This window comes from Actinomadura rugatobispora, from assembly GCF_055379765.1.
In genome coordinates this window covers 10000411-10111030 of record NZ_AP029191.1, presented here as the reverse complement: position 1 = coordinate 10111030, position 110620 = coordinate 10000411, and the positions used below count along the sequence as shown (strand labels likewise).

Annotated in this window: 111 protein-coding genes (2 of these 111 running past the window's edge); 48 read left to right on the top strand and 63 right to left on the bottom strand. The window is 73.3% G+C overall.

What is annotated here, in order from left to right; translation table 11 throughout:
• Positions 1–835: the 3' portion of an IclR family transcriptional regulator gene (locus ACZ466_RS45505; RefSeq protein WP_378287328.1), read on the top strand. The gene continues 47 nt to the left of window position 1, outside the view; the window shows 835 of its 882 coding nt (coding positions 48–882); the start codon falls outside the window, past its left edge; it ends in the stop codon at positions 833–835.
• A 122-nt stretch (positions 836–957) separates the two neighbouring features.
• Here the strand turns inward: ACZ466_RS45505 and ACZ466_RS45500 are convergent, their stop codons facing one another.
• The 4 genes from ACZ466_RS45500 to ACZ466_RS45485 all read right to left on the bottom strand — a co-directional run bounded on the left by ACZ466_RS45500 (position 958) and on the right by ACZ466_RS45485 (position 4510).
• Positions 958–2112, bottom strand: a complete 1155-nt coding sequence (locus tag ACZ466_RS45500) for an LLM class flavin-dependent oxidoreductase (RefSeq protein ID WP_378287326.1) — start codon at positions 2110–2112, stop codon at positions 958–960.
• Between the two features lie 74 nt (positions 2113–2186).
• Complete coding sequence (locus ACZ466_RS45495) at positions 2187–2684, bottom strand: flavin reductase family protein (RefSeq protein WP_378287325.1); 498 nt, start codon at positions 2682–2684, stop codon at positions 2187–2189.
• A 188-nt stretch (positions 2685–2872) separates the two neighbouring features.
• Positions 2873–3574 carry a TetR/AcrR family transcriptional regulator gene (locus ACZ466_RS45490; protein WP_378287324.1) on the bottom strand — a complete coding sequence of 234 codons (702 nt, stop codon included), beginning with the start codon at positions 3572–3574 and terminating at the stop codon, positions 2873–2875.
• A gap of 105 nt (positions 3575–3679) precedes the next feature.
• The gene (locus tag ACZ466_RS45485) at positions 3680–4510 is read right to left on the bottom strand and encodes an oxidoreductase (protein WP_378287323.1); all 831 of its coding nucleotides are present in this window, start codon (positions 4508–4510) and stop codon (positions 3680–3682) included.
• Between the two features lie 218 nt (positions 4511–4728).
• Here ACZ466_RS45485 and ACZ466_RS45480 point away from each other — a divergent pair, with 218 nt between their 5' ends.
• From ACZ466_RS45480 to ACZ466_RS45455, 6 genes are all read left to right on the top strand, one after another.
• A complete protein-coding gene (locus tag ACZ466_RS45480; RefSeq protein ID WP_378287322.1) occupies positions 4729–5358 on the top strand; it encodes a GntR family transcriptional regulator in 630 nt (209 codons plus the stop codon).
• 73 nt (positions 5359–5431) lie between these two features.
• The gene (locus ACZ466_RS45475; RefSeq protein WP_378287321.1) at positions 5432–6622 is read left to right on the top strand and encodes an amidohydrolase; all 1191 of its coding nucleotides are present in this window, start codon (positions 5432–5434) and stop codon (positions 6620–6622) included.
• A 176-nt stretch (positions 6623–6798) separates the two neighbouring features.
• Positions 6799–7584 (top strand): ABC transporter ATP-binding protein, encoded by a 786-nt coding sequence (locus tag ACZ466_RS45470; protein ID WP_378287320.1) that lies wholly within the window; start codon positions 6799–6801, stop codon positions 7582–7584.
• Positions 7581–8468: an ABC transporter permease gene (locus ACZ466_RS45465; RefSeq protein ID WP_464041950.1), complete on the top strand. Its 888-nt coding sequence runs from the start codon at positions 7581–7583 to the stop codon at positions 8466–8468. Before ACZ466_RS45470 ends, ACZ466_RS45465 begins: the two co-directional genes overlap by 4 nt.
• A gap of 58 nt (positions 8469–8526) precedes the next feature.
• Positions 8527–9660: a substrate-binding domain-containing protein gene (locus ACZ466_RS45460; protein WP_378293193.1), complete on the top strand. Its 1134-nt coding sequence runs from the start codon at positions 8527–8529 to the stop codon at positions 9658–9660.
• A gap of 29 nt (positions 9661–9689) precedes the next feature.
• Positions 9690–10886, top strand: a complete 1197-nt coding sequence (locus tag ACZ466_RS45455) for an amidohydrolase family protein (protein WP_378293191.1) — start codon at positions 9690–9692, stop codon at positions 10884–10886.
• A 24-nt stretch (positions 10887–10910) separates the two neighbouring features.
• Here ACZ466_RS45455 and ACZ466_RS45450 read toward each other — a convergent pair whose 3' ends face one another.
• Genes ACZ466_RS45450 through ACZ466_RS45430 form a run of 5 tightly spaced genes read right to left on the bottom strand, consistent with a single transcriptional unit; the run spans position 10911 to position 14300 of the window.
• Entirely contained in the window at positions 10911–11402 is a 492-nt protein-coding gene (locus tag ACZ466_RS45450) for an SAM-dependent methyltransferase (protein ID WP_378293187.1), read from the bottom strand.
• Between the two features lie 49 nt (positions 11403–11451).
• Positions 11452–12261: an ABC transporter permease gene (locus tag ACZ466_RS45445; protein ID WP_378293185.1), complete on the bottom strand. Its 810-nt coding sequence runs from the start codon at positions 12259–12261 to the stop codon at positions 11452–11454.
• Between the two features lie 11 nt (positions 12262–12272).
• The gene (locus ACZ466_RS45440; protein WP_378293183.1) at positions 12273–13085 is read right to left on the bottom strand and encodes an ABC transporter permease; all 813 of its coding nucleotides are present in this window, start codon (positions 13083–13085) and stop codon (positions 12273–12275) included.
• Positions 13078–14013: an ABC transporter ATP-binding protein gene (locus tag ACZ466_RS45435; RefSeq protein WP_378293181.1), complete on the bottom strand. Its 936-nt coding sequence runs from the start codon at positions 14011–14013 to the stop codon at positions 13078–13080. Before ACZ466_RS45435 ends, ACZ466_RS45440 begins: the two co-directional genes overlap by 8 nt.
• Complete coding sequence (locus ACZ466_RS45430) at positions 14010–14300, bottom strand: hypothetical protein (RefSeq protein ID WP_378293179.1); 291 nt, start codon at positions 14298–14300, stop codon at positions 14010–14012. Before ACZ466_RS45430 ends, ACZ466_RS45435 begins: the two co-directional genes overlap by 4 nt.
• 124 nt (positions 14301–14424) lie before the next feature.
• Here ACZ466_RS45430 and ACZ466_RS45425 point away from each other — a divergent pair, with 124 nt between their 5' ends.
• The gene (locus tag ACZ466_RS45425) at positions 14425–15060 is read left to right on the top strand and encodes a TetR/AcrR family transcriptional regulator (RefSeq protein WP_378293177.1); all 636 of its coding nucleotides are present in this window, start codon (positions 14425–14427) and stop codon (positions 15058–15060) included.
• A gap of 85 nt (positions 15061–15145) precedes the next feature.
• Entirely contained in the window at positions 15146–15760 is a 615-nt protein-coding gene (locus tag ACZ466_RS45420) for a glyoxalase (RefSeq protein ID WP_378293175.1), read from the top strand.
• A 21-nt stretch (positions 15761–15781) separates the two neighbouring features.
• On the opposite strand, the gene tatA is transcribed toward ACZ466_RS45420, so the two are convergent.
• Together tatA and ACZ466_RS45410 are read right to left on the bottom strand one after the other, a co-directional pair.
• Entirely contained in the window at positions 15782–16057 is a 276-nt protein-coding gene (gene tatA / locus ACZ466_RS45415) for a twin-arginine translocase TatA/TatE family subunit (protein WP_378293173.1), read from the bottom strand.
• A 17-nt stretch (positions 16058–16074) separates the two neighbouring features.
• A complete protein-coding gene (locus ACZ466_RS45410) occupies positions 16075–17556 on the bottom strand; it encodes a flavin-containing monooxygenase (RefSeq protein WP_378293171.1) in 1482 nt (493 codons plus the stop codon).
• Between the two features lie 85 nt (positions 17557–17641).
• Here ACZ466_RS45410 and ACZ466_RS45405 point away from each other — a divergent pair, with 85 nt between their 5' ends.
• The 4 genes from ACZ466_RS45405 (at position 17642) to ACZ466_RS45390 (ending at position 22705) form a co-directional block, all read left to right on the top strand.
• Positions 17642–18253 (top strand): TetR/AcrR family transcriptional regulator, encoded by a 612-nt coding sequence (locus tag ACZ466_RS45405; RefSeq protein ID WP_378293169.1) that lies wholly within the window; start codon positions 17642–17644, stop codon positions 18251–18253.
• Between the two features lie 172 nt (positions 18254–18425).
• Positions 18426–20300 (top strand): hydroxysqualene dehydroxylase, encoded by a 1875-nt coding sequence (locus ACZ466_RS45400; protein WP_464041949.1) that lies wholly within the window; start codon positions 18426–18428, stop codon positions 20298–20300.
• Positions 20301–20844: 544 nt separating this feature from the next.
• On the top strand, positions 20845–21351 hold the full coding sequence (locus ACZ466_RS45395; protein WP_464041948.1) for a hypothetical protein: 507 nt from the start codon (positions 20845–20847) through the stop codon (positions 21349–21351).
• A gap of 79 nt (positions 21352–21430) precedes the next feature.
• A complete protein-coding gene (locus tag ACZ466_RS45390; protein ID WP_378283029.1) occupies positions 21431–22705 on the top strand; it encodes an oxygenase MpaB family protein in 1275 nt (424 codons plus the stop codon).
• A gap of 17 nt (positions 22706–22722) precedes the next feature.
• On the opposite strand, the gene ACZ466_RS45385 is transcribed toward ACZ466_RS45390, so the two are convergent.
• Positions 22723–23409: a L,D-transpeptidase family protein gene (locus ACZ466_RS45385; RefSeq protein ID WP_378283030.1), complete on the bottom strand. Its 687-nt coding sequence runs from the start codon at positions 23407–23409 to the stop codon at positions 22723–22725.
• A 317-nt stretch (positions 23410–23726) separates the two neighbouring features.
• On the opposite strand from ACZ466_RS45385, the gene ACZ466_RS45380 reads away from it, so the two are divergent.
• Positions 23727–23924, top strand: a complete 198-nt coding sequence (locus ACZ466_RS45380; protein ID WP_378283031.1) for a DUF5988 family protein — start codon at positions 23727–23729, stop codon at positions 23922–23924.
• Between the two features lie 93 nt (positions 23925–24017).
• Here ACZ466_RS45380 and ACZ466_RS45375 read toward each other — a convergent pair whose 3' ends face one another.
• Together ACZ466_RS45375 and ACZ466_RS45370 are read right to left on the bottom strand one after the other, a co-directional pair.
• A complete protein-coding gene (locus ACZ466_RS45375) occupies positions 24018–25511 on the bottom strand; it encodes an ABC1 kinase family protein (RefSeq protein ID WP_378283032.1) in 1494 nt (497 codons plus the stop codon).
• A gap of 102 nt (positions 25512–25613) precedes the next feature.
• Positions 25614–25817: a hypothetical protein gene (locus ACZ466_RS45370; protein ID WP_378283033.1), complete on the bottom strand. Its 204-nt coding sequence runs from the start codon at positions 25815–25817 to the stop codon at positions 25614–25616.
• Positions 25818–26215: 398 nt separating this feature from the next.
• On the opposite strand from ACZ466_RS45370, the gene ACZ466_RS45365 reads away from it, so the two are divergent.
• Entirely contained in the window at positions 26216–27859 is a 1644-nt protein-coding gene (locus ACZ466_RS45365) for a prenyltransferase/squalene oxidase repeat-containing protein (RefSeq protein WP_378283034.1), read from the top strand.
• 125 nt (positions 27860–27984) lie between these two features.
• Entirely contained in the window at positions 27985–29499 is a 1515-nt protein-coding gene (locus tag ACZ466_RS45360; protein WP_378283035.1) for a DUF11 domain-containing protein, read from the top strand.
• A gap of 83 nt (positions 29500–29582) precedes the next feature.
• Here the strand turns inward: ACZ466_RS45360 and ACZ466_RS45355 are convergent, their stop codons facing one another.
• Positions 29583–30317: a class I SAM-dependent methyltransferase gene (locus tag ACZ466_RS45355; protein ID WP_378283036.1), complete on the bottom strand. Its 735-nt coding sequence runs from the start codon at positions 30315–30317 to the stop codon at positions 29583–29585.
• Positions 30318–30388: 71 nt separating this feature from the next.
• Positions 30389–30838 (bottom strand): MarR family winged helix-turn-helix transcriptional regulator, encoded by a 450-nt coding sequence (locus ACZ466_RS45350; RefSeq protein ID WP_378283037.1) that lies wholly within the window; start codon positions 30836–30838, stop codon positions 30389–30391.
• Positions 30839–30925: 87 nt separating this feature from the next.
• Here ACZ466_RS45350 and ACZ466_RS45345 point away from each other — a divergent pair, with 87 nt between their 5' ends.
• From ACZ466_RS45345 to ACZ466_RS45330, 4 genes are all read left to right on the top strand, one after another.
• Complete coding sequence (locus tag ACZ466_RS45345) at positions 30926–31108, top strand: hypothetical protein (protein WP_378283038.1); 183 nt, start codon at positions 30926–30928, stop codon at positions 31106–31108.
• A gap of 11 nt (positions 31109–31119) precedes the next feature.
• Positions 31120–31326 carry a hypothetical protein gene (locus ACZ466_RS45340; RefSeq protein WP_378283039.1) on the top strand — a complete coding sequence of 69 codons (207 nt, stop codon included), beginning with the start codon at positions 31120–31122 and terminating at the stop codon, positions 31324–31326.
• Between the two features lie 212 nt (positions 31327–31538).
• Entirely contained in the window at positions 31539–32852 is a 1314-nt protein-coding gene (locus ACZ466_RS45335) for an NYN domain-containing protein (protein WP_378283040.1), read from the top strand.
• Positions 32853–33043: 191 nt separating this feature from the next.
• Positions 33044–33925, top strand: a complete 882-nt coding sequence (locus tag ACZ466_RS45330) for a PaaX family transcriptional regulator (protein WP_378283041.1) — start codon at positions 33044–33046, stop codon at positions 33923–33925.
• 12 nt (positions 33926–33937) lie between these two features.
• On the opposite strand, the gene ACZ466_RS45325 is transcribed toward ACZ466_RS45330, so the two are convergent.
• The 6 genes from ACZ466_RS45325 to ACZ466_RS45300 all read right to left on the bottom strand — a co-directional run bounded on the left by ACZ466_RS45325 (position 33938) and on the right by ACZ466_RS45300 (position 41622).
• Complete coding sequence (locus ACZ466_RS45325; protein WP_378283042.1) at positions 33938–35128, bottom strand: aldehyde dehydrogenase family protein; 1191 nt, start codon at positions 35126–35128, stop codon at positions 33938–33940.
• Positions 35125–36705, bottom strand: a complete 1581-nt coding sequence (locus tag ACZ466_RS45320; protein WP_464041947.1) for a benzoate-CoA ligase family protein — start codon at positions 36703–36705, stop codon at positions 35125–35127. Before ACZ466_RS45320 ends, ACZ466_RS45325 begins: the two co-directional genes overlap by 4 nt.
• Positions 36706–36721: 16 nt before the next feature.
• A complete protein-coding gene (gene boxB / locus ACZ466_RS45315) occupies positions 36722–38140 on the bottom strand; it encodes a benzoyl-CoA 2,3-epoxidase subunit BoxB (RefSeq protein ID WP_378283044.1) in 1419 nt (472 codons plus the stop codon).
• 1 nt (position 38141) lies between these two features.
• Positions 38142–39842 carry a 2,3-epoxybenzoyl-CoA dihydrolase gene (boxC, locus tag ACZ466_RS45310; protein ID WP_378283045.1) on the bottom strand — a complete coding sequence of 567 codons (1701 nt, stop codon included), beginning with the start codon at positions 39840–39842 and terminating at the stop codon, positions 38142–38144.
• Positions 39843–39943: 101 nt separating this feature from the next.
• Positions 39944–40705, bottom strand: coding sequence for an ABC transporter permease (locus ACZ466_RS45305; RefSeq protein WP_464041946.1), 762 nt, complete (start codon positions 40703–40705; stop codon positions 39944–39946).
• Positions 40702–41622, bottom strand: coding sequence for an ABC transporter ATP-binding protein (locus ACZ466_RS45300; protein WP_378283047.1), 921 nt, complete (start codon positions 41620–41622; stop codon positions 40702–40704). Before ACZ466_RS45300 ends, ACZ466_RS45305 begins: the two co-directional genes overlap by 4 nt.
• Before the next feature lie 147 nt (positions 41623–41769).
• Here ACZ466_RS45300 and ACZ466_RS45295 point away from each other — a divergent pair, with 147 nt between their 5' ends.
• The 3 genes from ACZ466_RS45295 (at position 41770) to ACZ466_RS45285 (ending at position 45509) form a co-directional block, all read left to right on the top strand.
• A complete protein-coding gene (locus ACZ466_RS45295; RefSeq protein WP_378283048.1) occupies positions 41770–42882 on the top strand; it encodes a sensor histidine kinase in 1113 nt (370 codons plus the stop codon).
• Positions 42879–43553 carry a response regulator gene (locus tag ACZ466_RS45290; protein ID WP_378283049.1) on the top strand — a complete coding sequence of 225 codons (675 nt, stop codon included), beginning with the start codon at positions 42879–42881 and terminating at the stop codon, positions 43551–43553. The genes ACZ466_RS45295 and ACZ466_RS45290 overlap by 4 nt, the downstream gene beginning before the upstream one ends.
• Before the next feature lie 66 nt (positions 43554–43619).
• Positions 43620–45509 carry a potassium transporter Kup gene (locus tag ACZ466_RS45285; RefSeq protein WP_378283050.1) on the top strand — a complete coding sequence of 630 codons (1890 nt, stop codon included), beginning with the start codon at positions 43620–43622 and terminating at the stop codon, positions 45507–45509.
• Positions 45510–45530: 21 nt separating this feature from the next.
• Here the strand turns inward: ACZ466_RS45285 and ACZ466_RS45280 are convergent, their stop codons facing one another.
• On the bottom strand, positions 45531–46283 hold the full coding sequence (locus tag ACZ466_RS45280; RefSeq protein WP_378283051.1) for an SDR family NAD(P)-dependent oxidoreductase: 753 nt from the start codon (positions 46281–46283) through the stop codon (positions 45531–45533).
• An 88-nt stretch (positions 46284–46371) separates the two neighbouring features.
• Here ACZ466_RS45280 and ACZ466_RS45275 point away from each other — a divergent pair, with 88 nt between their 5' ends.
• Both ACZ466_RS45275 and ACZ466_RS45270 read left to right on the top strand, forming a co-directional pair.
• A complete protein-coding gene (locus tag ACZ466_RS45275; RefSeq protein WP_378283052.1) occupies positions 46372–46968 on the top strand; it encodes a TetR/AcrR family transcriptional regulator in 597 nt (198 codons plus the stop codon).
• Between the two features lie 85 nt (positions 46969–47053).
• On the top strand, positions 47054–48712 hold the full coding sequence (locus ACZ466_RS45270; RefSeq protein WP_378283053.1) for a thiamine pyrophosphate-binding protein: 1659 nt from the start codon (positions 47054–47056) through the stop codon (positions 48710–48712).
• A 26-nt stretch (positions 48713–48738) separates the two neighbouring features.
• Here the strand turns inward: ACZ466_RS45270 and ACZ466_RS45265 are convergent, their stop codons facing one another.
• From ACZ466_RS45265 to ACZ466_RS45170, 20 genes are all read right to left on the bottom strand, one after another.
• Positions 48739–51405: a family 78 glycoside hydrolase catalytic domain gene (locus ACZ466_RS45265; RefSeq protein ID WP_378283054.1), complete on the bottom strand. Its 2667-nt coding sequence runs from the start codon at positions 51403–51405 to the stop codon at positions 48739–48741.
• Positions 51402–52295: an alpha/beta hydrolase gene (locus ACZ466_RS45260; protein WP_378283055.1), complete on the bottom strand. Its 894-nt coding sequence runs from the start codon at positions 52293–52295 to the stop codon at positions 51402–51404. Before ACZ466_RS45260 ends, ACZ466_RS45265 begins: the two co-directional genes overlap by 4 nt.
• A 31-nt stretch (positions 52296–52326) precedes the next feature.
• Positions 52327–53085, bottom strand: coding sequence for a 2-amino-5-chloromuconate deaminase CnbZ (cnbZ, locus tag ACZ466_RS45255; RefSeq protein WP_378283056.1), 759 nt, complete (start codon positions 53083–53085; stop codon positions 52327–52329).
• A complete protein-coding gene (locus tag ACZ466_RS45250; RefSeq protein WP_378283057.1) occupies positions 53082–54149 on the bottom strand; it encodes an LLM class flavin-dependent oxidoreductase in 1068 nt (355 codons plus the stop codon). The genes cnbZ and ACZ466_RS45250 overlap by 4 nt, the downstream gene beginning before the upstream one ends.
• Positions 54146–54631, bottom strand: coding sequence for a cupin domain-containing protein (locus ACZ466_RS45245; RefSeq protein WP_378283058.1), 486 nt, complete (start codon positions 54629–54631; stop codon positions 54146–54148). The genes ACZ466_RS45250 and ACZ466_RS45245 overlap by 4 nt, the downstream gene beginning before the upstream one ends.
• A gap of 40 nt (positions 54632–54671) precedes the next feature.
• Positions 54672–55595, bottom strand: coding sequence for an SMP-30/gluconolactonase/LRE family protein (locus ACZ466_RS45240; RefSeq protein ID WP_378283059.1), 924 nt, complete (start codon positions 55593–55595; stop codon positions 54672–54674).
• Entirely contained in the window at positions 55592–56374 is a 783-nt protein-coding gene (locus ACZ466_RS45235) for an SDR family NAD(P)-dependent oxidoreductase (protein ID WP_378283060.1), read from the bottom strand. Before ACZ466_RS45235 ends, ACZ466_RS45240 begins: the two co-directional genes overlap by 4 nt.
• Entirely contained in the window at positions 56371–57918 is a 1548-nt protein-coding gene (locus ACZ466_RS45230) for an AMP-binding protein (RefSeq protein WP_378283061.1), read from the bottom strand. The genes ACZ466_RS45235 and ACZ466_RS45230 overlap by 4 nt, the downstream gene beginning before the upstream one ends.
• The gene (locus ACZ466_RS45225; RefSeq protein WP_378283062.1) at positions 57906–59528 is read right to left on the bottom strand and encodes an ABC transporter substrate-binding protein; all 1623 of its coding nucleotides are present in this window, start codon (positions 59526–59528) and stop codon (positions 57906–57908) included. Before ACZ466_RS45225 ends, ACZ466_RS45230 begins: the two co-directional genes overlap by 13 nt.
• A 12-nt stretch (positions 59529–59540) precedes the next feature.
• Complete coding sequence (locus tag ACZ466_RS45220; RefSeq protein ID WP_378283063.1) at positions 59541–61190, bottom strand: dipeptide ABC transporter ATP-binding protein; 1650 nt, start codon at positions 61188–61190, stop codon at positions 59541–59543.
• Entirely contained in the window at positions 61187–62098 is a 912-nt protein-coding gene (locus tag ACZ466_RS45215; RefSeq protein WP_378283064.1) for an ABC transporter permease, read from the bottom strand. The genes ACZ466_RS45220 and ACZ466_RS45215 overlap by 4 nt, the downstream gene beginning before the upstream one ends.
• The gene (locus ACZ466_RS45210) at positions 62095–63072 is read right to left on the bottom strand and encodes an ABC transporter permease (protein ID WP_378283065.1); all 978 of its coding nucleotides are present in this window, start codon (positions 63070–63072) and stop codon (positions 62095–62097) included. The genes ACZ466_RS45215 and ACZ466_RS45210 overlap by 4 nt, the downstream gene beginning before the upstream one ends.
• A gap of 68 nt (positions 63073–63140) precedes the next feature.
• Entirely contained in the window at positions 63141–64577 is a 1437-nt protein-coding gene (locus ACZ466_RS45205) for an aldehyde dehydrogenase family protein (protein ID WP_378283066.1), read from the bottom strand.
• A gap of 1 nt (position 64578) precedes the next feature.
• Positions 64579–65610 (bottom strand): LLM class flavin-dependent oxidoreductase, encoded by a 1032-nt coding sequence (locus ACZ466_RS45200; RefSeq protein ID WP_378283067.1) that lies wholly within the window; start codon positions 65608–65610, stop codon positions 64579–64581.
• Positions 65607–67067 carry an amidase gene (locus ACZ466_RS45195; protein WP_378283068.1) on the bottom strand — a complete coding sequence of 487 codons (1461 nt, stop codon included), beginning with the start codon at positions 67065–67067 and terminating at the stop codon, positions 65607–65609. Before ACZ466_RS45195 ends, ACZ466_RS45200 begins: the two co-directional genes overlap by 4 nt.
• Positions 67064–68095 carry an LLM class flavin-dependent oxidoreductase gene (locus tag ACZ466_RS45190; RefSeq protein WP_378283069.1) on the bottom strand — a complete coding sequence of 344 codons (1032 nt, stop codon included), beginning with the start codon at positions 68093–68095 and terminating at the stop codon, positions 67064–67066. The genes ACZ466_RS45195 and ACZ466_RS45190 overlap by 4 nt, the downstream gene beginning before the upstream one ends.
• Complete coding sequence (locus tag ACZ466_RS45185) at positions 68092–69291, bottom strand: acetyl-CoA acetyltransferase (protein ID WP_378283070.1); 1200 nt, start codon at positions 69289–69291, stop codon at positions 68092–68094. The genes ACZ466_RS45190 and ACZ466_RS45185 overlap by 4 nt, the downstream gene beginning before the upstream one ends.
• A gap of 1 nt (position 69292) precedes the next feature.
• Positions 69293–70690 carry an OB-fold domain-containing protein gene (locus tag ACZ466_RS45180; RefSeq protein ID WP_464041945.1) on the bottom strand — a complete coding sequence of 466 codons (1398 nt, stop codon included), beginning with the start codon at positions 70688–70690 and terminating at the stop codon, positions 69293–69295.
• Positions 70687–71109: a MaoC/PaaZ C-terminal domain-containing protein gene (locus tag ACZ466_RS45175; RefSeq protein WP_378283072.1), complete on the bottom strand. Its 423-nt coding sequence runs from the start codon at positions 71107–71109 to the stop codon at positions 70687–70689. Before ACZ466_RS45175 ends, ACZ466_RS45180 begins: the two co-directional genes overlap by 4 nt.
• The gene (locus ACZ466_RS45170; RefSeq protein ID WP_378283073.1) at positions 71106–71513 is read right to left on the bottom strand and encodes an FAS1-like dehydratase domain-containing protein; all 408 of its coding nucleotides are present in this window, start codon (positions 71511–71513) and stop codon (positions 71106–71108) included. The genes ACZ466_RS45175 and ACZ466_RS45170 overlap by 4 nt, the downstream gene beginning before the upstream one ends.
• Before the next feature lie 169 nt (positions 71514–71682).
• Here ACZ466_RS45170 and ACZ466_RS45165 point away from each other — a divergent pair, with 169 nt between their 5' ends.
• From ACZ466_RS45165 to ACZ466_RS45100, 14 genes are all read left to right on the top strand, one after another.
• Complete coding sequence (locus tag ACZ466_RS45165; RefSeq protein ID WP_378283074.1) at positions 71683–72348, top strand: TetR/AcrR family transcriptional regulator; 666 nt, start codon at positions 71683–71685, stop codon at positions 72346–72348.
• Positions 72345–75107: an AAA family ATPase gene (locus tag ACZ466_RS45160; RefSeq protein WP_378283075.1), complete on the top strand. Its 2763-nt coding sequence runs from the start codon at positions 72345–72347 to the stop codon at positions 75105–75107. The genes ACZ466_RS45165 and ACZ466_RS45160 overlap by 4 nt, the downstream gene beginning before the upstream one ends.
• Before the next feature lie 63 nt (positions 75108–75170).
• The gene (locus tag ACZ466_RS45155) at positions 75171–76043 is read left to right on the top strand and encodes an SDR family oxidoreductase (RefSeq protein ID WP_378283076.1); all 873 of its coding nucleotides are present in this window, start codon (positions 75171–75173) and stop codon (positions 76041–76043) included.
• Positions 76044–76054: 11 nt separating this feature from the next.
• Positions 76055–77176 carry an acyl-CoA dehydrogenase family protein gene (locus ACZ466_RS45150; protein WP_378283077.1) on the top strand — a complete coding sequence of 374 codons (1122 nt, stop codon included), beginning with the start codon at positions 76055–76057 and terminating at the stop codon, positions 77174–77176.
• Entirely contained in the window at positions 77169–77954 is a 786-nt protein-coding gene (locus tag ACZ466_RS45145) for an enoyl-CoA hydratase/isomerase family protein (protein WP_378283078.1), read from the top strand. Before ACZ466_RS45150 ends, ACZ466_RS45145 begins: the two co-directional genes overlap by 8 nt.
• Positions 77951–78976, top strand: a complete 1026-nt coding sequence (locus ACZ466_RS45140) for an acyl-CoA dehydrogenase family protein (protein WP_378283079.1) — start codon at positions 77951–77953, stop codon at positions 78974–78976. The genes ACZ466_RS45145 and ACZ466_RS45140 overlap by 4 nt, the downstream gene beginning before the upstream one ends.
• Entirely contained in the window at positions 78973–80208 is a 1236-nt protein-coding gene (locus tag ACZ466_RS45135; protein WP_464041944.1) for a CaiB/BaiF CoA transferase family protein, read from the top strand. The genes ACZ466_RS45140 and ACZ466_RS45135 overlap by 4 nt, the downstream gene beginning before the upstream one ends.
• The gene (locus ACZ466_RS45130) at positions 80205–80591 is read left to right on the top strand and encodes a nuclear transport factor 2 family protein (RefSeq protein ID WP_378283081.1); all 387 of its coding nucleotides are present in this window, start codon (positions 80205–80207) and stop codon (positions 80589–80591) included. The genes ACZ466_RS45135 and ACZ466_RS45130 overlap by 4 nt, the downstream gene beginning before the upstream one ends.
• Positions 80575–81957: an amidase gene (locus tag ACZ466_RS45125; RefSeq protein WP_378283082.1), complete on the top strand. Its 1383-nt coding sequence runs from the start codon at positions 80575–80577 to the stop codon at positions 81955–81957. The genes ACZ466_RS45130 and ACZ466_RS45125 overlap by 17 nt, the downstream gene beginning before the upstream one ends.
• A 30-nt stretch (positions 81958–81987) precedes the next feature.
• Positions 81988–82806, top strand: coding sequence for an alpha/beta fold hydrolase (locus ACZ466_RS45120; protein WP_378283083.1), 819 nt, complete (start codon positions 81988–81990; stop codon positions 82804–82806).
• A 2-nt stretch (positions 82807–82808) separates the two neighbouring features.
• Positions 82809–83651, top strand: coding sequence for a fumarylacetoacetate hydrolase family protein (locus ACZ466_RS45115; protein ID WP_378283147.1), 843 nt, complete (start codon positions 82809–82811; stop codon positions 83649–83651).
• 12 nt (positions 83652–83663) lie between these two features.
• Positions 83664–84605, top strand: a complete 942-nt coding sequence (locus ACZ466_RS45110; RefSeq protein ID WP_378283084.1) for an SDR family NAD(P)-dependent oxidoreductase — start codon at positions 83664–83666, stop codon at positions 84603–84605.
• 65 nt (positions 84606–84670) lie between these two features.
• A complete protein-coding gene (locus ACZ466_RS45105) occupies positions 84671–85180 on the top strand; it encodes a hypothetical protein (RefSeq protein ID WP_378283085.1) in 510 nt (169 codons plus the stop codon).
• 162 nt (positions 85181–85342) lie between these two features.
• Positions 85343–85954 (top strand): class F sortase, encoded by a 612-nt coding sequence (locus ACZ466_RS45100; RefSeq protein ID WP_378283086.1) that lies wholly within the window; start codon positions 85343–85345, stop codon positions 85952–85954.
• 12 nt (positions 85955–85966) lie between these two features.
• Here the strand turns inward: ACZ466_RS45100 and ACZ466_RS45095 are convergent, their stop codons facing one another.
• Positions 85967–87367: an MFS transporter gene (locus ACZ466_RS45095; RefSeq protein WP_378283087.1), complete on the bottom strand. Its 1401-nt coding sequence runs from the start codon at positions 87365–87367 to the stop codon at positions 85967–85969.
• A gap of 90 nt (positions 87368–87457) precedes the next feature.
• Between ACZ466_RS45095 and ACZ466_RS45090 the strand changes: the two genes are divergently transcribed.
• On the top strand, positions 87458–88039 hold the full coding sequence (locus ACZ466_RS45090; protein ID WP_378283088.1) for a TetR/AcrR family transcriptional regulator: 582 nt from the start codon (positions 87458–87460) through the stop codon (positions 88037–88039).
• A gap of 5 nt (positions 88040–88044) precedes the next feature.
• Here ACZ466_RS45090 and ACZ466_RS45085 read toward each other — a convergent pair whose 3' ends face one another.
• Positions 88045–88587: a CGNR zinc finger domain-containing protein gene (locus ACZ466_RS45085; protein ID WP_378283089.1), complete on the bottom strand. Its 543-nt coding sequence runs from the start codon at positions 88585–88587 to the stop codon at positions 88045–88047.
• Between the two features lie 104 nt (positions 88588–88691).
• Here ACZ466_RS45085 and ACZ466_RS45080 point away from each other — a divergent pair, with 104 nt between their 5' ends.
• Complete coding sequence (locus tag ACZ466_RS45080) at positions 88692–89153, top strand: VOC family protein (RefSeq protein ID WP_378283090.1); 462 nt, start codon at positions 88692–88694, stop codon at positions 89151–89153.
• Positions 89154–89170: 17 nt separating this feature from the next.
• The gene (locus ACZ466_RS45075) at positions 89171–90088 is read left to right on the top strand and encodes a pyridoxamine 5'-phosphate oxidase family protein (RefSeq protein ID WP_378283091.1); all 918 of its coding nucleotides are present in this window, start codon (positions 89171–89173) and stop codon (positions 90086–90088) included.
• On the opposite strand, the gene ACZ466_RS45070 is transcribed toward ACZ466_RS45075, so the two are convergent.
• From ACZ466_RS45070 to ACZ466_RS45040, 7 genes are all read right to left on the bottom strand, one after another.
• Positions 90057–90410 (bottom strand): hypothetical protein, encoded by a 354-nt coding sequence (locus tag ACZ466_RS45070; RefSeq protein ID WP_378283092.1) that lies wholly within the window; start codon positions 90408–90410, stop codon positions 90057–90059. The genes ACZ466_RS45075 and ACZ466_RS45070 overlap by 32 nt on opposite strands.
• Positions 90411–90954: 544 nt before the next feature.
• Positions 90955–91401, bottom strand: a complete 447-nt coding sequence (locus ACZ466_RS45065; protein WP_378283093.1) for a hypothetical protein — start codon at positions 91399–91401, stop codon at positions 90955–90957.
• A 41-nt stretch (positions 91402–91442) separates the two neighbouring features.
• Entirely contained in the window at positions 91443–91811 is a 369-nt protein-coding gene (locus ACZ466_RS45060) for a hypothetical protein (RefSeq protein ID WP_378283094.1), read from the bottom strand.
• Positions 91812–91997: 186 nt separating this feature from the next.
• Positions 91998–92684 (bottom strand): hypothetical protein, encoded by a 687-nt coding sequence (locus ACZ466_RS45055; protein WP_378283095.1) that lies wholly within the window; start codon positions 92682–92684, stop codon positions 91998–92000.
• 29 nt (positions 92685–92713) lie between these two features.
• Complete coding sequence (locus ACZ466_RS45050; protein ID WP_378283096.1) at positions 92714–92875, bottom strand: hypothetical protein; 162 nt, start codon at positions 92873–92875, stop codon at positions 92714–92716.
• A 366-nt stretch (positions 92876–93241) separates the two neighbouring features.
• Complete coding sequence (locus tag ACZ466_RS45045) at positions 93242–93448, bottom strand: helix-turn-helix domain-containing protein (RefSeq protein WP_464041943.1); 207 nt, start codon at positions 93446–93448, stop codon at positions 93242–93244.
• 226 nt (positions 93449–93674) lie between these two features.
• Positions 93675–94277 carry a TetR/AcrR family transcriptional regulator gene (locus ACZ466_RS45040; RefSeq protein WP_378283098.1) on the bottom strand — a complete coding sequence of 201 codons (603 nt, stop codon included), beginning with the start codon at positions 94275–94277 and terminating at the stop codon, positions 93675–93677.
• Between the two features lie 100 nt (positions 94278–94377).
• On the opposite strand from ACZ466_RS45040, the gene ACZ466_RS45035 reads away from it, so the two are divergent.
• The gene (locus ACZ466_RS45035; protein ID WP_464041942.1) at positions 94378–95181 is read left to right on the top strand and encodes an AAA family ATPase; all 804 of its coding nucleotides are present in this window, start codon (positions 94378–94380) and stop codon (positions 95179–95181) included.
• Here the strand turns inward: ACZ466_RS45035 and ACZ466_RS45030 are convergent.
• Both ACZ466_RS45030 and ACZ466_RS45025 read right to left on the bottom strand, forming a co-directional pair.
• A complete protein-coding gene (locus ACZ466_RS45030) occupies positions 95114–95986 on the bottom strand; it encodes a M56 family metallopeptidase (RefSeq protein WP_378283100.1) in 873 nt (290 codons plus the stop codon). The two genes, ACZ466_RS45035 and ACZ466_RS45030, sit on opposite strands and share 68 nt — an antisense overlap.
• Positions 95987–95988: 2 nt before the next feature.
• Positions 95989–96345: a BlaI/MecI/CopY family transcriptional regulator gene (locus ACZ466_RS45025; protein WP_378283101.1), complete on the bottom strand. Its 357-nt coding sequence runs from the start codon at positions 96343–96345 to the stop codon at positions 95989–95991.
• A gap of 128 nt (positions 96346–96473) precedes the next feature.
• On the opposite strand from ACZ466_RS45025, the gene ACZ466_RS45020 reads away from it, so the two are divergent.
• Positions 96474–97223 carry a hypothetical protein gene (locus tag ACZ466_RS45020; RefSeq protein ID WP_378283102.1) on the top strand — a complete coding sequence of 250 codons (750 nt, stop codon included), beginning with the start codon at positions 96474–96476 and terminating at the stop codon, positions 97221–97223.
• Positions 97224–97225: 2 nt separating this feature from the next.
• On the opposite strand, the gene ACZ466_RS45015 is transcribed toward ACZ466_RS45020, so the two are convergent.
• The 6 genes from ACZ466_RS45015 to ACZ466_RS44990 all read right to left on the bottom strand — a co-directional run bounded on the left by ACZ466_RS45015 (position 97226) and on the right by ACZ466_RS44990 (position 102738).
• Complete coding sequence (locus tag ACZ466_RS45015) at positions 97226–97759, bottom strand: HAD domain-containing protein (RefSeq protein WP_378283103.1); 534 nt, start codon at positions 97757–97759, stop codon at positions 97226–97228.
• The gene (locus ACZ466_RS45010) at positions 97756–97965 is read right to left on the bottom strand and encodes a sugar phosphate isomerase family (protein ID WP_378283104.1); all 210 of its coding nucleotides are present in this window, start codon (positions 97963–97965) and stop codon (positions 97756–97758) included. Before ACZ466_RS45010 ends, ACZ466_RS45015 begins: the two co-directional genes overlap by 4 nt.
• Before the next feature lie 82 nt (positions 97966–98047).
• Positions 98048–98779: a GntR family transcriptional regulator gene (locus ACZ466_RS45005; protein WP_378283105.1), complete on the bottom strand. Its 732-nt coding sequence runs from the start codon at positions 98777–98779 to the stop codon at positions 98048–98050.
• A 235-nt stretch (positions 98780–99014) separates the two neighbouring features.
• Positions 99015–100457 carry an amidase gene (locus tag ACZ466_RS45000; protein WP_378283106.1) on the bottom strand — a complete coding sequence of 481 codons (1443 nt, stop codon included), beginning with the start codon at positions 100455–100457 and terminating at the stop codon, positions 99015–99017.
• Complete coding sequence (locus ACZ466_RS44995) at positions 100454–101554, bottom strand: pyridoxal phosphate-dependent aminotransferase (protein WP_378283107.1); 1101 nt, start codon at positions 101552–101554, stop codon at positions 100454–100456. Before ACZ466_RS44995 ends, ACZ466_RS45000 begins: the two co-directional genes overlap by 4 nt.
• Complete coding sequence (locus ACZ466_RS44990; RefSeq protein WP_378283108.1) at positions 101551–102738, bottom strand: M20 family metallopeptidase; 1188 nt, start codon at positions 102736–102738, stop codon at positions 101551–101553. Before ACZ466_RS44990 ends, ACZ466_RS44995 begins: the two co-directional genes overlap by 4 nt.
• Positions 102739–102975: 237 nt before the next feature.
• On the opposite strand from ACZ466_RS44990, the gene ACZ466_RS44985 reads away from it, so the two are divergent.
• The 4 genes from ACZ466_RS44985 to ACZ466_RS44970 are packed head-to-tail and all read left to right on the top strand — an operon-like array spanning position 102976 to position 107657.
• A complete protein-coding gene (locus tag ACZ466_RS44985; RefSeq protein WP_378283109.1) occupies positions 102976–103977 on the top strand; it encodes a BMP family protein in 1002 nt (333 codons plus the stop codon).
• 4 nt (positions 103978–103981) lie between these two features.
• Positions 103982–105478 carry an ABC transporter ATP-binding protein gene (locus ACZ466_RS44980; RefSeq protein WP_378283110.1) on the top strand — a complete coding sequence of 499 codons (1497 nt, stop codon included), beginning with the start codon at positions 103982–103984 and terminating at the stop codon, positions 105476–105478.
• Entirely contained in the window at positions 105475–106560 is a 1086-nt protein-coding gene (locus ACZ466_RS44975) for an ABC transporter permease (RefSeq protein WP_378283111.1), read from the top strand. Before ACZ466_RS44980 ends, ACZ466_RS44975 begins: the two co-directional genes overlap by 4 nt.
• Positions 106557–107657, top strand: coding sequence for an ABC transporter permease (locus ACZ466_RS44970; protein ID WP_378283112.1), 1101 nt, complete (start codon positions 106557–106559; stop codon positions 107655–107657). The genes ACZ466_RS44975 and ACZ466_RS44970 overlap by 4 nt, the downstream gene beginning before the upstream one ends.
• Positions 107658–107721: 64 nt before the next feature.
• On the opposite strand, the gene ACZ466_RS44965 is transcribed toward ACZ466_RS44970, so the two are convergent.
• The 3 genes from ACZ466_RS44965 to ACZ466_RS44955 form a co-directional block, all read right to left on the bottom strand.
• Positions 107722–108729, bottom strand: a complete 1008-nt coding sequence (locus ACZ466_RS44965; protein ID WP_378283113.1) for an LLM class flavin-dependent oxidoreductase — start codon at positions 108727–108729, stop codon at positions 107722–107724.
• An 18-nt stretch (positions 108730–108747) separates the two neighbouring features.
• Positions 108748–110151, bottom strand: a complete 1404-nt coding sequence (locus ACZ466_RS44960) for an amidohydrolase family protein (protein ID WP_378283114.1) — start codon at positions 110149–110151, stop codon at positions 108748–108750.
• A gap of 299 nt (positions 110152–110450) precedes the next feature.
• Positions 110451–110620, bottom strand: partial view of an MFS transporter gene (locus tag ACZ466_RS44955; protein WP_378283115.1) — the 3' portion only. Its footprint extends 2134 nt past the window's final position; only the last 170 of its 2304 coding nucleotides appear in the window; the start codon falls outside the window, past its right edge — the gene reads right to left on this strand; its stop codon occupies positions 110451–110453.

The following is a 110620-nucleotide window of genomic DNA, read 5'->3' as shown; positions in this document are numbered from 1 at the left end:
TCTGCTCGTGACGCACCGCGGCGAGCAGTTCACGATCTCCGACATCGCCCGGCGCACGGGCATCGGTCTCGGCTCCACCCACGCGGTGCTCGCCGTCCTCGAGGAGACCGGCTACCTCAGCCGGCATCCGGTCCGGCGGACCTACGGCCTCGGCCCGGCGCTGGTGAGCGCGGGGATGGCCGCGCTCGAACAGCACCCCGCGATCCGCGTCGCCGCCGAGCAGATCACCAAGCTCGCCGCCGAGCTCGACGCCGACGTGGTCGTCACGGCGGCGACGCCCGCGGAGATCGTGTTCGTGGTCGTGGGCGGAACGGGCTCGCGGTACGGCCCGGGCTTCCGGGAGGGCGAGCGGGTTCCGCTCGTCCCGCCGCTCGGCCTGGTGTTCATGGCCTGGGCGGATCCCGGCGAGGTGGAGGCGTGGCTGGGCCGCGCCCCGGTCGCGCTCGATCGCGACCGGGTGGAGCTGGGGCTGGCGACCGTCCGCGAGCGCGGGTACGCGCTGGGACGGATCTCGGCGATGAGGCGGGTGCTCGGCGACCGGCCGGCGTCGTTCGCCGACCCCCGCCCGGACGAGGGGGGCGACCACGACGCGCTGGTGGCCTCGATCTCGCTGCACGACGACTACGACCTGCCCGCGATCGAGCCCGGGCGGGAGTACGACCTCGGCATGGCCTCGGCCCCGGTGTTCGACTCCGACGGCCGCGTGTTCGTCGCCATCACCGCCAGCGGCTTCTCACCCGGGCTGACCGGGCGGGACGTCGTCGACATCGGCGAGCGGGTCAGGGCCTGCGCCACCGTCGTCACCAAGCAGACCCGCGGCCGGCCGCGCGGCTGACGGCGCGGCCTCGGCGGTCCCGGGTTCCGTCGCCTCATCGGCGGCCTCCTGCTCGGCGGCCTTCCGTTCGGCCGCCTCCTGCTCGGCGGCCTGCTGCCGGAGGAGAGAGATCAGGTCCACGGTCAGGCGCCCTTGAACAGGGCGTCGTAGTCCACCCGGTGCCCGCGCCTCTCCAGCTCGGGGATGACCTCGGTGCCGAGGAGCTCGATGCTGCGCATCACCTTCTCGTGCGGCAGCGTCCCGAACTGCGAGTAGCACAGCAGCTGGTCGACGCCCGCCTCCTCGTACCGGAGGATCTTCCGGAGGCACTCCTCGGGCGTGCCCACGATGATCATGTCCTGCTCGGTGTACCGGTTGATGTCGATGTCGCCCCGGATGGTCGGCTCCAGCAGCGGGAAGATCTTCTTCTTCTCGTCCTCCGGCAGGTGGGCCAGCTCCCACTGGAGGGTGAACTCGGCGAGGTTCTGGTACCACCACTTCACCGAGTTCCACAGGCCGTACCGCTCGGCCTCCTCGGGGTCGTCCGTGCAGTGCACGAGCGTGTACGCGCCGACCCGGTCGTTCTTGAACTTCGGCAGCGGCTGCTCGCAGTCGGCCTGGCCGCGGCGGTAGGTGTTGATCGCCTCCGCCATCTTCTCGACCGGCTGCATCAGCGCGAACGACAGGAGCCCGAGGCCGAGCTTCCCGGCGTTGTAGGCGGAGGTCTCGCTCGCCGCGGCCAGCCACGCGGGCGGGTGCGGGTTCTGGTACGGCCGCGGGGTGATGAAGCGCTCGGGGAAGTCGATCGTCTCCGACTTCCAGGTCAGCCGCTCCTCGGTCCACGCGGCGATGACGAACTCGAACGCCTCGCGCCACATGTCGCGGGACCGGTCGTCGGCGGGGACGCCGAAGGCCAGCTGCTCGTTGGGCGTCGAGCGGCCCGACCCCCACTCCACCCGGCCGCCGCTCAGGAGGTCGACGGTGGCGACCTTCTCGGCGACCCGCACCGGGTGCTGGAACCCCGAGGGGAGCAGCACCACGCCGAATCCGAGCCGGATGTTCTCGGTGATCTGCGAGAGCGCCCCGAGGATGGTCTCGTTGCACGGAGCCGCGGACCGCCCTTCACGGAAGTGGTGCTCGACCACCCAGGCGGTCTGGAACCCGAGCCGGTCGGCGAGTTTGATCTCCTCGAACGCCTCGGCGTAGGCCTGCTGCTCGGCCTTCTTCTGGCCCTCGGGGAACGGCTCCTTGTAGGGGCCGACCTTCGGCTGCAACTCGTACATCAGGTCGAGCTTCACGCTTTCTCCCTGCCTTTCCTCGCCTGTTCTCGGTGCTGTTCGCGTTGTTCGTGACGACGGAGCGGTCTCCCGGCTCAGACCGCGACGAGCCTCTGGAAGCGGCTGCCGTGGAAGACCAGCGGCTTGCGGTCGGGTTCGGTCCGCAGGGCGTGGACGGCCAGCAGCGCGATCGTGTGGTCCCCGGCCGGAACCTCGTCCGCGACCTCGCACTCCAGCCACGCGACGGCGTCGTGCACGAACACCGCGCCGCCGGCGCTGGCGCTCCACTCGACGCGGGCGAACCGGTCGCCGGTCTTCAGCGACAGCGCCCTGCACGCGTCGTTGTGGTGCTCGGCGAGCACGCTGACGCCGAGCCGGGGCGTCGAGCGCAGCCGCGGCCACGTGGTGGAGGAGTTCTGCAGGCACACCAGCACCCGTCCCGGATCGAGGGAGACGCAGGTGAAGGAGCTCGCGGCGATCCCCACGGGCTCCTCGCCGTCGAGCGCGCAGAGGGCGGTGACCCCGCTGGGAAAGCACCCGTAGGCCTGCCGCAGCTGGGCCGGGTCCCCGGTGACGGGTTCGAGCATGACCATGAGACCTCTCCTCTCCATCAGCGCGGATTTCGCAATAACGAAATATCCTTCGCCATAAGGTGAGTATGTGAGCGGCCGATGACTCTGTCAAGGGGGAAGCGAGCAGGCGAGGCTCACGCGAACGGCCCACCGGCGCCGTTCGCGCCGGTGGGCCGTCCCACCTCAGCCAGGAACCTCTTGACGGCCGGTTACGCGGGGCCTGAGCCCGCGGACACCTCACCCGGGCCCGGCGGCGGGACGTTCATCAGGCCCGTCACCGCGACGAGAAGGGCGCGGCCGAGCCTTTCCGCGAAGTCGACCCGGGAATGAGCCAGCGCGGGATCCTTGACCGCCTCGGCGACGGAGGGGGACGGATTGGCGAAAGGCCAGAACCCGGCGACCAGCACGATCGAGAGCTGGACCAGTTCCCGCGACGCGGGCTCGGTCAGTTCCGGGATGCGCTCCCTCACCAGTTCCGCCAGCCTGGCCTGCCGCTCATGGTGGACGAGCTTGAAACCGCGCACCGCTTCGGTGGAGATGTTGCGTTCGAGTTCGGTCCCGAGCGAACTCCACAGCTCGCAGAGCAGGGGGCGCCGGGCCGCCGACCGGGCCCACGCGTCCACCACGGACGCCGGGGACGCGGCGGGCGGGAGTTCGGCGGGGAGTTCGTCCAGCCACTCGTCCAGCGTCTGGTTGAGCAGCGCGAAGAAGACCGCTTCCCGCGTCTCGAAGTAGCGCACGACATTGGTCTTCGACAACCCGACCCTGCGGCTGAGTTCACGCAGGCTGATGTCGCTCAGCGGCGACTCGCCGAGGAGTTCCGCCGCCGCCTCGAGAATGGCGCGCCTGCGGACCTCGCGCTGCGCCGCGTTGCGGGCGCGCTGGAAATCCACCTGCTGACCGCTGGACATGATCGCTACCTCGGGGGGGGTGACCGCGCCACGCGTCGGATGGCGCATTCCGGGCAACTTTACGCCGCGCGTCGGCCCCGCGGGCCGGGCACGGGGTCGCCCGGGTCACCCGTCGAAGGCGATCGATTCGCTCACCGGGCGCCACCGGGCGTCCGACGCGGCGAGCCCCTCCGCCGCGGCCCGCGCCGTGGCGACCGCGTCGGCGCCGAGCAGCAGGCGGACGGGCGGGTCCGGGACCTCGACGATGTCCAGCAGGACCTGGGCCACCCGCGCCGGATCGCCCGGCTGCGTCCCGTTCGCCTCGCGCATGCGCTCCACCGTCGGCTCGATGACCGGCTTGTAGGGGTCGCTGATGGGCGGCGTACTCATCGAGGACCCGGCCCACTCCGTGCGCATGCCGCCCGGTTCGGCGACCGTGACCTTGATCCCGAAGGGCGCCACCTCCTTGGCCAGCACTTCCGAGAACCCGGTGACCGCCCACTTGGCGGACTGGTAGGCGCCCAGTCCGGGGCCTCCCACACGTCCCCCGACGGAGGAGATCTGGACGATGTGACCGGCGCCCTGCCCGCGCATGACCGGGAGGGCGGCCCGGGTGAGGTTGACCACGCCGTAGAAGTTCGCGTCGATCTGGGCGCGGAAGACCTCGTCGGTCATGTCCTCGATCGAGGCCACGTCCGCGTAGCCGGCGTTGTTCACCAGGACGTCCAGGCGCCCGAACGCCTCGACCGTCTCCCGGACGGCCGCGCGCGCCGCGGCGGGATCGGTGACGTCCAGCGCGATGGCGCGGACCCGGTCCCCGTACGCGGCGGCGAGGTCGGCGATCTGGTCGGCGCGCCTGCTGGTGGCCACGAGCCGGTCGCCCGCCTCCAGCACGGCCTCCGCGAGCCGGCGCCCCAGCCCGCCGGACGTTCCTGTGATCAGCCAGTTCCTGCTCATGACGGCACCTCTGCTCGTTCTGGTCGGATGAGGGCTCCACCACATAAGAGGCCAGTGGAACCTTATGACTCCACGATAAAGATCCAGTGGCCTCTTAGCAACCGGCGAACTCCCCGCCCCCTGACGGATCGGGCCGCTGTAGTAACTTCATGAGTGTCGTATACGAGCTTGTGAGGCCAAGAGTGACCACAGCCACGCGGGGGCCGGAAGGCCGGCGGATGTCGCCGCAGCAGGTGTGCAAAGCCGTCCGGGACGACATCATCCGGGGCGTGCTCCGGCCCGGGGAGAGGCTCACCGAGGGCGCTCTCGCCGAGCGCTACGGCGTCTCCCGCGTCCCGGTGCGCGAGGCGCTGCGCACCCTGGACGCCGAGGGCTTCGTCACCACCCGCCCGTACGTGGGCACGTTCGTCGGCGAACTGACCGAGGAGGAGGCCGCCGACCTGCTCGCCGTGCGGGGGCTCCTGGAGCCGCTGTGCGCGGTCCGCGCGGCCGCCCGGCGCACCCCCGAGCAGCTCGGCCGGCTGAAGGAGCTGGTCCTGCTCGGGCAGGACGCCGTCCGGGAGGGGCGCCTCGACGAGGTCACCCGGCTCAACAGCCGCTTCCACGAGGTACTGGCCGAGGCGTCCGGGAGCGCCACGCTGAAGCAGCTCATCACCCAGCTCAGCCAGAAGATCGCCTGGGTGTACGCGGTCGAGCTGCCGCGCCGCGCCCATGACTCCTGGGACGAGCACGCCGAGATCTGCGCCGCCGTGGAGGCCGGGGACGCCGACCGCGCCCGGGCCGTCGTGGAGCGTCACATCGCCCGCGCCGAGAGCGCCTACCGCCTGCGCGGGCGACCGCCCGAGTAGTCGTATACGATCGTCGCCTCCCACCCCGGGCCAGGCCGGCACGCACCGGCACGCATCCGAAGGGAAGACGACGATGAGCGAACTGCTGCTGCGGGGTGGGCGCCTCTGGCGTCCGGGGGCGCCGCTGGAGACCGCCGACCTGCTGCTGCGCGACGGCGTGATCGCCGCGATCGGGCCCGCCGCCGCGCCCGAGGCGGAGACGATCGCCCTGGACGGGATGATCGTGCTCCCCGGCCTGGTCAACGCGCACTGCCATCTCGACAAGACGCTGTGGTGCGGCCCCTGGGTCCCGCACTCGTCCGACGGCGCCCTCGCGAGCAGGATCGCCAACGGCGAGGGCCGGCGGGCGGAGCTGGGCCTGCCGAGCGCCGAGTACGCGAGCGCGCTGCTGGAACGGATGATCACGCGGGGCACGACCCGTGTCCGCTCGCACGCCGACATCGATCCCGAGGTGGGGCTCGGCGGCGTCGAGGCCATCGCGGAGGCGGCGGCGCGGCACGCGGGGCGCGTCGACGTGGAGACGGTCGCGTTCCCGCAGGGCGGGCTGGTCTCCCGTCCGGGCACCGCCGGGCTGATGGAGGAGGCGCTGAAGGCGGGCGCCGGCGTCGTGGGCGGCCTGGACCCCGCGGGCGTCGACCGCGACCCGGTCCGGCATCTCGACGTGGTGTTCGGCCTGGCCGAGCGGTACGGCGCCAAGGTGGACGTGCACCTGCACGACCGCGGGTCGCTCGGCGCCTGGCAGTTCGAGCTGATCATCGAGCGGACGAAGGCGACCGGCCTGCGGGGCCGGGTCACGATCAGCCACGGCTACGCCCTGGGCGAGCTGGACCCCGACCGGCAGCGCAGGCTCGCCGACGCCCTCGCGGACGCCGGCGTGCACCTGGCCACCTGCGCCAATTTCAGCGAGCCGGTGCAGCCGCTGGCCCTGCTGCGCGCCGCGGGCGCCGGCGTCGCCCTCGGCAGCGACGGCGTCCGCGACCTGTGGACGCCGTACGGCGACGGCGACATGCTCCGCCAGACGATGCAGGTCGCGAGCCGCGGCGCCTTCTACCGCGACGAGGACATCGAGGCGGCGCTGGAGGCCGCGACCCGCGGCGGAGCGCGGCTGGTGGGCGCGGACGACCGCGGGATCGCGGTGGGCGCGCCCGCCGACCTGGTCGTCGTCCCGGGTCAGGCCGCGGCGGAGGCGGTGATGTCGGTGCCGCCGCGGGCCCTGGTGATCAAGGCGGGGACGGTCGTCGCGCGGGACGGCGCGCTCGTCTGAGCCGTCGTATACGAAATGCCGCTGTAACGGGATTGACCACGAGGGGCAACGTTGGACCATTAGACAAGGGCCATGTCAAGCATCGGCAGGCCCCAGGTACTGGCGGCAGACCCTGCTCCCACGAGACTCCCTCCGCCGTCTCGGGCCGACGTATACGAGATCGAGGCGGCGCTCCCATGAGCGCCGCCGGGGAGGGCGGCGCCGACGCGCCCGCGATCGGCTTCGACGGCGTCAGCATGGTCTACGCCAACGGCACCGAAGCGCTCACGGACGTGTCGCTGAGCGTGCGGCGCGGAGAGTTCGTCTCCCTGGTCGGCCCGTCCGGCTGTGGCAAGTCGACGCTGCTGCGCCTCGCCGCCGGGTTCGAGCAGGCGAGCGCCGGGTCGGTCCGCACCGACGGCGCGGCCCTCGGCTACGTCTTCCAGGACGCGACGCTGCTGCCCTGGCGCAGCGTGCGGCGCAACGTCGAGCTTCCGGGGCGGCTCGGCGGCCTGTCCGCGGAGCGGAGCCGGGAACGGGCCGCCGACGCGATCCGGCGCGTCGGCCTGGAGGGGTTCGAGGACCACCGGCCGGCGCAGCTCTCCGGCGGGATGCGGATGCGCGTCTCCATCGCCCGCGCGCTCACCCTCCAGCCGAAGCTGTTCCTGTTCGACGAGCCGTTCGGCGCCCTGGACGAGATGACGCGCGAGCGCCTCAACGAGGAGGTCGCCTCGCTGTTCGTCAGCGACCCGTTCGCCGGGCTGTTCGTCACCCACTCGGTGCCGGAGTCGGTGTTCATGTCCACTCGTGTCGTCGTGCTGTCGGGGCGTCCCGGCCGCGTCGTCGACGACATCGGGGTCCCGTTCGGCTACCCGCGCCCGCCGGAGCTGCGCTACAGCGCGGAGTTCGCCGCGGTCGCCGCGAAGGTCTCGGCCGCGCTGCGCCGCACGGGCGACCCCGCGGAAGAGGGGGTGGCGGTATGACGACCGGCACCACGGGCGCCGCGGAGGCGGTGCGGGCGCCCGCGCGGCCAGCCGCCGGGCGGGCCGCGGGCGCTGGGGCCAAGGCGGGGCCGCGGCCCCGGCCGGGGCTGCGGATCATCGCGCCCGTGCTGGTGTTCCTGCTGGTCATGAGCGTGTGGACGGTCGTCAGCGAGCTCGTGCTCGCCGCCGACTCGCGGTTCCTGCTGCCGGCCCCGTACGACGTGATCAGGGTGGGGGTCCTCGACGGCGCCAACCGCGCGGAGATCCTCACCGCGCTGTGGTCCACCACCCAGATCGCGCTGGCCGGCCTCGCCCTCGCGATCGTCGTCGGCGTGCTGCTCGCGGTCGTGATGAGCCAGGCGCGCTGGGTCGAGCACGCGCTGTACCCGTGGGCGGTGGTGCTGCAGACCATCCCGATCCTGGCGGTCGTCCCGATGTTCGGCTTCTGGTTCGGGTACGAGTTCGAGAGCCGGGTGATCGTCTGCGTGATGGTCGCGCTGTTCCCCACGATCACCAACACGCTGTTCGGCCTGAAGTCGGTCGAGCCCGGCCTGCACGACCTGTTCACCCTGCACGGCGCCACCCGCCGGCAGCGCCTGCTGCGGCTCCAGCTCCCCGCCGCGCTGCCCGCCATGATCACCGGCTTCAAGATCTCCGCCGGAATGGCGATCATCGGCTCGATCGTGGCCGACTTCTTCTTCCGCCAGGGCGAGCCCGGCATCGGCCGCATGATCGACGTCTACCGGCAGCGGCTCGCCACCGAGGAGCTGCTCACCGCGCTGATGTGGTCCTCGCTCGTCGGCCTGCTGCTGTTCTGGTGCTTCGACCTGCTCGGCGACCACGTGGACAGACGGCGTTCGGGCCGTACCCGCGGCCCGTCCTGAGCCTGTCCCCGCCCCCCGCCCCTCGCCCCCACCGGCCCCGCACCCCCGAGAGTTCGCCATGCGCAGATACACGCTTCCCGCCGCCCTGACCGTCGCCCTCACCGGAACCCTGCTCACCGCCTGCGGCGGAGCCGACACCGACGTGCCCGCGCCGTCCGGGCAGGGACCCCTGGCGGGCGTGTGCCCCGGCACGGTCGTGATCCAGACCGACTGGTACGCCACGCCCGAGCGCGCGGCGGCGTACCAGCTCGTCGGCCCGGACGGGAAGGTGGACGTCAAGAAGGGCGCCTACGCCGGTCCGCTCGGCGACACCGGCGTGAACGTCGAGGTGCGCCTCGGCGGCCCGTTCCTGGGCGGCCAGCCCGTGCCGGCGCAGATGTACCAGGACAAGTCGATCACGCTGGGGTTCGTCCCGACCGACGACGCCGTGGCGGCGTCGGCGAAGTTCCCCGTGAAGGCGGTCTTCTCCTCGCTGGACATCACCCCGCAGATCATCATGTGGGACCCCGCGACGTACCCGAACGTCCGGACCTGGAAGGACGTCGCCGCGACCGGGGCCAAGGTGACCCACACCGAAGGCAAGCTCTACATGGACTACCTGGTGTCCAAGGGCTACGTCACCAAGGACCAGGCCGACTCCTCCTTCGACGGCACGCCCAGCCGCTTCGTCGCCGACAAGGGCCGGACGATGCAGCAGGGCTACGTCAGCAACGAGCCCTTCCGGTGGGAGCACGACGTCCAGGGCTGGAAGAAGCCCGTGAAGTCGCTGCTCATCCACGACGCGGGCTACGAGATCTACCAGCACGGCTGGTCGGTGCGGGCGGGCGAGCTGGAGAAGAACCGGGCGTGCCTGGCCAAGCTCGTCCCGCTGCTCCAGAAGGCCCAGGCCGACTACATGGCCGACCCGAAGCCGGTCAACGAGGCGATGGTGCGGATCGCCGAGACGATCCCGGACGGCCCGCCGATCACCCTCGCGGGCAACGAGGACGCGGTCGGCGTGATGCGCCGGCACAACATCGTCGGCAACGGCGCGGACGCGACGCTCGGCGACTTCGACCTGAAGCGGGTCGAGCGCGTGATGGGCGTCGTCACGCCGATCCTCAAGGCCCGGGGCGACACGTTCAAGGACGGCCTCAAGCCCGAGGACATCGTCACCAACGAGTTCGTCGACAAGTCGATCGGCCTCCGCTGACCCGCCGCACCTTCCCGGGAAGGACGCACATGCTGATCGACCGCATCTCCGGGGCCCGTGTGGACGCGGGCGAGCCCGTCACGCTGGAGCTCCGCGACGGGCGGGTGGGCCGGGCGGCGGGCCCGCGGGAGCCGCACGGGACCGAGCTCGCCGCGGACGGGCGGGTGGTGCTGCCCGCCTTCGTGGACGCGCACGTGCACCTGGACAAGGCGTACCTGCTCGGCCACACGCCCGGACCGCTCACCCCCGACCTGGACAAGGCCATCGCCGCCGTCGCGGGGGTGCGCGGCGTCGTCGATCCGGCCGAGGGCGCCGAGCGGGCGGTGCGGACGCTCGTGCGCAACGGCGTCACCGCCGCCCGCGCGATGGTCGAGATCGATCCCGCCGTCGGGCTCGACTTCATCGCGCTGCATCGCGCCCTGCCCTCCGATCTGCTGCACCTGCAGCTGGTCGCGTTCCCGCAGCGCGGCCTCGAACTACCGGGCATGCCGGCCCTGCTGGCCGACGCCATGGCCGAGGGCCTGGACGTCGTCGGCGGCTGCCCCTACGTCGACGCCGATCCGCGGCGCCATCTTGACCTGGTCTTCGCGCTGGCCGAACGGCACGGCGCGCCCGTCGACCTGCACCTGGACTTCCACGACGACCCGGGAAGCTCGCTGCTCGACCTCGTCGTCGAGCGCACTCGCGCCCACGGCATGGCGGGCCGCGTGACCATCGGCCACGTGACGACGCTCGCGGCCATGGCCCCCGACGCCGCCGACCGCGCCTTCGAGCGGCTCGCCTCGGCCGGGATCTCCCTCGTCGCCCTGCCCGCCACCGACCTGTACCTCGCCGGTCACGGGCGGCCCGGCACGCGCAGCGTCGCCCCGGTCGACCGGGCGCGGGCGGCGGGCGTGCGGGTGGCCGTCGCCAACAACAACATCGGCAACCCGTTCGCGCCGTTCGGGAACGCCGACCTCGTCCAGGCCGCGTGGCTCACCGGGATCACCCACCGGCTCGCCGGCGAGGCCGACCGCCGCGACCTCCTGGAGGCGATCACCACGGCGCCCGCGGCGATCCTGGGCCTCGAACCGCACGGCCCGGCGCCGGGGGCGCACGCGCACCTGGCGGTCCTGGACGCGCGATCCGTCGAGGACGTGGTGCTCCAGGCCCCGCCCGTCCTCGCGACGCTCCGGGACGGCCGCCTGGTGGGGAGGCTCGAAACCCCGTCCATCACCACCACCTGACCGCCGCCGGGAGCGGCGGGCCGGTCAGCCGTAGTAGTCGCTCATCAGTTCGGTGGCCCAGGCCGGCTGGGCGGTGGGCCGCCGTGGAGCGAACTCGGCCAGGTAGGGCTTGACGTCCAGGACGGGCGATCCCGACAGTGCGTCCAGGCCGGCGACGTGCAGGTCGAGGCCCTCGATCGCCAGCAGGCGGCAGCAGGAGACGCCGAGCCGGTTGGGGCGGCGGGGTCCGCGATGGGCGAAGACCCCGACCGGCGGCCAGGCGGGATCGCCCCGCGGGTGCCGTGGCCCGGTGCTGATGGTGGCCGGGTCGATCCGGTCGAAGTGGAACACGACCTGCAGGTGGGAGAAGTCCTCCAGGCCCGCCACGGCCGAAGGGGTGAAGCGCCCGGCGTCCAGGCGGACGACCGCCTGGACGCCGGACCAGTGGTCCTCGAACGCCTCGGACCTGCCGCCGACGACCCGTCCGATCGCTTCCAGGACGACCCGCCCGGGGCGGGGTGTTGCGTCGGTCGTCATCGCGTCTCCTTCACGTCGCGGTGGCCGGGGGCCGGCGTGGCCGGGATTCTCAGTAGCGTCCGAGCGTGCCGCGCCGTCTGGCCAGGGCCTCCAGCCGGGCGAAGGCCACGGCTCCGGCCGCGACCAGGAGCAGCGGCTGCGCGATCACCCATCCCACGCCCCAGCCGCTGGGCAGGTCGGTGAGGGGGTGCCCGCCCAGGAGGATGTCGCGCATGGCCTCGACGCCGGGCGCCACCGGCACCAGCAGCCTGCCGAGGAACTCGGCGGCGCCGGGCATCGCCGCCAGGGGGACCAGAGTGCCGCCGGTCAGCGCGTAGACGGCCACCGACAGCTGCGTGACGATCTCGATGCGCTTGAACACCAGCGTCAGTCCGCACAGCACCAGCGCCAGCCCGCACGTGCCCAGGACGATGGCGGCCAGCGGCAGGAGGACCCGGGCGTCGACCGGTATCCGCCCGCCGCGCAGCGCGACGGCGGCGACCCCCGTCCCGAGGACGGCCAGTGCGGTGGGCAGCGCCGAGATCGCGGCGGCGACCTGGCGGCCGAGGACCAGGCCCGCCGACGGCAGCGGCGTCAGGTAGGTCTGCTCGAGCACGCCGGACTGGATGTCGCCCAGATAGCTCCAGAAGACCCGGTTGATCTGCTCGTGCACGAACGTCAGCGCGACCATGCCGAGCAGGACCGGCACGAGCAGGTCCCCGCGCAGCTGGCCCCGTCCCATGAACAGCACGATGAGCAGGTAGAACAGCGGAAAGGTGATCATCTGGACGAGCAGCTCGCGCCACCCGTCCCGCAGGTCGATCAGCCCTTTGCGGACCTCGCCGGCGAAGCCGCGCGCGAAGGCGGCCGGTGCGTGCATGGCGGTGCCTCTCAGTATTGTCCGAGCCGGCCCTCGCGCACGGCCCGGCGATGGTTACGGACGAACAGCGCCGCGCTCAGGACGGCGAGGGCGAGGGTGTACGCCAGCGACCAGGGCAGCGTCCCGTCACCCCAGAGGTCGCCGAGGGAGCGCCCCTGGAAGAGGACGCCGGTGGTGGCCTCGATCGCCAGCGTGGTGGGCAGGAACCGGGCCACCAGCGCCAGCCAGTCCGGGTAGAGCGCGAGCGGGAGGAACGACCCGTTCAGCAGCAGCACCAGGGAGGCGGCCAGCGACTGCAGCACGCCGATCATGGGCGTGGTCAGCGCGAGGGCGGCCAGCAGGAAGGTGAACGCCAGGACGTTGAGCACCAGCAGCGCGTACGGCACGGCGGCCGGCCAGCGCAGCGGCACCGGGATCCCGGCCGCGAGCGCCGGGACGAGGGAGGCCGCCGCGGCCACCGCGAGCCCGAACAGCGACGCGGTGATCAGCCGCCCCAGCATCGGAACCCAGGGCGGCGCGGACGACATCTGCGACTGGGCGAAGGTCCCGGTTCGCTTCTCCTCGATCAGGTCGGCGACCATCACCAGACCGGCGTACTGCAGGAACCAGTAGCCGCCGATGGCGACGAGCGTCTGCGGGAGCAGGTCCCGGCGCAGCTCTCCCTGGCCCATCACGAACTGCAGCCCGAGGTACATCGTCATGCTGATCAGCAGGGTGATCACGTGCCCGAGCGGATGCGCCAGCTGCACCCGCAGCCCCTTGCCCACCTCCGCCCTGACAACGGCGAGCGCCCCCGCGGCGGGCACGGCGGCGCGGCTAGACATGCGCCGGCCCCCTCGTCAGTGCCAGGAACACGTCCTCCAGGTCGGGCTGCACCTGGGCGAGCGACTGGAGCACCGCCCCGCCCTCGCGCAACCGGTCGACCAGGTCGTAGACCTCGGCCACCGCGCCGACGCGGCCGGTGATCACGGTGAGCCCGTCGTGCTCGGCCGCCTCGAAGCCGGGCGGCAGGGCGGGCGCGGCGCCCTCGATCCGGATCTCGTACCTGTCCCGTTCGCGGAACCCCGCCAGCAGGTCGCGCGTGGGCAGGTCGGCCACCACCCTCCCCTGCCGCAGGACGGCGACCTGCCCGCACAGCTCCTCGGCCACGTCCAGCTGGTGGGTCGTCAGCAGGACGGTCGTGCCGCGCTCCCGGGCGAGGCCGGCGATCCGGTCCTTGACCGCGCGGGTGGCCTCGACGTCCAGGCCGAGCGTGGGCTCGTCCAGCAGGACGATGGGCGGGTCGCCGATGAGGGCCGCGGCGATCGCGACCTTCTGCTGCATGCCGCGGGAGAAGGCGCCCACCTTGTCGTCGCGGCGCTCCCACAGGCCCAGGTCGGCGAGGAGCTCGTCGGCCCGCGCGCGGATCGCGGCCTTGCCCAGGCCCTTGAGGCGTCCGAAGTACGCCAGGTTCTGCCGGGCCGACAGCGTCCAGTAAACGTTCCGGGAGCCCTCCAGCACGGCGCCGAACTGCGCCATCGCCGCGGACCGCTCGCGCTCGACGTCGTGCCCGTTGAGCCGGACGGTGCCGCCGGTGGGCGACAGCAGCCCCGCGAGGATCTTGATGGTGGTGGTCTTGCCTGCCCCGTTCGGCCCCAGGAAGCCGAAGACGGAGCCCGCGGGCACGCGCAGCGACACCTCCTCGACGGCCGGCGCCTTCCCCGGCCTGTAGACCTTGGTCAGCCGGTCGATCTCTATCGCGGGAACGGTCATCGGACGTCGACGACCTCGGCGCTCTCGGCGGTGGCGTCCTTGACGAGGGAGAAGGCCGCCGCGGCCTCGGGCAGCGCCGGCCCGCGCTCCAGCGCGGCCTGCAGCTGCGCGGCCGATTCCCAGCGCGAGACCTCGATCCACGACTCCTCGTCGACGCGGGCCAGCCTCGACTCGGCCAGTCCGGGGAACGTGCGCTGGAGGGCGGAGATCAGTGCCGTGCGGCGGACGACCATCTCCTCGACGTCCGCGGCGTCGACCTGGAAGCGGGTGATGCGGAGCACCGACATGCGGGATCCATTCGTTAGAGGTGACTTCTAGTGACAGCAACTAGAAGTAACTTCTAACGAAAGAAATGTCAAGGAGGCACTGGAGTGCTTCACTAGTGAAGGCGACTAGGGATAACCTCTAGACATGCCGGAGACCAGAAGACCGGGGAAGAGGGCGGCCCAGGCCCAGGAGACGCGGCGGCGCATCCTGGAGGCGGCCCGCGACATGTTCGTGGCCGACGGCTACGGAGCGACGAACCTGCAGGACGTCGCGGCGCGCGCCGGGGTCGCGATACAGACGATCTACTACGTCTTCGGCACGAAGCGGAACCTGCTGAAGGTCCTGGTCGACGTCACGATCGCCGGGGACGACCAGCCCCTGGCCACCATGGAGCGCCCCTGGTTCACGGCCGCCATGGCCACCGCGACCGCGGGGGAGCATCTGCGCGCCCACGTCTCCGGCACCCGGCCGATCCTGGAACGCGTCGCCCCGATCGCCAGGGTGCTCGACGGCGCCGTCGCGGCCGATCCCGAGATCTCCGTGCTCTGGCCCCAGGACACCGATCCGCGCCACACCGTCCAGTCGGCGGCGGCCCGCGCGCTCATGGCCAAGCCCGGCGCGCGTCCGGACGTCTCCCCCGAGCACGCCGCGGATCTGCTGTACGGGCTGCTCAGCCCCGAAGTCTTCACGCTGTTCGTCGAGCGGCGGAACTGGTCGCCCGACGCCTGGGAGCGATGGGCCCACGACACCCTGCGCCACCAGCTCACCACCGGCACCTGACACCGCCCACGCGTGGGGAGAACATGACCTGACCGATCAGGAATGAAGAAGCGCGGGCCGCCGGCCCGGCCCTAACGTGGCCGCCATGGCTTCCGTCGATTTCGTCACCCTGGAGGTGGCCGACCCCGCGGCCGCCGGCCGCTTCCGCACCGATGCCTTCGGCTTGGACGCGCAGGTGCGCCTGCGGGCTTCGGACGCTCCGACGACCGGCTTCCGCGGCTTCACCATGTCGCTCATCGCGTCCCGGCCGGCCACGGTCAACGCCCTCGTCGACGCCGCCATCGACGCCGGCGCCACACCGCTGAAGCCGGCCAAGAAGTCACTGTGGGGCTACGGCGGTGTCGTCCAGGCCCCGGACGGGACCATCTGGACCGTTGCGTCCTCGTCGAAGAAGGACACCGGCCCGGCCACCAGGCAGATCGACCAGATCGTGCTCCAGCTGGGAGTCGCGGACGTGGCCGAGAGCAAGCGGTTCTACGTCGAGCGGGGCCTTGCCGTGACGAAGAGCTACGGCCGCAAGTACGTCGAGTTCGGCGCTCCGTCGAGTCCCATCAAGCTGTCGCTCTACAATCGCCGCGCCCTCGCGAAGGTCGCCGGCGTCGCTCCCGAAGGCACCGGATCGCACCGGATCGCCATCGGCGGCGACGCCGGGCCCTTCACCGACCCGGACGGATTCGTGTGGGAGGCTTCCACGTCCTAGAGCAGGCGCCCCCGGAGTCTGTCAGTGCAGGCGCGACCGCTCGTGCCGGGGCACCGGAAGGCCCGGGAGCGGTTCACCCTGGGGCAGGGCCGGGGGACGTGCGACGGGGGTGGCCTGCTCTCCGGTGCCGGTCCCTTGCTCGGGCTCGGTGTCGTCGTGCAGGCCCCGCGTCTCGGTCTTGAGGATGCGCGCCGACCTGCCGAGCGAACGGGCCAGCTGCGGAAGCTTGGCCGAGCCGAACAGCAGCAGGACGACGAACAGGATGATGAGGATCTCGGTGGCTCCGAAGTTGGGCATGGCCGGCGGGCTCCGTTTCAGTGCTCGAGGTGGTAGTCGGACGGGTCGAGGCGCCGCGTGCGGCGGCGGTACCCGGTCATGGAGCCGGGCCAGTTGTTGGTGTTGCGGCGGTCGGCGTCGAGGTACCAGCTGTCGCAGCCGCCCTGGTTCCAGACCGAGGTGGAGAGGCGCCGCTGCGCGGTGGCGTCGAAGCGTTCGAGGGCGTCCTGGCGCACGTCCATGTGCGCGACCCCCGAGGCGAGAAGGCGGGCGGCCTGGACGATGTAGGCGATCTGGCTCTCGAGCATGTGCACGATCGAGCCCGATCCCACGTTGGTGTTGGGCCCGTACATCAGGAAGAAGTTGGGGAAGCCGGGAACGGCGAGACCGAGATGGGCGCGGGCGCCGTCCTTCCACGCGGCGTTGAGCTCGGTGCCGTGGGAGCCGGTGACGCGCATGGGGGCGACGAAGTCCTGGGAGCGGAAGCCGGTGGCCCAGATGATGGTGTCGACGGTGTGGTGGTCGCCGTCCGCGGTGCGGACGCCGTGCCGGGTGACCTCGGCGATGGGGCGGTCGACGACGCGCACGTTGGGCCGGTTGAGGGCGGGATAGTAGTCGCTCGAGGTCAGGATGCGTTTGCAGCCGGGCTCGTAGCCCGGCGTGAGGCGTTCGCGCAGCCGCCGGTCGCCCACCGAGCGCAGGGCGAACCGGCACAGAGCGCGGACGGGCGCCGACAGGACCCGCCGCCCGCGCGGAGAGATCAGGCTCGGGTTCAGCATCAGTTCGAACCACAGGAAGATCCCGAGGCGGGAGAGCCGCTGCACGGCGGGCACGCGCCGGTTGAGGGCGTGCCGCCAGCGCGGGTAGACGCGGTCGGGCTTGCGGCTGATCCAGTGGGACTCCAACTGGAAGATGGTGAGGGCCTCGGCGTCGGGGGCGATGAGCGGGACGAACTGGATCGCGCTGGCGCCGTTGCCGACGACGGCGACGCGGGCGCCTGCCAGGTCGTGCCCGTGGTCCCAGCGGGCGGAGTGGAAGACGGCGCCGGAGAAGGCGTCCAGGCCGGGCAGTACGGGGACGGCCGGATTGCTGAGCTGGCCGCAGGCGGTCACGAGCAGGTCGTGTTCGTGGACGCCGCCGCTGCCGGTGTGGACCTGCCAGGTGCCGGTCGCGGCGTCGAAGGCCGCGTCGGTGACCTCGGTGCCGAGCCTGATGTGCCGTTCCAGCCCGTACTTGCCGGCGCAGTGCCGCAGGTAGCCGAGGATCTCGGGCTGCTCGGCGAACCTGCGCGTCCAGTCGGGCTTGGGCTCGAAGGAGTAGGAGTACAGGTGGGAGGGGGCGTCGCAGGCGGCGCCGGGGTAGGTGTTGTCGCGCCAGACGCCGCCGAGGTCGTCGGCCTTCTCGTAGATCGTCAGGTCGGTGAAGCCGGCCCTCTTGAGCCCGATGGCCAGGCCGAGACCGCTGAACCCGCTTCCGACGATGGCGATCGAGAGCTTCCTTGGCGCCTTGCGGTGCGGCATGCGCGCTCCTGGGGTGAGGTCGCGGACGGATTACCGACATGCATGTCGGCTAGGGTGAGGGCAACCGAGGAAGGGAGTCAAGTCAGTGGGGGCAGATCCGCCGAAATCGCGGATGCGGGGTCCGGCCCGCAAAGCCGTGATCACCGAGACCGCGCTCAAGGTCTTCGCCGAGAAGGGCTACCACGGGGCCTCCCTGGGGGACATCGCGGCGGCGGCCGGTGTGGCGCGCACCGTGCTGTACGACCACTTTCCTTCCAAGAGGGTGCTGCTGCTGGCCGTCATGCAGGAGCAGAACGCGCGGCTGGTGGAGTACGTAGGCGCGCGCATCGCCGGCACGGGAACGCCGGAGGAGCGGATGCGGTCGACGATCGACGCCTACATCGGCTTCGCGCAGAGCCGCCCCGACGCGCGCAAGCTGCTGTTCGACCACTTCGGCGAGGACGATCCGGAGATCGGCACCGTCCGCAGGGGCATCCGCGAGTCGCGCACGCAGGCGGCCATGGCGCTCCTGGCCGGCGACATCAGGTCGGTCGGCGTGGAGCCGCACGAGCCCATCGCCGAGGCCATGGTCGAGCTGATCATCAATGGTCTGGACGGCGTCGCGCAATGGTGGGAGCGCCATCCCGAAATGCCCAGGCCGATGCTCGTCGAGGGCGCCATGCGACTCCTGTGGTCGGGATTGGGACATACCGAATAACGCGATAGGGCCCACCACGGGCCCGCACTGCCGCTGATCAGCGGTCGCGCGGAATTGCGCGGAACGAGCCGCCGCCGGGGGTTGACGCCCGGCGGCGGCCTCCTCATAGTTGGGGACCACTTAACCGACACCAACGTCGGTTAGCCCCACCCCCCTCGCTGAGGAGTGCAGTGTGGACGAGAAAACCCCCGACGGCGCGGCCCCGCGGCCGGACGCCGCGCAGCAGAACGGCTCCCCCGAAGGCACCCCGGGATTCGACCGCCGCAAGTTCGTCACCGGCGCCGTCGCCGCCGCCGGAGCGATCGCCGCGGCGGGCGCCCTGGGCGGCGGCCAGGCGGCGGCCGCCACTCCGGCGACCGCCCCGCGCGCCGGCCGCACCCGCAGGTTCGCCGCCGGCCGCCGGGTGGCGGTGTTCGGCGGCGGCATGGGCGGCCTGACCGTCGCCCACGAACTGGTCGAGCGCGGCTTCCAGGTCACGGTCTACGAGCGCAAGGCCTGGGGCGGCAAGTGCCGCAGCATGCCCGTGCCCAACAGCGGGTCGGGCGGCCGCCAGGACCTGCCCGCCGAGCACGGCTTCCGGTTCTTCCCCGGCTTCTACCAGAACCTGCCCGAGACCATGAGCCGCATCCCGCTGCCCGGTGGCGGGAACGCCGCCGGGAACCTGGTCGACGGCAAGGAGGTCGCCGCCTTCTACAACGGCACCAAGTTCACCCTGCCCGCCGCCGGCAGCATCGAGGGCACCCTCAGCCCCGAGTCGCTGCTGGCCTTCCTCAACACCGCGATCAACGTGATCGGGACCGTCCCCGCCTGGGAGGTCGGCTACTTCCTGCAGAAGATGATCGCGTTCGTCACCAGCGGCCCCAAGCGGCGGCTCAAGCAGTGGGAGAACCTCAGCTTCGCCGAGTTCGTCAACTCCGCGAAGATGTCCAAGGGCTACCGCGAGCTGCTGGTCGACATGTTCACCGGCACCCTGGTCGCGGCCAAGCCCGACAAGGCCAACGCCCACACCATGGGCCTGATGGCCGAGGCCTGGGTCTACAGCACGCTGGGCCTGGGCGGCTACAAGGCCCCCGACCGCCTCCTGAACGCCCCCACCAACGAGGCGCTCATCGACCCCTGGATGAACCACCTGCGCTCGCTCGGGGTGATCTTCCAGGGTGACGCCGCGCTCACCGGGCTCTCGGTCGCCGACAGGCGCATCACCGGGGCGCAGGTCAGCGGCGCCGGCGGCAACGGCGCCATCGAGGCCGACCACTACGTGCTGGCGGTCCCGGTCGAGCGCGCCGTCCCGCTGCTCAATGACAACGTGCTGGCGGCCGACCCCTCCCTGAGGTCGCTGCGCGAGCTGACGACCGACTGGATGAACGGCCTGATGATCTACCTGCGGCAGCCGATCAACCTGGCCCGCGGGCACGTCGCCTACGCCGGCCAGCCCTGGGCGCTCACCTCGATCAGCCAGGCCCAGTTCTGGAAGAAGAAGTTCGGCACGACCTACGGCAAGGGCGACGTCAACGAGTGCCTCTCGATCGACATCTCCGCCTGGGACGTGCCCGGCATCCTCTACGGCAAGCCCGCGCGCGAGTGCACGACCGAGCAGATCTTCAAGGAGGTCGTCGCCCAGCTGCGCAAGGCCATCCCGTGGGGCCCGGTCGTGCTGAACGACGCCAACATCCACTCCTACTTCCTCGACCCGGCCATCACCGGCAACGGCACCCCGCAGGTCGCCAACGACGAGCCGCTGCTCATCAACAGGCCCAGGTCGTGGAACTACCGCCCCGAGTCCATCACGGCGCTGCCCAACCTGTTCCTGGCCTCCGACTACGTCCGCGCCGACATCAACCTGGCGACCATGGAGGCCGCCAACGAGGCCGGGCGCAAGGCCGCCAACGCCATCCTGGACGCCGCCGGCGTCGGCGGCAGCCGCGCCACCCTCAAGAAGCTCTACCTGCCCAACGAGTTCAAGGGCTTCTACGAGGAGGACGACCGCCGCTTCGACCGCGGCGAGGCCAACTTCTTCGACCTGTGGGACCCGGTGAAGCCGTCCTGACCGCCGATCCTCCCGACCGCCCGCCCCTGACCGCCCGGCTCTGACCGGCGTCGAGCCGCACGACCCCGACCGCGCGGCTCGACGCCGGTCACCACGTCCCCGAGGTCCGTCATGTCGCTGCATTTCCAGGCCCTGGCCGCACTGTCGACCGCCATCTACTTCGGCGGGCAGTTCTCCTTCAAGCTCGCCGCCGCCGACATGCCCGACCTCGCCGGAAACCGCCCCTGGCAGCTGGCCCGCACCCTGCTCGGCAGCCGTGCCTGGATCGCCGGAGCCGCCGTCCTCGCCGTCGGCGCCGGCGTCCAGACCGCCGCGCTCACCGGCCTCTCCCCCGTCCAGGCCCAGTCCATGTTCCTGGCCGGGCTGGTGCTGCTGTTCGTCCTCGCCGTGCCGATCATGGGCGAGCGGCTCACCCTCCGCGAATGGGGCTGCGTCACGCTCCTGGCCGCCGCGGTCGCGCTCTTCAGCGAGGCCGCCGGCGGCGCTCCCGCCACCACCGCGGCGGGGACGGCCGCAGAGGCGGGGGCCGGCGCGGGGGGACGCCGTGCCGGCGCCCCTGGTCGTCGCCGTCGCGCTGCCGTCGCTGCTGGTGCCGTTCGCCGCGTTCCTGGCGTGCGACCTGTCCCGCAAGGGCGCGCACGCCAGGCCGCTGACCGGGGTCGCGCTGGCCATCAACGTGGGCCTGCTCACCGGAACCGCCGAGCTCATGCTCGAAGGAGCGGCCGACCTCGTCTCAGACCCGCGCGCCCTGCTCACCGCCCCCTATCTCTATGTGTTCGCCATCACCACGCCGCTCGCCCTCGGGCAACTCCAGATCGCGCTGCAACGCAGCCGCCTGGTCATCATCGGCCTGGTCGCCACCGCGACGGCCAAGACCTACCTCCTCCTGCTGTCCACCGTCCTCTACCGGCACCCCTGGCCGGAGGAGCACAGGGCGTACATCGCGGCCGGTCTCGCACTGCTGGTCCTGACCGTCGCCGCCGTCCCGCACCACGAACACCCCGCCCTGCGCCGCCCCCGCCTGCTCACCGACCCGCACCGGCGGCCATGACCGCGCCCCACCGCGTTGCCCGCCGGCGCGCCCCGACCGCACACGACCGCGCTCTGGCGGTACACGTTTGGAGGAAGGCATGTCCCGCGAAGAACGTCTCGCCCATCCCGGCTGGATGACCAGGCCGCCGTGGAACCTCACGCTGCGGCTGCTGGCCCCCGGTGACATCCGCGCGCCCCCTTCGCAGCTGGCGGCCTTCCGCTCGTTCGCCCACGCCGGCGATCCGCTCGCCGCCGCGGTCGCCGAAATGATCGCCAGGATGCCCGGCCGGAGCGGACGCCGGCTCTTCGAACGCGCGCTGCGGGACGGCATCGACGACCCGCCGCGCGAGCTGGTGGAGCTGTTCGCCGAGGTGGACGCCGTCCCCTACTGGGTGGACCCCGACCTGCTCGACCGCGGCGCCCGCGCCGTCTGCCGCACCGGCCTGCTCGGGCTGACGATGGTCATGCCGTGCGCGTCCCTGTACGGCGGCTACCTGGCGTCGCGCGCCAACAAGACCCTCGTGCGCACCGGTGACCTGAACACCATGGCGCCGCGGCGGCTGGCCGAGACGGCGAGCTGGTGGGTGGACGTGACCACGCCCGGCGGCATGGGGCGCTTCCAGGCCGGTTTCACGAACACCTTGCGCGTCCGCGTCATGCACGCCCAGGTCAGAGCGGCAATGCACGACCGCGACGACTGGGACCACGACGCCTGGGACTCCCCGATCAACCAGATCCAGCTCACCGGAACCCTGCTGCTGTTCTCGCTGGTCATGCTGCTGGCCTCGCGCGCTCTCGGGTTGAGGTTCTCCCGCGCCGACCGTGCCGCCGTCCTGCACCTGTGGCGGTACGTGGGGCATCTCATGGGCGTCCACCCCGATCTGTTGCCCGCCACCGAGGCCGACGCCTGGCGGTTGCTGTGGCTGGAGGCCGCCACCGAGTACATGCCCGACCAGGATTCCCAGTCGCTCGCCGACTCGTTGATGAACGCCGCCGCTCCGTTGCTGCTGCCGCCCGCCTTGAAACGGTCGCCCGTCGCCCGCCGCGTCCTGACCACGTACCTGATGTCCTACAGCCGGTTGATCCTCGGCAAGCGCAACGCGGACTTCCTCGGAGCCCCCGACAACAGGCGCTACCAGGCCGCCGTCGCCACGGTCTCCGCCGTCGTGTTCGCCGTGGAGACGCTCCGCGGTGCGATCCCCGGCGCCACCCGGCTGAGCGAACGCCTCGGGCACCGCGGGCGCGTCGCCCTGGCCCGCCGCATGATCCGCGAGCAGCACGGCGACGTGACCCACCGCCGCCACGACGCCCTCCACCCGTCCCGGGGCGGCGGAACCGTCGAACGCGCCGCCGCCGACCCCGGAGCCCTCTGAGCCCGCGCCCGGTCCGGTCACCGGCGGAACAGGGCCTCGCGCGGGCCCATGATGATGCGGTCGTGCGGGCGCAGCGTCCTCATGAGGGCTTCCAGTTCGGGCCGGGCCAGCGAGACGCAGCCCGAGGTCGGAATGCCCGTGCCGATGTGCATGAAGATCGCCGATCCGTGCCCGTGGACGATCGGCGACTCCGGCGGCCTGTTGTGGTCGATCACCACGGCCTGCCTGTACGGGCCATCCTTCATGTACTGCGAGAGGTTCTCGTCGGCGGGCAGGCAGGTGCCCCGGTAGTAGCGGTTGTAGCGGTCGTCGCCGATGGTGGAGCCCCAGCAGTCGCCGCTCTCCCGCAGCGTCCGGTACGGAAGGCGGGTGCGGGGGTCTCCCTCACCGAACGCCTCGGTCATGCTGTACGAACCGGTGGGCGATTTGCCGTCCCCCTCCCGCTTGGCGCCCGGCTCGGCGAAACCGTTCCTGCCGACGTGCCCGGAGGTGCTCAGGACGGTCCGCCAGAAGGGGCCGATCCTGGCGCACTCGGTGATGGCCACCTCGGCGGTCCCGTAGCCGTCGGCGACGGCGAAGACGACGTGCCGCGCGCTGCCCGGCCGGTAGCGCGACTCCCCGAGGTTGAGCGACCGGCACGGGTGCTCCCCAGCGGGCTCCCTGGCGGAGGCGCGCGGGGCGTGGACGACCGCCGCGGCCAGCATCGCCGCAGTGCACGCGGCCGGGAGCAGCCTTCCCCGGAGCCTTCGGGCTCGAACGGCCATCTGCCGTACCCCCTGATCATCGTGCCGCGAATGTCGTCGTCGAGCGGGTCGTCGAGCGGTTCCTGGGGCGGCGCCACCGATATCCCGGGCTGTCGGCGGCGCCATCGTGGTGGTCCTCGCCGGCGCCTTTACGGAACATGACGGCACCCTGAATTATTACGGACTGTAGTTGATCCGGCGCGCTGCGACACGTCGTCAGCCCGGCCTGACAGAGGGGACACGCCATGCCACCGTCTCGCCACGATGGAATCGCCCCGATGCACGAAGTGGTTCTCGAGGGAGGTCCGGCCGACCTCCCGCAGCGGTACGTACTCACCCAACGCGACGCCCCGAAGGTCGTCGTCCACCGGCTGAACGGCTACGAGCACTTTGAAGCCACCCCCGCCCACAAGACCCGTGACGGCCGCGAGCTGCAGGTCTACCGCTGGTCGTACCGCACCGCGATCGCCGAGTAGCGGAGGCCCGGCCCGGGGACGGCGGGGGAGGCGCGCGAACGCACCCGGCCGGCCCCGGGCCACCCGCACACGCGTCCGGAGCCTCGGCGGAGTTCAGTTGCCCAGGGTTCGCCTGATGAGGGCTTCGGCCGCCGCCGCGGTGACCGTGGAGCGCAGGGGAAGGGTGTGGTGGAGGCGCTGCTTCTGCCCTGGCCTGACCGGGTCGCCCAGATTGGTCCGGGCGTTGATGCCGATCTGGCGGTTGGTCACGTCGCCGAGGACGCTCTGCAGCTGCCCCGGAGAGGTGTTCAACGAGTAGAGCAGGTCGAGCAGCATCTGGATGCCCTGGTCACCGCTGAACACGTCTTTCAGGAGGTCCTGGATGATGTCCTGCATGATCTTCTGCAGCGCTTTATCGAGTTTGAGCTTGGGATAGATGCACCGCACCGAGCCCTCGATGTTCCCCATCGACTTGCCCAGCAACGAGATGACGGGACTGACCTGGATTCCCCGCTCCGTGGCGAAGCGGGCGAGCGACATCAGGGCCACCCCGAAATTCAGATCGCTCAGCGACGCGTTCGCCCAGTAGGGAATGGTCTGGGACACGTCGTTGACGAAGCGCGCGCTGTCGCTCCACGGCGTCAGCGCGCCGATCCTGATCCAGTTCCTCGCCATGGTCGCCCCGTCGCCGCGGCCGACCGCCAGGACGGAGCTGAGCATGGTCAGGCTCGTGGTCCGGTCGATCTTGCCGTACATCCCCCAGTCGATCAGATGCGCCCGTCCGTCGCCGTCGACGAGGATGTTGCCCGGGTGCGGGTCCGCGTGGAAGGCGCGGTCGACGAAGAACCCGCGGTACATGAAGCCGATCAGGTCATAGGCGATCTTCTTGCGCTGGCCGTCCGACAGCTCGTCGTCCTTGAGCCGGTTGACCGCGGTCCCGTCGACGAGCGTCTGCACCAGGACCCGGGGCGCCGCGTCGATGACCTTGGGGATCTTCAGCCTCTTGAACCGCTTGGCGGCCTTGCGCGCGTCCTTCATGTTGCGGGCCTCGCGGGTGAAGTCCACCTCGGACTCCATGGCGGTGAACAGCACCTCGAGCATCGACTTGATGTCGACGACCTCGCAGAAGTGCGGGGCGGCCTTGTGCACGAGGCCCGCGATCTTGCGGAGCACCGCCATGTCGCCCAGCATCGCCGCGGAGCTGCCGGGGCGCTGCACCTTGAGCACGCAGGGCCGCCCGTCGGACCAGACGGCGCGGTAGACCTGGGCGACCGAGGCGGCGCCGAGCGGCTCCGCGGTGTGGATCTGGCGGAAGCGCGACCGCCAGTGCGGTCCGAATTCAGCCTCGATCACCGGCTCGAACACCGAGAAGGGCTCGACGCGCGCCCAGTCGTTGAGATTGGCGAGTTCGTCCATCACGTAGGGCGGGACGAAATCGGGCCGGGTCGCCATCATCTGCCCGAATTTTATGTAGATCGGCCCCAGGTCCTCCAGCATCGACCGGATGGCCTTCGCCCGCTCCTGCTGGCGCAGTTCACTGGAACCCTGGGGCGCGCCGAGGCGCGCCCGGAAGCCGCGGGCCGCCTCGGCGGCGACCGTCCGGGACACTATCTTGGCTGTACGGCCGGCCCTGCCTGCGGGCACGCGCTCTCCCCACCCGTTGCCCGGGCCGGCTCGTCAGCCGACATCGGTGCGGTCTTCGTTGACTGGCTACTTCCGCAACTCGGAGATCTGGTGGCTGAGCGCGGCGACCTGCCCGGCCAGTTCCCGGATGTGGCGCTCGTTACGCTTCGCCCGCTTCTTCCCGCCCTTCTTCTTCTTGACCCTCAGGCTCTTGCGCAGCGCCCTGGAATTCGCCTTGCCGAGTTTCTCGCCGCGCACGATCATGTCGTCGAAGACGGACCTTCTGGCCATGATGCCACCTTCCGGGGATGGTACGGATCTTGACTTCGGGACACAGAGATCACCTTTTCGCGGATCCCCGCCCACCGTCGCGTGCTTTCGCAAAGGAGTATGCATGTGATTCACCCTCGATTGTCAATGACCCGGAAAGTGAGCGTCAGCTGGATCCCAAAAAAGGGAAGACCGCAAAGGCCGGTACGCCGCCGACTCGAGCGCCCCATTTAATCGAAAGGTCCGGTATCAGCGTTTTTAGACTGAGTCTCCGGAAGCCATGAACAGTTGTCCTATCGGACAGCGTCCAATGGACTGCCCGGGGAGAGCGGCCCGGGCTAGGGTCGGCGCGAACGCGCGTCACGGCCCGTGCGTCCCGGGCCGTGCACCGAGACGGTGCGACGTGGTCGAGGAGTGTGGTGAGCGCCGCCGTGTCGGCCTGGAACCCGCCGGCCGGGGCCATCGGCGCCGACCGGCTGCTCGCCCGGATCACCTCCGGCCCGGGCGGGCACCTGTCCCTGTCGATCTACGAGACGGCCCGCCTGGTGCGCCTGGCACCGTGGCTGTGGGGCCATCACGCGCGGATCGACTACCTGATGGCCCGGCAGCAGCGGGACGGCACCTGGGGCGGTCCCGGGCTCTACGCGCTGGTCCCCACGCTCAGCGCCACCGAGGCGCTCCTGCGTCTGGCCTGCGCCCAGGACCGGCCGTCCATCCGCGCCGAGAGGCGGACCGATGCCGCCGACCTCCTGGCGACGGCCGCCGAGCGAGGGCTTCAGGCGCTCCACCACCTGCTCGGCGGCTCCGCGTCCGCGCGCCTGCCCGACACCCTGGGGGCCGACACCCTCGTGCCGTACCTGATCGGCGAGATCAACCGGCGCCTGTGCCGTTGCGACCGCCCCCAGGCCGCGCACCGGCGCCTCAGGCGCCAGCCTCCGCTGCCCGCACCGCACCCGGACCCTGCTTCCACGACGCCCGCCCCGAGGCAGGCGGCGCCTCCCCGGATCCCCGGAACGCAGGCCATGGCCGGCCACCTCCTGGAGGCGTCCGGTGAGATGGGCGACGGCGTGCACCTCCCGTCCCCGGGCGACGGGCTGGTCGCCGGCTCACCGGCGGCCACCGCCGCGTGGATCGCCCGCCGGGGCGGTGACGCCCGCGCCCCGCGCTGCGCGCACCGTCTCGACCACGTCGCCCGCCGGCACGGCGGCCCCGTCTCCAGCCTGTGGACGGCCGCCGAGTTCGACCAGGCCCAGGTGGTGGCGGCGCTGGCCCGCGGTGGCCTGGCCGGGGCCGTACCTCCGACCGTGCGCGACGCGCTGCGGCGGTCGATCGCCCGCGGCGCCACCGGTCTGGCTCTCGGGCTGCCCGGCGACTGCGAGACCACCAGCACCATGCTGTACGCGCTCAACGCGCTCCATGCGCGCACCCCCCTCGAACTTCTGGAGGGGTTCGAGACCGCGACCCATTTCCAGCGCTGGCCTGGCGAGCCCCTGCCGTCGACCGTCACGAACGCCCACGTCCTGGAGGCGGTCGGGTCGCACATCGCGCTCCACCCGCAGCAGCGCCCGCGGTACGCGCCGACCATCGCCAAGGTCGCCCGGTGGCTGTACAGCCGCCAGAACCGTGACGGGCACTGGGACGACCCCTGGCACGCCTCGCCCTACTACGCCACCCACTGCGCCGCCGTCGCCCTGGGACGCTACGGCGACGCCAGCGGGAACGCCGCCGTGGCCCGCGCGGTCCAATGGGTCCACAGCACCCAGCGCCCCGACGGCTCCTGGGGCATCTGGAACGGAACGGCCGAAGAGACCGCCTGTGCCCTGCAGACCATCATGGCGGCGCCTCACCACGTGTCCCCGGCGCCGCTCGTGCGGGGCGCGACCGCCCTGCAGCGCCTCACCTCCGCGGGCGGCGACCACCCGCCGCTGTGGCGCGGCAAGGAGCTGTGCGCCCCCACCGCCATCATCGACGCGGTGATCGTGGCGGCGAGGCACCGGCTCCGCACCCGTCCGCAGCCCGGTGATCGGGCCCACGATGCGACGAGGACGGCATCACTCGCGTGAGGCCCGCGCCGTCCGGCGGCAAGGACCCTCGACCGGGAGATCTGTCAATCACCCTTAGCCATATCTCCATTACTCTGGGTCATGATAGGGATGGGTGGTCTCCCCCACACGGCTGAAAGGATCACATGACCCCCCATGACGCCGACCCTGCCGTGGTCGCCGCCCTCCTGCCCTCCCTCCCCGCCGGCGAGCCGATCGGCGGCCCGGCACCGCAGTCCCCCGCGCCGCAGGACGTCCCCACGCAGGTCGCCCTCGTCAACGGCAGCTTCGAAGAGCCCAGGGTCACCAGCGGCATCGAGAACCGGGTGCCGGACGCCTCCCAGCCCGGCGCCAGGTCGGTGCCCGGCTGGCAGACCACCGCGTCCGACCGCCTCATCGAGATCTGGCACCGGCGCAGCGGCACGGAGGCCGCGCACGGCGAGCAGTTCGCCGAGCTCAACGCCAACGAGTCCTCCACGCTGTACCAGGACCTGGAGACCACGCCCGGCACCACGCTGTACTGGAGCCTGCGCCACCGCGGCCGCAGCGGCGACGACACGATGTCGCTGAAGATCGGGCGGCCGGGATCCAGGCCCAACAAGACCTGGACCTTCACCGACGGCACCGCCGCGTGGGGCCGGCACACCGGCGCCTACACGGTGCCCAGGGGCCAGACGGTGACCCGGTTCGCCTTCGAGGCCGGTGCCACGGCCACCGGCGATCCCACCGTCGGCAACTTCCTGGACGACGTCGTGTTCGGGACGGCGCCGTGCGTGGTGGTGACCGCGACCGCCGAACCGCTGACCGGCGCCGGTGTCGGGGACACCATCACCTGCACCGTCAACCTGAAGAACCACGGCGGCGTCCCGGCCGAGAACCTGATCCTGCGCGAGGCCGTCCCGCCGGGCACGAGCTTTGTGCCCGGCTCGCTGAAGGTCACCGGCGGACCCGGCGACGGAGCCGCCGGCCGCTACGACCCGGAGAGCCACCTGCTCACCCTGCCGGTCGGGCTGGACGCCACCGCCGACCTTGGCGGCGCCCTGCCCTCCACGGTCGACCTGCCCGACGGTGTCACCGTGGAGTTCCAGATCCGCGTCGAACGCGACGGCGCCGGCGGCACGCCCGCCCACCAGGCCACCGCCACCTACGACAACACCGCCGGAGAGGCCGTCGAGCAGCTGACCTCCATCTCCGACACCGCCGCCGTCGAGACGGCGGCCGTCGAGCCCCTTGTGGAGACTCCCGACGAGGCCGCCGACCTCCCCGACGCCCTCCCCGAGGAGGGCGGTGCCGAGACGCCGGCCCCCGCCGTGTGCACCACAGATCCGGAAGGCGTCTGCGTCGCCGATCAGCTGAAGTCGGGCGGCGCGTTCCGTCTGGTGCTCGTGCCGGCCGGTCAGGACCACCCCGGCCAGGCCACCTGCGTCGCGGCCCTGACGAGCGCGGACGCCCCCTGGCCCGGCTGCTCCCGCGAAGGCCGGGAGGATCGGTGGGCGCAGCCGGGCGCCCACCTGGCGGGCCCGCCGGACATCTCCCTGTCCTTCCTGCCGTCCGGGAAGAAGCGCAAGAAGCGCAAGCACCACAAGCGGCTCATCAGGGAGCTGACCTGGCAGGTCAGCGAGCTCAGCCGGCAGCTCACCGAGCTGACCGAGCAGCCCTGAGGTGGAGGGACACGGTCACCTCGGCCCTGAACGGCGCTCAGGGCCGAGGTGGTCCGCGAAGCGGGCTCAGTCGCCGCCGTTCGTCACCGGTCGGGCCGGCCGAGGGGACGGTGCGCGCCGATCAGGAGGCTGACCGGCCTGTGAGGGCCGTCCTCGGGGAGGCCCACCATCGGTTCCCAGGTCAGATCGGTGAACCCGCACTCGCCCAGCACCTCCTCGTAGGCCTCGCAGCTCCAGTGGTGGACGGTCAGCTTCACCGGCGGGGTGACGGGGAGCGTGACGTCGAAGGCGTACCCGTCCGGCGGCTGTGCGGGGCGGTGCAGAACGAACCCGTTGAACTGCGGTTCCCCCGGCCGCAGGTACGGATTGGCCACCAGGGCGAGGAGGCGGCCTCCCGGGGCGAGGTTGGTGAAGGCGCACTCGCACATGCGCCTCAAGGTCTCGCGCCGGTCGGCGTAGTGCAGGACGTTGGCGGCGGTGATGACGTCGAACGTGCCCAGCAGCGGCAGGGCCGCGATGTCGTGGACCTGGTAGCGCACGCCGATCGGGTGTTGCCGCTCGAGCCGCCGGGCGGCCTGAACCGCTTCGCTGGAGGCGTCCACCCCCAGCACCTGGGCCGCACCCTGCCGGCGCAGCAACCGGGTGAAGGGTCCGAAGCCGCACCCGAGGTCGAGTGCCGATGCTCCCCGCACCTGACCGAGGGCTCGCATCAGTGAGGGGTACTCCACTTGTTCGCGGTAGGGGGACACCACGCGTTCGATTTCCGTGTAGCGCGTGGCGAGGGGGTCGCCGAACCCGAAGGGTGATGAATCGATCACGTGGAGTAGTATATGAGGTCAAGTCCCGTCCCCTCGGTCATCGAAGGGCGGTTTTCCCTGTCGCTTCCGCTCTAGGGGGTCGCGGCGGCGATGACGCGGGTGAGCGTGCGGTGCAGGTCCTGGAGCTCGTCCAGGCTCATGCCGAGGCGTTCCATGATGGTGGCGGGGATCTTCTCGGCCTGCTCGCGCAGGGCCCGGCCGGCGGGCGTGACGGTGACGGCCAGCAGCCGCTCGTCGCGCCTGTCGCGCTCGCGCCGGATGAGATCCGCGGCCTCCAGGCGTTTGAGCAGCGGGGACAGCGTGCCCGGATCGAGCTGGAGCAGGTCACTGAGCTCCTTGACCGACAGCTGCCGGTGCTCCCAGAGCGCCAGCATCACCAGGTACTGCGGATGCGTCAGGCCCATGGGCTCCAGGATCGGCCGGTAGTGCGCGAGCACGGTGCGCGAGGCCACCACCAGGGCGAAGCACACCTGGTTCTCCAGCGCGAGCGGGTTGGGAACGTCGCTCAGATCACCGGCCACCGATCCTCCATCCGGATTGCCCCTGCGCTATAAAGATAGTACGGCAATGATTTGTGGGCCAACCATTGGTGAGGCAACGGAGGCGCCATGTTCCGCAGACCCCCGTTGGAGGAGCGCATCGCCCGGCGGCAGGCCGAGCTCCCACCGGGACGGGACCGGGGCGGCCAGTTCGGCCACCCCACCGCCAAGTACCTGTTCATCACGCTCGTGGCGGTGACCGTCGCCGCACACGTCGTCGGCGGCGTCCTGCTGGCCGTCCTGGCGCACTGAGGAGATCCGGCATGCCCATGCCCGTCATCAGACGACCGTCCTTCCTGCCGTCCCTGGAGCAGAGGGAGCAGGAGGCGCTGCACCGCTCGGCCCAGCGCACCCGGCCGGGCTCCCAGTTCGATCACCCCACGGCCAGGAACGTGCTCATCGCCGTCGCGGCGGTGACCGTCCTGGCCCACGTCATCGGCGGAATCCTGTTCGCCGTCATCACGTTCTGAGCGGGACGAACGGCCTTCTCCCGAGGGCGGGACGCGAGGGCAGGTCGCTCAACCTGCGAGAACTCGCGCGCGGAACAGCCGGAATCGATCAGCCCTCCGCCCGAACGCGCGGATCGGGGTGATCTACGATCGCCGCGCGCTTTTCGCGGGCCGGGCCGGATACGGACGCGCGCAGTTGATTTCCGCGATGGCCCATGGGGTATCTTCTCTCCATGGGGCACATTCGGTCCGCACTCTATCTGGACTTCGATAATGTCTTCAGCGGGCTTTTCAAGCTGGATCCGGAGGTGGCCATTCAGTTCGCCAGCAGTCCGGGGACGTGGCTCCGCCGGCTGGCGACGCCCCTCACCGACGGCGACGCGCGACGCTGGCTGATCCTTCGCTGTTATCTGAATCCGGCCGGAGCGATGAACCACCGCGATTCCGCGGGCGAGTCGACCCGGCTTTATTTCTCCCAGTTCAGAACGGCGTTCGTCCGCGCGGGCTTCGAGGTGGTCGACTGCCCGCGTTACAGTTCGACGAAGAACGGCGCCGACATCAGGATCGTCATGGACGCGCTCGACGCCCTTTCGGCCGGCACCGGTTACGACGAGTTCGTCATCGCCTCCGGCGATTCCGATATGACGCCGCTGCTGCAGCGGCTGCGCAGCGCCGACCGGCGCACCATGATCGTGTCCTCGGTGGTCACGGCCGAGGCCTTCGCCTCGATCGCCGACCGGACGCTCAACACCCAGCAGCTGCTGGCGCTGGTCCAGGGGGAATCGGTCGACTTCGACGACGACGCGGGCGACGTCGACTACGGCGATGTCGGGGACGGCGGCGGCCGGGCCGGCCTGTCGCCGGCCGACCACGGCGAGGCGTACGAATCGTTCCGCGCGCTGGTGGTCGCGGAATACGACGGCGCGTCCGCCCCCTTGAACATGGCCACCCTGGCGGGCCAGCTGCGGGCCCAGCTGGGCGAAGTCATCAGCGCCTCCAACTGGTTCGGCCACGGCAGTTTCGTCCGGGCGCTGAAGAGCCTCGATCTTCCCGATCTGCAGCTGTCGCAGCACGAACTGTGGAACCAGCGCCGGCACACTGCCCCGGAATCCGCGGGAACGACGGCGCAGCACCTCGCCGTTCCCGAGCCCATCGACCGGCTGGCCGAAAGGCTCAATCTGCCCCGGCTGGCGCAGGAGTGGTGGCCGCCGATCTACCGGACGCTGTCCGACTACGCCAATTCGCACAGATTCAATCTGACCGAGTGCACGAGCTGGGCGCGGGACCGCCTGCACGAGCAGGGATTCAACGTGAGCCGTGGAGTCGCCGTGTTCGTCGTCCGGGGCACCAGTTTCGGCGGATGCCCTCTGTACCGCCAGCCGCCGCCGACCGCGGAGGAGATCGCCGCGGCGTTCGTGAACAACCTCCTCCATTTGGCCGACGGTGACGAGATAGCGCTGACGGATCAGGAAACGGCCGAGGTCAAGGCGTGGCTCGGGGCGGAGCTACCCGAGACGGCGCCCTCGGAGGACGCGCCCGCCCCATGACCTCGGCGAACCGATAAAGACATTCTCTCTTTTCGTCCGATCATCGGATGCGGGAAAGTGACCGGAGAATTCCGGCGGCACCCGCCTCCGAGTGATCTCGGGCCGCCGCGGACATCGGGCCGGCCGTGGCGGACACCACCTGCTACGGAGGGCCACCGTATCGTGGCGATCTTGTAGCATGGAGTGCTGTCGTGCGGAAGGAGCTCTCCCCGTCCATGCCCGGTGAGGAGCGGAGCCCGGCGGCGCCGTCGATGACGCGGCGGCAGCAGGCCGGCTCGAGCAGCGCCCAGTCCCTGCTCCTGAGCGTGTTCGGCGAGTACGTGCTGCCGCACGGCGAGCCGGTGTGGACCTCGACGCTGCTGCACGTGCTCTCCGGTCTCGAGGTCGAGGAGAAGTCGGCCCGGCAGGCGCTGACCCGGATGGCCGCCAAGGGCTGGATCGTCTCCGAGCGTGCCGGGCGCCGGGTGCGGTGGGCCCTGACCGGCCCGGGGCGGGCGATGCTGAGCGAGGGCGCGGAGCGGATCTACTCCTTCGGGCGGGAGCGCGAGTCGTGGGACGGGCGCTGGCTGGTGCTGATGGCCAGTGTCCCCGAGTCCAGGCGCGAGCTGCGCCACCAGCTCCGCAACGGGCTCACGTGGGCGGGGCTGGGCAGCCCGGTGCCAGGAGTGTGGATCAGCCCGCACGCCTCCCGCGAGGCCGAGGCCAAGCAGGTGGTGGAAGGCCTCGGCCTGGAGTCGGCGGTGCTGTCGTTCTGCGGCCCGTTCATCGGTATCGGATCCGAGCGCGCCATGGTGGAGCAGGCCTGGCACCTGGACGATCTGGCCGCGGCCTACGAGGACTTCGTGCGGGAGTTCGCCGGGCTCCGCCCGGGCCCGGGCGACCCGGTGCTGCTCGCCCAGATCCGCCTGGTGCACGAGTGGCGGCGCTTCCCCCGGCTCGACCCGCAACTGCCGCTGGAACTGCTCCCCCCGCACTGGATCGGGGTCCGCGCCGCCAACGTCTTCAACGACCTGCACCGGCAATGGCAGGACGCCGCCCGGACGCGCTGGGCGGAGCTGGTCACCGAAGGCTGAGCGGGGCCGTTCTCAGGCCAGTCCGTCCAGGAAGTCGGGGTGCCCCTGCACGGCGGTGCGCCGCAGGTAGTGGTCGAGTGCGCGCAGGCCGCCCAGTTCCTCGCCGCCGCCGGCGCGGCCCGGTCCGCCGTGCAGCATCTGCGGCATCGCGACCCCGTGCCCGGTCGACTCGGCCGCGTCGTCCCGGTTCAGGACCAGCAGGCGCCCGTGCCAGGGGGCCAGGCCCCGCACCAGGGTCCGCGCCGCCTCCGGGTCGGCCGTGACGATCGAGCCCGCCAGGCTGCCGCCGCCCAGGGCCGCGGCGCCGATCACCTCGTCCAGGTCGTCGTACGGCAGCAGCGTGCTGACCGGCCCGAACGCCTCCACCTCGTGCGGCGCGGCGGTCGACGGGTCGTCGCAGCGGAGCAGGATCGGTGCGATGGAGGCGCCGCGTTCGGGGTCGGCGCCCGCGACCTCGACCCGGCCGGGGTCGCCGCACACCAGCTTGGCCTCAGCCGACAGCCGGGCGACGGCCGCGCGCACCTCGTCGCGCCGGTCCAGGCCGGCCAGCGGGCCCATGTCGGTGCCGTCCCGGCACGGGTCGACGACGATCCGCTCCAGCCGCTCGGAGACCGCGCCGCACACGGCGTCGGCCAGGGCGGACGGGACGAACGCGAGGGTGTCCTGGGCGGTGAGCGCGTCCAGGAAGGCCGGGGCGAACTTCTCCAGCATGCCCCAGACGGGGAAGTTGTAGGCGTTGATCTGCACCGCGACGCCCTGCCTGGGGACCAGCACGTGGCGTCCGGCGAACGTCCCGCCGCGCCCGAGGGGTTCGGTCGCGCCGTCCGGCAGGACGGCGGCGTCGGGCAGTTCGCGCGCCGCCTTGCTCGCGTGGACGGCGAGGGTGCCGATGCCGCCGTCCACGTCCACGGCGGTGTCCCGGCGGGTCGCGCCCGTGCGGGTGCTGAGCTGGGCGAACTCCTCCAGGTGGCCGGACAGGTGCTTGGCCAGCGCCTTGAGGATCGCCGCCCGCTCGGTGAAGGTGAGCGCGCCCAGCGCCGGCCCGCCGACCCGGCGGGCGTGGCCGAGCATCGTGGCGGGGTCGGGGCCGGTCTCCGGGAGGAGGGCCACGGTCTCGCCGGTGGCGGCGTCCAGGAGGGGCCGGGCGGGGCCGCCGCCGTCCTGCCAGGTGTCGTGGGTGAAGCTCCGCAGTACAGGCGTCATCGGTTTCTCCGCTCGAGGAAGGCCGTGGCGGCGGCGAGGGCGCGCAGCTCGACCCGCCGGATCTTGCCGGTCGCGGTGGTGGGGAGCCGCTCGGTGAACACCACCCGCCGCGGCCGCTTGAACGAGGGCAGCCCGGCCCGGCAGAACGCGATCAGCTCCTCCTCGGTGACCCGGGCGCCGGGCGCCGCCACCACGTAGGCGACCGGTTTCTCCAGCCCGTCGGCGTCGGTGGCGGCCACCACCGCGGCCTGGTCGACGGCCGCGTGCGCCAGCAGCCGGGCCTCCACCTCGGCGGGCGAGACCCAGATGCCGCCGGCCTTGAGCATGTCGCCGGTGCGGCCGAGGCAGGTGTAGTACCCGTCGGCGTCCCGGACGTAGGTGTCGCCGGTGCGCAGCCATTCGCCCTGGAACACCTGGCGGGAGGCGGCGTAGCGCGACCAGTAGCCGGTCGCGGTGGACTCGCCCCGCACGAACAGGGTGCCGGGGGTGCCGGCGGCGACCTCGCGGCCCTCCTCGTCCAGGATGCGCAGCTCGTAGCCGGGCACCGGCAGCCCCGTGGTGCCGGGACGGACGCGCCCTTCCCGGTTGGACAGGAAGATGTGCAGCATCTCGGTCATCCCGATGCCGTCGAGGACATCGATGCCGAAGTGCCCGGTCCACCGCCGGTACAGCTCGGCCGGGAGCGGTTCGCCGGCCGAGGCGGCCAGCCGTGTCCCGGCCAGCGCGTCGCGGGGCAGGTCCGCGCGGAGCATGGTCGCGAAGAACGTGGGCCCGGCGAAGAACAGGGTCGCGCCGTGGGCCCGTGCGCGTTCGGCCAGTTCCCGCGGCCGGGACGGCTCGGGCTCCAGGATGGTCGAAGCACCCGCCGCCAGCGGGAACAGCACCGTGTTGCCCAGGCCGTAGGCGAAGAACGCCTTGGCCGCCGACAGGCACCGGTCCTCGGGACGGATGCCGAGGACCTGCTCGCCGTAGGTCTCGCACACCACCCTGATGGAGCCGTGCCGGTGCATCGCGGCCTTCGGCGTGCCGGTGGTGCCCGAGGTGTAGAGCCAGAACGCGGGCGAGTCGGCCGTGGTGGCGTACGGCTCCCCCGCCGGGTCCCCCGTGGCAAGGCCGGCCTCGGCGAGGTCCGCGAGCGCGTGCACCGGCGGGCCGGTCGTGATCGAGACGCCGTCACCGGCCAGGACCCCGGCCAGCTCGGGGGCGGTGGCGGCCGCCTCGGCCGCGGTGGCGGCGAAGTCCGCGGTCACCGCCAGCAGCGTGGCCCGCGAGTCGCGCAGCAGCTCGGCCAGGCCGTCCGCGCGCGTCATCGTGGACACCGGGACCGGTACGGCGCCGATCCGCATCGCCGCCAGGAAGACGGTGACGAAGTCCGCGGAGTCGGCCATGAACATCAGCAGCCGCTGCTCGGGCGCCAGCCCGATGCCGCACAGCCCGGCCGCCGTGCGCCGGACGCGGTCGTGCAGCTCCGCGTAGGTGAGGTCGCCGCCCGGGCCGGTGAGCGCGGGGCGGCCGCCGTCGCCGCGGTCGACGTGGCGGTCGAGCAGGTAACGGCACGCGTTGAACGGTTCGCTCATGTGCTGCCGTCCCGGCTCAGGCGAGGTGGACGTAGTCGTAGTCGAACGGCTGCCCGTTGATGCCCTGGCGGGGCGGGGCGATCCAGGCGGCGATCTTGCCGCGTTCGTACACCGGCCGCATCAGGGAGCGGACGTGGGTCTTGTCGACCTCGGTGGGCAGCCACCCGCCCTTGCGCCGCTCCCACTCCCCCTCGGGCAGGATCTCCCCGTCGGGCGAGGCCTGGATTCCGGCGAACGCGCCGACCTGGCGGTTGAAGGCGACGTGCGGGAGCCGCAGCCGCCGCGCGACGCCCCCCGCCTCCAGGATCCGGTTCCACCGGTTGACGCCGCTCTGGCAGTCGGCGATGTACTCGCGGCGCAGGTCGGAGTTGAGACCGACCAGGGCGGCCACCTCGGTCCGGGCGATCCGCCCGTCGACCAGGGCGTCCACCAGGATCGCGTCGTCGATGAGCCGGTGGTCGTCCTTGCGGCGCTCCTCCATCCAGCGGCCCTTCAGCCCGGCCGTGTAGTAGTTCGCCACGTTGGTGGAGGTCTCGCCGCCGAACAGGTCGAGGGAGACCGAGTAGTGGAAGTTGAGGTACTTCTGGACGGTGTCGAGCGGGATGCCGCCGTGCGCGGCGACGTCGTCGGTGTCGTGCTCGCGCATGAGCTGGACGGTGCGCTCCACCACCCGGTCGATGCCGGTGGTGCCCACCATCATGTGGTGGGCCTCTTCCTTGAGCATGAACTCGCAGGTGCGGCTCAGCGGGTCGAACCCGGACTCCTTGAGCGTGCCGAGCTGGTACTTGCCGTCCCGGTCGGTGAAGTAGGTGAACATGAAGAACGACAGCCAGTCGGGCGTCTCCTCGTTGAAGGCGCCCAGGATCCGCGGCGACTCCTCACTGCCGGAGTTGCGGTGCAGCAGCTCCTCGGCCTCCTCGCGCCCCTCGCGCCCGAAGTAGCCGTGCAGGAGGTAGACCATCGCCCACAGGTGACGGCCCTCCTCCACGTTCACCTGGAACAGGTTGCGCAGGTCGTACAGGCTCGGCGCGGTCGCGCCCAGATTGCGCTGCTGCTCCACGCTCGCGGGCTCGGTGTCGCCCTGGATCACGATCAGGCGCCGCAGATCGGCGCGGTACTCGCCGGGCACCTGCTGCCAGGCCGGCTCGCCCTTGTGCTGCCCGAACGCGATGCGCCGTTCCTGGTTCCGCTCGGCCAGGAAGATGCCCCACCGGTAGTCCGTCATGGCGACGTGACCGAAGTGCGCCCAGCCCTCGCGGCCGACGTTGACGGCGGTGCGCAGGTAGACGTCCTGGGTGGGCAGCGCCGGGCCCATCGACTCCCACCAGGACAGGAAGTTGGGCTGCCACGACTCCAGGGCCCGCTGGAGGCGGCGGTCCTCGCGCAGGTCGACGTTGTTGGGAATCTTCTCCGAGTAGTCGGCGGCGATGCTCATCTCAGACTCGCTTCCGGTCGAAGTCGGCGCGCCGCCCGGTCCCGTAGCGGCGCAGCGCGCCGTCGGGCCCGGAGGCGTTGGGACGGTTGAAGATCCAGTTCTGCCAGGCGGTGAGCCGGCCGAAGATCTTGGTCTCCAGCGTCTCGGGGCCCGCGAACCGCACGTTGGCCTCCAGCCCTGTGAGGGCGTCGGGGCTGAAACCGGCCCGCTCCTCGATCGCGATCCGGACCTCTTCCTCCCAGTCGATGTCATCGGGCGCGAAGGTCACCAGCCCGAGCCGCTCGGCCTCCTCGGCCTCCAGCGGACGGCCCCGCGCCGCCTCGGCGGCGGCCAGCGCCCCGGCGTCGCCCAGGAAGCGGGTGGCCAGGCGGGTGAGGCCGTTGCCCATGGGCAGCGGGCCCAGGTTCATCGGCCCGAGGACGAGCCTGGCGGGATCGGCGCCGGGATCGACGTCCTCGAACACCCCGGCCAGGTGGAAGGTGCGGTCGGCGGCCAGCGCGATCTCCAGCAGCGACCCGGCGAAGCAGCCGCCCGGCTCGACCAGCGCGATCAGGCTGCGGCTGGTGACGTCCAGCCGCTTGAGCGTCCGCTTGAGGTAGAGGACGATCTCCCGCGCCAGCCAGTCGTCCCGGCTCTCGCACAGCAGCGCGTCATGGGCCAGCACCCGCTCGGCGTCCCCGGCCGTGCGGAACACCCAGCTGCCGAGTTCGAGCTCGTTGGTGCGCAGATCGAGGATGAGATCGTCGAGCTCGCGGGCGACCGCCAGCGTCCAGAAGTCCGCCCCCTGGGCATGGATGCCGGCGGCGTCGGCGGGGGCGTCGCCTTCGGGGCCGCGCACGGTGATCTCCACCGCGCCCCGGGCGTGGTCCAGGGCCGCGCTGACGTGGCGGTAGCCGATGCGGTCGTCGGTCCGGGTCTTGGCCAGCGGCGTCAGCGCGACGCCCCGCGCGCCCGCGGGACGGTCGGAGCGCTCGGCGAGCGCGGCGGCGCGCTCCCCCACGGTCGTCTCCCAGGCGCTCCGGGGGACGACCTCGTCGACCAGGCGCCAGGCCACGGCCTTCTTCCCGCCGATCCCCTCGGCCTTGGTGGCGAAGTAGTCCGCCAGGTCGCGGCGCACACCGCGCTTGTCCACCACCCGGGTCAGCCCGCCCGTCCCGGGGAGCACGCCCAGCAGCGGCAGTTCGGGCAGCGACACCGCGGAGGAGCGGTCGTCCACCAGCACGATGTGCTCGCACGCCAGCGCCAGCTCGTACCCGCCGCCGGACGCGGTGCCGTTCAGCGCCGCCAGGTAGGTCTGGCCCGAGTTGGCGGTCGCGTCCTCGATGCAGTTGCGGGTCTCGTTGGTGAACTTGCAGAAGTTCACCTTCCACGCGTGCGGCGATCCGGCCAGCATCCGGATGTTGGCTCCGGCGCAGAAGATCTTCTCCTTGCCGCTGGTCACCACCACCGCCCGCACGCCCGGATGCTCGAACCGCAGCCGCTGGACGGCGTCGTACAGCTCGATGTCCACGCCCAGGTCGTAGGAGTTGAGCTTCAGCTCGTACCCCGGCACCAGACCGCCCTGTTCGTCGACGTCCATCGTGAGCGTGGCGACGGAACCGTCGACCGCCAGCCGCCAGTGGCGGTAGCGGGGCGGGTCCGTCCGGAAGTCGACACGCGCGCTCCGCTGCCGCGCGGCCGGATCGCTCGCCAAGGTGGTCATCGAAGTCCCTCCGGTGTCTCGATGCCACCAATACTCAACAAACTTCTAGTGGAACGTCAAGGCTTTGTGGAGTAATAGGCGATGCGGCCGCGCGGGCGCGGTCAGTTCCAGCGGAAGGTCCTGGCGGCCACCGCCGCGGCCAGGACGGCGGTGGCCGCCAGGGCGCCCAGGTGCGCCGCGCCCGGCGGCACCCCCGTCCAGCACGCGCTCAACGCCTCCAGACCCGCCCCATAGGGCAGGTACTCGCCGATCCTGGAAAGCCAGTCGGGCAGGTTCTCGCGCGGTCCGAAGCCGCCGCCGACGGCCATCGTGGCGAAGAACAGCACCAGCCCCACGGCCACGGCCGAGTTCGGCGTCGGCGCGAGCGCGGCCACCACCATGCCCAGCGCGTACATCGCCACCGTCACCAGGGCGAACACGCCGATCGCGGAGAGCGCCCCGCGCGGCATCGACACCTGGAACCCCAGCCGGGCCACCAGCAGGGCGAGGGCCACGCCGACCAGCGTCTGCGCGAGGCTGACCACCACCTGGGCGACCAGCACCAGCGCCGGATGCGCGGGCGTCACCGACAGCCGCCGCAGCACGCCCGTCCGGCGGTAGGCGGCCAGGGCCGCCGGCATGTTGACGATGCCGATCAGCGCCACCACCATCACCAGCGTCATCGGCACGACGTAGGCGTCCAGGGCGGGCAGCCCGCGGAAGTGCTCGCTGCCCTCGCCGTCGGAGCCCGCCCCGTTCATCACCATGATCAGCACGGGCAGCCCGAGCGGCACGATCAGCCCGGCGGTGTCGCGGACCACCAGCTTGCCCTCGGTCCAGGTCAGCAGCGCCCACGCGCGCGGGGGCAGCCGGTACTCGCTCACTCCTTCTCCCGGTGTTCGAAGGGCCGGCCGGTCAGGGCCAGGAAGGCGTCGTCGAGGGTGGCGTGCTCCAGCCGCGTCTCGGTCGCCACGACGCCGTGGCGCACCAGCGCCGAACTCACCGCGTGCAGCAGGTCGCCGGTCCCGGTGACCACGGTCTCGCCGCGTTCGGCACCGACCTCGGCGACCTCGTCGAGCCCGGTCAGCACCGCGTGGTCGAACGGCGCGGCCGCCCGGAACCGCACCCGCCGCGGCGCGTCCAGCCCCGCGATCAGGCCGCCCGGCGTGTCCAGCGCGACCAGCCGCCCCCGGTCGACGATCGCGACCCGGTCGCACAGCCGCTGGGCCTCGGCCATGAAATGGGTGACCAGCAGCACCGTCACGCCGGTGTCGCGGATCTGCTCGACCAGTTCCCAGGTGTCGCGGCGCGCCTGCGGGTCCAGGCCGGTCGTCAGCTCGTCCAGCACCGCGATCCGCGGCCTGCCGATGAGCGCGAGCGCGATCGACAGCCGCTGCGCCTGCCCGCCCGACAGGTCCTCGTAGGCGGTGTCGCGCTTGGCCGTCAGCCCCAGATCGGCCAGGAGCCCCTCCGGGTCGGCGCCGTCGGCGTAGAACGACCGGTACAGCGCGAGGGCCTCGCCGACCCGCAGCTTCTCCGGCAGCGCCCCGCCCTGCATCTGCGCCCCGAGCACCCTCCTGAGCTTCGCCCGGTCGCGCCACGGGTCCAGCCCGAGGACGCTGATCCGGCCGGCGTCGGGGCGCCGCACCCCTTCGACGCACTCCACGATCGTGGTCTTGCCCGCGCCGTTCGGCCCGAGGATGCCGAAGATCTCCCCCTGGTCGACACCGAACGAGACCCCGTCGACGGCAAGGGTCTCCCCGTACCGTTTGCGCAGCCCGTCCACCTCGATCACCGCCATCGCGTCCCCTTCCCGGTCCGGATCGCCATCGGCGGTCCGCAACGCTAGGCGGCGACCGGGCGCGGGGGCGCGTGCCGGACGTCAGGACCCGCACCCATGACTTCCGGCACGGTCGCCCGGCCCGGCGCGGGCCGTACCCTTCCAGTCATGGCCGACTCCCACCTGGAACGCTGGGGTGCCGCGAGCCTGCTGGCGGTGTGCCTGCTGATCGGCACGCCCGTCCTGCTCGCCCAGCTCGCCGGCGACCGGCCCACCATCGGGCCGCCCTGGCTCTGGTGGTGCTGCTACCTCGGATTCCTCGGCCTGCTCACGCTGACGTTCCGGGACGACGTGCCGCGCGGGGCGCCGCTGCCGGTCGCGGTCGCGGTGGCGGGGGCCGCGACCGTGCTGACCGCGCCGCGGGCGGGCTGGACGTCGATCCTGCTGGTGTTCGTCGCCGGGCTCGCGGCGCACCTGGCCTCGCGGCGCGTCACCGTCGCGGTGGTGGCGGCCAACAGCGCGGTGGCCGCGACCGCGGCGGTGCTCCTGGACGGCACGTTCGCGGAGGTGGCGCTGACCGGGCTGATCTACGGAACGCTGCAGGTCTGCACGGTGTGGGCGGTGCGCAGCGAGCAGCGGGAGACGGCCGCGCGGCGCCGCCTCGCGGTGGCCAACGCCGAGTTGCGGGCGACCTCCGCGCTGCTGGCCGAGTCCAGCCGCGCCGGAGAGCGGCTGCGGATCGCCCGCGAGCTGCACGACCTCCTCGGCCACCAGCTCACCGCGCTCGCCCTCGAACTGGAGGTGGCCGCGCACCGCAGCGAACCGCCGGCCCGCGCGCACGTGGAACGCGCCCGCGGCCTGGCCAAGGAGCTGCTCGGCGACGTCCGCACCGCGGTCGGCGAGCTGCGCGCCGGCACCCCCGACCTGGGCCGCGCCCTCGCGGCGATCGTCGCGGACCTGCCGCGCCCTCGCGTGCACCTGGACGTCGACGCCGCCGTCGACGCCGACGAGGCGTGCACGGCCGCGCTGATCCGCTGCGTCCAGGAGGCGGTCACCAACACCATCCGGCACGGGGACGCCGAGAACCTGTGGATCGAGGTGGGCCGTTCCGGCACCGGGGAGATCGTGCTCACCGCCCGCGACGACGGGCGCGGCGCCTCGGTCCTGCGCCTCGGCCACGGGCTGACCGGCGTGCGCGAGCGCATCGGGCAGCTCGGCGGGACGGTGGCCTTCGACACCCGGTCGGGTTTCACGCTCAGCGCCAGGGTGCCGGCGCCGTGATCCGGGTGTGCGTCGTCGACGACCAGACGCTGGTCCGCCAGGGGATCCGGCATCTGCTGGAGCTGTCCCCCGAGGTCACCGTGGCCGCCGAGGCCTCCGACGGCGACGAGGCCCTCGCCGTGGTCGAGGCCGCGCCGCCGGACGTCCTGCTGCTGGATCTCCGGATGCCCCGGCGGGACGGCATCGCCACGCTCACCGCCATGCGCGAGCGCGGCATCATGGTCCCCACGCTCGTGCTGACCACGTTCGACGACGACGAGCTGGTGCTGCGGGCGCTGCGCGCGGGCGCGCACGGCTACCTGCTCAAGGACGTCACGCTCGACCAGGTCATCGACGCCATCCGCACCCTGGCGCGGGGCGGCACGTTCATCCGGCCCGCCCTCACCGAACGGCTGCTGCGCGCCGCGCGGCGCCTCCCCGACCCGGGCGGGATCGACGGGCTCCCGGCGCCGCAGCCGCTGACCGAGCGCGAGCAGGAGGTGCTGTGGCTCCTGGCCGGCGGGTACGCCAACCGCGAGATCGCCGCCGCGCTGCACCTGGCCGAGGGCACCGTGAAGAACCACGTGTCCAGCCTGCTCACCAAGCTCGGCGTCCGCGACCGGACCCTCGCCGTCCTCAGGGCCCTGCACCACGGACTGCTTACCGACCGGCCGCCCGGCCCCGGGCCCTGACCGGAGCTCCCGGCGCGGGCCGGCGTGGGCAGGCTTGCACGGCGTCCATTCGGTTAGGTACCGGCCATGACCGAACGCAGGCGCGGCCGCGCCACCATGCTGCTGGTGGCGCTGGGCGTCGTCTACGGCGACATCGGCACCAGCCCGCTGTACGCCCTGCAGACGGTGTTCTCGATCGACCAGGGCGCGGTCCGGCCCACCGGCGCCGACGTCTACGGTGTCATCTCGCTGGTGTTCTGGACGATCACCATGATCGTCTCGGTGAAGTACGTGACCTTCGTCCTGCGCGCCGACAACGACGGCGAGGGCGGGGTCATGGCCCTGGCCGCCCTGGTGCGCAGGGTGCTCGGCGACGTCCGCGGCCGGGCGGCCCTGATGGCGCTGGGCGTGCTCGGCGCGTCGCTGTTCTACGGCGACAGCGTGATCACGCCGGCGATCTCGGTGCTGTCGGCGGTCGAGGGCCTGGAGGTGAGCGCCCCGGGCCTGTCGCACATGGTGGTGCCGGTCGCGGCGGTGATCCTGACGGCGCTGTTCGCGGCGCAGCGCTGGGGCACGCACCGGGTCGGGAACCTGTTCGGGCCGATCATGGTGGTGTGGTTCGCGGCGCTGGCGCTGGCGGGGCTGGGCGGGGTGGTCCGGCGGCCCGGCGTGCTGGCGGGCCTGTCGCCCACCTACGCCGCCGGGTTCGTCCTGGAGCATCCCTATGTCGCCTTCGTGGCCATGGGCGCCGTGGTCCTGGCGATCACGGGGGCCGAGGCGCTGTACGCGGACCTGGGCCACTTCGGCAAGGGCCCCATCCGCCGCGCCTGGTTCGGCCTGGTGTTCCCCGCGCTCACGCTGAACTACCTCGGCCAGGGCGCGCTGATCCTCGACGACCCCGCCAACCGGGCCAGCCCGTTCTTCCTCCTCTTCCCGGGGTGGGCCCGGCTGCCCATGGTGGTGCTGGCCACCGCGGCCACGGTGATCGCCTCCCAGGCCGTGATCTCCGGGGCGTTCTCGGTGTCGCGCCAGGCGGTGCGGCTGGGCCTCCTGCCGCACCTGCGCATCCGGCACACCTCGCCGCGGGCGGCCGGGCAGGTGTACGTGCCCGCGGTCAACTGGATCCTGTTCGCGGGCGTGCTGGCGGTGATGCTGGGCTTCCCCTCCTCCGAGCGCCTGGCGACGGCCTACGGGGTGAGCGTCACCAGCACGTTCCTGATCACCACGGCGCTGTTCCTGGTGATCGCGCGGGTGCGGTGGCGGTGGCCGGCCTGGCGGCTGGCGGTGTTCGGGGTCGTGATCGGCGGCGCGGAGCTGACCTACTTCGCGGCGAACCTGACCAAGATCGCGCACGGCGGCTGGCTGCCGCTGCTGATCGGGATCGCGGTGTTCACGGTGATGACGACCTGGCAGCGCGGTCGCCAGGTCGTCACGGCCCGCCGGACGGCCCAGGAGGGCCCGCTGCCCGAGTTCGTCGAGGGACTCCGCGGGAGCGAGGCCGTCCGCGTGCCGGGGACGGCGGTGTTCCCGCATCCCACCAAGGCCACGGCCCCCCTCGCGCTGCGCGCCAACTTCGAGCACAACCGCGTCGTGCACCGGCACGTCGTGATCGTCTCGATGGTGTCGGAGAACGTGCCCTACATCCCGGCCGAAGGGCGGATCAGCGCCGACGACCTCGGTTACCGGGACGACGGCATCGTCCACCTGACCGCCCGGTACGGCTTCAAGGAGCACCAGGATCTCCCGGCGGCGCTGCGCCTGGCGGCCACGCGGCTGGATCCCGAACTCGACATCGACCCCGACCGGGCCTCCTACTTCGTGTCGCGGATGACGCTGCGGCTGAGCCGCGAGCCCGGCATGACCCGGTGGCGCAAGAAGCTGTTCCTCGCGCTGGCGCACAACGCCCCCAGCCCCGTCGAGTACTTCTCCCTGCCCGAGTCGCGCACGGTCGTGATGGGCACCCAGGTCGACCTCTGAGCGCGGGCCGCCCTCCGCCGGTCAGATGGCGGAGCGGCCGCCGTCGACCGAGAGGGTGGCGCCGTGGATGTTGGCGGCGTCGTCGCCGACGAGGAACAGCACCGCCTTGGCCACCTCCTCGGGGGTGCTGGGACGCCGGGACGGGAGGGTGGCGATCAGCGGCGCGAGGTGGTCGGCCATTTCCGCGACCTTGTCGGTGAACGTGGGGCCGGGGGCGACCGTGTTGACCCGGACGCCGGAGGGCCCGTACTCGTCGGCCCAGGACTTGGTGAGCGAGTGGATCGCCGCCTTGGTGGTGCTGTAGAGCGCGGAGCCGCCCGAGCCGAACAGCCCGGAGATCGATCCGAGGTTGACGATCGCGCCGCCGCCCCGTTCGGCCATGGCGGGGGCGGTGAGGCCGGTCAGCAGGAACGCGGCCTTGACGTTGACCGCCAGGGCCCCGTCGATCACCTCCTCGGCGACGTCGGCGGTCGGCGTCGGGTTCAGGAGCATCGCGGCGTTGTTGACCAGGATGTCCAGGGGCCCTCCGGCCAGCCGGTGGGCTGCGGCGGCCAGGTCGCGGACGCCCGCGCCGGTGGACAGGTCGGCGCGGACGAAGTCGGCGCGCCCGCCCCGCTCGGCGATGCCGGCGGCCACCTTCTCGCCGCGGGCGGTGTCGCGGCCGCTGATCACGACGTGGGCGCCCGCGGCGGCCAGGGTGCGGGCGACCGCCGCGCCGATGCCGTCGGTCGAGCCGGTCACCAGGGCGGTACGGCCGTTCAGGTTCGAGGTCACGTGGGACTCCTCATCCGGTGTCGGGTGGTTCGGCGTTCAGGATGCGTCGCTAAAATTGGACCGGCAAGTCCAATCCTGGGAGGTGCGCATGCGGACCCTGACCCCGAAGGGCGAGGCCACCCGCCGGCGGATCGTCGAGGGCGCGGCCGCGCAGATCCGCGAGAACGGCGTCGTCGACACCACGCTGGACGACATCCGGGCCCGGACCCGGACCAGCAAGAGCCAGCTCTTCCACTACTTCCCCGGCGGCCGGGAGGAGCTGCTGCTGGCCGTGGCGCGGTTCGAGGCCGGCAAGGTGCTGGACGACCAGCAGCCCTACCTGGGCGATCTGACCTCCTGGGACGCCTGGACGGCCTGGCGGGACGCGGTCGTGGACCGCTACCGCAGTCAGGGCCGGCGCTGCCCGCTGCACGTCCTGACCTCCCAGCTCGGCAGCGTCACACCGGCGGCCCAGGCCGTGACGACCGAGCTGATGCGGCAGTGGCAGGACGAGATCGCGGCCGGGGTCCGCCACATGCAGTCCGCGGGCGAGGTCTCCCGGACCCTGCCCCCGGACAGGACCGCGGCGGCGCTGCTGGCGGGCATCCAGGGCGGCGTGGTGATCCAGATGTCCACCGGCAGCACGGCCCACCTCGAGGCCGCGCTCGACGCCGGCCTCGCCTACCTCCGCACCGCCGGGGGCTGAACCCCGCCACGGTTATCGGCGGGTGCCCAGGGCAGGAAAAAGTGCCTTCTTGCCCAGGTCGGCGGGCATCTCCAGGGTGGGAACAATGACGCCTCAAGAAGCCCTGGCCGCGATGATCGCCGACAGCGGCGCCACCCACTTCTTCCACGTCCCGGTGTTCGCGCACCACGCCATGAGCCGGCTGATCGAGCTGGGCGTGACGCCGGTGGTGACCCACGGTGAGAAGGCCGCGGCCTACATGGCCGACGGGTACGCGCGGGTCAGCGGCCGGCCGGGCCTGTGCGGCGCGCAGGCGATCGGCGGGACGAACCTCGCCGCCGGGCTCCGGGACGCCTACCTGGCGCGGACCCCCGTCATCGCGTTCACCGGCGGGCCGCGGGCGGAGACCCGCCACCGGAACGTGTACCAGGAGCACGACGACATGCCCGTGTTCGACCGGCTCACCAAGTTCAACGCGGTGATCGATCGGGGCGAGCGGCTTCCCGACCTGGTCCGCCAGGCGTACCGGGCGGCCACCAGCGGCGTCCCCCGGCCCGTGCACCTGGAGCTGGCCGGTGCGGTGGGCGATGCGGTGGGCGGCGAGGCGGCCGACGGCGAGGCCGTCCTCGACGCGCGGTACACCCGCGCCCCCGCCGTCCGCGCCCCGGCCGAGCCGGAGGCCGTGCGGAAGGCCGCCGCGCTCCTGGCGGAGGCGCGGCGGCCGCTCGTCCTGATCGGCGGGGGCGTCAAGCGTTCGGGGGCCGAGGCCGTGCTCGCCGGGTTCGCCGACCGGTGGGGGCTGCCCGCGGTGGCGTCGCTGAACGGCCTGGGCGTCCTTCCCGAGCAGCATCCGCTGTGGGCGGGGGTCGTCGGCAGCTACGCGCGCGACGAGGCCAACACCGCGCTCGCCGAGGCGGACGCGGTACTGGTGGTGGGCAGCTCGCTGGGCAGCATGACGACCAGGAACTTCACGCTGCCCGCCGCCGGGTGCCCGGTGGCCCACATCGACATCGATCCGGAGGAGGCCGGGCGGGGCCGGCGCGGCGTGATCCCCCTGGTGGGCGACGCCAGGACCGTTCTGGAGCAGCTCGACGGCCGGATGTCGGCGCGGACCCCGGAGCCCTGGCGGGCACGGGTGTCGCGGTTGCGCGCCCGGTGGCGGGAGCGCGCCGGCGCCGTCGAGGCCGGGGACCATCCCTCGCTCCGGCCCGAAAGCCTGTGGCGGGCGGTGTCGGACGCGCTGCCCGGCGACGCGATCGTGGTCGCCGACACCGGGCACGCCGGGGCCTGGTCGGCGCGCCACCTCCACCTCGGGCCGGGGCACGCGTTCATCCGCGCGGCCGGGTCCCTGGGCTGGGCGCTGCCCGCGGCCATCGGCGCCAAGTGCGCGGCGCCCGAGCGTCCCGTGGTCTGCCTGACCGGCGACGCCGGCTTCTACTACCACGTGGCGGAGCTGGAGACGGCCCGGCGCTACGGGGTGAACATCGTCGTGGTCGTCAACGACAACGCGGGCATGAACCAGGAGGCCGTCCTCTGGAGGGAGGGCACTCCCGAGGAGAGGAACTGGCGCTTCGAGCCGGTCGACCTGGCGGCGGTGGCCGCCTCGTTCGGCTGCCACGGGCAGGTGGTGGAGAAGGCGGACCAGGTCGCGGGGGCGCTGGCGGCGGCGCTGGCCTCGGGACGGCCCGCGGTGGTCGACGCCCGTACCGACCCGGCGGTCGTGGCGCCGACCGTGCACACCGAGGCCGCCGGGAACCGGTCGTGATCAGCGGCCGACGTCGATGACCTCGCTCACGGGCGGCTCCCGGGGCCGAAGGCGTGGGTGCCGGCGGCGGCCTCGGCGCGTCTGCCGTCCGGCAGGACGATCTCCGCCGTGGTCCCCGGCGGCACGGTCACCGTGAGCGAGAAGGCGCCGTCCTCGATCCGCCACGCCGACCGGATCCGCCCGTAGGGCGCGTCGAACCGGGCGTCCGCCCAGGTCAGGCCGCCGCCCGGCTGCGGGGCGACCAGGAAGCGGCGGTAGCCCGGGCCGACCGGCCGGATCCCGGCGACATGGGCGTGCAGGAACTCGACCAGGGTCGCGCGGGTGGGCAGGCTCAGCGACTGGTGGGTCGAGCCGTCGGCGGCGATCCCGTCCCATTCCTCCCAGAACGTGGTGCCGCCGCGCTCGATCACCGTGAGCCAGGACGGCGAGGTCTCCTGGAGGAGCAGGTCGTAGGCGACGTCGGCATGACCCGTCGCGGCGAGGACGGGCAGCAGCAGCGGCGTCGCCGGGAGGCCGGTGCCGGGATGGTTTCCCGCTGCGCGGATCAGCTCCACGAGACGGCGCGCGGCGCGCTCGCGCGCCTCCTCGGAGACCAGGCCGAAGGCCAGGGCGCGGACGTGGGTGGCTTGGGCGTCGTCGAGCGGGACGCCGTCGGGGCCGGTGAACTCGGCCTGCCAGGCGGCGCGCACCCGGTCCGCGAGCGCGCGGTACTTCACCGCGTCCGCGTCCCGGCCGAGGACGCCCGCGATCCGGGCGAGCAGATCGGCCGACCGGTAGAAGTAGGCGGTCGCGAACACGGCGGGGTCCTTCTCCTGCGCCCGCTCCACGGCCTCCTTCATGAACGCGTCGAGGTCGGGCCCCACGGTGAGGGCGGGGTCGCCGGTGTCGGCGTTGCCCTTCCCCGGCTCGAGGTGCTCGCCGAAGTGGTAGCCGGTGTCCCAGAGGAACTCCTCGTGCGGCGCCGGTTGGGGGCGGGCCGCCGCCCGCGACGGGTGCCGCCGGTCGCGGGCCTCGCGGGCCACGCGGTCGACCCACGCCGTCATGGACGCGAACTGCTCCGCCAGCACCCGCTCGTCGCCGTAGCCGCGCCACAGTTCCCACGGCACGGCCACGGCCGCGTCGCCCCAGCCCGCCTGGCCGTGCGGGATCGCGAACCGGGCGGTGAGGCTGCGCGGGCCCAGCGGATCGGGAGCGTAGTTGCGGACGGTCCCGTCCGGCCACTGGTCGGAGGCCAGGTCCCGCAGCCACTTGACCGTCAGGCCCGACACGTCGTGCAGGAGCCGGGCGGCCGGGAGGTTGAAGCCCCAGTCCGTCCATCCGGCGCACTCCCGGGTGATCTCGGTCTGCGGGACGTCGCACTGCTGGTTGCGGAAGGTCCAGAACGCGATCTCGTACAGCTGGTTCACCCGGTCGTCGCTGCACCGGAACCAGCCGGTGCGCGGCAGGTCCGAGCCGAGCACCACGGCCGTGACGTCGCCGGGCCCGATCTCGGGGCCGTCGACGCGCAGGTACCGGAAGCCGTGCCGGGTGTGGCGCGGCTCGAACGCCTCCCCGGGCCGCCCGGCCGAGATCACGCGGTCGCCCTGGGGGCCGCGCGGCGCCTCGTACCAGGGCAGCGCGGTCTCGGCGCTGGAGGTGTCGACGTCGCCGGAGGGGGTGAGGGCCTCGGCATGGGTCAGCAGCAGCGAGGTCCCGCGCGGCCCGAGCGCCGACAGCCGCACCCGGCCGTTGAGGTTCTGCCCGAAGTCGACGATCGTCCGGCCGGGCGCGGGCCGGGTGACGGCCACCGGCCGCAGTTCCTCCAGCGGCCGGACCGGCGGGGCGGGCGAGGACACCAGGAGCGTCGGCCGGTGCTCGGCGACGACCGGCGACCAGTCCGCGGGCTCGGCCCGCAGGTCGGTCTCCTGGCCGTCGAAGAGGTCGGCGGCGGTGATGGGGCCGGTCGCCGAGCGCCAGTCCGGGCCCGTCCCGAACACCGTCGTGGTGCCGTCGTCGTGGTCGAGGTGGAGCTGGGCGAGGAAGGCGGTGCGGTCGCCGAACCCGTCGGGCAGCCGGTGGAAGGACGTCCGGCCGCGGTACCAGCCGTCGCTGAGCACCGCCGTGAGGACGACCCGGCCCGGCCCGGCGAGCGCGGTGACGTCGTGGGCCTGCACCTGCGTCCGGGTGGCGTAGGCGGTGAAGCCGGGGGCGAGGTCGGCGTCCCCGACGCGGGCGCCGTTGACGAACAGCTCGTAGACGCCGTGCGCGGTGGCGTACACCCGCGCCCGCGCCACCGGCCGCTCGACGACCGTCTCCCCGGCCAGGTGGTAGGCGGGCCGCGAGCCGGCCGGAGGGACGCCGCCGGGCTCGGCGGGGCGGATCCACGACGCCTCCCAGTCGGCGGCGTCCAGCAGGCCCGTCTCCCAGGACGCCTGCGGGGACCACGGGCTCTCGCCCGCGTCCGTCCACACCTTCACCGCCCAGGTCACGCGCTGCCGGGAGGCGAGCGGCGGCCCGCCGTAGGGGACGAACAGGCTGCGGTCGGACGCGACCCGCCCGGTGTCCCAGGCCCGGCCGCCCGTCTCGCCGCGGACGCGGTAGGCCACCTGCTCCCGGGCGCCGCCGGGCAGCCGCCAGCTGAGCCGGGGAGCCCGTTCCGTCAGCCCCAGCGGGTCCACCAGATGCTCGACCCGCAGGCCGTCCGGGCCCGTCACCGGCCGGTCCTGGCCTGCGTGAACGCCGCGATCGCCGCCACGGCGTCCCGTCCCTCCGGCAGGAACGACGCGAACAGGTGCCAGTAGTGGAACATCCCCTCGTACACCTTCAGGTCGACCTCGCACCCGGCCTCGCGGGCCGCCGCCGCGAAGTTCCGCGAGTCGTCCAGCAGCGTCTCGTCGCCGCCGACCAGGAGCAGTGCCGGGGGCAGCCCGCGCAGGTCGCCGAACAGCGGGGAGACCAGCGGGTCCCGGGGGTCGTGGCCGCGCAGGTAGTCGTCGGCGACCTTCCGGTACATCCCGCCGGTGACGACGGGTTCCAGGTGCAGGCTCGTCCGGTGGGACTCGGCGGAGAACGTCCAGTCCATCGCGGCCGAGACGGGTACCGCGCCCGCCGGGAGCGGCAGCCCCTGCTCGCGCGCCGCGAGCATCGTCACCACGGCCAGGCCGCCGCCCGCCGAGTCGCCGCCGAGCACCACGTTGCCCGCGCCCACCAGGTCGCTCACCCAGCGGTAGGCGGCGAGGGCGTCTTCGACCGGCGCGGGGAACGCGTGCTCGGGCGAAAGCCGGTAGCCGGGCAGCAGCACCCGGCAGCCCGCGGCCCTGGCGATGTCGGCGCCGAGTGCGGTGCGGCTCGCCGCCGACCCGACGGTGAAGCCGCCGCCGTGGAACCACACCACGACGCGCCCGGGGTCGCCGCCCGGGACGCTCACCCACAGCGACGGGACCCCGCCCGCGTCGACGGGTTCCACGATGGCGTCGTCCGGTATGAACCGCGCCCAGAGCCGTTCGTCGCGGTCGCGCAGATCCTCGATCGTGGACCCCTCCGGGTCCGCGCCCGCCTGGCGGAACAGTGCGACGGCCCGTTCCGCCGCCTCGCTCATGGCCATGCCACATCCCCTCGTGAGAAACGACGAAAAGTCAAGGAAGGTAGAGGTCGGCGCCGACGCGCCGGACGTCCAGTTCCAGTTCCAGCCCGGTCACCGGCGGCCAGGTGCGCTGCCACGCGACGCCGGACCGCGGCCGCACCCCGGCCACCGCGGCGAGCCGCTCGTGCGCCACCTCCGCCGCGACCGCGTGCGGCGAGTACAGGGTCACCGGGTCCGACGGCTCCCACCGGACGCCCAGGGCGTCCAGGCAGCGCCGGATCTCACCGATGATCACGGTCGCCTTCTCCCCGAGCGCGTCCGCGTCGCGCTCGCCCGGCCGCACGATCCCCGTGGGGAAGTCCGACCCCAGCGGCACCTCGGCGACCCCGGACACCACGTAGGTCCCGCCCGGCCCGCCGCCGGGGACGGTGTAGGAGAAGGCGTGCACCGCGGGCTCGGGCGGCGGGTCGCCGACGGGGATGACGTTCGTCCTGGCCAGCGGCGGCACCCCGTCCCGGAGCAGGCCCCATGCGTCCAGCCGGCCGACGTAGGCGGCGTTGAAGTCGACGAAGCCCTGCCGCGTCAGGGCGCCGGGCATCCGCAGTTCCAGGCCGCACAGCGCGGCCGGCGGGCGGCCCTCGTCCGCGAGCCGCCGCTCGACGGCCGCGAACCCGGCGGCCAGCGGCAGCGGCCGTGGCAGGACGGCGCGCACGATCGTGAATCCCGGCAGCGCCGCGACCCCCTGGCTCGCGAAGCTGAGCCCGGGCACGTAGGCGTAGCCGCCCGCGGGGTTCTCCGTCCGGGCCGTCATCGGCGCGCCTCCGAGAAGAACGTCTCCGGCCAGGCCGGTCCTGGCAGCGGAGGGAACGGCCGGCTCGGCAGCTCCCTGCGCAGCACCGGCGCGATCTCGCTCTGGAACAGCTCCAGCGTCTCGAAGTACTCCTTGCGGTCCAGGACGTCGCCGTCGACATGGATGTGCAGGACCTCGTGCCCGAAGGCCTCGTGGTAGCGGTGCACCTTCTCAATGATCTGCTGCGGGCTGCCGATCAGCGCGGAGCTCCGCTCGACGAAGTCCTCGAAGGAGGTGAAGGTCAGGAAGTGCCCGTACTCGTTGTTGACGGCCAGCCGGGACTCGAACACCGGGCGGTACCGCTCGATCGCGTCCTGGCTGTTCCGGGCCCCGTAGTACCCGGCCGTCCCGGCGCCGACCAGGGCGTCGGCGGGATCGTGGCCGTGGAACTCCCACCGCTCCCGGTAGTGCCGGATCAGCTCGGCGAACGGCTCGATCGGGCGCCCGCCGTTGGAGGCGAACAGCGGGTCGCCGAAGCGGGCCGCCAGCTCGACCGATTCGGTGCTGGTCGCGCTGCCGTGCCAGATCCGCACCGGCCGCAGGGGGCGCGGCAGCACCTCGGCGTCCCGCAGCGGGGGCCGGAACCGGCCCTCCCACGTCACCCGGTCCTCCCGCCACAGCCGCCGGAACAGCTCGTAGTTCTCCCGGTGCCGGTCGCGCACCTGGTCGGCGGGGACGCCGAACAGGCTCTCCTGGACGGTGCCGTTCCCCTTCCCGATGATCAGTTCGAGGCGGCCGCCGGCCAGGTGGTCGAGCGTCGCGTAGTCCTCGTAGGCGCGGACCGGGTCGTGCAGGCTCAGCGTGGCCACCGTGGTGAACAGCCTGATGTCGGACGTGCGGGCCGCGATGTTGCTCAGCAGCACCGGCGGCGAGGACTCCTCGAACGGCCGCTCGTGCCGCTCCCCGATGCCGTAGCCGTCGAACCCGAACTCCTCGGCGAGCACGGCGTTGTCCACCTGCTCCACCAGCCGCTCGTTGGGCGGCTTGCGCTCGCCGGACAGGTGCGGCAGCGTGATGAACTTCATCGGGCTCCCCCCGTGGTCGGATCCTCGGCGAGGCCGAGCCGGACGCCGAGCGTCGGGCCGGCCCTGGTGCCGAACCGCCGGGCCGTCTCCGCCAGGTCCGCCTCCCCGAGCGCGGGATCGGCGGCCGCGGCGAAGAACTCGTGCAGCCCGCCCGGCGTCATGACGTTGATCGCCCGGACCGGGCCCTGGTCCTCGCGGACGTTGTCGAAGGTGTGCGGGACGCCCGGCGGGAACGTGACGAAGTCGCCGGGCCGCAGCTCGAAGACCTCCTCCCCGGCCTGCACGGTCAGCACCCCGTCCAGGACGTAGAAGGTGTCGTGCTGCTCGTCGTGGGTGTGCAGCGACGGCCCCGACAGGTAGGCCACCTCGCCGACCATGAAGTCGAACCGGCCGCCGGTGTCGTCTCCGGTCGCCTTGAACAGCCAGGGGGCGTCGCCGTAGGCCCGCCCCTCGCCGCCCCTGACGATCCGCGCCTGCGCCATGGCCGTCCTCCTCGGTTCATCGGTTCATCGGTCATCGTTCTCATGCGGGCACGTCGACCCGGCGGGACAGCACCGCCGACCGGTGGTCGTTCGGGTAGTCGGTCTCGAACAGGCGCGGCGAGGCGCACAGGAACAGCGTGCGGCCGTCCGGCCCGCCCAGCGCCACCGAGAACGCGGTGAGGTCGCCGGTGCCGACCCGCTCGGTAATCTCGCCGCCCTCGCGGACCCGGACCGCGCCCGAACCGGCCGCGTCGGCCACCCACAGGGCGCCCTCGGAGTCCAGCGCGATGCCGTCCGGCAGGACCGCCCCGGTCGCGATCATGCCGCGGGCCGTGGCCGCCAGGCCGTCCCGGGACAGGTCCGCCCAGACGCGGCGGCCCGTCAGCGCACCGTCGGGCGCGACGTCGAAGGCGGTGATCCTGGCCCCGTAGGTCTCGGCCACCAGCAGCGTGCCGCCGGGGGTCAGCGCGACGCCGTTGGGGAAGCGCAGCCCGTCGGCGGCGGCGGTGACAGTCCCGTCGGGGTCCACCCGGGCCAGGACGGCGTCGACCAGGGGCGAGTCCGCCTCGCCGTCGCCGCCGAAGTTGCCCACGTAGGCGCGGCCCTGCCCGTCCACCAGCATGTCGTTGCAGGGGCCGGTCGCGAGCGCGCCCAGGTCCGCGACGGGCTCCGGGACGCCGCCGGACACCCGGTAGAGCGTGCGGTCCAGCATCGAGACGACCAGCAGGCGGCCCTCGGCGTCCCAGCCGAGCCCGGACGGCCTGCCCTCGATCTCGGCGACCGTCTCGACGGGCCCGGCGGAGCCGGTGGCCCCGAGCGCGATCCTCAAGACCCGGTGCGTGTAGAAGTCGGACACGTACAGCGCTCCGTCGTGCCAGCGCGGTCCTTCGAGGAAGGAGTGGCCGCCGGTCACGACGGTCAGCGTCTCCGGGCCCGCGTACTTCACCTCCGCGCCCCCGCTCACCGCTGCACCAAGTTCGCCAGGAGGCCGCCGTCGGCGGTGATCGTCGTGCCGGTGACGAACGAGGCCCGCTCCGAGGCCGCGAACGCCACCACGGCGGCGATCTCCTCCGGCCCGCCGACCCGGCCGGCCCGGCGGCGGTCCAGCGGGAACCCGGCCCGCTCCAAGTCCGCGTCGGTCACGGTGCCGCCCTCGCGCAGCATGGCGGTGTCGACCGCGCCGGGCGCGACGGCGACGACGCGGACGCCGTCGGCCGCCAGGTCCAGCGCCATCTGCCGGGTCAGCGCCACGACGCCGCCCTTGGCCGCCGCGTAGGCCGCGGCCCCGGGGACGGTGGCGAACGCGTGCACCGAGGCCAGGTTGACGATGGCGCCGCCGCCGCGGCGCCGCAGGTGCGGGATCGTGTGGCGGCTCATCAGATACACGCTCTTGAGCGAGACGGCCAGCACCCGATCCCAGTCCTCCTCGGGCAGGTCGGCCACCGAGCCGCCCGGGGTCAGGATCGCGGCGTTGTTCACCAGCACGTCGATGCCCCCGAACCGGTCGGCCGCCGCGGCCACGCCGCGCGCGCAGTCGGCGTCAACGGACACGTCGGCGGTGTACGCGGCGGCGGTGCCGCCCGCTTCGGCCACCTCGGCGCGCGTCTTCTCGGCCGCGGCGCCGTCCACGTCGACGATCGCGACCGCGGCGCCCTCGGCGGCCAGCCGCAGCGCCACCGCCCGGCCGATGCCGCCGCCCGCGCCCGTCACCAGCGCCGTCCTGCCCACGTGCTCTCCGGTCATCGTGCCGGCTCCTTTCTCAGCCGTGCCCGCAGCTCGTTCTTGAGGACCTTGCCGAGCGTGCCCTTGGGCAGCGCGTCCACCAGGTGGATCTCGCGCGGGCGCTTGAAGTCGGCCAGCGCGCGATCGCAGGCCAGCCGGATCCGCCCGGCCAGGTCCGGGACCCGGCCGGAGGCGACGACGAACGCGACCGGGACCTCGTCGAGCATCGGGTCGGGGCCGGCGACGACGGCGCACTCGGCGACGCCGTCCACGCCCGCCACGACGGTCTCGATCTCGACGGCCGCGACGTTCTCGCCGCCGACCTTGAGCATGTCCTTGGCGCGCCCGCGGAAGAAGAACCATCCGGCGGCGTCCGCGGCTGCCTCGTCGCCGGTGTCGTACCAGCCGTCCGCGTCGAAGGCGGCGGCCGTGGCCAGGGGATCGTCCAGGTACTCCAGGAACGTGGTGACGCCCCGCGCGCCCCGCACCCACAGGCGCCCGCTCTCGCCAGGCCCGGCGGCGGTGCCGTCCGGGCGGCGGACGGCGACCTCGTAGCCCGGCACGGGCCTGCCCATCGACCCCGGCGGCCCCGGGCGGTCCGGGTCGCCCGCCAGGCACACCGCGACCGTCTCGGTCGACCCGTACCAGCCGATCAGCCGGATCCCCCAGCGCTCGGCGACCAGGGGCTGGTCTCCGGCGCCCGCCGCCCAGAGCCGGAACCGGTGGCCGCCGGCCGGGTCCGGGCGCGCGGCCAGGGCGCGCAGCGCGAAGCCGGTCATGCTGGCGGTGGTGCAGCCGTGCTCGCGCGCGGCGTCCCAGAAACGGCTCGCCGAGAAGCGCGGCAGCAGCACGGTCGTCGCGCCCGCCGCCAGCGCCGGCAGGAACGACAGCGCCAGCGCGTTGGTGTGGAACAGCGGCAGGTAGACCATCTGAACGTCGTCCGGCCCGAGCCCGAGGACCCGCGCGCCCGACGTCGCCGCCCACAGCGCGTTGGCGTGCGTCCACACCACGCCCTTGGGCCGCGACGTCGTGCCGGAGGTGTACTGGACGCCGCACGGGGTCGTCGGGTCGACCGGCTCCCCGGGCGGCAGCGGCGGGCCGCTCAGCAGCTCCTCGAACGGGACCGCCCCGCGCGGCCCTCCCCCGCCGGTCGTGACCAGCACCCCGCCCCGCGGCGCCGCCCGCACGACCGTCCCGGCGTGCTCCGGCTGGGTGATGACCGCCGCCGGCGCGCTGTCGGCGAGCACGTACCGCAGCTCGTGGGCGGGCAGCCGCGTGTTGCTGGTGACCGCCGCCGCCCCCAGCCGGGCGCAGGCCAGCCACGCGACGACGAACTCGGGGCGGTTGCCGAGATGGATCCCGACCCGGTCCCCGGCCCGCACGCCCCGATCCGCCAGCCCGGCCGCGCAGCGGCGGGTCTCGTCGGCGAGCGCGCGGGCCGTCCAGCTCCGGGACGGGCCGTCGAACGGCGCCCACACCAGGACCGTCCGGTCCGGCTCCGCCGCCGCGAGCGTGTCGACGAGCCCCGCGACGTCCTCGAAGGGGCGGGCCATCAGGACAGCCACGCGCCGTACAGCGAGCCGAGCATCGCGCCCGCGTCGAGCCGCAGGCCGTGCACCGACGGCGCGGTCGCGATCAGCGTGGTCTCCTCGAAGACGGGCAGCACCAGCGCCTGGTCGTGGATGTGCCGCTGGATGTCGGCGAGCACCTTGGCGCGCTCGGCCGGATCCTGGATCGCCGCCTGCCTGCCCAGCAGCTCCTGGAGCCGCGGGTCGTCGCGGTGCAGGTAGTTCGGCGGGGCGTCGGTGTAGACCTGCCGGAGGACGTCGCCGTCCGCGCCGGCGATGTTGTACCAGAAGAAGCCGAACTCGGACGCGGCCAGCCCCGCGACGATCTCCGCCGGCGTCTTCTTCACCAGCGTGATCTCGACCCCGATCTTCGCGAGCTGCGCCTTGATCAGTTCGAGGGCCTGCTGGCTGCCGCTGAACTGGGTGAACCAGCCGACGGGCAGGCTCAGCCGCTTGCCGTCCTTGGCGCGGATCCCGTCGGCGCCCCTGCGCCACCCGGCCGCGTCCAGCGCGGCCTCGGCCTTGCGCGGGTCGAAGGCGAAGGTGCCGCGCAGGTCGGTGTAGCCGGGGGTGGTGGAGGTGACCGCGCCGGTCGCGGGCTTGAACTCGGGGCTGAGGACGGTGTCGACGACCTCCTTGCCGTCGATCCCGTGGGCCAGTGCGCGCCGCACCGCCACGTCGTCCAGCGGGGGGACGTTGACCAGCGGCATCAGCCCGTACACGGTGCCCGGCTTGGGCCGCGACACGATCCGGGCGCCGCCGCGCCGCACCGTCTTCACGTCGGCGGGCAGCAGCCCGGCCATGGCGTCGACGTCCTCGGTGGCCAGGCTGCCGGTGCGGACCCCGGCCTCGGGGATGACCGGGAACTCGACCTCGTCGAGGTAGGCGTCGCCCGCGTGCGCGCGGCTCCTGGGCGCCCACGCGTACCCGGGCCGCTTGGCCAGCAGCACGCCGGCGTTCTTGCGGTACGACTTCAGGACGAACGGCCCGGTCCCGGCGACCTGGTCGCCGCGCTCCTCGAACTTCCGCTTCAGCGCCGCCGGAGAGATCATCGCGAACTGGGGCGAGGACGCCCCCGCCAGGAACGGCGCGTTCGGCGTCGTGAAGGTGACCTCGACGGTGCGCGCGTCCACCGCCCTGGAGCCCTTGTAGGCGGCGAACGCGGTGACGATCTGCGGGCTCTCCTGGGCGGAGTTGGCCAGGATGTCGTCGAAGTTGTCCTTGGCGACCTGGGCGGTGAGGGGGCTGCCGTCGGAGAAGGTGACGCCCTGCCGCAGCGTGAAGGTGAACGTCCGCGCGTCCTTGCTGATCTTCCAGGACTCGGCCAGCCAGGGCTCGAACGCGCCGGTGTCGGGGTTCTGCTCGACCAGCGAGTCGTACATCTGGCGCAGCACGTACATGGCCTCGTTGCCGGAGGTCTTGCCGCGCGGGTTGAGCGTGATCGGGTCCGTGGTGAGGGCCAGGCGGAGCCTGCCGCCCGGCTTGGGGGTCCCGCCGTCGCCGGAGCCGCCCTCCTCCGCGCCGCCGCCTCCGCATGCGGTGAGCAGGAGCGCCAGCGCCACCGGAACGGCGGCGAGCGCGCCCCGGGGCCCGCGTCTGGTGTGCATGTCCCGACTCCTTTAGTTCCTCGGCCGGCCTGGGATGGCGGCCAGCAGTTCCTGCGTGTAGGGGTCGCGCGGGTCGTCCAGGACGCGGCCGGCCGGGCCGGACTCCACCAGCCGGCCGCGCCGCATGACGCCCACCCGGTGGGCGACGAGCGAGACCACCGCGAGATCGTGCGAGATGAACAGGTAGGTCAGGCCGAGCTCGTCCTGCAGCGTCCGCAGCAGGTCGAGGATCTGGGCCTGGACGGAGACGTCCAGCGCCGACACCGGCTCGTCGCAGACGATCAGCTCCGGTTCCAGCGCCAGCGCCCGCGCGATCGCGACCCGCTGCCGCTGGCCGCCCGACAGCTCGGCGGGCCTGCGGTCGAACGCGCCGGCGGGGAGGGCCACCGCGTCGAGCAATTCGGCGGCGCGGGCGCGCCGCTCGCGGCGGGTGCCCACCCCGAACGCCTCCAGCGGGTCGGTGATGATCCCGCCGACGGTCAGCCGGGGGTTCAGCGAGACGTAGGGGTTCTGGTAGACGACCTGCATCCGGCGGCGCAGCGCGCGCAGCCGGCGGCCGCGCGCGGCGGTGACGTCCTCGCCGCCCAGGACGATCCGTCCCGCGGTGGGGTCGGCGAGCCGCAGCACCATCCGCGCCGTCGTGGTCTTGCCCGATCCGGACTCGCCGACCAGCGCGAACGTGCGGCCGCGCGGGATCGCGAAGCCGACCCCGTCGACCGCGGTGATCTCGCCGCCGCCGGCGGCCCGCGGCGCCCGGAACCGCTTGACGAGGCCCTCGACGACGACGTGGTCGTCGCGAGCGGCCTCAACGGGCCCGCCCGGTCCGGCGGGCTCGGCGGGCTCCGGCTCGGTGACGCGGGCCGGCCGGACGCGCAGGCTGGGCGCCGCGGCGATGAGCCGCCGCGTGTAGTCGTGCCGCGGGTCGCTCAGCACGTCGCGCGCCGCGCCCTCCTCCACGGCCCGGCCGCCGGACATCACCACCACGCGCTGGGCCCGCTCGGCGGCGACGCCCAGATCGTGGGTGATCAGCAGGACGCCGCTGCCGGACGCCTCCGACAGCTCGGCGATGTGGTCGAGGATCCTGCGCTGCACGGTCACGTCCAGCGCGCTGGTGGGCTCGTCGGCGACGATGAGGCGCGGCTCGGCGACGACGGCGATCGCGATCAGGACCCGCTGCCGCATGCCGCCGGACAGCTCGTGCGGATATTGCATGGCCCGCACCTCGGGATCGGGCAGTCCCGCGTCGGCCAGTGCCGCCACGGCCTTCTCCCGCGCCTCCCGCCGCCCTGCCAGTCCGTGCACGATCAGCACTTCGGCGACCTGGTCGCCGATCCGCTTGACCGGGTTCAGCGAGGTCGACGGGTCCTGCGGGACGAGCCCGATTTCCCGTCCGCGCAGGGCGCGGGAGCGCCGCGCGGAGAGCCCGAGCAGGTCCTCGCCCGCGTACCGGACGTGCCCGCCCGCGATCCGGGACGCCGCGGGCAGCAACCCGACGACGGCGTGCGCGGTCGTCGTCTTGCCCGATCCGGACTCGCCGACGACGGCGACGGTCTCACCGGGCGCCACGCTCAGCGACACGTCCCGGACGGCGTGCACGATCGAGCCGCCGGCCAGGCGGTAGTCGACCGACAGGTTCTCGATCTCCAGCAGGGCGCCGCTCATCGGCCCTCTCCCCCCAGGGCGCGGGCCACGCGGTTGGCGGCCAGGACGGTCAGCACGACGACGACGCCGGGCAGGGTCGTCAGCCACCACGCGGTCGCCAGCGAGTCGCGGCCGGAGGAGATCAGCGAGCCCCATTCGGGATCGGGCGGCCGGACCCCGTAGCCGAGGAAGCTCAGCGACGACACCGCCAGGATCGACACCCCGAACTGGAGCGCGCCCAGCGCCAGCACCGGCCCGATCGAGTTGGGCAGGACGTGCCGCAGCAGCACCCGGCGCAGGGTGTTCCCGGAGGCCCGCGCGGCCTCGACGAACACGCTCTCCCGGACCCTCAGCACCTCGGCGCGCATCACCCGCGCGCAGTTGGCGATGCCGGCGAAGCCGACGGCGAGGGCGACCTGGGCGGTCCCCGAGCCCAGCAGCGCGATCAGGGCCAGGGAGGCCAGCATGTTCGGGATCGACAGGATGACGTCGACGGCCCGCATGATGATCGTGTCGGGCAGCCGGCGGAAGAACCCGGCGACCAGCCCGAGCAGCGCCCCGGCCACCAGGCCGAGCAGGGTGGCCAGGAACGCGGCCCGCAGCGAGGGGTCGGCGCCGTGCACGACCCGCGAGAGCAGGTCGCGGCCGAGCTGGTCGGTGCCGAACAGGTGGTCGGCCGACGGCACCGACAGCTTGGCGGCCGGTTCGGTGGCCAGCGGGTCCGCCGAGGTCAGCGCGGCCGGGACCAGCACGGCCAGCAGCACCAGCGCCAGCCAGGCCAGCGACAGCGCCAGCGCCGGCCCGGGCCGCCGCGGGGCCCGCCACCGAAGGCGGTGCCGGCCGCGCCGCGCGGGCGCGCCGACCGGCTCGGGCGGCGCGGCGGGCGTGGCGATCCGGTCGCCGGCCTCGCGCAGTTCCAGCTCGCTCATCGCGCCGCCACCTCCACCCGCGCCGCGATCTTGGGACGGGCCGGCCGCCCGACCTGGCCGACCCTCGGGTCCAGCACCGGGTAGACGAGGTCGACGGCCAGGTTCACCAGCACGAAGATCAGGGCGCCGAGGATCACCAGCCCCTGGACGACGGGCAGGTCCTGGTTGGTGACCGCGTCCACCGTCACCCGGCCGAGCCCCTGCCGGGAGAAGACGGTCTCGACGATGACGGCTCCGGCGAGCAGGTTGCCGACCAGCAGGCCGAGCATCGTCACCGTGGGCAGCGCGGCGTTGCGCAGCGCGTGCCGGAAATGGATGCGGGCCCTGCTCGCGCCCTTCGCGTGGGCCGTGGCGACGTACCCCTCCCGCAGGGTGGTCTCCAGGCTCCTGGCCAGCAGCTGAGCCAGCAGCGCCCCCGTCGGTACGGCCATCGTCACCGCGGGCAGCACCAGGCTCTCCCAGCCCTTGTTCCCGATGGGCGGCAGCAGGGGCCAGTGGAAGGCGAACAGCTGCAGGAGCAGCAGCCCGACCCAGAACGGCGGCAGCGCCACCCCGACCGGCGGCAGCGTCAGCAGCAGCCCTTTGAGCCGGCGTCCCCGCACGTAGGTGGCCAGCACCGCGATGGCGCCGCCGACGAGGACCGAGGCGGCCAGGCTGACGGCCGCGAGCTGCAGCGTCGCGGGCAGCTGGCCCCCGAGCAGGCTCCCGACCGACTGGCGGCTCTGCATCGAGCGTCCGAGGTCGCCCTGCAGGACGTCGCCGAGCTTGGCGGCGTACTGGACGAGCAGCGGCCGGTCGAAGCCGAACTGGCGCCGGACGGCCTCCAGCTGCTCGGGCGTCAGGTTGGTGTTGGGCCCCGCGACGACCTTGGCGGGGTCGGAGGGCAGCGCGTACAGCACGAAGAACGACAGGGTGAACGCCGCCCACAGGACGAACGCTCCCTGCAAGACGCGGCCGCAGATGTAGCGAAGCATCGGCTGCCTCCCTCCCGGGGCCGGCGGCCCGGCCCGATGGTCGACGACGTCGCGCAGCGCCGATCGGATCAGCGCTGGATCGACTTGATCTCCAGGAACTCCTCGAACCCGTACCGGCCGTACTCCCTGCCGATGCCGGACTCCTTGTAGCCGCCGAGCGGCGCGCGGGGGTTGAACGGGGCGCCGTTGACGTCGACCTGCCCGGTGCGCAGGCGGCGGGCGACGCGCTCGGCGCGGCCGGGGTCGGCCGAGGACACCGCGCCCGAGAGCCCGTACCGGACCCCGTTGGCGATCTCGACGGCCTCGTCCTCGGTGCGGTAGGCCAGGATGGACAGCACCGGGCCGAAGATCTCCTCCTGGGCGATCCGCATCCCGGGCCGCACGCCGGAGAACACGGTGGGCCGCACGTAGAAGCCGCGGTCGAGGCCGCCGGGCGCGCCGGGGCCGCCGGTGAGGAGCCGCGCCCCCTCGCCGGCGCCGGTGCGGATCCAGCCCTGGACGCGCTCCCGCTGCGCGGCCGAGGCCAGCGGCCCGAGGTCGGTCCGCTCGTCGAACGGGTCGCCGACGACCAGGTCTCGCACGACCTCTGTCACCCGCTCCTCGATCTCGGCGAGGCGGGCCGCGGGGACGAGCAGGCGGGTGAGCGCCACGCAGGTCTGGCCGGAGTTGCCGTAGGCGCGGCGCACCGCGTTCAGCACGGCCGCGTCGAGGGCGTCGCCGTCCAGGTCGTCGAGCAGGATGTTGGCGGACTTGCCGCCGAGCTCCAGCGCGATCCGCTTCACCGTCCCGGCGCCGAGGGCCGCGACGCGGCGCCCGGCGGCCGTGGAGCCGGTGAAGGAGACCATGTCGATGTCGGGACTGGCGGCCAGCGCCTCGCCCGCCTCGGGCCCGGTCCCGGTGACGAGGTTGAACACGCCCGGCGGGAGCCCGGCGCGGTCGAGCGCCTCGGCGAGGACGAAGGCGTCCAGCGGCGCGACCTCGCTCGGTTTCAGCACGACGGTGCAGCCCGCCGCCAGCGCGAACGCGACCTTGGCGATGCTCTGGTGGAGCGGGAAGTTCCACGGCGTGACGCAGGCGACGGCCCCGGCCGGCTCGCGGACGACCAGCGAGTGGCCGATCTCCTCGTCGGCGACCCCGGCCCGGGCCAGCCGCGCCGCCTCGCGCAGGTTGCCGATCGGCAGCTCGACCTGGACGGCCCGCGAGTGCGCCAGCGGCATCCCGGTCTCGCGGGTGATGAGCTCGGCCAGTTCGGCGGCGCGCCCGGTGAGGTGCTCGGCCGCGGCCTCCAGGGACCGGGCGCGTTCCTCCCCGGTGGTGGCGGCCCAGCCGGTGAAGGCGTCGCGGGCCGCGCGTGCGGCGCGCTCGGCGTCGGCGGCGGTGGCGGCGGGCGCGGCGCCGATGGCCCGCTCGTCGGTGGAGTCGATCACCTCGATCGTCTCGGCGGTGCCCGGCCCGGTCCAGGCGCCGTCGATGAACAGGCGGTCGTGCCGGAGGGTGGCGGTCATCTCACTCGCCCTCTTCGGCGGGCTCGCCGAGCGAACGCACGTGCGGCAGCACCTCGGCGGCGAACAGCTCCAGCGCCTCGGCGGCCCGGTCGGGCGGCGCGCCCAGCAGGATCGGCTGGTGGATGTGCCGGGTGAAGGAGCCCTCGGCGTGGGCGCGGCGGATCTCCGCGACGATGTTCTCCGGGGTGTCGACGAGCAGCAGCCGGTCGGCGAGCTGCTCCCCGGTGAAGCCGCCGGGGAACTGCTGCCCGGCCTCGTCGTACCAGGCCTGCGCGGTGGCCATCATGGCCCGTGCCAGCGGGCGCAGCCACACCCGGTCGCGTTCGGGGTCGCGGGTGGCGAACAGCCACGGCTTGCTGGACGCGGCGATCGGGGGCCGGTCCACCGGCTTGCCCAGCTCGTCCAGGGCGGCCAGGTAGGTCTTGCGGGCGTGCCACTGCGGGGCGCCGCTGGCCAGCCAGCCGTCGCCGATCCGCGCGACCCGGCGCAGCGACCGCTCGGCCTCGGCCGCCGCGATCCACACCGGGATCGCGGCGCGGTCGGGCCGCGGGCGGCAGCGCACGTCCTCGAAGGCGAAGTAGCGGCCGGAGAAGGAGAACGACTCCTCGGTCCAGCACCGGCGCAGGATCTCGACGGTCTCCTCCAGCCGCCCGGCGCGCTGCCGGTGCGGCACGCCGAGGGTGTCGAACTCGCGGGCCCGGTAGCCGAGGGCGGCGCCCAGCAGCAGCCGTCCGCCGGAGATCGCGTCCACGACCGCGCAGTCCTCGGCGAGCCGGATCGGGTGGTGCAGGGCGGGGATGGCCGCGTTCGTCCCGATCTCGACCCGCGAGGTGACGGCCGCGATCGCCGCCGCGGCGGCCAGCGGGGAGGGCAGCCATCCGTCCTCGACGAAGTGGTGCTCGCCGACCCACACGTCGTCGAACCCGAGCTGCTCGGCGAACCGGATCTGCTCCAGTTCCTGCGCGTACACCCGCGCCATGGACCGCTCGTCGCCGGCCGGCCTCCTGAAGAGGTACTGCACGCCGAATCTCATCGCCCGTCCTCCGTGGGTCGAAGCTGGGGGCCAGGACGGCGCCCGGCCCAGGGAAGCGCCTGTTCGAGCTGCGCGGCCAGGCGCACGAGGAGGTCCTCGCGCCCGTAGGCCGCGACGAACTGCACGCCGACCGGCAGCCCGCCGGGCGTCTCGTACAGCGGGAGGGACAGCGCGGGCTGCCCCGTCGCGTTGAACTGCGCGGTGTACTGGTGGACCTCCCGCACCCGCAGCCGCCCCTCGGCGGGGTCGGCGAACCAGCCGAGCGGCGGCGGGGTGCCGTTGAGGACGGGGGTGACGAGCACGTCGAACCCGCCCGGGGCCCACCAGCCGGCCATCCGCCGTTGGAAGGCGTGCATCCACTCCACCGTCTCCACGTACTGCACGGCCGACATGTCGCGGCCGAGCGGGACGAGCGCGTTGTTGGGCACCTCCAGCTCGTCGTCGGCGATCGGACGGCCCAGGCGCCTGCCCCACCCGGCCATCTCGGCGGCCAGCGACGCCGCGGTGAGGCTGAAGAACCGCACGGAGAAGTCCGGGGCGTCCAGCGCGGGCGGGTGGTCGTAGGAGACCCGGTGGCCCAGCTTTTCGAGGAGGACCCCGGTGTCCTTGACCGCCTGCGCGGTCACCGGGTCGGCCGGGACGCCGTCGACCGGCGGGTGGTCGAGCAGGCCGACGCGCAGCGGGCCGGGGTCGGCGACCACCTCCCGGACCAGCGGACGGGCGAGGGCCGGCGCTGCGAACGGGTCGCCCGGCTCGGGGCCCGACAGCACGTCCAGCACCGCCGCCGTGTCCCGGACCGACCGGGTGAGCACCCCGTCGGCGGTCGCGCCGATGCCCCAGGCGGCGCCCGCGGGCGCCTGGCTGATCCGGGCGCGGGTCGGCTTCAGGCCGACGAGCCCGCACATGCTCGCGGGCATGCGCAGCGAGCCGCCGCCGTCGTTGGCGTGCGCGACCGGTACCAGCCCCGCGGCCACCGCCGCGGCCGACCCGCCGGACGATCCGCCGGGCGAGCGCCGCGGGTCCCACGGGTTGCGGGTCGGCCCGTAGGCCAGCGGTTCGGTCGAGGCCCCGGAGCCGAACTCCGGGACGTTGGTCCGGCCGATCAGCACGAACCCCGCCGCGCGCAGCCGCCGCACGACCGCTCCGTCGTGGCCGGCGCGCCACCCGGCCTCCTTCAGGAACCGGGCGCCGTTGTGGGCGGGGTCCCCGGCCGAGGGCGTGTAGAGGTCCTTCACCACGATCGGGACGCCGCGGAACGCTCCGTCCGGCAGCGGCCCGGACGCCTCCTCGATCGCCCGGTCGAACCGCTCGTGGATCACGGCGTTGAGGTCGGCGTGCGTCGCGCGCACCCGCTCGACGGCGGCCTCGACCAGCTCGCGCGGGCTCACCCGGCCGTCGCGGACCAGCTCGGCCTGGGCGGTGGCGTCGAGCCAGGGATCGGTTCCGGTCGCGGTCATGGGGCCACCGCCTCGGCCGCGAGCCCGGCCCGCACGGCCGGGACGACCTCGGTCGCGAACAGCTCCACCGACTCGGTGCAGCGCTCGACGGGCACACCGAGGATGTTGGGCGTGTGGATGTGGTGGGTGTAGGCGCCCTGCCGGTACGACTCCAGGATCGCCGCGGTGACGTTCTCCGGCGTGTCCACCAGGAACAGCAGGTCGGTGAGCTGCTCGACGCTCAGGCCCCCGGGCAGCGCCTGGCCCGCCTCGGCGTACCAGCGCTCGGCCGTCCGGGTCTGCTCCACGGCGGCGGAGCGCAGCGCGTGCCGGTCGCGTTCGGGGTCGCGCGTCACGAAGATGTAGGGCCTGCTGGACGCGGCGATCGGCGGGTTCGGCCCGTCCTTGCCCAGCTCGGCGAGGATCTCCAGGTAGCGGGCGCGGGCCTCCGGGCGGGGCGCGCCGCCGCTGAGCCAACCGTCGCCCAGGACGGCGGCCCGGCGCAGCGCGGCCGGCGCCTCGGCCGCGCCGACCCAGATCGGGATCGGCCGCTGTGCCGGCACGGGACGGCAGGCGACGTCGGCGAAGGCGTAGTGGCGCCCGGCGTGGGTGAAGCGGTCCTCGGTCCAGCAGCGGCGCAGGATGCCGACGGCCTCCTCCAGGCGCCCCGCGCGTTCCCGGTGGGGGATTCCGAGCACCTCGAACTCGCGGGCCCGGTAGCCGAGCGCGACGCCCAGCAGCAGCCGGCCGCCGGAGATGTCGTCGACGACGGCCGCGTCCTCGGCGAGCCGGATCGGGTGGTGCAGGGCGGGCAGCAGCGCGTTGGTCCCGATGCCGATCCGCCCGGTGGCCGCCGCGATCGCCGCGGCGGCGGTGAGGGGCGAGGGCAGCCAGCCGTCGTCGACGAAGTGGTGCTCGCCCACCCAGACGTCGTCGAGGCCGAGCGATTCGGCGAGCCGGATCTGCTCCAGCTTCGCCCCGTACACGGCGGACGCGGAGGTGCCCGGCGGGTGCCGGAAGAGGTAGGACAGCCCGAAGCGCAGGGTCATGACGACGGCTCGCTTCCCACGATCGACACGAAGCTGACGCACGCGCCGGGCTGGCCCCCGAGGTTGTGGGTGAGGCCGAGCGTGCGGCCCTCGGCGACGGTCGGGACCTGCCGGTCGGCCGGCGCCCGGCCGCCCAGCTGCAGCCAGCACTCGAACAGCATCCGCAGCCCGCTGGCGCCGAGCGGGTGGCCGAAGCTCTTCAGACCGCCGTCGGGGTTGACGGGCAGCTCGCCCGTGCGGTCGAACCGGCCGGCGAGCACGTCCTTCCATCCCTGGCCGCGGGGCGAGAACCCGAAGTCCTCCATGAGCACCAGCTCGGTCGGCGTGAAGCAGTCGTGCACCTCCGCCAGCGCCAGCTCGGCCGCCGGGTCCTCGATCCCGGCCTGCGCGTAGGCGTCGGCGGCGGACCGGACGGCCTCGTCGAAGGTCGTGTAGTCGTAGGTGTCGTCCATGGGCCCGGTGGAGGGCCCGGCGACGAACGACAGCGCCTTCACGAACAGCGGCCGGTCGGTGTAGCGGTAGGCGTCCTCCGCCCGGACGATGATCGCCGCCGCGGCGCCGTCGCTGACGCCCGAGCAGTCGTAGACGCCGAGCGCGCCGGACACGCGGGGGCTCTTCTTGATGACCTCGACCGGCACCTCCTTGCGGAACTGCGCGCGCGGGTTGAGGGCCCCGTTGGCGTGGTTCTTCCAGGCGATCCGCGCCAGGACGTCGCGCATCGGCCCGTCGTCCACGCCGTACCGGTTCTGGTAGGCGGGCACCAGCAGGCTGAACATCGAGGGCGCGGTGAGCGCGATCTCGGTGCCGTCGTTCGGCGGCTTCGGGCTGACCAGCCCGGAGTAGCCGGAGTCCTTGAGCTTCTCCGCGCCGATCGCCATCGCCACGTCGTAGGCGCCGGAGGCGACGGCGTAGCAGGCGTTGCGGAACGCCTCGCTGCCGGTGGCGCACAGGTTCTCCAGCCGGGAGACCGGCCGGTAGTCGAGTTTGAGGGCGCGCGACAGCGTCATCGACCGGCCCGAGCCGACGGTGCCCAGCCAGTACGCGTCGGGTTCGTCCGGCGTCATCCCGGCCGACTCCAGCGCCTCCCGCGCGGCGTCGATCAGCAGGTCGTCCACGCCGCGGTCCCAGTGCTCGCCGAACCGGGTGCAGCCCATCCCGACGATCGCCACCCGGTCCCGGATGCCCCGTGAGGCCATCTCAGTGCTCCTCTCCGCGAACGGGTCGCGCCTTCCAGAAGTAGTCGTGGACGCCGTCGGCGGTCGTGTGCAGCCGGCGGAAGGTCAGCTCCACCCGGTCGCCGACCCGCACCCGTTCCGCGTCGGCGTCGGTCAGCTCGCACTGCAGGCGGCCGCCGCCGTCGAGGTCGACGACCGCGACCACCACCGGCGGCGCGACCGAGTACGCCAGGTGGTCGACGGTGAAGGTGGTGATCGTCCCGGGGCGGCCGGCGAGCGGCTCGGGCGCCATCCGGTCGGCGGCGCGGCAGCGGCGGCAGACGCGCTGCGGCGGCAGGTGCCGGGCGCCGCAGTCCTCGCACCGGCTCGCGGTGAAGGCGAACTTCCAGTCCGCGGCGCGGTGGGACGGCGGCGCCGCCGGGCGGTCGGGGTCGGGGCGGCGGGGCGGCTCGCGGCGCAGCAGCCCCCGCCAGACGAGCATGTCCTGGTGCGCGACCGGGCGGCCGGGCAGCGCGCCGGCGACCGCCGGCCCCGGGGCCGAGCCCGCGAGCTCCCCGGCGCGCAGCACCACGCAGTCGGCGCCGTCGGCCAGGACGAGCAGCACGATCGCGTCGCCGGGCGCGGCCCGTTCGACCGCGTCGGCCAGCATGAGGTAGGGGTGCGCGGCCCCGGTGACGCCGACCGCGCCGGACCGGTCGTCGGCGACCGCCTCCGGACGGACGCCCGCGGCCCTGCGGGCGGCGGCGACGGCGCGGCCGTGCGGCCCGGTCACCAGCAGGTGGCCGACGTCGCCGCCGTCCAGCCCGGCCGCCTTGAGCCCCTGCTCCAGGGCCCGCGCGGCCAGCGGCGCGTACACGGCGGCGCCGAAGCGCTCCTCCCACACGTGCGGGGCCGCCTCGCCGGGCGTCCGCCAGCGGTCCAGGAACTCCGCGCTCACGGCGGCGGTCGCGACGACCTCGGCCAGGCACGGCCCGTCGGGCGCGAAGACCAGCGCGGCCGCGGCGTCGCCGCCGTCGCGCTCCTCGGCCGACCCGGGCAGCCCGGTGCGGATGTCGGAGGCGACGGCCAGGGTGGTGCGCCCGACGGCCGCCGCGTCGGCGGCGGCCCGGAACGCGCCGATCCCCGACCGGACCGAGCCGGTGAAGTCGTAGGCGGCGGCGTCGCCGTCCAGGCCGAGCGCGGCCAGGACGGCCGTGGCGTTGGTCCGGTCGGCGTAGGCGGGCGCGCTCGTGGAGAACAGCACGGTGCCGGGGAGGTGCCCGCCCGCACCGGCCAGCGCCGTCCGGGCGGCGGCGACGGCCATCGAGGTGGTGTCCTCGTCGTGGGAGGCCACCGCCCGGGTGCCGCGTCCCGCACCGATCGACGCCCGCTCGAGCCGGTGCAGGGGCAGGTGGACGCCGCGCGCGACGATCCGGGTCATGGCCTCCCCCACAGGTACTCGGCGACCGCGGTCACCGCGACGTCGCCGGTCTGCCGGACGCAGCGCAGCTCGGCGACCACGCGCACGGCGCCGTCCACCGGCGTCGCGGAGGTGACCGTGCCGGTGCAGGCCAGCACGTCGCCCGGCCAGACCCGGTCGGAGAACCGCAGCCGGAACCGGTGCAGGAAGGCGGTGCCGAGCCAGTCGGTGACGTAGGTGCCGAGCAGGCCGCCCTGGTACATCCCGATCGAGAGCACGGCGGGCAGCCCGGCCTCGCGGGCCCTGGCCTCGTCGTGGTGCAGCGGGTTGAAGTCGCCGGACGCGCCCGCGTACCGGACGATGTCGGTGCGGGTGACCGGGCCGAACACGCGCTCGGGACCGGCCGCGCCGGCCTCCGGCGCTCCGGTGGCGAGGCTCACGGCCGCTCCCCCGGGCCCGTCTCGACCAGCGTGCTGCGCTGCTCGGCGACCAGCCGTCCCGCCGCGTCGCGGAACTCCCGGACCACGACGGCGAGCCGCATCCGGTCCCCGTTCCGGCGGGTCTTCTCGGCGCGGCCGGTCACCTGGACGGTGACGCCCAGCCGGTCCCCGGCCCGCGGCGGGGCGGCGTGGAAGACGAACTCCTCCTCGCCGTGCAGCGTCCGGGCCGGGTCGAAGCCGAGGTCCCGGGCGATGTCGAGCGGCTCGTCGGCCCAGATCCGGCTCGCCGCGTTCAGGAACGTGGGCGGGGCGAGCGCGGCCGGGCCCGTGAAGTCCGGGTGGGACGACCGCGTCGCGAGCGCGAACTCGCGGATCTTCCCCCGCTCGATCAGGACGTCGAACATCTGTACCACCCCTTCGTCTGCCCCGATTCGACCCCCTGCGTCCGGACCCCCGCTAGTAAGGAAGACCCTTGGCTTTTCCGGCGGCCGGCGGCCTTTCCGCTGACCGGAGCGTTGCGGCGCGGCGAAGAGTTAGGCTACGTTCACGTTTCCCGGGAGCAAGGAGGCCGCGATGTCCGACGCCGGGACGGCCGGGGCCGCCGCCGGGGCGTGGTTCGAGGACGCCGCCGAGGTGCCGGAGAGCGCCGCGCGCAGGCACGGCGTCCGGCGCCGGCTGGTGATGCGGCACGCCGCGCGGCTGTTCATCGAGAAGGGCTACGCGGCCACCACCGTGGACGACATCGGCCGGGCCGCGGGCGTCACGGGCCCGGCGGTCTACCGCCACTTCCCCACCAAGCGGGCGCTGCTGGCCAGCGTCGTCGAGGACGGCTGCGACCAGCTCGCCCGCCGGACCGGCGACGCCGGGACCGACCCGGACCTCGCCCCGGGCGAGGCGCTGGCCGAGCTGGTGGAGGCCTACATCGCCTTCATCGTCGGCCACCGCCACCTGGCGCTGCTGATCGAGGACACGATGCCCGCGCTGGACACCGGCGGGCGCGCCGGGGTGCTGGCGTCGAGCCGGCGGTTCCGGGGACGGATGCTCGCGCTGCTCCGCGAGGCCAGCCCCGACCTGCCCGAGGCCGCCGCGCGGCTCGCGGTGACCTCGGTGGTCGGCATGTGCCGCAACGCGATCCGCGCGCGGACCACGATGTCCGACGAGGCGCTGCGGAGGCGGCTGGCCGGGCAGGCCATGGCGGTCCTCCTGCTCCCGGCGGACGAGAGGAGCACCCTCCGATGACATCGAAGGCACCGAAGACCCCGCCGGCCGCGCCGGACGGCCTGTTCGTCGGCCGGGCGGCCGAGCTGGCGTGGCTGGACGGCCTGCTGGAGGAGGGCGGCCTGTCGTCGGGCGGTGCCGTGGCCCTCGTCGGGGAGGCCGGGATCGGCAAGACCGCCCTGCTGGATCGTTCCAGCTCGCTGGCGTCCCGGCGCGGCCTGCGCGTGCTGCGGGTGCGCTGCGACCCGCTGCTGCGGCCCGTCCCGCTGGGCGCGCTGGTCGCCGGGTTCCGGGAGGCCGGGCGGGCGTTCGCGGCGCCGCCCGGCCGCGAGGTCCCGGCCGCCGCCGACGCGCTGCAGGACCTGGCCGACGGCGCCCCCGCCGTCCTGGTCGTGGACGACCTGCACCAGCTCGACGACGCGAGCGCCGCCGCGATCGGCGAGGCGCTGCGCGGCCCGCACGGGCCGGCGCTCGGCATGCTGGCGGCGACGCGGCCCCGGCCGTACTCCCCCACCGGGATCACCTCCGTGCTCAACCGCCTGTCGGCGGCCGGCCTGCTCACCATCGCGCCCGTCGAGGGGCTCTCGGCCGGTGCCGTGGCCGAGTACCTCACCGCCGCGCTGGGCGGGCCGCCGGAGCCGCTCATCGCGGCCGCCGTCGCCGGCACCGCGGGGAATCCGGCGCTGCTCCGCTGCGTCACCGAGGAGCTGCTGGCCGCGGGCCCCGGCGGCGAGGGGCCGCCGGAGCTGCCGGAGCCTTCGGTCCCCCGGCGCAAGGCGCTGCTGGCCCGGTTCTTCGCTCCGGGCGAGCCCGAACAGCGGTTCGCGCAGGCGTTCGCCGTCCTGGACCCGACCTCGGCCGCGACCGCGCCGCTGACCGCGCGGCTGGCGGGGGTCGCGGACGCCGAGGCCGAGGCCCGCTTCGACGACCTGGTGGACCAGGGGATCCTGGAGGCCGCCGGCGGCGGCCGGTACCGCTTCCGGCACCGGGTGCTGCGGGAGGCGCTGCGCGCCGAGACCGGTCCCGCGATCCGCGAGCGCTGGCACCGCGCGGCGATCGACCTGCTGCGGACGCGTCCGGAGTACCCGGACCAGCGGCACGACGTGGCGCGGCTCTTCCTGGAGATCGCGCGGGTGGGCGACCGCGACGCCGTCGCGGCGCTGCTCGCCGAGGGCGAGCGGGCGGGCGCCGACGACCCGGCCGGCGCGCTGCCCTGGTTCCGCAGGGCGCTCGCGCTCACCCCGCCGGGCGACCCCGAGCACGCCCGGACGGCCGTCCGCACGGCCCGCGCGCTCATCCGGGCGGGCGAGCCCCGTGCCGCGACGGCGATCGGGCTGGACGCGCTCGGCGACCTCGCGCCCGGCACCGAACGCACCAAGCTGGCGGCGTTGTTCGCCAGCGCGCTCATGAAGCAGGGCCTGCTCGCCGAGGCCAAGCGCCTGGTGGCGCGGGAGCAGGCCCTGCTGCACGAGCGCAGCAGCCCGCGGCTGACGTCGCAGGCCGCCTACGTCCACGCGGCGACCGGCGACACCGGCCGTGCCGACACGCTTGCCGAGCAGGCGATCGCGCACCTGCGGCGGCGGACCGGGCCGGACCGGGACGCGGCCGGCGAGCGGATCCACGTCCTGGCCGACCTGGTGCACCTGCGTTGCGTCGAGCCGCGCGGCGACGAGATCGTCACGCTGCTCGCCGAGCTGGAGGCCGCCGCCGCGGACGGCGCCCCGGCGGCGCGGGCGAGCGCGTACGCGGCGCTGGCGTTCGGCTACGCCACGCTCGGCGACACGGGCCGGTGCGCCGCGGCGCTCGACCGGGCACGGGACCTGCCGGCGCTGACGGGCGCGACCGCCCACCGCCCTGACCTGGTGGTCGCGGAGGCCCGCAACGCGGTGCACCTGGGCGACTGGGACAGGGCCGTCACGGTGATCGAGTCCGCCGTGGGGCCGCTCCGCGCCGCCGGCATGAACGCCTACGTGGAGCAGCTCCGGCTCCACCACGCGGCGGTCCTGTCGTCGCGGGGCGCCTGGCCGGCCGCGCGGGAGGTGCTGCGCGCGGCGCAGGACGACGGCGCGCCCGCCGGGCTGCTGGACGCCGAGCTGGCGCACATCGAGATGCTGAGCGGCGACGCGGACGTGGCCCGGTCCCGGCTGCGCCGCCGGCTGGCCGCCGGAGGGCTGCACGGGACCGTCCTGCTGCGCGTCCTGTGCCGGCTCGCCGAGGCCGAGGCGCTGCACGGCGAGCCCGGCGGGGTGGTCGCGGCGCTGGACGAGATCGACCGGCTGGGCCTGTCCACCCTGGACCACCACACCCGCGCCGTCATGCTCCTGGAGCGCGGCCACGCCACCGGTGACACGGCGCCGCTGCGCTCCGGGCTGGAACTGGCCGACGCGCACCGGCTCGCGCCGCTGCAGGCCAGGGCCCGGCTGTACCTGGGTCTGGCCGGGGTGGACCCCGCCGAGAACCTGCGGGAGGCGGCGATCGAGTTCCACCGTCTCGGCGCCCTGCCGTGGCGCCGCCGCGCGGCCGCGGCGCTGCGCATGCGCGGCCTGCGGGTGCCCAAGCCGCGGAAGAAGACGGGCGGGCTCACCGCCACCGAGCGGCAGGTCGCCGAACTCGTGCGGCTGGGCAAGCCGAACCGGCAGATCGCGACCGCGATGGGGCTGAGCGTCAAGACCGTCGAGGCCTACCTGACCCGCCTCTACAGCAGGACCGGCTGCGGCAGCCGGGTCGAGCTGGCGAGGATGCTCGACGCCGAGCCCACGGGCCGCACCGGCGCCGCGTGACCGCTACCGGGTAGGGCTTTCCCCACTGTCAGCGGGCGGCCGGCTCCGACCATGCTCGACGGCATGGGAACACTTGATGGTCTGGTCGCCGTCGTCACCGGCGGGGGCAGGGGGCTCGGCCGCGCGCACGCGCTGCTGCTGGCGCGCGAGGGCGCGAAGGTCGTCGTCAACGACGCCGGCACCGCGAACGACGGCGGCGGCGCGGACGGGGGCCCGGCCAAGGCGGTCGTCGCCGAGATCGAGGCGGCCGGGGGCACCGCGGTCGCCGACACCTCCGACGTCTCCGACTGGTCGGCGGCGGGCGGCCTCGTCGCGGCGGCGGTCGACGCCTTCGGCGGCCTGGACATCGTGGTGAACAACGCGGGGATCCTGCGCGACGCGTTCCTCGCGAACCTCACCGAGGAGCAGTGGGACGCCGTCCTGTCGGTCAACCTCAAGGGCCACGCCGGGGTGCTGCACCACGCCGCCGCCTACTGGAAGGCCCTGCACAAGGCGGGGCACCGGGTCCGCGCGTCGGTGATCAACACCACGTCCGCGTCCGGCGTCACCAAGACCCTGCCCGGCCAGGCCAACTACGCCGCCGCCAAGGCCGGGATCGTCGCGCTCACGCTGGTGGCCGCCGCGGAGCTGGAGCGCTACGGCGTCCGCGCCAACGCGATCGCGCCCGCCGCGCGGACCCGCCTGACGCTCGCCACGCCCGCGATCGCGGACACGGTCGCCGGACCGGAGGACGGCTCGCTGGACCCCTTCGCGCCCGAGAACCTCGCCCCGCTGGTCGCCTACCTCGCGAGCCCGTCCTGCGAGCTCACCGGACAGGTGTTCACGCTGCGCGGCGACCGCATCTCACCCCTCGGGGGATGGCGGCCCGAGCGGACGTTCGAGACCGCCGAACCCTGGTCCGCCGACACGCTCGCCGCCCTCCTTCCCGGTCGGTGACGGGGCCGGCGATGCGGGTACTGCGGGACGGGCCGGCCGCCGCGACCGAGGCCGACTACCGGGAGCGGGTGCGCGACCTGTGCGCGCGGTGGCGCGAGGAGGGCCGCTACCGGCCGCGCAGCGACGCCTGGCTGCGCTCGTTCGACCCCGGGTTCAGCCGCGAGCTGGGCGCGCTCGGGCTGATCGGCGTGAGCTGGCCGCGCGCCTACGGCGGGGGCGGGGCGACCTACCGGGTCCGGCTCGCGGTGACCGAGGAACTGCTGCGCGCGGGCGCGCCGGTCGCGGCGCACTGGACGGCCGACCGCCAGGTCGGGCCGGTCGTGCTGCGGTACGGGAGCGACCGGCTGCGCGCCGAGCTGCTGCCGCGCATCACCGCCGGCGAGGTGGTGTGCGCGATCGGGATGAGCGAGCCGGACGCCGGGTCCGACCTGGCGTCGGTGCGGACGTCCGCGCGCCCCGCCGAGGGCGGCTGGCTGCTGAACGGCCGCAAGACGTGGACGAGCCACGCCCACCACGCGACCCATCTGTACGTCCTCGCCCGCACGTCGCGGGGCGAACGACGGCACCAGGGGCTCAGCGAGTTCGTCGTGGACACCGCCACCCCCGGCATCGAGGTCACCCCGATCGTGGACATGACCGGCGAGCACCACTTCAACGAGGTGGCGCTCACCGACGTGTTCGTCCCGGCGCACGGGCTGCTCGGCGAGCCCGGGAACGGCTGGCGGCAGGTGACCGAGCAGCTCTCCCTCGAACGCGGCGGCCCGGAACGGGTGCTGTCGACCTACCCGCTGGTCGTGGAGATCCTCGCGCGGGCCTCCGGCGGCCCGGCGGATCCGGCGACGGCGGCGCGGATCGGCGAGCTGACCGCGCGCCTGGCCGCGCTGCGGAGGCTGTGCCGGACGGTGGCCGACGCGCTCGACCGCGGCGAGGTGCCCGTCCAGGAGGCCGCCACGCTGAAGTACCTCGGCAACCGGTTCGAGCAGGACACCGTGGACCTGGCCCGCGACCTGGGCTTCTCCGACGGACCCCTGTACCGGCCGACGCTGCTCGCCGCGCCCGCGTTCGCGCTGCGCGGCGGCGCCGCCGACCTGCTCCTCGACCTGATCTCGCGCCAGGAGGGCTCGCATGACTGAGATCCCGTCCTTCGCCACGCTCCTGCTGGACGTCGAAGGGCCGATCGCGACCGTGACGCTGAACCGTCCGGGGTCGGGCAACACGATGGACCTGACCATGCGGTCCGAGCTGGTCGCCTGCCTGGACTGGATCCGGCGGAACCGGGCGCTGAAGGTCGTCGTCCTGACCGGCGCGGGCGACCACTTCTGCATGGGCGCCGACGCCCGCGACTTCGTCGGGACCGACCACGAGGACCTGCACGACCTCATGCGGTACACCAGCCAGCACTGGTTCGGCACGCTGTGGAACCTGCCCCAGATCACGATCGCGGCGGTCAACGGGGTGGCCGCCGGGGGCGGCGCGAACATGGTGCTGGCCTGCGATCTGTCCGTGGCGTCGGAGCGCGCCCGCTTCGGGGAGACGTTCGTCAGGCTCGGGCTGGTCCCCGACCTGGGCGGGCTGTTCCTGCTCCCGCGCGTCGTCGGGTTCCAGCGGGCCCGGCGGATGTGCCTGACGGGCGAGGTCCTCGGCGCGGACGCCGCCGCCGAGCTCGGCATCTTCGGGAGCGTCGTCCCGCACGGGGAGCTCGCCGCGGAGGCGGCCGCGCTGGCCGCCCGGCTCGCGGAGCGTCCCGCCAGGGCCGTCGCGGTGCTGAAGGCGATCCTCGCGCGGTCGTTCGAGAGCTCGATGGAGAGCACGATGCTCCACGAGCTGCTGGGCCAGTCGTTCATGTTCTCCACGCGGGAGCATCGCGACGCCCTCGCCGCCTTCTTCGACCGCGGCCGGGACCCGCGGTGAGCGACCCGGTGGACGACCCGGCGAACGACACGGCGGACGCTCTCGCGCGCGAGCTGTTCGCGCTGGTGGACGACATCAACCGGCGCTCCCTGGCCGCGCCCGCCCCCGGCGCGGCCGAGACCGGCGCCCAGCTGTCGCTGTGGTCCACGCTCACCGGCCTGGACCTGCACATGATCGGCGTGCCCGAGCGGGACGGCGGCGCCGGCGGCGATCTGGACCAGCTGGCCGTGATCGTGCGGGCGCTGGCGTCGTACGGGCACAGCAGCCCGCTGGTGGAGGCGGCCACCGCCGCGTGGGCGGTCAGCCGGCTGCCCGACCCGCCCGGCGGGATCGGCACGATCGCGCGGCTGCGGCCGGACGGGCGGGCGGAGGCCCCGTGGGGGCGGCTCGCCCGGTGGGCGCTGGTGCTCGGCCCCGAGCCGGCGCCGCGGCTGGTGCGGTTCGCGCCCGGCGCCGTCCTGGCCGAGGCGGAGAACATCGCCGGCGAGCCGGCCGACACGATCGCGGCGGACGCCGCCGAGCCCCTGCCCGGCCTGCCGTCGCGGACCGCGGTGCGCTCGCGCGTGGCGGTGCTGCGGGCCGCCGCGCTGATCGGCGCGTCCCGCGGCGCCTATGACCTGACCCGCGCCCACGTGCGGCGGCGGCACCAGTTCGGCCGTCCGCTGGCCGCGATCCCGGCGGTCCGGACCGCCCTCGGCGTGATCCGGACCGGCCTGATCCAGGCCGAGGCGGCGCAGGACCGGGCGCTGGAGGCCGTCCGGGAGCGCGGCGCGGACGGCGCCCTGCCCGCCGCCGCGGCGGGCCGTGTGGTCGCCGCGCGGACGGCGTCGGAGACCGCCCGGCTGTCCCACCAGCTGCACGGGGCCCTGGGCGTCACCGCCGAGTACGCGTTGCACCGGCTCACCCGGCGGCTGTGGGCCTGGCGGGACGCCGACGGCAGCGAGCGCGAGTGGGCGGCGGAACTGGGCGCGCTGGCCCTGGCCGCTCCGGAGACCGAGTTCTGGGAGTGGCTGACGGCATGACGACCACCGCGACCCCCTTCGACCGGGACGGGCGCCCCGGGCCGCTGCGCGGCCTGCGGGTGCTGGAGATCGCCTCGATCGGCCCGGGGCCGTTCGCCGGGATGCTGCTGGCCGACCTGGGCGCCGACGTCATCCGGGTCGACCGGCCCGGGTCCGACCCGTCCCGTCCCGCACCCGAGGACGACGCCGTCAACCGCGGCCGCCGCTCGATCGTCCTGGACCTGAAGTCGCCGGCGGGCCGCGCGCTCGCCCTCGACCTGGCGGCGCGCGCCGACGTGCTGATCGAGGGCTTCCGGCCCGGCGTCATGGAACGGCTCGGGCTCGGCCCGGACGCCTGCCTGGCGGCCAACCCGGCGCTGGTCTACGGCCGCGTCACCGGCTGGGGCCAGGACGGCCCCCTCGCGAGCACAGCCGGGCACGACATCGGCTACATCGCGGTCACCGGGGCGCTGCACGCGATCGGCCCCGCCGAGGAACCGCCTCCGCCGCCGCTCAACCTCGTCGGCGACAACGCGGGCGGCGGCATGCTGCTCGCCCTCGGCGTCCTCGCCGCCGTCGCGCACGCCCGCGCCACCGGGGCGGGGCAGGTGGTCGACGCGGCGATCGTGGACGGCGCGTCGCTGCTGACCACGCTGTTCCACGGCCGCCTGGCCGCGGGCTGGTGGCGGGACGAGCGCGGCGCCAACCTGATCGACGGCGGCGCCCCCTTCTACGGGACCTACCGCTGCGCCGACGGCCGCCACCTCGCGGTCGGCGCGATCGAGGAGAGGTTCCGGGCCGAGCTGCTCGACAAGCTGGGCGTCGCCGCCGGCGACCCGCTCCGCCGGGACATGGCCGACCCGGCGTCGTGGCCGGGGGCGCGCGAGCGGATCGCCGCGATCATCGCCACCAGGACGCGGGACGAGTGGGCGCGCGTCCTGGACGGCGACGCGTGCGCCGCGCCCGTCCTCTCCCTCACCGAGGCCCCGGACCACCCGCACCTCGCCGCCCGCGGCACCTTCACCGGTGTCGGCGGCGTCCGCCAGCCCGCGCCGGCGCCGCGCTTCTCGGCCACGCCGTCCGGGCCGCCGCGGCCCGCCCCCGCGCCCGGCGCCGACTCGCGCGCGATCCTCGCGGCCCTCGGCCACGGCGAGGACGCGATCACCGCGCTCGCCGGCGCGGGCGTGACCGCCCTGACCGCCACCGACCGGCCGACCGGCGGATCGGCAGACCGAAGGAGAAGAGAACGATGACGTCCCAGCAGATCCGCGCGCAGGAGGACATCCGCTACCAGGCGATGCTCGACGCCGACATCGCCACCCTCGACCGCCTCTTCGACGAGGCGCTGGTCTACACGCACTCCAGCGGGCTCGTGGACGGCAAGAAGACCTACCTGGAGGGCGTCCGGGACGCGACGTTCGACTACCGGAGCATCGTGCGCTCGGACGAGACGATCCTGGTCCGCGGCGACCACGCGCTGGTGTCCAACCGCTGCCGCATGGACATCTACGTCTCCGGCGTCCGGAAGGCGCTCGACAACCACGTGCTCGCCGTCTGGTCGAAGGCCGGCGACGGCGCCTGGCGGTTCCTGGCCCTGCACTCGACCCCGGTGGGGGATCATGCCCCTCGCCCCTGACCCGCTCGCCGACGGCGGCGTCACCGGCTTCGCGGCCCGGCTGCGCCGCGGCGACATCACCGCGGTGGAGGCGACCCGCGCCTACCTCGACCGCATCGCCGCCCTGGACGGCGCGCTCGGCGCGTACCAGCACGTCGCCGCCGGCCCGGCCGTCGCGGCGGCCCGCGCCGTCGACCAGGCGCTCGCCGCGGGCACGGACCTGGGCCCGCTGATGGGCGTCCCGGTGTCGGTGAAGGACCTGTTCGCAGTCGAGGGCATGCCGACGACGGCGGGCTCCCTCGTCGACGTCGGCGACGCCGTCGGCGCGGAGGGCCCGTTCGTCCGGCGGCTGCGGGCGGCGGGCTGCGTCCTGCTCGGCAAGACCCGGACGGTCGAGTTCGCGCTCGGGATCACCGGGGCGTCGGCGCCGCGCGGCACCCCGGTGAACCCGTGGGACGCGCGGACGCCCCGCCTTCCCGGCGGATCGAGCTCGGGCGCGGGCGTCGCCGTCGCCGCCAGCCTGTGCGGGTTCGCGGTCGGCGCGGACACGGGCGGTTCCGTCCGCGTGCCCGCCGCGCTGTGCGGCGTCGTCGGGCTGAAGACGACGCACGGCCTGTGGCCGGCCGAGGGCGCCTTCCCGCTCGCCCCGCACCTGGACTCGGTCGGGCTGCTGACCGGCACCGCCGAGGACGCCGCGACGGTCTTCACCGCCCTCACCGGCGGCCGGCGGATCCGCGCCGCCGCGCTGGACGGGCTGCGCGCCGGGCGCCTGACCGGCTCCTTCGGCGCCGAGCCTGAACTGGAACGCGCCGTCGACGAAGCCGCGGCCGCGCTCCGGCGGCGGGGCGCGACCGTCACGGACGCGGCGCTGCCCGAGGCGGCCGAGCGGGAGGAGTACTTCACGGCCGTCCTGCCCGCACGCCTGGTGGGCACCCTCGGCGCCGAGCGCTTCCACCGGGAACGGCACCGGATGGACCCGGTGATCGCGGCCCGCGCCGCCACCGGTCTCGACGTCCTCCCGGCCAGGCTGGAGGCGCTGGAGGAGCGGCGCGCCCGCGCCGTCGAGAGCGCGGCGGCCAGGCTCGCCCGCTGGGACGCCTGCCTGAGCCCGACCACGACCGTGACCGCACCCGCCGCGGCGGAGGCCGCCGACCCCGCGGCCGGGCTCGCCCTCGCCCTCGCGATGACCCGCAACACCCAGCCCGTCAACTACCTCGGCCAGTGCGCGGTCAGCCTCCCCTTGCCGCGCGCCGCCGGCGAACTGCCCGCCGGGCTGCAGATCGCGTGCCCGGGCGGCGCCGACGCGCGGCTGCTGGCCGTCGCCCTCGCGGTGGAGCGGGCCCTCGGCCCCGCCCGCCGCCCCGACCTCACCGCATTCCTGAACTGATACCTGAACTGAACGAGAGGCACCGCCCCGATGACGACGATCACCCTCAACGGGAACCCGATCAGTTACCACGAGACCGGCGCCGGCGACGGGCCCGCGGTGGTGCTGCTGCCCGGCTGGAACGAGGACCACCGCATGTACAAGCACGTCGCGCCGATCCTCGCGCGGCGCCACCGCGTCCTCGCCCTCGACTGGCGCGGCCACGGCGAGGACCGCGCCCACGACGGCGACTTCACCATCGACGAGATGGCCGGCGACATCGTCGCCTTCGTGGACGCCCTCGGCCTCGACCAGGTGTACACCGTGTCGTCCTCGCACGGCGGCTGGGCGGCGGTGGAGGCCGCGCAGCGGCTCGGCGCGGACCGCGCCGCCAAGATCGCCCTCGTCAGCTGGAAGCTGGACGACCCCGGAGAGGCGCTCCTGACCTGGTGCGACGACTGGCAGCGGGAGGACGCCTGGGAGGAGGCGCGGGCCGGGTTCTTCGCCTACGCGCTCGGCGACAGCGGCAACGCCGACGTCGCCCACCACGTCCGGGACGAGATGTCCTCGTTCGGCGCCGGCTACTGGAACCGCACCGGACGGGAGATCGGCGCCTCCTACCGGAAGTGGCCGACCGTCGCGGACCGGCTCGCCGCCCTCGGCGAGCCCCGCCCGGTGACGCACATCTACACGCTGCCGCACGAGGCCGGCTACGTCCGGGCCAACCTGGAGTTCGCGGCGGCGCACGACTGGTTCGTCCCGCACCGGCTGCCGGGCGAGACCCACTTCCCGGTGCTGGAGTCCCCCGCCGCGGTCAGCCGGATCCTGCACGAGTTCTTCACCGGCGTCGACCTGTCAGGGGCCCGGTGACGATGCGGATCGCCAACAGGAACGGCCGGCTCGTGATCGTCACCGCGGCGGGCGCGATCGACGTCGCGACCGCGTCGGACGGGCGCTTCTCCCCGGACCCGCAGGCGGTGTACGACCGCTGGGAGGAGTTCGCGCGGTGGGCCGCGGACGGCCCGTCCGGACCGGGCGAGCCGTTCTCGCCCGGCGACCTGGGGGCACCGGTCCCCCGCCCCCGCCAGATCTTCGCGATCGGGACGAACTACGCCGACCACGCGGCCGAGGCGGGCGTGGCCGACCCCGGGTTCCCGCCCACGTTCACCAAGTTCCCCACCTGCCTGACCGGGCCCGACGCCACCGTCGCGCTGCCGGGCGGCACCGTCGACTGGGAGGTCGAGCTGGTCGTGGTCATCGGGCGGCGCGCCCACCGGGTCCCCGAGGACCGCGGCTGGGCCCACGTCGCGGGCGTGACCGTCGGGCAGGACCTGTCCGAGCGGACCGTCCAGATGCGGCCGCCGATGCCGCAGTTCAGCCTCGGCAAGTCGTTCCCCGGCTTCGGGCCGACCGGCCCGTGGGTCGTGACGCCCGACGAGCTGCCCGACCCCGACGACCTGGCGATCGGCTGCCGCCTCAACGGCGAGCAGGTGCAGGAGGCGCGCACGAAGAGCCTCATCTTCGGCGTGCCGGCCCTGGTGCACCGCCTGTCGTCGGTCACCCCGCTGCTGCCCGGCGACCTGGTCTTCACCGGGACGCCGGGCGGCATCGGCGGGGCCCGCAAGCCGCCGCGCTTCCTGGCGCCGGGCGACGAGCTGGTGTCGGCCGTCGAGGGCGTCGGCGAGATCCGCACCCGGTTCGTCCAGGGGGACTGAGGGGATCACCTCATGACCTCGTCCCGGCAGGACGCGTCCCGGCGGGGCGCGACGCTGATCACCGGCTGCGGTTCGGGGATCGGGGCCGCCACCGCGGTCACCCTGGCCGCCGCGGGCCACCGCGTCGTGGCCTCCGTCCACTCCTTCCACCGCATGTCCGAGCTCGCGGAGCGGAGCGCCGAGGCGGGCGTGGAACTCGACGTCCGCGAACTGGACGTCACCGACGCCGCGGCGACGGCAGCCTGCGTGGCGGACGTCGCCGCGGCCTACGGGTCGCTGCGCGCCGTCGTCAGCAACGCGGGCGTCAACCGGTTCGACACCTTCGAGAGGGAGACGCCGGAGGACTACCGGCGGCTTTTCGAGGTGAACGTCTTCGGGCCGGTCGCCCTGATCCGGCAGGCCATGCCGTTCCTGCGGGCGAGCGGCGGGCGGGTCGTGGCCGTCGGCAGCATCGGCGGGGTGGTGGGGCTGCCCTTCCAGCACGCCTACAGCGGCTCGAAGTTCGCCCTCGAAGGCGTGCTGGAGAGCCTGGCCCCGGTGGCCCGGCGCCTCGGGGTGGCGGTGTCGGTGGTCGAACCGGGCCCGACGGCCACCGGCCTGGGCGGGATCGGCGACCGGGAACGGCTCGACGCCGAGTCGGGCCCCTATCGCGAAGCGCTCCGCCAGTACACGGCGAACGCCGCCCGCGTGCTTCCGGGCCTGCCGTCCCGGCAGCCGGCGGACGCGGTCGCGGCGGTGATCAGGGACGTGCTGGCGGCCCGCGATCCGGACTTCCGGTACGCGACGTCCCCGGCCGGGGCCGCCTTCCTCGCCCGCAAGCTGCCCGACGTCTCCGGCCGGGCGACCGCCGACCTGATCGAAAGCTGGCTCGAAGCCCCCGCGGAGCCCCGAGGGACCCAATTCTCAAGAAACGCAAATCCCCCGAACCGACCCGGCTCCGGCCCCATCACATAAGGGCGTAAGGGACACGGTGCCAGGAGCTGAAACGGGAGTCAGCCGCCGTGCCACTTGGGGGAGATATGCGACTCGGAAAAGCGGCCGTCTTCGGTGTCGTCACCGGCACCATGACGATCGGCCTCGCGGCGCCCGCGATGGCCGAGACCGGAGACGTGGTCGTGAAGCCGGGCAAGGCGCGCCCCGGTGACAAGGTCACCGTTTCCAGCACGAAGTGCGACCGCGACGGCACGGCGGGCTCGCTGGCCTTCGAGAACGGGTCGGTCCCGCTGGACGGGGCCGAGGAGGTCGACGGCCGGGCGGGCCTGGCGACCATCAAGAGCGACACGACCCCCGGCACCTACACGGTGCTGGTGAGGTGCGGCAAGTTCCGGGCGGTCGGGCAGTTCGACGTGGTGGAGGGCAAGGCCGGCAGCAAGCCGCACACCGCCCCGAAGGGCGGCGCCAAGACGGGCATCGGCGGGGGCGCCGGGGACTCCGGCACCGTTCTCCTGGCCGGCGGGCTCGTCCTGCTGCTGGGGGCGGGCGGGATCGGCGCCGTGGCCGTGCGCCGCCGCAACGACGCGGCCGCGTGACGACGGGCCGAAAGGTGGCCGCCTCCTGCCGGGGGCGGCCACCCGGCCGTTCAGGGCCTGCGCTTTCCGCGCCACGGTAAAAGACACAGAATTCGCGATCAAGAAAATGCGCGAACGGCTCAGCGAATGGCAGTGAATTCTCGCCGAACGGGTGAAGGGACAATGCCGGGAAGGCTCCTGTGGACGCTGGCGGCGGTCATGCTGGCCGCCGGGCTGGTGGCGGTCGGCCTGGGCCTGCGCGGTCCGGCCGGTCCGCCGCAGCCGCCGGCCTGGGCGGCGACCGCCCGGCCGGTCGCTCACCACGCGCCGGTCATGGCCCGTTCGGTGCCCGTCCGGGTGGACGTGCCGTCGCTCGGGGTCAGGGCGCCGCTGGTCCGGCTGGGCCTCGAGCCCGACGGCTCGGTGCAGGTCCCGGCCGCCGACCGGCCGGGCGAGGCGGGCTGGTACGACGGCGGGCCCACCCCGGGGGAACGCGGCCCGGCCGTGCTCCTGGGACACGTCGACTCCGCGAAGGGGGCCGCGGTCTTCTACGAGCTGGGCCGGCTGAGGCCCGGGCACCGCATCGAGGTGGGCCGCGCGGACGGCAGGGTGGCCGTGTTCACCGTCGAGTCCGTGGAGCGGGTGCCCAAGGACCGGTTCCCGACCCGGCGCATGTACGGTCCGATCGGCCACGCGGGTCTCCGGCTCGTCACCTGCGGCGGCTCGTTCGACAAGGACCGGCGCAGCTATCAGGACAACATCATCGTCTACGCCTCACAGACCGCGGTCCGGTAACGGCGCCGCCGGTCAGGAGGATTTCGGACGGCCGGGGGTGAGCAGCGCGGCGGCCACCACGCCGGCCGCCGCCGCGATCGCCGCCACGGTGAACCCCCTGCCGAAGCCGTCCAGCGTGGTCCCGACCAGGCTCGCCGCCGCGACGCTCGACACGACGGCGGCGCCGAGGGAGGCGCCGAACTCGTGGAAGGTGCTCACGATTCCCGAGGCGATCCCCGCCTCGTGCGGCGCCACCTGGCCGAGCGCGGTCGCCGAGGCGATGACGAACATCGCGCCGGTCCCCGCCGCCGCCACCGCCACGCCGATCACGACGCTGACGGGACGCATCGACACCGCCGGGACGGCCATGCCGACCGCCGCCGCCGTCAATCCGACGACGGCGGGCACGCGCCCGCCCCACCGGCCGATCACGCGCCCGGTCACATTGGCCCCGACCATCGTCGCCAGCGCCACCGGCAGGAACAGCAGCCCCGTCCGCAGCGCGCCATAGCCCTGGGCGTGCTGGAAGTAGAACGTGCCCAGGAAGAACACCGCGATCATCAGCGCGGTCGCCATCAGGATGAGGAACGCGCCGGTCGCCACGGGCCGCCGGACCAGCAGCCGCACGTCCATCAACGGCGACCGGGCCCGCCGCTGCCACAGCACGAACAGCACATAGCCCGCGGCGGCGGCCAGGACGAGCACCCCGGTGAGCACGGTGAGCCATCCCCGCTCACCGGCGGCGATGAGGGCGTAGATCAGCGACGCCGAGGAGGCCGTGACCAGGACCGCGCCCAGGACGTCGAGCCGGGGCCGGTCGGCGGGCGCCTGCGACGCCGGCAGCAGGACGGCGAGGACCGCGGCGATCACCAGCCCGATCGGCACGTTGACATGGAACACCCAGGGCCACCCTGGACCGGCCGTCAGCAGGCCGCCCAGCAGGACGCCGAGCGCCGCGCCACCGCCGCCGAGCGCCGACCACACGCCCAGGGCCTTGTTCCGCTCGTCACCGTCGAACAGCGCCACCACCAGCGACAGCGCCGCGGGGGACAGCAGCGCCGCCCCGGCGCCCTGCGCGATCCGCCCGCCGACCAGCATGGCCGCCGTCCCGGCGAGCCCGGTGACCAGCGACGCGGCGGTGAACAGGAGCAGCCCGGCGAGCACGACCCGCTTGGCGCCCAGCAGGTCCGTGATCCGCCCGCCGAGCAGCATCAGGCCGCCGAAGGTGAGCGTGTACGCGCTGACCGTCCAGGTGAGCGCCTGGCGGCTGAGGTCGAGGTCGGTCTCCATGTGGGGCAGCGCGATCGCCACGACGGTGACGTCGAGGATCAGCATGAGCTGGGCCACCCCGAGAAAGCCGAGGACGCGCCATCGCGCCGGGTGCGGGTCGTCGGGCGCCGCCTGGGGTGCGCCGGTCTCCTGCGATCGGGTCATCGGATCCTCCACGCCATAACTCGTACTCCAATGTACGAGTTGCACTGTAGACGATAACTCGTACATCGCCATACGGGTTATGCTGGGGCCATGGCCGGATCCACCGCCCGTCCCCGCCGCCGCGCCGACGCCGAGCGCAACATCGCCCGCATCGTGTCCGCGGCGCGCGCGCAGCTGCGCTCGAACCCCAACGCGACCACCGACGACATCGCGCAGGCCGCGGGCGTCGGGCGGATGACCCTCTACGGGCACTTCCGCACCCGGGCCGACCTGGTCGAGGCCGCGCTCATGGACGCGCTCCGGGCGGGCGAGGAGACCCTGGCGTCCGTCGACCTGGCGGGAGACGCCCGCGAGGCCCTGACCCGGCTACTGGAGTCGAGCTGGGAACTGGTGGCCGAGTCCGCGGCCCTGCTGACCGCCGCCGAGGGCGTCCTCCCCGCGGGCCGGGTCCGGGAGCTGCACGGCGAACCCGACCGGCGCATGGCCGAGCTCATCCGCCGCGGCCGGGAGCAGGGGGCGTTCCGCCTCGACCTGCCCCCCGCCTGGCTGGTCGGCGTCGTCCACTACATCCTGCACGGCGCGGCGGGCGAGGTGCGGGAGGGACGCCTGGCCGCGCACGACGCCGCCGACGTGGTGATCAAGTCCATCCAGTCGGTCCTGTCCGACCGCTGACCTGATCAGTCGCGGGTCTTGGCGCGCTCGTAGTGGCGGGCCGCCTTGGCGCGGTTGCCGCAGGCGGCCATCGAGCACCAGCGCCGGGTGCCGTTCTTGGTCGCGTCGTGGAAGTACAGCACGCAGTCGGGGTGGGCGCACGCCTTGACGCGACCCGGACTGTCGCCGAGGAGCCGCAGGTAGTCGGCGGCGGCCAGCCAGGCGGGCAGCCACGCGGGGTCGTCGGTCTCCGGACGCCGCTCCGGGCCGTCCACCCCGAGGCGGTAGCGCACGGCGCCGTGCGCCAGGACGCGGTTGAGCGCGTCGGCGGACGGGTCGCCGTCCACGAGCGCCAGCAGGATCCGGCGGGTCTCCAGGAGCGCGTCCAGGGTCGCCCGGTCGGCCTCCGCGCGGTCGCGCAGACCGGCCGAGCGCAGCCAGACGGCCAGGCCGCCGGTCGAGTCGAGCAGGTCGCGGCCGCGGCCGGCCTCGATCCACCGGGTGTTGAGCAGGTCGAGGGACAGCGGTTCGCCGACGAGCGGACGAGGGTCCGGGACTGCCGGTTCCATGCCCCCAGTCTATCCACCTATCGACACTTTGCCGGTTGACGCCTCATCACCTAACTGTCTATCTTCAAATAGCCAGTTAGGCCATCGAGAATGCGAGGTGCGTCATGGGAACGGTCGCCGTCAAGGCGCTGCGGACGGGGCACGTCGGCCTGAACGTGACCGATCTGGACCGGTCACTGCCCTTCTACCTGCGGGTCTTCGGGTTCGAGGTGCAGGCGGAAGGCCAGGAGGAGGGCCGCCGCTGGGCGTTCCTGGGACGGGACGGGCGCCTGGTGCTCACCCTGTGGCAGCAGAGCGACACGCCCTTCCCCACCCGCTCCGCCGGGCTGCACCACCTGTCGTTCCAGGTGGAGTCGGTCGACGAGGTGAGGGCCGCCGAAGCGGTGCTGCGCGAACTGGACGCCGGGTTCGCCTACGACGGCGTCGTCCCGCACGGCGAGGGCGCCGCCTCCGGAGGGATCTTCTTCACCGACCCCGACGGGATCCGCCTGGAGATCTACGCGCCCACCGGCGCCGACACCGCGCCCGCCCCCGGCGGAACCGCCCCGACCTGCGGCTTCTTCTAACACGAAAGGAGGCCGCTGTGGCGGTCGACATCTACCACGAGGGGGAACGGGCCGCCCGGCGGCGCGCGGGGCTGCTCGACCAGGGCGGGTTCTCCGTCCGCGCGGAGATCCCCGAGGTGGCACGCCGGTTCCTGGTCCAGCAGCCGATGGTCGTGCTCGGCGCCGCCGACGCGGACGGAAGGATGTGGGCGACGCTGCTCACCGGGCGGCCCGGCTTCCTGCGCGCCGAGGACGCCCGCACCGTCGCCGTCGACGCGCGGCCCGTCCCGGGCGACCCGCTCCGCGGCCCCCTGACGGCCCCCGTCCCGGTCGGCATGCTCGCCATCGAGCCCGCGCGGCACCGCCGGATGCGGATGAACGGCCGCGCCGTCCCCACCGCGGACGGCCTGCGCGTCACGCTCGACCAGGTGTACTCCAACTGCCCCAAGTACATCCAGAAGCGCGAACCACACCGGGCGCCCGGCACTCCCGGCGAGGCCCGGCACTCCACCGCCCTGACCACCGGGCAGCAGCGGCTGGTGGCCGGCGCCGACACCTTCTTCATCGCCACCGCCGACCGGGACGGGAACGCCGACGCCTCCCACCGCGGCGGCGCCCCCGGATTCGTCCAGGTGCTGTCGCCGACGGTGCTGCGCTGGCCCGACTACACCGGCAACGCCATGTTCAACACCCTCGGCAACCTCGAGGTGGAACCCAGGGCCGGGCTGCTGTTCCCCGACTGGCGCACCGGCGCCGTCCTGCAGCTCACCGGCACCGCACGAACGGACTGGGATCCCGGGCACGCGGCGGCCGTGCCGGGCGCCGAACGGCTCGTGGAGTTCACCGTCACCGCCGCCGTCGAGATCCCCGGGGCGAGCCCGCTGCGCTGGAGCGACCCGGTCCCGTCCCGCTTCAACCCGACGGTCACGTCCAGAACACCGCGACCCCGACGTTGACGAGGGCCAGCGCGCCGATCGTCATGAAGACCGGGGTGCTGAGCGGGCGGCGGCGGCCGACGAGGATGAGCACCAGGATGATCAGCGCCACCAGCAGCTTCACGCCGATCTTGGCGTTGTCGACCTCCTTGTCCAGGGCGCCCTGGGCGACGCCGACGAGGGCGACACCGGTGACCACCTGGGTGAGGGCTCCGTGCAGCATGGCCGTCGCGGGCCTGGCCCGGCCCTCCCGCACGGCCGGCAACTGGGCGAGAAAACCGCCGATCAGCACCGCCAGGCCGACGAAGTGGAAGAAGAGCAGCAGGAGCCGGACGAATTCCACGGCGACCTCCGGACCGAGGGGGGGGCGGGCCGGGCGCCCACAGGCCCCGGACACTCTGACACTACAAACCGTAGTACTCCACCCCACCATCACGAAACCGGGCCCGCCGCTCCCGGCCCATGGGCGCGTTCGCGGCGTTGGGCGGCCGGCACGTCGGGGTGGCGGGCGTTGGCGTTGCGCCAGCGCAGGTAGGCCTGCCTCTCCGGTATGGCCGGAGTCTTGTTGGCCGACAGGTTGTTTGCGGCGGCGGGTGACGCCCACGGCGGAGTCACCCGCCCAGGCTGTAGCAGCCATGGAAGTACCGCACGCCGTGGGTGCGCCGGTAGGTCGCCGGCAACCGGTCCGGCCAGTTGCGCTCACCCCATCCCGCCCCGTGGCAGGGCCGGATCGACAACGGCCCGAACTAGTCGAAGGCGAAAAATCGGTCCGGGAATCGGCGGGTGACCTCCTCGATCCGGCGGTCGCTGTGGAGGACCAGGTGGTCGGCGAGTGCGTCGTGTCCAGAGACCGAAGCCAGAATCACATGTCCGCGCAGACCATTTCATCAGCCGCCTTTGAATGAATCGGCGTCCAAGAGGTCCCGAGACAACGCCGCGCTCCCCCCCATCCTGCTGCCGGGTTGGCAGGCGGCGCAACAGTCTGCCCGGGTGGCCAGAGATGTAGAACCTCGCGGACGATCGTGTAAGCGGCAAACCGTTGAAGGCGCTTCTGGACTGACGGTACGCAATTCGATGCAGAACAGGTGGGCTGCGGCGACCAGGGTGGTGTGACCGTCCCAGCCGGTCCCGGAGCAGACTTTGAAGTGGGGCGGTGAGCTGCGGCCATGGATCTGCTGGATCTCCTCGACCGGCACCGCGTCGGCGGCACGCCGAACATACTCCACCAGTAGGAGCTTGAACCGAACACCCGGAGGACATTGACGCAGCCGTTTTACGCTGATCAGCGTGCGATGGTCCGCAACGGAGTTGAAATGGCTCGCCAACTCGTCCATGTAGTCGGACTACTCATACGTCGCCATCGGAGAGGACCAGACTACCCTCTCAGTTCCTTCAGCAGGTTGTCACCTGCGAGAATCCGCACACTGGGGAGCTCTTGCAGATGTACCACTACGCGAATGAGCACAGCTTCACGAATAAAGTTGTCCGACTTTTCCAACAGAATCTCTACTATACGAAAACATCGATCAACGACTTGCCGCTCGCCACGCTTCAGAGCAGGCTCGAACACCTCCCACCAAAATATCTCCGAGATGTATTCGTACACACCCACAAACGGCTCCTCGCCATACTCCGAAGCAATCTCGGCACATCTTTGATCAAGCGCCTTTATCGCTGATCGCGCTTCAGGAACTTCATTCCACAACAGACTTCTGAGACCTTCGACATCTTTGATGCTGTCCATACCTATCCATTGACTCGGAACGCGCCGCGACATCGCCTTGAGATGGCACTGACCTTCTTTTCTGCACGTGCCGCCAGGCTCCAGGTCCGCTTGGGCAGTGGAAGCCACCGAGGTTGAAAGGTCGTCTTTACGGGGCTGGGCGAGGTCGAGGCCGGTATCGGCGATGATGGCGTTGGACCAGCGACACTAAGCAAGAAAACCCAAGAGTCCGTGCGGCGGAAGGTCGTCGCGCTCGTCGAGCATCGTCGGATTGACACTCCATTCCGCCGCGACCGCCATAACGGTTTCTTCGTTGGCCAAGTCGAAGGCATCCCAGTCGCCGTCCAGGTTCGTCGCGCGCAGCAGGTTCCCCTCCGCGCTGATCGGCTCGCCCTCGTCGAAGCGGATCTCTCCTGACTCGCCGATCCAGCGGTAGCGGCGGACGGGCGAGCCGTTGACCCACCGTTGCCACTCGTGGTGCTCCACGACCCGGTGCGTCGCGAACTTCTGTACCTCGCCGAAGCGACGGCTCAAGGACGGTAGGTCGAGAGCGCCGCATCCGACGCCATCGTCCTCGAACAACTCACCTCCGCCAAGTACGCCCAGCGTCCAGCCGTCGACGACAGGCGTCAGGAAGACCGGCGCCCGGCCTTGCTCCGCTCCGTATGCCGTGTCGATGCCCTCAGCCCACGACGCGGCTTGCGCATCGGTCACGCGGAGTGCTTCGGCAGCGGCCTCGGTGTCCTCGGCGCGGATCGCGAGCCAGGCGATCTTGTAGCCGAAGCCGACCGGGGTCGTTCCTGCTGCGGCCGAGCCGTCTCCGGCAACGCTGACGGTCCCAGCCTCGCCACCCTTCGGCGGTACCTGGTGGTGCTTCTGCCCAAAGAACTTCACAGGCGCACAAGCTACCGAGGTTGGCAGTCTTACGGTGGCCGGGCGAGATTGAGACCGGTCCCGGCGATGATGGCGTCCAGGAGGGCGGGCCGGTACCGCACCCGTTTGAGGTGGCTTTTGATGGCCAGGGCGAGTTGATCGATGCCGCGGACGGCGAGGTTGCGGAGCTTTGCTTTGAGGTTGGCCCACACGCCCTCGCGGGGTTGAGTTCGGGGGCGTAGCCGGGGAGGCGGAACACCGTCAGCCGGTAGTGGGCGTCGATGAACGCACACATGGCCGGGCCGATGTGGGTGATGAGGTTGTCCCAGACCAGCACGATGTTCCCGCCGGGCAATTGCTGGTGCGCAGAGCGCGGCAGCGCTTTGAGCTCGGCGACGCCAAAGCCCTTTTTCTCGCCCTTGCGGTGGCGGTGGGTGACGGCGCGGTGGATCAGCCGGGTGCGCTGCTCGGGTGGGTGCGCACCAGCCCAGCCACTGACACCCGTTCCGAGCCCTTGCCGGTGACCTACACGATCGAGGTCTGCCCGACCGGAGCCCAGGTCCGCCCCTTGGACGGCCTCAGCGACCGGCCGGACTCATCGGCAAAGCAGATCCACGCCCCGCGCTGGCAGCCGTGCTTGTACACGCGGCCAGGTCTCCCTCCTCATCGCATTCAGCGGCACGGTCCACCTGCGGGGACCATCCGATCCGGTGCATCAGGCACGACACCCCGCGCAGGGTGTCGTCCACCCCGAACAACTGGTGAATCAGGGCGGCGATCCACATCCCACCCATGGGTGGCAGAGCCCCGCCCCAACTCGGCCCCGGCCCGCCACGCCCGACGCCAGGGTTCGCCCACTGCCGCGTCACCCGCAGCCTGCGCGCCACCTCCGGCCGCCCGGTACCGGACCTGTTCACGCTCGGCCCAGCCCCTCGGAGTACCGCACACCACCCGCTTGTACAGCAGAAACACATCTATGCGGTCACGCAGCGGAATGCCGCCCCTTCAAGATCAGTGGCGGGGGGAGGCGCCCAGGCCTCTTAGGACGAAGGTGGTGACGTTGCCGGTGGTCTCCTCCAGGTCGCGGCTCCCCTGTCCTAGGGGGTGGCGCTCGGCGCCCAGGCAGGCGTGCAGGAGGTGGGCCGTGGCCGCCGGGTCGCAGGGGGCGAACTCCCCGGTGGCCACGCCGTCGGCGATGATGCCGGCCAGGATCCGGCCCAGCGGCTCCACGTGGGCCTGCATCCGCCGGTAGCCGTCGGGGCCGAGCAGCGTGGCCAGCTCCGGACCGGCGGGCTGCGGACAGGCGGCGAAGTCGGCCAGCTGCCGCCGGACGTACACCACGATCCGCTCGGTCGGCGTGGTCGCCGGCTCCAGCGCCCGGTGCAGCTCCTCGGTGAACCGCGTGGTCTCGTGCTCGGCGTGCGCGATCAGCAGCGCCCGGACGTCGGCGAAGTAGTTGTAGACGACGCCGCGGCCGAGCCCCGAGCGGGCCGCCACCTCCGCCATCGACAGCCGGTCGACGCCCTCGGCGGCCATGATCTCCCGCACCGCCACGAGGATGCGCCCGCGCACGGCGGCGCGGTGCTGGTCCAGGGAGCCGGAGATTCGAGGCACGTCCCGCATGCTAGGCGGTTCGGTCCCGGTGCGCGCCCGGCGCGCGGCGGGGTGCTACGTTTCCAACTATTACGAGAGTAGTTGGAAGGCGGCGAGCCGGTTGGACGACGCCCCGCGTCACCCCGCGGTCCGAGGGGCCGGAACATCGGCGCCCCCGCGGCCGGTCGCCGGCACCGGCCTGCGGCTGCACCTGACCCGGTCGACCTCCCAGCCGACGCCCCTGGACCTGCGCGCGGGCGGCCCGGAGCCCTGGACGGCCGTCACGGAGCTGCGGTTCCCGGCCGGCGACCTGGTCGCCGTGTCCGGGCTGCCCGGCAGCGGCAAGAGCACCCTGATCCAGCGGACGATCCAGCACGGCGCCCGGGTGCGCTGGGTCGACTCCCAGGACGCCCGGGAGGACTGGGAACGGCGGCTGCCGCTCCTGCCGTACGGCGCGTACCGGCCGCTGGTCCGGGCCATGCACTACGTGCGCCTCTGGCGGGCCCTGCGCTCCGGTGACAGCGTTCTCGTGCACGACAGCGGCGCCCACGCCTGGATCAGGCGGTGGCTGGCGAGGGAGGCGCGGCTCCGCGGCGGCGCCCTCACCCTGCTGCTGCTGGACGTACCGCCCGATGTGGCGCTGGCGGGCCAGGCGTCGCGGGGGCGCAGGGTCTCCGGGCGGGCCTTCGCCCGTCACTGCCGCACGACCGGCCGGCTCATCGCACGCACCGAGCGGGGACGGCCGCCCCGGGGATGCACCATGGCGGTGCTCCTGGACCGTCCGGCCGCGGACGCGTTGCGGGCCATCGGGTTCGGCCGGTCCCCGCGGGAGGTCGAAGCGGGAGCCGCCTCGGGGCTCAGAGGAACGTCGAGGCCAGGGCGTGGTCGAGCTGGAAGGCCGCGGCTGCCAGGGCGCCGGTGGTGAGGCCACTGCCGGCGAGGATGACCGGGCCGCTCACGGGGTTCTTGCGGGGCGGGGTGGCCAGCAGCGCGGCGACGCGCTGCACCACGACCGAGTCGGTGAACGAGGGCAGCGGCGCGGGGCTCGTCGGCCGGGCCAGCGCCACCTTCGCGATCGTCCGCGCGACCAGGGCCCGGTCGCCGACCGCCTCGGCCGCCTCCTCGTCCGCCCAGCGCTCGGTGGCGAACCGGAGCCGGCGGTCCAGGGGCCGCAGCAGCGGCACCACGGCCGCCGCCAGCGAGCCCGCCGCCAGGTAGCGGTGGTGGCGGTGGCGGAGATGGGCCAGCTCGTGCCGGAAGACGACCTGCAGCTCCCCGGCGTCCAGGACCTTCAGCAGCCCGCGCGAGACCAGTACCCCGCCGTGGCGGCCGGGGATGGCCACCGCGATCGGCAGGTCGGTGTCGAGCACCGACCGGGAGAACTCGCGGGCGGTGCGGACCTCGCGCGTCCACCGCACCGCCGAGCGCACCACGACCAGCGCGACGAGGACGGTGAGGACCGTGGCCGGGACGCCCAGCGGGGCCGGCACCGGGGTGTCGTCGCCGAACAGCGTCCACTCCGGAAGCCGGTCGGCGGCGTCGGGGAACAGCGTCGCGGCGTAGTTCACCGTGACGAACAGCAGTGTGCCGGCCGTGGCCAGCGCCGCCGTGACCGCCGTGGTGGCCGCCAGCCGGGCCGACCACACCGGGTGCAGCGGCAGCGGCGCCCACCCCAGGACCAGGCCCAGCAGCAGCGCGATCGCCGCGGGCAGGAACGTGTACTCGATCATCCCTACTCCTCCGGGCCGTCCAGGAGTTCCCGCAGACGGCGCGCCTGCTCGGGGCTGAGATCCTGCACGAACCGGCTCAGCACGCTGGAGGGGTCGCTGGCGAAGCGCAGGTGGTCGTGCATCCGGTCGGACACCAGCCGCGCCTCGTCGACCATGAGCCGGTAGCGGAACTGGCGCCCCACCCGCTTGCGGGTGACCAGGCCCTTGTCGTGCAGCCGGAACAGGATCGTGTTGACCGTCGTGTAGGCGGGATCACCGGCGAGGCCGGAGCGCAGGTCGGCGGTGCCGACGAAGTCGCCGGCCGCTGCCAGCGCGGCCAGGACCTCGGCCTCCAACTGCCCGAGCTGTCGTCGCGCCACCCCACACCTCCCACCGCTCGACGGACCCGGATCCGCCCACACGTTACTACGCGTGTAGCAGTGCACGACCGGTGAAAGCGGGCGCCGGGGGTATTGCCTCGGCGGGGACGCTGACCGAGCATCGAGCCATGGGACGGGGTTCAGGTCGTCGGCGGGCCATGGTGGCCTCGGGCCTGTCCCTCCAGTGCACCGTGATCGCGGCCGGCTGCGGGATCGTCGGCGAGAAGGCGTTCCCTCAGCCCATTGTCCGGGCGCTGGTCACGCCCGAAGGACGCGTCATCGTGCCCGCCGTTCCGGCGCGGGCCTCCTGCCCCCGGTTCGAACTGTCCGCGGACGAGGACGGCCGGCGCGTGGCGCTGACGCTGAACGAGATCGGCACCGACGAGACATGCGCCCAGGCGCTGCACATCGTGCAGGTGAGCACGACGTTGAAGCGGCCGCTTTCCGGCCGGACGCTGACCGACACCTCGTCCTCGGCGCCCGTCCCCTACTTCGACGGCCGCCGGCTCTGGCGGATCGGCCACCTTCCACCGCGGTACCGGTTCCTGCGGGACAGCCTCCTCGCGCCCGCGGGCGCTCCCCTGATGTCGCGGCGGGCGCCCGTCACCTGGTCCCGCGACCATGCGCGTTCGGCCGGGGACCACGCCGAGCTGCTCATCGTGCAGAGCGCGTCACCCGCACCGCCGCTGTCCGGCATGTCCTCCCGGGGCAGAGCCGACGTCAACGGTCACGTCGCCGAGATCAGGAGCGACGGCGACCGGCTCGGACGCGAGATCGGCTGGAGCGCCGACGGCATCGGCTTCGCCGTCATCTCGCGAGCCGCTCCCCCGCTCTCCGAAGAGGAACTGCTGCGGATCGCGCGCGGCCTGCACCGCTGAGGTCAGACCCTGTCCATGACCGTGCGCGCCCACCGGTGGAGTGCGGCATGGTCGGTTCCGGTGAGGCCCTGGCGGGGGTCGGCCCGGTGGAGTAGAGCGCTTCCCGCGTGGTGCGCCGTCACCCAGGCCCGGTCGATGTCGGTGATCTCGTCGTCGACCCAGGCGAAGGGGCGTCCCGCGGCCCACTCGACGAGCGCGCGGGTCTTCCAGTGCAGTCCGTCCCGCTCGTCGGCGGCGGACGGCTCGGGCCAGTCCACGACCGGCAGCCGGGGCAGGCCGATCCACGGCGCGACGCAGTCGTTCGCGTCCTCTCCCCACGTCGTGGCCCACACAAGTTCGCAGCCCAGGGCCATCAGCCGCGGCCCGTGGGCGGGGTCGATCCTGCCGAGGAGCGGATTGGAACCGGCCGGCAGGGGCCGGTCATCGGTCTCGTAGGTCGGGTGGCCGTCCGGACGCCCCGGCGGGGGCGTCCCGAACGGGATGAGCGGCCCGTCGACATCGAGGAAGAGCAGCGGACGCTGCGCGGAACCCGTCACGGCCGCACGATAGCCGGTCGCGTCCCGGACCTCCGCGGGCGTGACGCCGGGGCGCGTTCGGCGAGCACGAGGCCGCCGGGCACGTCGATGACGGCGAGGCCGGTGATGATCCGGTGGACGCAGGACGCGCCGGTGAGCGGGAGCGTGCAGATCTCCACGATCTTGGACGCACCCGCCCGGGTGCGGTGCTCCACCAGGACGATCATCGTGCCGACGAGCCGCCTGCCGGATCTTGCCCTGGCAGGCGGCTTCCCGTGCGGGGGCTGCTCCGCCGAGCGCCCCCGTCGCTCACCAGCCCTCGGGGAGCTCGCTGATGAGATCGGCGTAGACGCTGCGGATGTGGTCCCGGCAGGCCGACTCGGCGGCGGGCGGGTCCCGCTTGATGATCGCGTGCACGATCGCCTCGTGCTGCCGGACCGAGGCGTCCAGGCGTCCCGGCACCTCGACGGTGAGATTGCCGAGCCGCTCCAGGTGCAGGTCCAGCTCGACGAGCAGGCCGCCGATGCGATGACCCGCCGCCTGCCGGTAGAGGATGCGGTCGAACTCGTCGAACAGGGCCGGAAGCTCGTCGGAGGCCCCCGCGTCGAGCAGTTCGCGGCTGCGCCGGACGTTCGCGCGCAGCTCCGCCTCGTCGGCGTCGCTGATCTGCATGGCGGCCCGCCGGGCGCAGAAGCCTTCGAGCAGCTCGCGCAGCTCGTAGATCTCGCGCACGTCGGTATGGGTGTAGCCGCGCACGATCGCGCCCCGGTAGGGCGCCACCGTCACCAGCCCTTCCTTCTCCAGCCGTACGAGAGCCTCCCGGATGGGGGTCTTCGACACCCTCATCTGCTCGGCGAGCTGACGTTCGCGCAGTTGCTGCCCGGGGCGCAGGTGGAGTTCGACGATGGCGCGCACGAGCCTCCGGTACACGACCTCCTTGATCTGCAGATGATGATCAGGGTCGGTCTCGTTTGCGGAGATGGCGAGGATGTCGGCGAGCGCCCCCTCGCCCGGGCTTTTCCCGACCTGTGCCCTAGCCATCGATATGACCTTCGCTTTCGTTATCCCTTGTCCGGCCGCGTCCGCGTCCCGGACAGCAATGCCTACAATCTTGCCCGACGGACCCGGGCCCGGGTGCCGCACTCATCCGATAACGCCGAGACGCCCGGCGGCAGCCGTTTCAACCGAACGGCGGCGCCCTGGCCGCCAATTCCTCAGGTCGGTCGCGGAACGAGCGGAATTTCCACGGGCGAACTCACCCACGCCTTTCACAGCGTCACCAGCCCGCCGGAACAACGGTCGTCTCATTCAGGGGGGCGAGCGCCCGCTCGCACAGCCGCGCGAACGCGAGCAGCGCGTCGTCGTGGGCCCAAGGGCCGACGATCTGCACGCCCGCGGGCATCCGGCCCGCGCCGAGCCCGACCGGGAGGGTGATGGCGGGCTGGCCGGTGATGTTGAACGGATAAGTGTAGGGCGTCCAGGTGATCCACGGCAGCGGGGCGCCGATCTCGCCTCCCTCGGGGACCTCGGCGTCGGCCGCGAAGGCGGCGATGGGCATGGTCGGCATGACCAGCAGGTCCCATTCGTCGAGGCAGCGGTGCAGCTCGGCGTTGAACTCGCGCCGGCGCGTGAGGGCGGCGTAGTAGGCCGCCAGGTCGTAGCCCTCGGCCAGCGTCGCCAGCCGCACCAGCCCCGGATCCATCACCTCCGCCCGCTCGCGGATCAGGTCGCGGAAGCCGAGGCCGCGACCGGTGACCCACAGCGCCTCGAAGATCTCGCGGGGCGGCCGCGCGGGAAGGTCGACGTCCTGGAACTCGGCGGCGTCCGAGGCGGTCAGCGTGGCCGCGAGCAGCTCCAGCGCGGCGTCGACGGCCGGTGCGACCTCGGCGCCGGGAGGCACTCCGAAGGGCGCGCGGACGACGCCGACCCGCATGCGGCGGGACGGGCTCCCGGCGGGCGGGCGGGCGTGGTACGACTGCGGGTCTCGCGGGTCGGGGCCCCGGGTGATGTCGAGGACGGCCCGGGCGTCATCGACATGCCGGGTGAGCGGACCGGCGTGGGAGAGGTTCTCGTTGACCGTGCCCGGCCACACCGGGATGGCGCCCAGCGTGGGCTTCAGTCCCACGACGCCGCAGAACGCCGCAGGAATCCGGACCGAGCCGCCGGCGTCGGTGCCGGTGGCGATGGGCACCGCGCCGGAGGCCACGGTGGCGCCCGCGCCGGCGCTGGAACCGCCGGAGTTGCGCGCCGGGTTCCACGGGTTGCGGGTCACCCCGGTGCGGGGCGAGATGCCGGTGCCCTTCCAGCCGAACTCGGGCGTGGTGGTCTTCCCGATCACGACGGTCCCCGCCGCCAGCAGCCGCTCCACCATCGGGGACGAGGCGGTGGCCGGGGTGCCGGGGCTGGTCCGGGAGCCCTTGCCGGTGGGTTCCCCCTCGTAGAGCATGTTGTCCTTGACCGCCATGGGCACGCCGTGCAGAGGGCCGCGCACGCGCCCGGCCGCGGCCTCGGCCTCCAGTTCCGCGGCCTGGCGCAGGGCGCGTTCGGGCAGCAGCGCCGCGTAGGCGTTGATCACGGGTTCCGCCGCCCGGGCGAGGTGCAGGGCGCACTCGGTGAGCTGCACCGGTGACAGCTCTCCCCGAGCCACCCGGCGGCCCAGCTCGACCCCGCTGGCCGCCCGGTACTCCTCCAGGCCCAGATCCGCGAACCGTGCCGTCATCGCCCCGTCCCGGTGGGGGCCGGCAGCCCGGACCAGGCCGCGGCGAACCGCTCGGCCCATTCCGTCGGCACCGATGTGCTGATCTTGACGAACCGCTCACCGAAGCGCGGCGACTGGTAGGTCCCGGGCCGGATGAAGATGTCCTGGTCGAGCAGGGCACGGCAGATCTCCTCGGACGTCCGGGAGCCGGCGCCGATGTCGACGGCGAGGAAGTTGCCGTGCGAGGGACGCACCACGACCGAGCCCAGGCCGCTGTCGTCGACGGCGCGGCACACGATCTCCTGGTTGTGCCGGTTGGTGGCACGGAGCCGGTCCAGCCAGGGCCCCTTGACCTTCAGCCCGGCGATGGCCGCGCGCTGCGCCTGGATGTTGGCGCCCAGGGGGTTCGACGGGACCGCCGTCAGCCGGGACAGCAGCGAGGGTGCGGCGACCACCGCGCCCAGCCGCAGCCCGGCCAGCCCCAGCCACTTGGAGAAGCTGTAGGTGGTCAGCGTTCCCTCGGGGTAGAGCTCGGCGGCCAGCGTGTGCCCGTCGGCGAAGTGGCGGTAGGTGCAGTCGTGGACGATCAGCGACCCGGTCTCGCGCGCCAGCTCCGCGATCGCCGCGAGTTCGTCCCGCTCGTACCGGCTGCCCAGCGGGTTCAGCGGGTCGATCAGGTAGATCAGGGAACCCGCCTCGATCGTGTTCGCGAGTTGCCCGGCCGTCATCCTGCAGCCGTGCCCGGCCCCGTAGACCTCCACCGTGGACACCGGGACGTTCTCCAGCCCGGCGAACCGGCCCGGCCACGGCCAGCCCGGGTCGGTGGTGATCAGCCGGGTGATGTCGCCGGCCAGGGCGGTGCAGATGTGGTGCAGGCCGCCGACCGCGCCGTCGGTGATCCACGCCGCCATGCCGGGCAGGCCGAGGTCCTCCACGATGAGTTCACGCAGTTCCTCGAACCCCAGGGCCGGGGCGTAGAGCTGGAACTCGTGCGCGCGGGTGCTGCGCAGCAGGGCGTCGAGCACCTCCGGCGGCGGCTCCAGATGCGTGGTGTTCTGCCCCATCCACGCAACCCCCGGGCGGTTCAGCAGGAACTCGAACGACCAGGCCGCGGTCATGACAGCAGGGCCAGCGTCGAGAAGGCGGTGTAGACCTTCGTGGCCTCGATGATGTCCTCGACCGACAGCCGCTCGTTGGGGCAGTAGACCGGCTCGCCGCCGGGACCGAAGATCACCGTGGGGATCCGCTCGCCGAAGCTGGCGGTGTCGCCGAGCCAGCCGGCGGCCTTGAGCCGCGGCTCGGTGCCGCGGACCTGCCGGACGGCCTCGACCATGGTCTGGACGACCGTGCTGTGCGGATCGGCGACGTAGGGGGACTTGACGTCGGCGAGCTCGACCTTGGCCTTGAACCGCGGATCGGCGCGCACGACGCTGTCCAGGCACCGCTCCAGTTCGCCCCGGACGGTCGCGACGTCCACGCCGGGCTGGGGCCGGCAGTCGAGCCGGATGACGCACTCGTCCGGGATCATCGAGGGGCCGCCGGGCGGCAGGCCGCCGTACACGCGGCCGGGCGCCATGTAGGTCTCCTCGCCGAACAGGTCGCGCACCCACGGTTCGAGTTCGGGCGTCAGCCGGGAGGCCTCGAGTTCGAGGATCGCCTTGGCCGCCAGCACGTTGGCGTTGACGGCCAGGGGCTTGTGGCAGGTGTGCGCCGACAGGCCCTGGGCGGTGATGTCGAAGTAGTACCGGCCGCGGTGGCCGAGGTAGATCTCGTTGTCGGACAGCTCGCCGAGCACGCACAGATCGGCGTCGTACTCGTCGAAGTAGCGGATCGATCCGAGCTGGTCGCCCATGTGGTCGCTGACGGCGGCGAAGGCGAGACGTCCGGCCACCGGCACGCCGGAGGCGCGGACCGCCTCGGCCGCCACGATCTGGCAGACCAGGGCGGCCTTCATGTCCATGATGCCGTGGCCGTAGACGAACCCGTCGATCAGTTCGCCGCCGAACGGCTCGGCGTCGGTCCAGCCGATCGACACCGGCTTGGTGTCCATGTGCCCGGTGAGGACGACCCGCGGCCCGGAGCCGAAATCGATCTCACCGACGGCGTTGGGCCGGTCGGGCAGCACCTCCTGGAGCCCGGCACCGGCGAAGCCGGAGTCCTCCAGCACGCCCAGCAGGTACTCCGCCAGTCCCCGCTCGTCTCCGAGCACGCTGGGAATCCTGCACACCTCCTGGACGAGCGACACCACCCGGTCCTCGTCGACGCTGTCGATGGCCTTGGCGACCGCGGCTGACTTCTCCATCACACCCCCAGGTCCGAAAATGCGATCTCAAATCTCCGCGACCGAGCTGGCATCTGTCAAGTTCCGCCCAGGTGAAGCCGTGGCACGAGTCCCCTCCTCCGCATGTTTCTTCGATGTAACAGCAGTTCAAGCGGTCTTGACCGGCTTGTAGCCCTCAGCGATGATGCTCGCGAACCAAGGTGCGATCTCAGGATCTCAAACTGTCGCCAGTGTGGGCACCGTCCTTGAGGAGAACTCATGAACCGAACGTCCTGGCGCCGCGGCCTGCTCGGCCTGGTGGTCACTCCCGCGCTGCTGGTCACCGCCTGCTCGGGCAGCGGGGGGACCGCCCAAGGCTCGGGCTCGGCCAAGGGCACCAAGGTCGGCGTGGTGCTGGCGGGCCCGCGCAACGACAAGGCGTTCTACCAGTCCTACCTGGACGGCGTGCAGGCCATGGCGTCCCAGGAGGGCATGAAGGTCTCGGTCGTCGACAACGTCGACTCACCGCAGGCGGCGGTCGACGCGCTCACCAATCTGGCGGCCGACAACAACCTGATCATCGCGGGCGGGAGCTCGCTGGTGTCGGCGGGGAACACCGTCGCCCCGCAGTTCCCCGACGTCACCTTCGTGATGTCCGGGGTCGTGCAGAAGGGGATCAGGAACCTGCACACCTACGCCACCAGGCAGGGAGTCCCCGCCTACGTCGCCGGCGTCGTCGCCGCCAGGGCGAGCAAGACGCGCTCGATCGGCTACGTGGGCGGCACCGACATCCCGCCCAACTCCCAGTCCTCGATCGACTTCGCCGCGGGAGCCCGCTCGGCCGATCCGAAGATCAAGGTCGCCTCCACCACCGTCGGCTCGCTGAGCGACGCGGCCAAGGCCAAGGAGGCGACCGCGGCCCAGATCGCCAACGGGGCCGACGTCATCTACGCCTTCCAGGACGCCGGCCTGCCCGGCGTGCTCGACGCGGTCGCCGAATCCGGCAAGGACGTCAAGGTGTTCAACCCCACCACCGACCGCTGCTCCGAGTCGCCGCACCTGATCGGGTTCGCCTACCAGAACACCCGGGTCATGGTCCAGCACGTGCTCAAGGACTACAAGGCCGGCAGCCTTCCCGCCGAGCCGCGCTTCTACGCGCTGGAGGACCCGGACGTCCAGGCGCTCAGGCTGTGCCCGTCGTCGGCCGGGCACCAGGAGGTCGTCACCCAGACCACCGCGAAGATCAACTCCGGCGCCGTCACGATGCCGCAGGGCGGCTGAGGCCATGGCGGAGCACGTCCTCCGGCTGCGCGGGGTGACCAAGCGCTACGGGGACCTCGTCGCCAACGACGGCATCGACCTGGAGGTCCGTTCCGGCGAGATCCTCGCCCTGCTCGGCGAGAACGGGGCGGGCAAGTCGACGCTGGTCCGCGTCCTGGCCGGGCTGACCCGGCCGGACGAGGGCGAGGTGTTCGTCGGCGGCGCCCCGCTCCCGCCCGGTGATCCGGACGCGGCGCGGGCGCGCGGGATCGGCGTCGTCCACCAGCACTTCATGCTGGTGCCCGACATGACCGCCACCGAGAACGTGGCGCTGTCGCGCGGGGCCGCCCAGCCCTGGCGGCTCGACGACCGGCGGATCAAGGCCCGGCTGATCGAGCTGAGCAAGCGGCACGGGCTGCCCGTGCGGCCCGACGAGCCGGTGAACACCCTGCCGGTCGGCGAGCGCCAGCGCATCGAGATCCTCAAGTGCCTGATGGGCGACGCGCGGGTGCTGCTGCTCGACGAGCCCAGCGCGGTGCTCTCCCCCGCCGAATGGGACCGGCTCGCCGTCGTGCTGCGCGCCCTCGCCCGCTCCGGCATGGCGATCGTGCTGATCACGCACAAGCTCGGCGAGATCGCCGCGGTCGCGGACCGCTGCACGGTGATCCGCGCGGGACGTGTGGTGTCCACCGTGGAGGTCTCGGGAACCCCGCCCGAAGAACTGGCCAGGATGATGGTCGGCCGCGACGTCGTCCTGCGGACCGAGCGCCCCTCGATCGCCACCGGATCGCCCGTGCTGCGGACCCGGGGCCTCACGCTGGCCGCCTACCGGGGCGTCCGCGCCCTCGGTCCCATCGACCTCGAGGTGCGCTCGGGCGAGGTGCTCGGCATCGCCGGAGTGGAGGGCAACGGGCAGAGCGAGCTGGCCGATCTGCTCGCCGGGGTCCGTGCGCCGACGGCCGGCACCGTCACGGTCGCCCCGGCCGCGGGCGCCGGGCCGGCCCGGGTCGGCGTGATCGCCGAGGACCGGCACAAGGACGGCCTGGCGCTGTCGCTGTCGGTGGCGGACAACCTGATGATGCGGGCGGTGGGCGACCCCGGATTCAGCCGGTACGGCACGCTGTCCGCACGACGCGTCCGCGCGCACTGCCGGTCGCTGATCGAGCAGTTCCAGATCCGGGTGCGCTCCCCCGAGACCCCGGTGGAACGGCTGTCCGGCGGCAACCAGCAGAAGATCGTCCTGGCCCGGGAACTGCACGGCGGGCCCGACCTGCTGATCGCCTCGCAGCCCACCCGCGGGCTGGACGTCGGCGCGATCGAGTTCGTCCACTCCCGGATCAACGCCCACAAGGCCGCGGGCGGTGCCACGGTGCTGTTCTCGGCCGAGCTGGACGAGATCCTCGCGCTCTCCGACCGGGTCGCCGTGATGTCGGGCGGCGCCATCGTCGCGGTCCTCGACGCCGGCGCCGCCACCCGGGAACGCCTCGGGGAGCTGATGGCGGCCGGAGGTGAGTGGCGATGAGCGTCCACGCGGTGCGCGGGCCGCTGGTCAGCCTCGGCGCGGTGGTGCTCGCGCTGGCGGCGTCCCTGCTGGTCATCGCGCTCACCGGCGCGCCGGTGGGAGAGGCCGCCCGCGCCATGTGGGACGGCGCCTTCGGCAGCCGCGCGCAGTTCGGCGCGACCCTGACCAAGTTCGTCCCGCTGGTCCTCGCGGCCATCGGGTGGGTGATCGCCTCCCGGGCCGGGCGGCTCAACGTCGGGCTGGAGGGGCAGATCCTCGCCGGCGGCACGCTCGCCGCCGTCGTGGGGCTCGGGGCGGCCGGGCTGCCCGGGGCCGTGCACCTTCCGCTCGCCGTGGCCGCCGGCGCGGTCGGCGGCGCCGCGCTGGGAGGCGTCGCGGCCTGGCTGTGGGCGCGCTACGGGGTCAACGACTTCATCGCCACCCTGCTGCTCACCCTGATCATGACGCAGATGGTGTCCTGGCTGGCCAACGGCCCGATGGAGGAGCCGACGGGAACGCTCGGGCAGAGCTCGCCGGTCGCCCCGTCCGCCCGGTGGCCGATCCTGCTGCCGGGCACGACGCTCCGCGCCGACATCATCCTGGTGATCGCCCTGGTGGTCGCCGCCGCGTTCGTGCTGCGCCGCACCGTCGTGGGCTACCGGCTCCGGCTCACCGGCGCCAACGCCGAGGCCGCGCGGGCGACCGGGACCCGCACCACCCTGGTCGGCGCCGGCGCGCTGTGCGCGTCCGCCGGAGTGGCCGGCGTCGCCGGCTCGTCGCTGGTCCTCGCCTCCCCCGCGGGCAATCTCGCGCCCGGCTTCTCGGCCGAGTACGGCTTCGACGGCATCGTCGTCGCGCTGCTGGCCCGCAACTCGCCGCTGGGCTGCGTGCCCGCGGCGTTCCTGCTGGCCGCGCTGCGCCAGGGCGGCGGACTGCTCGAGGCCCGCGTGGGCATCTCCTCGGGTCTGGTCACCGCCACCCAGGCCATCGTGATCCTGCTCGTCACCGCCTCCGCCTGGTACCTCGACCGCCGCCGGCCCCGCTCCCGGCCACGCAAGGACGATGCCGCCGCCCCTCCCGTGGCTCAGGAGGTCGCCTCGTGATCCCCTTCGACACCACCCTCTTCGACGTCGCGCTGTTCGCCGCGGCCGTCCGGCTGTCGGTCCCGTTGCTGCTGGCGGCGCTGGGCGAGCTGGTCTCCGAACGCGCCGGGGTCATCAACATCGGCCTCGAGGGGATGATGCTCTTCGGCGCCTACGCCGCGTTCCTGACCGCCTACGGCACCCACAGCGTGCTCCTCGGGCTCGCCGCCGGCCTGGCGGTGGGCCTGCTGACCGGCGCGATCATGGCGTTCACCGCGGTGAACCTGCGCGGGGACCAGATCGTGGTGGGCGTGGCGATCAACCTGCTGGCCGCGGGCGTGACGCTGTTCCTCTACCGGTTGCAGTTCGAGGGCTCGCAGCCGACGACGGTACGGATGGAACCCTTCGCCGTACCGCTGCTGTCCGGCATCCCGGGGATCGGCCCGGTCCTGTTCGATCAGCTCCCGCTCGTGTATCTCGCCTACGTGCTGGGACCGGCCGTCGCCTTCGTCCTGTTCCGGACGCGCCGCGGGCTGATGATCCGGGCGGCCGGTGAGAAGCCGGAGGTGCTCGACTCCACGGGCGCGAGCGTCATACGCGTCCAGTGGATCGGAGTGCTGACCGCGGGCGCGCTCGCCGGGCTGGGCGGAGCGTTCCTGTCGGTCGGGCAGGTCGGGCTGTTCGCCGAGAACATGACGGCCGGTCGCGGGTTCCTGGCCCTCGCCGCGGTGGTCTTCGGCCAGTGGCGGCCCTACGGCGTCGTGGCGGCCTGCCTGGTCTTCGGCTTCACCGACGCGCTCCAGCTGCGGCTGCAGTCGATGGGGTCGGTGCCCAGGGAGGTCTGGATCGCGCTGCTGGCCATCGGGGCCGCCCTCGCGCTGGCGGCGGTGCTCCGGGTACGCAGGTCGCGTCCGCGGCCACGGTGGCTGGTGCCGACCGGCGCCGCCTGCGTCACGGCCGGGCTGGTCGGCGCGATGTCCCTGCCCGACGTACAGCTGCCATCGCAGTTCTGGCTGAGCCTTCCCTACATCCTCAGCCTGGCCGCCCTCGCCGGTTCCTCCCGCGACGTGCGCGCCCCGGCGATGATCGGCAGGCCCCTGCAGGCGCTCCGGCGCTGAGAGCCGGTGGAGCCGGGAGAGCCCCGCGTCCCCTCGGGGACGCGGGGCTCTCCGCTTACGGGATTCACCCGGTCAGGTGTCCCTCCTCGCGCAGGCACTCGGCGAAGGCGGTCACCGTGGCCAGGCGGCTGGTGGCGTCGCCCCCGATCGGGAAGACGGTCATGCTGTCGATGCCGAGCTTGGCCAGGGTGCGGATGTGTTCGCGCGCCGCCGCCCGGTCGCCCGCCAGCGCCATGCGACGGACGAACTCGGCGGGGAGCAGCTCGGCGGCCCTGGCCGCCTCCTGGAACTCGCCGCCGGAGTACTCCTCGCGGACCCGGGCCACCAGCTCGGCGGAGAGGCCGGCGATCTCGCAGTACATCGGGGCGGTCATCGGGAACCACGCGGCGATCGTGCGGCCCGCCTCCAGGGCCGCGTCCTCGTCCTCGTCGATCGCGCCGTAGGCGAACACCGTGATCTCGGGCCGCGCGGAGCGGCCGCCCTGGTCGACGCCGCGGTCGATGTGCCGCAGGGCGTACTCGATCCCGTCCGGGTGCAGTCCCGCGAGCAGGATGACGCCGTCGGCGATCCGCCCCGCGAGTTCGAGCGTCTTCGGGCCGCTCGCCGAGACGTAGACGGGGATGTCCGGTCGGGAGGCGAAGCGCAGGTGCGCGTCGTCGAGCTCGAACCCGCGTGCCCGCATCGTGATGTGCTCGCCGCTCCACAGCCGGCGCGCGGCGACGATCGCGTCCTCGAGCAGCGCGAGCCTCGCGGGCCGCAGCCCCAGGGCTTCCAGCGGCCGGTCCCCGGCGCCGATGCCGTAGATCGCCCGTCCACCGGAGATCTCGTCGATGGTGGAGACGCCCACGGCGCCGAGCGCGGGGTGCCGGGTCACCGGATTGGTGACGGCCGTGCCGAGCCTGAGGGTCGCGGTGTTCACCGCCGCCAGCGTCAGATACGCGTAGGCGTACCGGGAGTGCAGTGAGGAGTCGGTCAGCCACAGGTTCTTCATTCCGGCCCGCTCGATGTGCTGGACCATCGAGACGAACCGGTCCGGCTCGTAGACCGGTTGGAGCGTGACGCCACCGTCCATGGGAACGACCTCTTTCCGTCAGAGAACCGGCCAGGTGGGCTTGGGGTCGATGCCGATCTTCTTGAGGATGCGCCGGTCGGTGCGTTCGACCTCTTCGCGCAGGGCGCCCTCGTCGAAGATGGTGCTCTTCTTGTCCTTGAGGACGATCCGCCCGCCGATGAGCACGGTGTCGACCGAGTGGCCGGTGACGCCGTAGGCCAGGTTGGCGATCGGGTTGTGCAGCGGGCGCCAGTCGTAGTCATCGGTGTCGAAGATGACGATGTCGGCTTCCTTGCCCGCTTCCAGTGAACCGGTGACGTCGTCGAAACGCAGGGCCCGGGCGCCCCCCAGGGTGCCGAGTTCGACGGCGGTCTCCGCGCTGACGGCGTTGGGGTCGCGGCGGGCGTCACGCGGCAGCAGCGCCGCCAGGTAGATGGCGCGGCAGATGTCCTGGTGGTTCGAGCAGTTCTCGGCGTCGGTCCCCAGGCCCATCGGCACACCGGCTTCGATCAGCTCGGGCCACTTCCCGAACACCGTGGTGCCCTTGGCCAGCTTGAGGGCGGTCGTGGGGTTCTGCGAGACCGTCGCGCCGGTGTCGGCGATGGCCGCCACATCGTCGGCGTCGAGGCTGGTGACGTGGTTGAGCAGGGTGTAGGGGTTGAGCGCCTTGATGCTGGCGCAGTGCTGGATCGGGCGCTCTCCGAACACCCTCAGTTCGAGTTCGACCTCCCGCTCGCTGGTCGACTTGTGCTGCACCGCGAGGGTCCGGGTCTCTTCGGCGATGCGGGCCGCGGCGACGGTGAGCTCGTCGGAGCAGGTCGTCACGCCCTCGATCGTGGCGGCGGGACGGATGCGCTCGTCGCCGAACTTCTGCACGGTCTCGATGCCGGTCTCCAGACGCCGGATCGCGGCCGCGGTGTCGAGCCGCAGCCAGTCCGGCAGCCCGTCGGTGCCGCCCGAGCCCTGCTGGTCCCAGGTCCACAGGCCGATCCGCGCGCGCATGCCCGACTCGGCGATCGCCGGCAGCACCGCGTCGAGGTGCTCGCAGCCGGGCTCCTCGAACAACGTGGTGCCGTTGCGGACCATTTCCGCCGTGGCGTGCCGCGCGTAGACGTTCATGTCCTCCGGCTCGAGGGAGGAGAAGGAGGGGTAGATGAAGCGCCGCAAGGACTCCAGCGTCGTCCCGCCCTCGGGCATCGCGCCTTTGGCGCAGCACAGCAGATGCCGATGGCCGTTGACCATGCCGGGCATGACCACCGCGTCGGGCCGGTCGATCCGGGACGCGGGCGCGTACCGGCCGTCGAGGTCCGCGGCCTTGCCCACCTCCACGATCTTCGTTCCGGTGACCGCGAGGGCACCGTCCTGGAAGATCCGGCGTTCGGCGTCGACCGTGATCACCCAACCCGCGGTGATGATCATGTCGCACGGTGTCCTATCGGTCATGAGCACTCCAGCAGGGACGATGTCTGAGATCTCAAATCTCAAGGAGGGGCCGCCCCCTTGTCAAGAGGTGGGCCCGAGAACGGAACTTCCACCCTCGGTTCGCGGACCAGCCCCTCACGTTAATGGCGTGTTACACCTCATCAGATGGCTTGACACGCACCACGAGCCGCATCCAGGACAAGCTCCGGGAAAAGTGAGATACCGAGATCTCAAATCTGTGAGCGGGTCGTGCCCGAGTCGGTGCGCGAAAGCCGGAACGCCCGGCCGAAGGGCCGGGCGTTCTCACGGGCGGGGCCGCGTCAGCGCGAGGCGGCGTCTTCCTGCCGGACGGGTGCCGCCGACTGCGGGTCGACGTGCTGCGACAGCTCCAGGTCGAAGGCGTCCACTCCGGTGCCGTTCAGGTTGACGGTCCCGGCGACGGGCGCGTACCCGCTGGCCACCAGCGTGTAGTCGGCCGCGGCCAGGTCGT

Bases quoted from the DNA above. Each gene is read 5' to 3' on its own strand.
- ACZ466_RS45475 (WP_378287321.1), top strand. From the start codon at position 5,432: ATGAGCGAACTGCTGCTGCGGGGTGGGCGCCTCTGGCGTCCGGGGGCG.
- ACZ466_RS45460 (WP_378293193.1), top strand. From the start codon at position 8,527: ATGCGCAGATACACGCTTCCCGCCGCCCTGACCGTCGCCCTCACCGGA.
- ACZ466_RS45210 (WP_378283065.1), bottom strand. From the start codon at position 63,072: ATGCTTCGCTACATCTGCGGCCGCGTCTTGCAGGGAGCGTTCGTCCTG.
- ACZ466_RS45190 (WP_378283069.1), bottom strand. From the start codon at position 68,095: ATGACCCTGCGCTTCGGGCTGTCCTACCTCTTCCGGCACCCGCCGGGC.
- ACZ466_RS45270 (WP_378283053.1), top strand. From the start codon at position 47,054: ATGACGCCTCAAGAAGCCCTGGCCGCGATGATCGCCGACAGCGGCGCC.
- ACZ466_RS45425 (WP_378293177.1), top strand. From the start codon at position 14,425: ATGCCGGAGACCAGAAGACCGGGGAAGAGGGCGGCCCAGGCCCAGGAG.
- ACZ466_RS45225 (WP_378283062.1), bottom strand. From the start codon at position 59,528: ATGCACACCAGACGCGGGCCCCGGGGCGCGCTCGCCGCCGTTCCGGTG.
- ACZ466_RS45010 (WP_378283104.1), bottom strand. From the start codon at position 97,965: ATGATCGTCCTGGTGGAGCACCGCACCCGGGCGGGTGCGTCCAAGATC.
- ACZ466_RS45145 (WP_378283078.1), top strand. From the start codon at position 77,169: ATGACTGAGATCCCGTCCTTCGCCACGCTCCTGCTGGACGTCGAAGGG.
- ACZ466_RS44975 (WP_378283111.1), top strand. From the start codon at position 105,475: ATGAGCGTCCACGCGGTGCGCGGGCCGCTGGTCAGCCTCGGCGCGGTG.
- ACZ466_RS45120 (WP_378283083.1), top strand. From the start codon at position 81,988: ATGACGACGATCACCCTCAACGGGAACCCGATCAGTTACCACGAGACC.
- ACZ466_RS45450 (WP_378293187.1), bottom strand. From the start codon at position 11,402: ATGACGACCGACGCAACACCCCGCCCCGGGCGGGTCGTCCTGGAAGCG.
- ACZ466_RS45205 (WP_378283066.1), bottom strand. From the start codon at position 64,577: ATGACCGCCACCCTCCGGCACGACCGCCTGTTCATCGACGGCGCCTGG.
- ACZ466_RS45000 (WP_378283106.1), bottom strand. From the start codon at position 100,457: ATGACGGCACGGTTCGCGGATCTGGGCCTGGAGGAGTACCGGGCGGCC.
- ACZ466_RS45300 (WP_378283047.1), bottom strand. From the start codon at position 41,622: ATGGCGGTGATCGAGGTGGACGGGCTGCGCAAACGGTACGGGGAGACC.
- ACZ466_RS45250 (WP_378283057.1), bottom strand. From the start codon at position 54,149: ATGAAGTTCATCACGCTGCCGCACCTGTCCGGCGAGCGCAAGCCGCCC.
- ACZ466_RS45260 (WP_378283055.1), bottom strand. From the start codon at position 52,295: ATGGCCATGAGCGAGGCGGCGGAACGGGCCGTCGCACTGTTCCGCCAG.
- ACZ466_RS45065 (WP_378283093.1), bottom strand. From the start codon at position 91,401: ATGGACGAGTTGGCGAGCCATTTCAACTCCGTTGCGGACCATCGCACG.
- ACZ466_RS45195 (WP_378283068.1), bottom strand. From the start codon at position 67,067: ATGACCGCGACCGGAACCGATCCCTGGCTCGACGCCACCGCCCAGGCC.
- ACZ466_RS45150 (WP_378283077.1), top strand. From the start codon at position 76,055: ATGCGGGTACTGCGGGACGGGCCGGCCGCCGCGACCGAGGCCGACTAC.
- ACZ466_RS45215 (WP_378283064.1), bottom strand. From the start codon at position 62,098: ATGAGCGAGCTGGAACTGCGCGAGGCCGGCGACCGGATCGCCACGCCC.
- ACZ466_RS45495 (WP_378287325.1), bottom strand. From the start codon at position 2,684: ATGGTCATGCTCGAACCCGTCACCGGGGACCCGGCCCAGCTGCGGCAG.
- ACZ466_RS45320 (WP_464041947.1), bottom strand. From the start codon at position 36,705: ATGAGCGAACCGTTCAACGCGTGCCGTTACCTGCTCGACCGCCACGTC.
- ACZ466_RS45430 (WP_378293179.1), bottom strand. From the start codon at position 14,300: ATGTCGGTGCTCCGCATCACCCGCTTCCAGGTCGACGCCGCGGACGTC.
- ACZ466_RS45435 (WP_378293181.1), bottom strand. From the start codon at position 14,013: ATGACCGTTCCCGCGATAGAGATCGACCGGCTGACCAAGGTCTACAGG.
- boxC (WP_378283045.1), bottom strand. From the start codon at position 39,842: ATGACCACCTTGGCGAGCGATCCGGCCGCGCGGCAGCGGAGCGCGCGT.
- ACZ466_RS45170 (WP_378283073.1), bottom strand. From the start codon at position 71,513: ATGTTCGACGTCCTGATCGAGCGGGGGAAGATCCGCGAGTTCGCGCTC.
- ACZ466_RS44990 (WP_378283108.1), bottom strand. From the start codon at position 102,738: ATGGAGAAGTCAGCCGCGGTCGCCAAGGCCATCGACAGCGTCGACGAG.
- ACZ466_RS45340 (WP_378283039.1), top strand. From the start codon at position 31,120: ATGCCCATGCCCGTCATCAGACGACCGTCCTTCCTGCCGTCCCTGGAG.
- ACZ466_RS44980 (WP_378283110.1), top strand. From the start codon at position 103,982: ATGGCGGAGCACGTCCTCCGGCTGCGCGGGGTGACCAAGCGCTACGGG.
- ACZ466_RS45235 (WP_378283060.1), bottom strand. From the start codon at position 56,374: ATGACCGGAGAGCACGTGGGCAGGACGGCGCTGGTGACGGGCGCGGGC.
- ACZ466_RS44985 (WP_378283109.1), top strand. From the start codon at position 102,976: ATGAACCGAACGTCCTGGCGCCGCGGCCTGCTCGGCCTGGTGGTCACT.
- ACZ466_RS45335 (WP_378283040.1), top strand. From the start codon at position 31,539: ATGGGGCACATTCGGTCCGCACTCTATCTGGACTTCGATAATGTCTTC.
- ACZ466_RS45345 (WP_378283038.1), top strand. From the start codon at position 30,926: ATGTTCCGCAGACCCCCGTTGGAGGAGCGCATCGCCCGGCGGCAGGCC.
- ACZ466_RS45115 (WP_378283147.1), top strand. From the start codon at position 82,809: ATGCGGATCGCCAACAGGAACGGCCGGCTCGTGATCGTCACCGCGGCG.
- ACZ466_RS45185 (WP_378283070.1), bottom strand. From the start codon at position 69,291: ATGGCCTCACGGGGCATCCGGGACCGGGTGGCGATCGTCGGGATGGGC.
- ACZ466_RS45220 (WP_378283063.1), bottom strand. From the start codon at position 61,190: ATGAGCGGCGCCCTGCTGGAGATCGAGAACCTGTCGGTCGACTACCGC.
- ACZ466_RS45370 (WP_378283033.1), bottom strand. From the start codon at position 25,817: ATGGCCAGAAGGTCCGTCTTCGACGACATGATCGTGCGCGGCGAGAAA.
- ACZ466_RS45470 (WP_378287320.1), top strand. From the start codon at position 6,799: ATGAGCGCCGCCGGGGAGGGCGGCGCCGACGCGCCCGCGATCGGCTTC.
- ACZ466_RS45100 (WP_378283086.1), top strand. From the start codon at position 85,343: ATGCCGGGAAGGCTCCTGTGGACGCTGGCGGCGGTCATGCTGGCCGCC.
- ACZ466_RS45060 (WP_378283094.1), bottom strand. From the start codon at position 91,811: ATGGACAGCATCAAAGATGTCGAAGGTCTCAGAAGTCTGTTGTGGAAT.
- ACZ466_RS45490 (WP_378287324.1), bottom strand. From the start codon at position 3,574: ATGTCCAGCGGTCAGCAGGTGGATTTCCAGCGCGCCCGCAACGCGGCG.
- ACZ466_RS45440 (WP_378293183.1), bottom strand. From the start codon at position 13,085: ATGTCTAGCCGCGCCGCCGTGCCCGCCGCGGGGGCGCTCGCCGTTGTC.
- ACZ466_RS45455 (WP_378293191.1), top strand. From the start codon at position 9,690: ATGCTGATCGACCGCATCTCCGGGGCCCGTGTGGACGCGGGCGAGCCC.
- cnbZ (WP_378283056.1), bottom strand. From the start codon at position 53,085: ATGACGGCCCGGACGGAGAACCCCGCGGGCGGCTACGCCTACGTGCCC.
- ACZ466_RS45275 (WP_378283052.1), top strand. From the start codon at position 46,372: ATGCGGACCCTGACCCCGAAGGGCGAGGCCACCCGCCGGCGGATCGTC.
- ACZ466_RS44995 (WP_378283107.1), bottom strand. From the start codon at position 101,554: ATGACCGCGGCCTGGTCGTTCGAGTTCCTGCTGAACCGCCCGGGGGTT.
- ACZ466_RS45410 (WP_378293171.1), bottom strand. From the start codon at position 17,556: ATGCCGCACCGCAAGGCGCCAAGGAAGCTCTCGATCGCCATCGTCGGA.
- ACZ466_RS45085 (WP_378283089.1), bottom strand. From the start codon at position 88,587: ATGGAACCGGCAGTCCCGGACCCTCGTCCGCTCGTCGGCGAACCGCTG.
- ACZ466_RS45105 (WP_378283085.1), top strand. From the start codon at position 84,671: ATGCGACTCGGAAAAGCGGCCGTCTTCGGTGTCGTCACCGGCACCATG.
- ACZ466_RS45020 (WP_378283102.1), top strand. From the start codon at position 96,474: ATGGGACGGGGTTCAGGTCGTCGGCGGGCCATGGTGGCCTCGGGCCTG.
- ACZ466_RS45285 (WP_378283050.1), top strand. From the start codon at position 43,620: ATGACCGAACGCAGGCGCGGCCGCGCCACCATGCTGCTGGTGGCGCTG.
- ACZ466_RS45325 (WP_378283042.1), bottom strand. From the start codon at position 35,128: ATGACGCCTGTACTGCGGAGCTTCACCCACGACACCTGGCAGGACGGC.
- ACZ466_RS45380 (WP_378283031.1), top strand. From the start codon at position 23,727: ATGCACGAAGTGGTTCTCGAGGGAGGTCCGGCCGACCTCCCGCAGCGG.
- ACZ466_RS45165 (WP_378283074.1), top strand. From the start codon at position 71,683: ATGTCCGACGCCGGGACGGCCGGGGCCGCCGCCGGGGCGTGGTTCGAG.
- ACZ466_RS45125 (WP_378283082.1), top strand. From the start codon at position 80,575: ATGCCCCTCGCCCCTGACCCGCTCGCCGACGGCGGCGTCACCGGCTTC.
- ACZ466_RS45030 (WP_378283100.1), bottom strand. From the start codon at position 95,986: ATGATCGAGTACACGTTCCTGCCCGCGGCGATCGCGCTGCTGCTGGGC.
- ACZ466_RS45130 (WP_378283081.1), top strand. From the start codon at position 80,205: ATGACGTCCCAGCAGATCCGCGCGCAGGAGGACATCCGCTACCAGGCG.
- ACZ466_RS45360 (WP_378283035.1), top strand. From the start codon at position 27,985: ATGACCCCCCATGACGCCGACCCTGCCGTGGTCGCCGCCCTCCTGCCC.
- ACZ466_RS45200 (WP_378283067.1), bottom strand. From the start codon at position 65,610: ATGAGATTCGGCGTGCAGTACCTCTTCAGGAGGCCGGCCGGCGACGAG.
- ACZ466_RS45485 (WP_378287323.1), bottom strand. From the start codon at position 4,510: ATGAGCAGGAACTGGCTGATCACAGGAACGTCCGGCGGGCTGGGGCGC.
- ACZ466_RS45480 (WP_378287322.1), top strand. From the start codon at position 4,729: ATGTCGCCGCAGCAGGTGTGCAAAGCCGTCCGGGACGACATCATCCGG.
- ACZ466_RS45135 (WP_464041944.1), top strand. From the start codon at position 78,973: ATGACGACCACCGCGACCCCCTTCGACCGGGACGGGCGCCCCGGGCCG.
- ACZ466_RS45295 (WP_378283048.1), top strand. From the start codon at position 41,770: ATGGCCGACTCCCACCTGGAACGCTGGGGTGCCGCGAGCCTGCTGGCG.
- ACZ466_RS45465 (WP_464041950.1), top strand. From the start codon at position 7,581: ATGACGACCGGCACCACGGGCGCCGCGGAGGCGGTGCGGGCGCCCGCG.
- ACZ466_RS45160 (WP_378283075.1), top strand. From the start codon at position 72,345: ATGACATCGAAGGCACCGAAGACCCCGCCGGCCGCGCCGGACGGCCTG.
- ACZ466_RS45245 (WP_378283058.1), bottom strand. From the start codon at position 54,631: ATGGCGCAGGCGCGGATCGTCAGGGGCGGCGAGGGGCGGGCCTACGGC.
- ACZ466_RS45420 (WP_378293175.1), top strand. From the start codon at position 15,146: ATGGCTTCCGTCGATTTCGTCACCCTGGAGGTGGCCGACCCCGCGGCC.
- ACZ466_RS45155 (WP_378283076.1), top strand. From the start codon at position 75,171: ATGGGAACACTTGATGGTCTGGTCGCCGTCGTCACCGGCGGGGGCAGG.
- ACZ466_RS45090 (WP_378283088.1), top strand. From the start codon at position 87,458: ATGGCCGGATCCACCGCCCGTCCCCGCCGCCGCGCCGACGCCGAGCGC.
- tatA (WP_378293173.1), bottom strand. From the start codon at position 16,057: ATGCCCAACTTCGGAGCCACCGAGATCCTCATCATCCTGTTCGTCGTC.
- ACZ466_RS44960 (WP_378283114.1), bottom strand. From the start codon at position 110,151: ATGACCGATAGGACACCGTGCGACATGATCATCACCGCGGGTTGGGTG.
- ACZ466_RS45005 (WP_378283105.1), bottom strand. From the start codon at position 98,779: ATGGCTAGGGCACAGGTCGGGAAAAGCCCGGGCGAGGGGGCGCTCGCC.
- ACZ466_RS45095 (WP_378283087.1), bottom strand. From the start codon at position 87,367: ATGACCCGATCGCAGGAGACCGGCGCACCCCAGGCGGCGCCCGACGAC.
- ACZ466_RS44965 (WP_378283113.1), bottom strand. From the start codon at position 108,729: ATGGACGGTGGCGTCACGCTCCAACCGGTCTACGAGCCGGACCGGTTC.
- ACZ466_RS45385 (WP_378283030.1), bottom strand. From the start codon at position 23,409: ATGCTGGCCGCGGCGGTCGTCCACGCCCCGCGCGCCTCCGCCAGGGAG.
- ACZ466_RS45080 (WP_378283090.1), top strand. From the start codon at position 88,692: ATGGGAACGGTCGCCGTCAAGGCGCTGCGGACGGGGCACGTCGGCCTG.
- ACZ466_RS45110 (WP_378283084.1), top strand. From the start codon at position 83,664: ATGACCTCGTCCCGGCAGGACGCGTCCCGGCGGGGCGCGACGCTGATC.
- ACZ466_RS45390 (WP_378283029.1), top strand. From the start codon at position 21,431: ATGTCCCGCGAAGAACGTCTCGCCCATCCCGGCTGGATGACCAGGCCG.
- boxB (WP_378283044.1), bottom strand. From the start codon at position 38,140: ATGAGCATCGCCGCCGACTACTCGGAGAAGATTCCCAACAACGTCGAC.
- ACZ466_RS45180 (WP_464041945.1), bottom strand. From the start codon at position 70,690: ATGACCCGGATCGTCGCGCGCGGCGTCCACCTGCCCCTGCACCGGCTC.
- ACZ466_RS45445 (WP_378293185.1), bottom strand. From the start codon at position 12,261: ATGCACGCACCGGCCGCCTTCGCGCGCGGCTTCGCCGGCGAGGTCCGC.
- ACZ466_RS45045 (WP_464041943.1), bottom strand. From the start codon at position 93,448: ATGTGGATCGCCGCCCTGATTCACCAGTTGTTCGGGGTGGACGACACC.